This window comes from Burkholderia sp. AU38729, assembly GCF_020419725.1.
Taxonomy (GTDB): domain Bacteria; phylum Pseudomonadota; class Gammaproteobacteria; order Burkholderiales; family Burkholderiaceae; genus Burkholderia.
Map to the genome: position 1 here is coordinate 55,820 of NZ_JAIZQO010000005.1, position 112,853 is coordinate 168,672.

At 65.0% G+C, this 112,853-nt stretch carries 108 protein-coding genes, 4 pseudogenes and 1 riboswitch (1 of these 113 cut by a window edge); of the genes and pseudogenes, 70 read left to right on the forward strand and 42 right to left on the reverse strand.

What is annotated here, in order from left to right; translation table 11 throughout:
* The 4 genes from LGM56_RS14750 to LGM56_RS14765 form a co-directional block, all read left to right on the forward strand.
* A protein-coding gene (locus tag LGM56_RS14750) for a CopD family protein (RefSeq protein ID WP_226205355.1) crosses the window boundary here: on the forward strand, positions 1–62 show its 3' portion. It extends 880 nt beyond the left edge of the window; only the last 62 of its 942 coding nucleotides appear in the window; its start codon lies off the left edge, out of view; it ends in the stop codon at positions 60–62.
* 221 nt (positions 63–283) lie between these two features.
* The gene (locus tag LGM56_RS14755; protein WP_226205356.1) at positions 284–2,098 is read left to right on the forward strand and encodes an ExeM/NucH family extracellular endonuclease; all 1,815 of its coding nucleotides are present in this window, start codon (positions 284–286) and stop codon (positions 2,096–2,098) included.
* Between the two features lie 712 nt (positions 2,099–2,810).
* The gene (locus LGM56_RS14760) at positions 2,811–4,655 is read left to right on the forward strand and encodes a S10 family serine carboxypeptidase-like protein (RefSeq protein ID WP_089497797.1); all 1,845 of its coding nucleotides are present in this window, start codon (positions 2,811–2,813) and stop codon (positions 4,653–4,655) included.
* A gap of 92 nt (positions 4,656–4,747) precedes the next feature.
* Positions 4,748–5,140: a 2-oxoglutarate dehydrogenase gene (locus LGM56_RS14765; protein WP_226205357.1), complete on the forward strand. Its 393-nt coding sequence runs from the start codon at positions 4,748–4,750 to the stop codon at positions 5,138–5,140.
* A gap of 388 nt (positions 5,141–5,528) precedes the next feature.
* On the opposite strand, the gene LGM56_RS14770 is transcribed toward LGM56_RS14765, so the two are convergent.
* A complete protein-coding gene (locus LGM56_RS14770; RefSeq protein WP_226205358.1) occupies positions 5,529–6,539 on the reverse strand; it encodes a GlxA family transcriptional regulator in 1,011 nt (336 codons plus the stop codon).
* Positions 6,540–6,627: 88 nt separating this feature from the next.
* On the opposite strand from LGM56_RS14770, the gene LGM56_RS14775 reads away from it, so the two are divergent.
* Complete coding sequence (locus LGM56_RS14775) at positions 6,628–7,728, forward strand: DJ-1/PfpI family protein (protein WP_226205359.1); 1,101 nt, start codon at positions 6,628–6,630, stop codon at positions 7,726–7,728.
* Positions 7,729–7,854: 126 nt separating this feature from the next.
* Here LGM56_RS14775 and LGM56_RS14780 read toward each other — a convergent pair whose 3' ends face one another.
* On the reverse strand, positions 7,855–8,154 hold the full coding sequence (locus tag LGM56_RS14780) for a superoxide dismutase (protein WP_089497789.1): 300 nt from the start codon (positions 8,152–8,154) through the stop codon (positions 7,855–7,857).
* 28 nt (positions 8,155–8,182) lie between these two features.
* Positions 8,183–8,737 (reverse strand): flavodoxin family protein, encoded by a 555-nt coding sequence (locus tag LGM56_RS14785; RefSeq protein WP_226205360.1) that lies wholly within the window; start codon positions 8,735–8,737, stop codon positions 8,183–8,185.
* Between the two features lie 157 nt (positions 8,738–8,894).
* Here LGM56_RS14785 and LGM56_RS14790 point away from each other — a divergent pair, with 157 nt between their 5' ends.
* Entirely contained in the window at positions 8,895–9,851 is a 957-nt protein-coding gene (locus LGM56_RS14790) for a LysR family transcriptional regulator (protein ID WP_226205361.1), read from the forward strand.
* Positions 9,835–10,098 (forward strand): hypothetical protein, encoded by a 264-nt coding sequence (locus LGM56_RS14795; protein ID WP_226205362.1) that lies wholly within the window; start codon positions 9,835–9,837, stop codon positions 10,096–10,098. The genes LGM56_RS14790 and LGM56_RS14795 overlap by 17 nt, the downstream gene beginning before the upstream one ends.
* Positions 10,099–10,197: 99 nt before the next feature.
* Here LGM56_RS14795 and LGM56_RS14800 read toward each other — a convergent pair whose 3' ends face one another.
* On the reverse strand, positions 10,198–11,694 hold the full coding sequence (locus LGM56_RS14800) for an aminotransferase class V-fold PLP-dependent enzyme (protein WP_226205363.1): 1,497 nt from the start codon (positions 11,692–11,694) through the stop codon (positions 10,198–10,200).
* Between the two features lie 189 nt (positions 11,695–11,883).
* Between LGM56_RS14800 and LGM56_RS14805 the strand changes: the two genes are divergently transcribed.
* Positions 11,884–12,507, forward strand: a complete 624-nt coding sequence (locus tag LGM56_RS14805) for an NIPSNAP family protein (RefSeq protein WP_226205364.1) — start codon at positions 11,884–11,886, stop codon at positions 12,505–12,507.
* A gap of 407 nt (positions 12,508–12,914) precedes the next feature.
* Here LGM56_RS14805 and LGM56_RS14810 read toward each other — a convergent pair whose 3' ends face one another.
* Positions 12,915–13,928 carry an NADPH:quinone reductase gene (locus LGM56_RS14810; protein ID WP_226205365.1) on the reverse strand — a complete coding sequence of 338 codons (1,014 nt, stop codon included), beginning with the start codon at positions 13,926–13,928 and terminating at the stop codon, positions 12,915–12,917.
* 141 nt (positions 13,929–14,069) lie between these two features.
* Between LGM56_RS14810 and LGM56_RS14815 the strand changes: the two genes are divergently transcribed.
* The 17 genes from LGM56_RS14815 (at position 14,070) to LGM56_RS14895 (ending at position 30,164) form a co-directional block, all read left to right on the forward strand.
* Positions 14,070–14,405 (forward strand): winged helix-turn-helix transcriptional regulator, encoded by a 336-nt coding sequence (locus LGM56_RS14815; RefSeq protein ID WP_089497784.1) that lies wholly within the window; start codon positions 14,070–14,072, stop codon positions 14,403–14,405.
* Between the two features lie 573 nt (positions 14,406–14,978).
* Complete coding sequence (locus tag LGM56_RS14820; protein ID WP_089428389.1) at positions 14,979–16,235, forward strand: MFS transporter; 1,257 nt, start codon at positions 14,979–14,981, stop codon at positions 16,233–16,235.
* A gap of 147 nt (positions 16,236–16,382) precedes the next feature.
* On the forward strand, positions 16,383–17,312 hold the full coding sequence (locus LGM56_RS14825; RefSeq protein ID WP_226205366.1) for a LysR family transcriptional regulator: 930 nt from the start codon (positions 16,383–16,385) through the stop codon (positions 17,310–17,312).
* A gap of 115 nt (positions 17,313–17,427) precedes the next feature.
* The gene (locus LGM56_RS14830) at positions 17,428–17,922 is read left to right on the forward strand and encodes a hydroxyquinol 1,2-dioxygenase (protein WP_226205367.1); all 495 of its coding nucleotides are present in this window, start codon (positions 17,428–17,430) and stop codon (positions 17,920–17,922) included.
* 38 nt (positions 17,923–17,960) lie between these two features.
* On the forward strand, positions 17,961–18,980 hold the full coding sequence (locus LGM56_RS14835; protein WP_226205369.1) for a hydroxyquinol 1,2-dioxygenase: 1,020 nt from the start codon (positions 17,961–17,963) through the stop codon (positions 18,978–18,980).
* A gap of 51 nt (positions 18,981–19,031) precedes the next feature.
* Positions 19,032–20,498, forward strand: coding sequence for an aldehyde dehydrogenase family protein (locus LGM56_RS14840; protein WP_226205370.1), 1,467 nt, complete (start codon positions 19,032–19,034; stop codon positions 20,496–20,498).
* 8 nt (positions 20,499–20,506) lie between these two features.
* Positions 20,507–21,574, forward strand: a complete 1,068-nt coding sequence (locus tag LGM56_RS14845) for a maleylacetate reductase (protein ID WP_226205371.1) — start codon at positions 20,507–20,509, stop codon at positions 21,572–21,574.
* A gap of 28 nt (positions 21,575–21,602) precedes the next feature.
* Positions 21,603–21,746, forward strand: a complete 144-nt coding sequence (locus LGM56_RS14850) for a hypothetical protein (RefSeq protein WP_226205372.1) — start codon at positions 21,603–21,605, stop codon at positions 21,744–21,746.
* A 5-nt stretch (positions 21,747–21,751) separates the two neighbouring features.
* The gene (locus tag LGM56_RS14855; protein WP_046549162.1) at positions 21,752–22,063 is read left to right on the forward strand and encodes a YciI family protein; all 312 of its coding nucleotides are present in this window, start codon (positions 21,752–21,754) and stop codon (positions 22,061–22,063) included.
* A 3-nt stretch (positions 22,064–22,066) separates the two neighbouring features.
* Complete coding sequence (locus tag LGM56_RS14860; protein ID WP_226205373.1) at positions 22,067–22,402, forward strand: Rieske (2Fe-2S) protein; 336 nt, start codon at positions 22,067–22,069, stop codon at positions 22,400–22,402.
* 197 nt (positions 22,403–22,599) lie between these two features.
* Positions 22,600–23,688, forward strand: a complete 1,089-nt coding sequence (locus LGM56_RS14865) for a porin (RefSeq protein ID WP_226205834.1) — start codon at positions 22,600–22,602, stop codon at positions 23,686–23,688.
* A 184-nt stretch (positions 23,689–23,872) separates the two neighbouring features.
* On the forward strand, positions 23,873–24,688 hold the full coding sequence (locus LGM56_RS14870) for a MipA/OmpV family protein (RefSeq protein ID WP_319000762.1): 816 nt from the start codon (positions 23,873–23,875) through the stop codon (positions 24,686–24,688).
* A gap of 8 nt (positions 24,689–24,696) precedes the next feature.
* The gene (locus LGM56_RS14875) at positions 24,697–25,371 is read left to right on the forward strand and encodes a response regulator transcription factor (RefSeq protein ID WP_226205375.1); all 675 of its coding nucleotides are present in this window, start codon (positions 24,697–24,699) and stop codon (positions 25,369–25,371) included.
* 48 nt (positions 25,372–25,419) lie between these two features.
* Complete coding sequence (locus LGM56_RS14880; protein WP_226205377.1) at positions 25,420–26,772, forward strand: sensor histidine kinase; 1,353 nt, start codon at positions 25,420–25,422, stop codon at positions 26,770–26,772.
* 151 nt (positions 26,773–26,923) lie between these two features.
* A riboswitch (SAM-I-IV-variant riboswitch) is annotated at positions 26,924–27,027 on the forward strand.
* A 42-nt stretch (positions 27,028–27,069) separates the two neighbouring features.
* Complete coding sequence (locus LGM56_RS14885) at positions 27,070–27,405, forward strand: hypothetical protein (protein ID WP_226205378.1); 336 nt, start codon at positions 27,070–27,072, stop codon at positions 27,403–27,405.
* 239 nt (positions 27,406–27,644) lie between these two features.
* Positions 27,645–28,439, forward strand: a complete 795-nt coding sequence (locus LGM56_RS14890) for a hypothetical protein (protein WP_226205380.1) — start codon at positions 27,645–27,647, stop codon at positions 28,437–28,439.
* A gap of 309 nt (positions 28,440–28,748) precedes the next feature.
* Positions 28,749–30,164, forward strand: coding sequence for a competence protein CoiA family protein (locus LGM56_RS14895; protein WP_226205381.1), 1,416 nt, complete (start codon positions 28,749–28,751; stop codon positions 30,162–30,164).
* Between the two features lie 189 nt (positions 30,165–30,353).
* Here the strand turns inward: LGM56_RS14895 and LGM56_RS37020 are convergent, their stop codons facing one another.
* Genes LGM56_RS37020 through LGM56_RS14910 form a run of 3 tightly spaced genes read right to left on the reverse strand, consistent with a single transcriptional unit; the run spans position 30,354 to position 32,851 of the window.
* The gene (locus LGM56_RS37020; RefSeq protein ID WP_368040735.1) at positions 30,354–30,704 is read right to left on the reverse strand and encodes a DUF6527 family protein; all 351 of its coding nucleotides are present in this window, start codon (positions 30,702–30,704) and stop codon (positions 30,354–30,356) included.
* On the reverse strand, positions 30,705–32,111 hold the full coding sequence (locus LGM56_RS14905) for a ThiF family adenylyltransferase (RefSeq protein ID WP_226205382.1): 1,407 nt from the start codon (positions 32,109–32,111) through the stop codon (positions 30,705–30,707). It lies immediately after the preceding gene.
* Positions 32,108–32,851, reverse strand: coding sequence for a multiubiquitin domain-containing protein (locus tag LGM56_RS14910; protein ID WP_226205383.1), 744 nt, complete (start codon positions 32,849–32,851; stop codon positions 32,108–32,110). Before LGM56_RS14910 ends, LGM56_RS14905 begins: the two co-directional genes overlap by 4 nt.
* Positions 32,852–33,005: 154 nt before the next feature.
* Between LGM56_RS14910 and LGM56_RS14915 the strand changes: the two genes are divergently transcribed.
* From LGM56_RS14915 to LGM56_RS14935, 5 genes are all read left to right on the forward strand, one after another.
* Positions 33,006–33,341, forward strand: coding sequence for a helix-turn-helix domain-containing protein (locus LGM56_RS14915; protein WP_011882873.1), 336 nt, complete (start codon positions 33,006–33,008; stop codon positions 33,339–33,341).
* Positions 33,342–33,516: 175 nt separating this feature from the next.
* On the forward strand, positions 33,517–33,906 hold the full coding sequence (locus LGM56_RS14920; RefSeq protein WP_226205384.1) for an ImmA/IrrE family metallo-endopeptidase: 390 nt from the start codon (positions 33,517–33,519) through the stop codon (positions 33,904–33,906).
* A gap of 144 nt (positions 33,907–34,050) precedes the next feature.
* Positions 34,051–34,623, forward strand: coding sequence for a hypothetical protein (locus LGM56_RS14925; protein ID WP_226205385.1), 573 nt, complete (start codon positions 34,051–34,053; stop codon positions 34,621–34,623).
* A gap of 443 nt (positions 34,624–35,066) precedes the next feature.
* Positions 35,067–36,128 (forward strand): DUF1837 domain-containing protein, encoded by a 1,062-nt coding sequence (locus LGM56_RS14930; protein WP_226205387.1) that lies wholly within the window; start codon positions 35,067–35,069, stop codon positions 36,126–36,128.
* 184 nt (positions 36,129–36,312) lie between these two features.
* Complete coding sequence (locus LGM56_RS14935; RefSeq protein ID WP_226205388.1) at positions 36,313–38,673, forward strand: DEAD/DEAH box helicase; 2,361 nt, start codon at positions 36,313–36,315, stop codon at positions 38,671–38,673.
* Positions 38,674–38,713: 40 nt separating this feature from the next.
* Here LGM56_RS14935 and LGM56_RS14940 read toward each other — a convergent pair.
* The 3 pseudogenes from LGM56_RS14940 to LGM56_RS14950 form a co-directional block, all read right to left on the reverse strand.
* Positions 38,714–38,828, reverse strand: a pseudogene (locus LGM56_RS14940) (IS3 family transposase); the annotation flags it as partial.
* 48 nt (positions 38,829–38,876) lie between these two features.
* Positions 38,877–39,158, reverse strand: a pseudogene (locus tag LGM56_RS14945) (transposase); the annotation flags it as partial.
* Positions 39,142–39,240, reverse strand: a pseudogene (locus tag LGM56_RS14950) (transposase); the annotation flags it as partial. The pseudogenes LGM56_RS14950 and LGM56_RS14945, both read right to left, overlap by 17 nt.
* A 64-nt stretch (positions 39,241–39,304) precedes the next feature.
* On the opposite strand from LGM56_RS14950, the gene LGM56_RS14955 reads away from it, so the two are divergent.
* Positions 39,305–40,339, forward strand: a complete 1,035-nt coding sequence (locus LGM56_RS14955; protein WP_226205390.1) for an IS481 family transposase — start codon at positions 39,305–39,307, stop codon at positions 40,337–40,339.
* A 494-nt stretch (positions 40,340–40,833) separates the two neighbouring features.
* Here LGM56_RS14955 and glmS read toward each other — a convergent pair whose 3' ends face one another.
* Complete coding sequence (glmS, locus tag LGM56_RS14960; protein ID WP_174947408.1) at positions 40,834–42,663, reverse strand: glutamine--fructose-6-phosphate transaminase (isomerizing); 1,830 nt, start codon at positions 42,661–42,663, stop codon at positions 40,834–40,836.
* Positions 42,664–42,819: 156 nt separating this feature from the next.
* On the opposite strand from glmS, the gene LGM56_RS14965 reads away from it, so the two are divergent.
* Complete coding sequence (locus LGM56_RS14965; protein ID WP_021160045.1) at positions 42,820–43,311, forward strand: Lrp/AsnC family transcriptional regulator; 492 nt, start codon at positions 42,820–42,822, stop codon at positions 43,309–43,311.
* Positions 43,312–43,370: 59 nt separating this feature from the next.
* Here the strand turns inward: LGM56_RS14965 and panB are convergent, their stop codons facing one another.
* Positions 43,371–44,228 carry a 3-methyl-2-oxobutanoate hydroxymethyltransferase gene (gene panB / locus LGM56_RS14970; RefSeq protein ID WP_226205392.1) on the reverse strand — a complete coding sequence of 286 codons (858 nt, stop codon included), beginning with the start codon at positions 44,226–44,228 and terminating at the stop codon, positions 43,371–43,373.
* 77 nt (positions 44,229–44,305) lie between these two features.
* On the opposite strand from panB, the gene LGM56_RS14975 reads away from it, so the two are divergent.
* Positions 44,306–45,124, forward strand: coding sequence for an AraC family transcriptional regulator (locus LGM56_RS14975; RefSeq protein ID WP_226205394.1), 819 nt, complete (start codon positions 44,306–44,308; stop codon positions 45,122–45,124).
* Between the two features lie 19 nt (positions 45,125–45,143).
* Here the strand turns inward: LGM56_RS14975 and LGM56_RS14980 are convergent, their stop codons facing one another.
* Together LGM56_RS14980 and LGM56_RS14985 are read right to left on the reverse strand one after the other, a co-directional pair.
* The gene (locus tag LGM56_RS14980) at positions 45,144–45,677 is read right to left on the reverse strand and encodes a methylated-DNA--[protein]-cysteine S-methyltransferase (RefSeq protein ID WP_226205396.1); all 534 of its coding nucleotides are present in this window, start codon (positions 45,675–45,677) and stop codon (positions 45,144–45,146) included.
* Positions 45,674–47,158, reverse strand: coding sequence for a bifunctional transcriptional activator/DNA repair enzyme AdaA (locus LGM56_RS14985; protein WP_226205398.1), 1,485 nt, complete (start codon positions 47,156–47,158; stop codon positions 45,674–45,676). Before LGM56_RS14985 ends, LGM56_RS14980 begins: the two co-directional genes overlap by 4 nt.
* Positions 47,159–47,480: 322 nt before the next feature.
* On the opposite strand from LGM56_RS14985, the gene LGM56_RS14990 reads away from it, so the two are divergent.
* Positions 47,481–48,773: an MFS transporter gene (locus tag LGM56_RS14990; protein WP_089497766.1), complete on the forward strand. Its 1,293-nt coding sequence runs from the start codon at positions 47,481–47,483 to the stop codon at positions 48,771–48,773.
* A gap of 87 nt (positions 48,774–48,860) precedes the next feature.
* Here LGM56_RS14990 and LGM56_RS14995 read toward each other — a convergent pair whose 3' ends face one another.
* A complete protein-coding gene (locus tag LGM56_RS14995; protein WP_226205400.1) occupies positions 48,861–49,964 on the reverse strand; it encodes a LacI family DNA-binding transcriptional regulator in 1,104 nt (367 codons plus the stop codon).
* Positions 49,965–50,046: 82 nt separating this feature from the next.
* Here LGM56_RS14995 and LGM56_RS15000 point away from each other — a divergent pair, with 82 nt between their 5' ends.
* Complete coding sequence (locus tag LGM56_RS15000) at positions 50,047–50,883, forward strand: NAD-dependent epimerase/dehydratase family protein (RefSeq protein ID WP_089474111.1); 837 nt, start codon at positions 50,047–50,049, stop codon at positions 50,881–50,883.
* A 19-nt stretch (positions 50,884–50,902) separates the two neighbouring features.
* On the opposite strand, the gene LGM56_RS15005 is transcribed toward LGM56_RS15000, so the two are convergent.
* The 3 genes from LGM56_RS15005 to LGM56_RS15015 all read right to left on the reverse strand — a co-directional run bounded on the left by LGM56_RS15005 (position 50,903) and on the right by LGM56_RS15015 (position 52,727).
* Positions 50,903–51,223: a DUF1330 domain-containing protein gene (locus LGM56_RS15005; RefSeq protein WP_226205402.1), complete on the reverse strand. Its 321-nt coding sequence runs from the start codon at positions 51,221–51,223 to the stop codon at positions 50,903–50,905.
* Positions 51,224–51,448: 225 nt separating this feature from the next.
* Positions 51,449–52,147 (reverse strand): hypothetical protein, encoded by a 699-nt coding sequence (locus tag LGM56_RS15010; protein WP_226205404.1) that lies wholly within the window; start codon positions 52,145–52,147, stop codon positions 51,449–51,451.
* A gap of 109 nt (positions 52,148–52,256) precedes the next feature.
* Positions 52,257–52,727 (reverse strand): MerR family transcriptional regulator, encoded by a 471-nt coding sequence (locus LGM56_RS15015; protein WP_226205406.1) that lies wholly within the window; start codon positions 52,725–52,727, stop codon positions 52,257–52,259.
* Positions 52,728–52,804: 77 nt separating this feature from the next.
* Between LGM56_RS15015 and LGM56_RS15020 the strand changes: the two genes are divergently transcribed.
* Positions 52,805–54,049, forward strand: coding sequence for an NADH:flavin oxidoreductase/NADH oxidase family protein (locus tag LGM56_RS15020; protein ID WP_226205408.1), 1,245 nt, complete (start codon positions 52,805–52,807; stop codon positions 54,047–54,049).
* A 169-nt stretch (positions 54,050–54,218) separates the two neighbouring features.
* Here LGM56_RS15020 and LGM56_RS15025 read toward each other — a convergent pair whose 3' ends face one another.
* The 8 genes from LGM56_RS15025 to LGM56_RS15060 form a co-directional block, all read right to left on the reverse strand.
* Positions 54,219–56,336, reverse strand: coding sequence for a TonB-dependent receptor (locus LGM56_RS15025; protein ID WP_226205410.1), 2,118 nt, complete (start codon positions 56,334–56,336; stop codon positions 54,219–54,221).
* A 53-nt stretch (positions 56,337–56,389) separates the two neighbouring features.
* The gene (locus LGM56_RS15030) at positions 56,390–58,504 is read right to left on the reverse strand and encodes a TonB-dependent receptor family protein (protein WP_226205412.1); all 2,115 of its coding nucleotides are present in this window, start codon (positions 58,502–58,504) and stop codon (positions 56,390–56,392) included.
* A 164-nt stretch (positions 58,505–58,668) separates the two neighbouring features.
* A complete protein-coding gene (locus LGM56_RS15035) occupies positions 58,669–59,175 on the reverse strand; it encodes a DUF2946 family protein (protein ID WP_319000763.1) in 507 nt (168 codons plus the stop codon).
* A complete protein-coding gene (locus LGM56_RS15040; protein WP_226205417.1) occupies positions 59,138–60,601 on the reverse strand; it encodes a PepSY-associated TM helix domain-containing protein in 1,464 nt (487 codons plus the stop codon). Before LGM56_RS15040 ends, LGM56_RS15035 begins: the two co-directional genes overlap by 38 nt.
* A 242-nt stretch (positions 60,602–60,843) precedes the next feature.
* Positions 60,844–61,329: a hypothetical protein gene (locus LGM56_RS15045; RefSeq protein WP_089497757.1), complete on the reverse strand. Its 486-nt coding sequence runs from the start codon at positions 61,327–61,329 to the stop codon at positions 60,844–60,846.
* 103 nt (positions 61,330–61,432) lie between these two features.
* Positions 61,433–61,978 (reverse strand): hypothetical protein, encoded by a 546-nt coding sequence (locus tag LGM56_RS15050; RefSeq protein WP_226205419.1) that lies wholly within the window; start codon positions 61,976–61,978, stop codon positions 61,433–61,435.
* Positions 61,975–62,214 carry a hypothetical protein gene (locus LGM56_RS15055; protein ID WP_089497755.1) on the reverse strand — a complete coding sequence of 80 codons (240 nt, stop codon included), beginning with the start codon at positions 62,212–62,214 and terminating at the stop codon, positions 61,975–61,977. The genes LGM56_RS15050 and LGM56_RS15055 overlap by 4 nt, the downstream gene beginning before the upstream one ends.
* Positions 62,215–62,307: 93 nt before the next feature.
* Positions 62,308–62,631 carry a DNA-binding protein gene (locus LGM56_RS15060; protein WP_069259119.1) on the reverse strand — a complete coding sequence of 108 codons (324 nt, stop codon included), beginning with the start codon at positions 62,629–62,631 and terminating at the stop codon, positions 62,308–62,310.
* Between the two features lie 592 nt (positions 62,632–63,223).
* On the opposite strand from LGM56_RS15060, the gene LGM56_RS15065 reads away from it, so the two are divergent.
* Positions 63,224–63,856: a LysE family translocator gene (locus tag LGM56_RS15065; protein WP_226205421.1), complete on the forward strand. Its 633-nt coding sequence runs from the start codon at positions 63,224–63,226 to the stop codon at positions 63,854–63,856.
* An 18-nt stretch (positions 63,857–63,874) separates the two neighbouring features.
* On the opposite strand, the gene LGM56_RS15070 is transcribed toward LGM56_RS15065, so the two are convergent.
* Positions 63,875–64,849, reverse strand: coding sequence for a LysR family transcriptional regulator (locus tag LGM56_RS15070; protein ID WP_226205424.1), 975 nt, complete (start codon positions 64,847–64,849; stop codon positions 63,875–63,877).
* Between the two features lie 271 nt (positions 64,850–65,120).
* Here LGM56_RS15070 and LGM56_RS15075 point away from each other — a divergent pair, with 271 nt between their 5' ends.
* Together LGM56_RS15075 and LGM56_RS15080 are read left to right on the forward strand one after the other, a co-directional pair.
* Positions 65,121–66,449: an MFS transporter gene (locus LGM56_RS15075; RefSeq protein WP_226205426.1), complete on the forward strand. Its 1,329-nt coding sequence runs from the start codon at positions 65,121–65,123 to the stop codon at positions 66,447–66,449.
* Between the two features lie 119 nt (positions 66,450–66,568).
* Positions 66,569–67,735: a M24 family metallopeptidase gene (locus LGM56_RS15080; RefSeq protein WP_226205428.1), complete on the forward strand. Its 1,167-nt coding sequence runs from the start codon at positions 66,569–66,571 to the stop codon at positions 67,733–67,735.
* A gap of 66 nt (positions 67,736–67,801) precedes the next feature.
* Here the strand turns inward: LGM56_RS15080 and LGM56_RS15085 are convergent, their stop codons facing one another.
* Complete coding sequence (locus LGM56_RS15085) at positions 67,802–69,430, reverse strand: NADP-dependent glyceraldehyde-3-phosphate dehydrogenase (RefSeq protein WP_089463205.1); 1,629 nt, start codon at positions 69,428–69,430, stop codon at positions 67,802–67,804.
* Positions 69,431–70,364: 934 nt separating this feature from the next.
* On the opposite strand from LGM56_RS15085, the gene LGM56_RS15095 reads away from it, so the two are divergent.
* On the forward strand, positions 70,365–72,494 hold the full coding sequence (locus LGM56_RS15095; protein ID WP_226205430.1) for a TonB-dependent receptor: 2,130 nt from the start codon (positions 70,365–70,367) through the stop codon (positions 72,492–72,494).
* Between the two features lie 27 nt (positions 72,495–72,521).
* Positions 72,522–73,055, forward strand: a complete 534-nt coding sequence (locus tag LGM56_RS15100) for a hypothetical protein (protein ID WP_226205431.1) — start codon at positions 72,522–72,524, stop codon at positions 73,053–73,055.
* Between the two features lie 19 nt (positions 73,056–73,074).
* Here the strand turns inward: LGM56_RS15100 and LGM56_RS15105 are convergent, their stop codons facing one another.
* Entirely contained in the window at positions 73,075–74,022 is a 948-nt protein-coding gene (locus LGM56_RS15105) for a LysR family transcriptional regulator (protein ID WP_226205432.1), read from the reverse strand.
* A 509-nt stretch (positions 74,023–74,531) separates the two neighbouring features.
* Between LGM56_RS15105 and LGM56_RS15110 the strand changes: the two genes are divergently transcribed.
* Positions 74,532–75,560 carry a DUF1338 domain-containing protein gene (locus LGM56_RS15110; protein ID WP_089463203.1) on the forward strand — a complete coding sequence of 343 codons (1,029 nt, stop codon included), beginning with the start codon at positions 74,532–74,534 and terminating at the stop codon, positions 75,558–75,560.
* Between the two features lie 392 nt (positions 75,561–75,952).
* Positions 75,953–76,258, forward strand: a complete 306-nt coding sequence (locus LGM56_RS15115) for a hypothetical protein (protein ID WP_226205433.1) — start codon at positions 75,953–75,955, stop codon at positions 76,256–76,258.
* 105 nt (positions 76,259–76,363) lie between these two features.
* Here the strand turns inward: LGM56_RS15115 and LGM56_RS15120 are convergent, their stop codons facing one another.
* The 6 genes from LGM56_RS15120 to LGM56_RS15140 form a co-directional block, all read right to left on the reverse strand.
* Positions 76,364–76,618 (reverse strand): GlsB/YeaQ/YmgE family stress response membrane protein, encoded by a 255-nt coding sequence (locus LGM56_RS15120; RefSeq protein ID WP_089497745.1) that lies wholly within the window; start codon positions 76,616–76,618, stop codon positions 76,364–76,366.
* 128 nt (positions 76,619–76,746) lie between these two features.
* A complete protein-coding gene (locus LGM56_RS15125) occupies positions 76,747–76,968 on the reverse strand; it encodes a hypothetical protein (RefSeq protein ID WP_089443317.1) in 222 nt (73 codons plus the stop codon).
* A gap of 56 nt (positions 76,969–77,024) precedes the next feature.
* Positions 77,025–77,156 carry a hypothetical protein gene (locus tag LGM56_RS36775; protein ID WP_256941090.1) on the reverse strand — a complete coding sequence of 44 codons (132 nt, stop codon included), beginning with the start codon at positions 77,154–77,156 and terminating at the stop codon, positions 77,025–77,027.
* A gap of 26 nt (positions 77,157–77,182) precedes the next feature.
* Positions 77,183–77,380, reverse strand: a complete 198-nt coding sequence (locus LGM56_RS15130; protein WP_039354235.1) for a CsbD family protein — start codon at positions 77,378–77,380, stop codon at positions 77,183–77,185.
* Between the two features lie 56 nt (positions 77,381–77,436).
* A complete protein-coding gene (locus LGM56_RS15135) occupies positions 77,437–77,787 on the reverse strand; it encodes a BON domain-containing protein (protein WP_089497744.1) in 351 nt (116 codons plus the stop codon).
* 62 nt (positions 77,788–77,849) lie between these two features.
* Complete coding sequence (locus tag LGM56_RS15140) at positions 77,850–78,014, reverse strand: hypothetical protein (RefSeq protein WP_174975033.1); 165 nt, start codon at positions 78,012–78,014, stop codon at positions 77,850–77,852.
* 370 nt (positions 78,015–78,384) lie between these two features.
* Here LGM56_RS15140 and LGM56_RS15145 point away from each other — a divergent pair, with 370 nt between their 5' ends.
* The 5 genes from LGM56_RS15145 to LGM56_RS15165 all read left to right on the forward strand — a co-directional run bounded on the left by LGM56_RS15145 (position 78,385) and on the right by LGM56_RS15165 (position 83,186).
* Positions 78,385–79,917: a helix-turn-helix transcriptional regulator gene (locus LGM56_RS15145; protein ID WP_089497743.1), complete on the forward strand. Its 1,533-nt coding sequence runs from the start codon at positions 78,385–78,387 to the stop codon at positions 79,915–79,917.
* Between the two features lie 140 nt (positions 79,918–80,057).
* Positions 80,058–80,249 (forward strand): CsbD family protein, encoded by a 192-nt coding sequence (locus LGM56_RS15150; protein ID WP_089497742.1) that lies wholly within the window; start codon positions 80,058–80,060, stop codon positions 80,247–80,249.
* Between the two features lie 419 nt (positions 80,250–80,668).
* Positions 80,669–81,820: a branched-chain amino acid ABC transporter substrate-binding protein gene (locus LGM56_RS15155; protein ID WP_226205434.1), complete on the forward strand. Its 1,152-nt coding sequence runs from the start codon at positions 80,669–80,671 to the stop codon at positions 81,818–81,820.
* On the forward strand, positions 81,817–82,017 hold the full coding sequence (locus LGM56_RS15160; RefSeq protein ID WP_226205435.1) for a hypothetical protein: 201 nt from the start codon (positions 81,817–81,819) through the stop codon (positions 82,015–82,017). The genes LGM56_RS15155 and LGM56_RS15160 overlap by 4 nt, the downstream gene beginning before the upstream one ends.
* Entirely contained in the window at positions 82,014–83,186 is a 1,173-nt protein-coding gene (locus tag LGM56_RS15165; protein WP_089443312.1) for an NAD(P)/FAD-dependent oxidoreductase, read from the forward strand. Before LGM56_RS15160 ends, LGM56_RS15165 begins: the two co-directional genes overlap by 4 nt.
* A gap of 103 nt (positions 83,187–83,289) precedes the next feature.
* On the opposite strand, the gene LGM56_RS15170 is transcribed toward LGM56_RS15165, so the two are convergent.
* Positions 83,290–84,471, reverse strand: a complete 1,182-nt coding sequence (locus tag LGM56_RS15170; RefSeq protein ID WP_226205436.1) for a serine hydrolase domain-containing protein — start codon at positions 84,469–84,471, stop codon at positions 83,290–83,292.
* A 365-nt stretch (positions 84,472–84,836) separates the two neighbouring features.
* Between LGM56_RS15170 and LGM56_RS15175 the strand changes: the two genes are divergently transcribed.
* On the forward strand, positions 84,837–85,964 hold the full coding sequence (locus LGM56_RS15175; RefSeq protein WP_226205437.1) for an aminotransferase class V-fold PLP-dependent enzyme: 1,128 nt from the start codon (positions 84,837–84,839) through the stop codon (positions 85,962–85,964).
* 154 nt (positions 85,965–86,118) lie between these two features.
* On the opposite strand, the gene gcvA (LGM56_RS15180) is transcribed toward LGM56_RS15175, so the two are convergent.
* On the reverse strand, positions 86,119–87,051 hold the full coding sequence (gene gcvA, locus LGM56_RS15180; RefSeq protein WP_226205439.1) for a transcriptional regulator GcvA: 933 nt from the start codon (positions 87,049–87,051) through the stop codon (positions 86,119–86,121).
* A gap of 138 nt (positions 87,052–87,189) precedes the next feature.
* Here gcvA (LGM56_RS15180) and LGM56_RS15185 point away from each other — a divergent pair, with 138 nt between their 5' ends.
* On the forward strand, positions 87,190–88,401 hold the full coding sequence (locus LGM56_RS15185; protein ID WP_226205838.1) for an MFS transporter: 1,212 nt from the start codon (positions 87,190–87,192) through the stop codon (positions 88,399–88,401).
* 5 nt (positions 88,402–88,406) lie between these two features.
* Positions 88,407–89,303, forward strand: a complete 897-nt coding sequence (locus LGM56_RS15190) for an oxidoreductase (protein ID WP_226205441.1) — start codon at positions 88,407–88,409, stop codon at positions 89,301–89,303.
* 67 nt (positions 89,304–89,370) lie between these two features.
* On the opposite strand, the gene LGM56_RS15195 is transcribed toward LGM56_RS15190, so the two are convergent.
* The gene (locus LGM56_RS15195; protein WP_226205443.1) at positions 89,371–89,829 is read right to left on the reverse strand and encodes a GNAT family N-acetyltransferase; all 459 of its coding nucleotides are present in this window, start codon (positions 89,827–89,829) and stop codon (positions 89,371–89,373) included.
* Between the two features lie 625 nt (positions 89,830–90,454).
* Between LGM56_RS15195 and LGM56_RS15200 the strand changes: the two genes are divergently transcribed.
* The 4 genes from LGM56_RS15200 to LGM56_RS15215 all read left to right on the forward strand — a co-directional run bounded on the left by LGM56_RS15200 (position 90,455) and on the right by LGM56_RS15215 (position 92,561).
* Positions 90,455–90,829: a VOC family protein gene (locus LGM56_RS15200; RefSeq protein WP_226205445.1), complete on the forward strand. Its 375-nt coding sequence runs from the start codon at positions 90,455–90,457 to the stop codon at positions 90,827–90,829.
* 75 nt (positions 90,830–90,904) lie between these two features.
* Positions 90,905–91,111: a hypothetical protein gene (locus LGM56_RS15205; RefSeq protein ID WP_226205447.1), complete on the forward strand. Its 207-nt coding sequence runs from the start codon at positions 90,905–90,907 to the stop codon at positions 91,109–91,111.
* A 173-nt stretch (positions 91,112–91,284) separates the two neighbouring features.
* Positions 91,285–91,779, forward strand: a complete 495-nt coding sequence (locus LGM56_RS15210) for a GNAT family N-acetyltransferase (protein ID WP_226205449.1) — start codon at positions 91,285–91,287, stop codon at positions 91,777–91,779.
* A gap of 266 nt (positions 91,780–92,045) precedes the next feature.
* Positions 92,046–92,561, forward strand: coding sequence for a hypothetical protein (locus LGM56_RS15215; protein ID WP_226205450.1), 516 nt, complete (start codon positions 92,046–92,048; stop codon positions 92,559–92,561).
* 95 nt (positions 92,562–92,656) lie between these two features.
* Here LGM56_RS15215 and LGM56_RS15220 read toward each other — a convergent pair whose 3' ends face one another.
* Positions 92,657–93,628: a LysR substrate-binding domain-containing protein gene (locus tag LGM56_RS15220; protein ID WP_226205452.1), complete on the reverse strand. Its 972-nt coding sequence runs from the start codon at positions 93,626–93,628 to the stop codon at positions 92,657–92,659.
* A gap of 136 nt (positions 93,629–93,764) precedes the next feature.
* Between LGM56_RS15220 and LGM56_RS15225 the strand changes: the two genes are divergently transcribed.
* The 4 genes from LGM56_RS15225 (at position 93,765) to LGM56_RS15240 (ending at position 98,561) form a co-directional block, all read left to right on the forward strand.
* Positions 93,765–96,065, forward strand: coding sequence for an NADP-dependent malic enzyme (locus LGM56_RS15225; protein WP_226205454.1), 2,301 nt, complete (start codon positions 93,765–93,767; stop codon positions 96,063–96,065).
* Positions 96,066–96,465: 400 nt separating this feature from the next.
* Positions 96,466–97,665, forward strand: a complete 1,200-nt coding sequence (locus LGM56_RS15230; RefSeq protein WP_226205840.1) for a PLP-dependent aminotransferase family protein — start codon at positions 96,466–96,468, stop codon at positions 97,663–97,665.
* Positions 97,666–97,677: 12 nt separating this feature from the next.
* A complete protein-coding gene (locus tag LGM56_RS15235; RefSeq protein WP_089443292.1) occupies positions 97,678–97,869 on the forward strand; it encodes a hypothetical protein in 192 nt (63 codons plus the stop codon).
* Positions 97,870–97,964: 95 nt separating this feature from the next.
* Entirely contained in the window at positions 97,965–98,561 is a 597-nt protein-coding gene (locus tag LGM56_RS15240) for a pyridoxamine 5'-phosphate oxidase family protein (protein ID WP_089497731.1), read from the forward strand.
* 16 nt (positions 98,562–98,577) lie between these two features.
* Here the strand turns inward: LGM56_RS15240 and gcvA (LGM56_RS15245) are convergent, their stop codons facing one another.
* Complete coding sequence (gene gcvA, locus LGM56_RS15245) at positions 98,578–99,471, reverse strand: transcriptional regulator GcvA (protein ID WP_089497730.1); 894 nt, start codon at positions 99,469–99,471, stop codon at positions 98,578–98,580.
* Positions 99,472–99,605: 134 nt separating this feature from the next.
* Between gcvA (LGM56_RS15245) and LGM56_RS15250 the strand changes: the two genes are divergently transcribed.
* The 4 genes and pseudogenes from LGM56_RS15250 (at position 99,606) to LGM56_RS15265 (ending at position 104,117) form a co-directional block, all read left to right on the forward strand.
* On the forward strand, positions 99,606–100,310 hold the full coding sequence (locus tag LGM56_RS15250) for an SDR family oxidoreductase (protein WP_089498189.1): 705 nt from the start codon (positions 99,606–99,608) through the stop codon (positions 100,308–100,310).
* A 306-nt stretch (positions 100,311–100,616) separates the two neighbouring features.
* Positions 100,617–101,777 carry a helix-turn-helix domain-containing protein gene (locus tag LGM56_RS15255; RefSeq protein WP_089497729.1) on the forward strand — a complete coding sequence of 387 codons (1,161 nt, stop codon included), beginning with the start codon at positions 100,617–100,619 and terminating at the stop codon, positions 101,775–101,777.
* A pseudogene (locus tag LGM56_RS15260) lies at positions 101,774–102,618 on the forward strand (GSU2403 family nucleotidyltransferase fold protein). The gene LGM56_RS15255 and the pseudogene LGM56_RS15260 overlap by 4 nt, the downstream one beginning before the upstream one ends.
* A gap of 221 nt (positions 102,619–102,839) precedes the next feature.
* On the forward strand, positions 102,840–104,117 hold the full coding sequence (locus tag LGM56_RS15265) for an epoxide hydrolase family protein (RefSeq protein ID WP_089497727.1): 1,278 nt from the start codon (positions 102,840–102,842) through the stop codon (positions 104,115–104,117).
* Between the two features lie 186 nt (positions 104,118–104,303).
* On the opposite strand, the gene LGM56_RS15270 is transcribed toward LGM56_RS15265, so the two are convergent.
* Positions 104,304–104,810 carry an RICIN domain-containing protein gene (locus tag LGM56_RS15270; RefSeq protein ID WP_226205456.1) on the reverse strand — a complete coding sequence of 169 codons (507 nt, stop codon included), beginning with the start codon at positions 104,808–104,810 and terminating at the stop codon, positions 104,304–104,306.
* 425 nt (positions 104,811–105,235) lie between these two features.
* Between LGM56_RS15270 and fabI the strand changes: the two genes are divergently transcribed.
* The 7 genes from fabI to LGM56_RS15305 all read left to right on the forward strand — a co-directional run bounded on the left by fabI (position 105,236) and on the right by LGM56_RS15305 (position 112,735).
* Positions 105,236–106,045 (forward strand): enoyl-ACP reductase FabI, encoded by an 810-nt coding sequence (gene fabI / locus LGM56_RS15275; RefSeq protein ID WP_413226778.1) that lies wholly within the window; start codon positions 105,236–105,238, stop codon positions 106,043–106,045.
* Between the two features lie 61 nt (positions 106,046–106,106).
* Positions 106,107–108,455 carry a DUF3141 domain-containing protein gene (locus LGM56_RS15280; RefSeq protein WP_226205458.1) on the forward strand — a complete coding sequence of 783 codons (2,349 nt, stop codon included), beginning with the start codon at positions 106,107–106,109 and terminating at the stop codon, positions 108,453–108,455.
* 19 nt (positions 108,456–108,474) lie between these two features.
* Positions 108,475–109,413: a phosphate acetyltransferase gene (locus LGM56_RS15285; RefSeq protein WP_226205460.1), complete on the forward strand. Its 939-nt coding sequence runs from the start codon at positions 108,475–108,477 to the stop codon at positions 109,411–109,413.
* A 4-nt stretch (positions 109,414–109,417) separates the two neighbouring features.
* Complete coding sequence (locus LGM56_RS15290; protein WP_226205462.1) at positions 109,418–110,596, forward strand: acetate/propionate family kinase; 1,179 nt, start codon at positions 109,418–109,420, stop codon at positions 110,594–110,596.
* Between the two features lie 28 nt (positions 110,597–110,624).
* Entirely contained in the window at positions 110,625–110,879 is a 255-nt protein-coding gene (locus LGM56_RS15295) for a hypothetical protein (protein WP_089428318.1), read from the forward strand.
* 270 nt (positions 110,880–111,149) lie between these two features.
* A complete protein-coding gene (locus LGM56_RS15300; protein ID WP_089497721.1) occupies positions 111,150–112,193 on the forward strand; it encodes an alpha/beta fold hydrolase in 1,044 nt (347 codons plus the stop codon).
* Positions 112,193–112,735: a cytochrome P460 family protein gene (locus LGM56_RS15305; protein ID WP_089497720.1), complete on the forward strand. Its 543-nt coding sequence runs from the start codon at positions 112,193–112,195 to the stop codon at positions 112,733–112,735. Before LGM56_RS15300 ends, LGM56_RS15305 begins: the two co-directional genes overlap by 1 nt.
* Positions 112,736–112,853: the final 118 nt, after the last annotated feature.

Here is a 112,853-nt window from a genome sequence, read left to right on the forward strand (position 1 = left end):
TCGGCGGCGTGCTGATGGTCGCGGCCGTGCTCGTGTCGAGCGCGTTGCCGGGCACGGTGTAGCGTGGCGGCGCGGAGCCGCGGCAGCGAGACCACGCGGGGCAATCGTCACGGGCGCGGCGGATTTTCATCAGACGATTTCCCCGCATTTTCCGGCGTAAACACACGCTCGACGGCGATCGCAGCGTGATAACGACAATTACATCAGCCTGTCTTTGTATTACCAAAAACTGTCATTGAGCGCCGCTAAGCTTTCGCCACCCTCACAACCGGGATTCCCCGTCATGCGCTCGACAATCCGCCTCATCACCCCGCTATTGCTGCTCCCGACGCTCGCCGCGCCGGTTTTCGCCGCCACTGCCGCGCCCGTCAGCCCGAACTGCGGCGGCAGCACGACGCCGATCGCCGATATCCAGGGGCCGGGCGCGCCGTCGCCGCTCGCCGGCCAGAACGTGTCGATCGAGGCGGTCGTCACTGCCGATTTCGGCGGCACGGACGGCTTCGGCGGCTTCTTCGTCCAGCAGGCCGACGCGCAGCGCCGCAACCAGCCGGGCGTGTCGGAAGGCCTGTTCGTCTACGCGCCGAAGGTGCGGGCGAAAGCGGGCGACCTCGTGCACGTGGCGGGCAAGGTCGAGGAGAAGTACGGCCAGACGCAGCTCACGCAGTCGGGCGCGATCGCGGTGTGCGCGAACAACCAGATCGTCACGCCCGTGACGCTCACGCTGCCGGTCGACAGCCCGAACGCGTTCGCCGCGTATGAAGGGATGCTCGTGCGCCTGCCGCAGACGCTGAACGTCACCGACAACTACGAGCTCGGCCGCTACGGCAGCGTGATGCTCAGCAACGGCCGCCTGCGCACGCCGACGAGCGTTGTGCCGCCCGCGCAGGCGCAGACGCAGATCGAGGCGAACGCACGCAACCGCCTGATCCTCGACGACGGCTCGAACAAGCAGAACCCCGCGACCGTGCCGTATCCGGCCCCGGGCCTGTCGGCCGCGAACACGCTGCGCGCGGGCTACACGGTGCGCGACGTCGAAGGCGTGCTCGAAGTGCGCTACGGCGCAGGGCGCGTGCAGCCGCTGCCGGGCGCCGCCGTGCCGGCATTCGACGCACGCACGAACCCGCGCACCCACGCACCGGCGCGCGATCCGAAATCGAACCTGCGCGTCGCGTCGTTCAACGTCCTGAACTACTTCAACGGCAACGGTCTCGGCGGCGGCTTCGACGATCCGAACAATCGCGGCGCGAAGAACTTCCAGGAATTCCAGCGCCAGGAAGCGAAGATCGTCAGCGCGCTGAAGGCGATCGACGCCGACGTGATCGGCCTGATGGAAATCCAGAACAACGGCTATGGCGAACTGAGCGCGGTGCGCCAGCTCGCGGCGAAGCTCGGCAATCACTGGCGCGTCGTCGATCCGGGCGTGTCGCGCCTCGGCGGCGATGCGATCACGGTCGCGATGATCTACGACAGCCGCAAGGTCGAACCGGTCGGCCGCGCGGCGACGCTCGCGATCGACGACAAGAACCGCCAGCCGCTCGCGCAGTCGTTCCGGCTGATCAACGGCAACAAGCAGTCGCTGACGGTCGCGGTCAACCACCTGAAGTCGAAGAACTGCCCGGACGCCGCGAACGACGATCTCGACCAGGGCGACGGCCAGGGCTGCTGGAACCCGACGCGCACGCGCGCGGCGGCGAAGGTGGCCGACTGGCTCGCCGGCAACCCGACGGGCGTCGCCGGCCAGGGCGTGCTGCTGATCGGCGACTTCAACAGCTACACGTACGAAGACCCGATCCGCACGCTCGAATCGCGCGGCTACCGCAACCTCGTCGCGCGCTGGATCGGCGCGAATGCGTACAGCTACGTGTACAACGGCGAAGCCGGCTACCTCGATCACGCGCTCGCGACGCTGCCGCTCGCCTCGCACGTGAAGGCCGTGCACGAATGGCACATCAACGCGGACGAGCCGCTCGCGCTGCAGTACACGCTTGCGTACAAGTCGGCGGAGCAGCAGAAGACGTTCTACGCGCCGGATGCGTATCGCTCGTCGGATCACGATCCGGTGCTGATCGATATCGTGCTGCCGGGCGGCGGGAAGTAATGGCGAATTGAATGTGGAAGAAGCGCGGCGTGCGGCGAGGCTGCATGTCGCGCTTCATCCCTATTGGAAGCGCCGGCAGGAGAGAAGGGTAAATAATTCCGCTGAATTTATTGGAACTCGAGAAATCGGTATTTTATGGATGGCGCGGTGCGGATAAACGCATCGATTGAAGAATGGCTGAAGTGACTTGAATCATTGAATGGCCGCCGGAACATGCCGTCGCGCTGAATTAAGCGATCAAGAATAATTAAAATGAAAGAATAATTCTAGTGATCTGAAGGATTTCGTGCCGCAACATCATTGCCAGTAAAGGATTGCTGGTTGTTCGATAAAAGCGGCGGATTCTGCGGATTATTGTCGACAGCGCGCGCAATGCACGAATAATCCCGTTTTCTTTCAATTGCCAGACACTGTCCGCCGTTAGCATCATTGCGGGTTTTTTAATATCCGAATGATCTTTGACAACGCGGCGCAGCACCGCCTATTTTTGTGTTGTCGTAAATTTGGGTCATATAAAAGTTGTCCAAACTGCAGGGGGCGTCCGAGCACCATTCTCGCCAGCAGTTTGCTGTGTCTGTATCAAGTTCAGTCTCTTGGAAGTCCAATCCCCAACCGCCGACTGCCGACCGTGCAACGCGAGTGGCGGGTTCGCCTGCGCGTTCCGCAGGCGTTGGCGGCCTGTGTGAAACGGTATCCGAATCAAAGGACAGAGATGAAACCAGACAGGAGCTGTACCGGCAGCCGCCGTGGCCGTCACGGCCGGTTGGCCGGGCTAGGTGCATTGACCGTCATGACACTGGCGCTCGCGGCATGCGGCGGCGACGATTCGTCGTCCGTCGGTGCGTCGAGCCTCGCGCAGGCCACCGCCAGCCAGCAGGCGAGCGCGCAACAGGCGGCCGGGCAGACACCGGCCAACCAGCCGTACGTCGACCCGGTCGCGTATTCGATGAATGCGACCGACGGCCTCGCCCCCGGGCAGGTGTCCGAGAAAACCGCCGTCATGCATTACCAGTGGAAGAACGGCGGCACGACCGTCAATTACACGACGACCACCGGCCACCTGACCGCGCAAGACGCGAACGGCAATGCGGAAGCGTCGATGTCGTATGTCGCGTACACCGCGCCGAGCACGAACGGCAAGCCGCGCCCCGTCACGTTCGTCTATAACGGCGGCCCCGGCTCGTCGTCGATCTGGCTGCGGCTCGGCTCGTTCGCGCCGACCCGCGTGGCCACGCCCGATCCGCTGTTCGGCAGCAACTGGCCGAACTATCCGCTCGTCGACAACGCCGAGAGCCTGATCGACACCACCGACCTCGTGTTCATCGACCCGCCTGGCACCGGGCTGTCGGAAGCCGTGTTGCCGAACACCAACCAGAAGTACTGGGGCTCCGACGCGGACGTGAACATCATGCGCGACTTCATCCAGCGCTACCTGAACGTCAACAGCCGCGGCACGTCGCCGATCTACCTGTACGGCGAATCGTACGGCACGCCGCGTACCGACATGCTCGCGCTGGCGCTCGAATCGGCCGGCGTGCACTTGACGGGCATCGTGCTGCAGTCGGCGATCCTGAACTACTTCGCGGATGCGGTGGAAGCCGTCGCGATCACGCAGTCGACGGAGGGGCTGCTGCTCGAAACCGATACCGTGGCCGGCTACCTGCCGGGTTATGCGGCGGTCGCGGCGTACTTCAACCAGGTGTCGCCGGCACCGGTGAACGCCGATCTGTACGCACTGCAGACGGAACTGTTCACGACGCTGATCTACAACCAGCTGCAGAAGTATTCGCAGTCGTGGGTGTTGAGCCAGCTCGGCATTCCGGATGCGCTCGGCACGCCGGTGTTCCCGAGCGATGCGACGCTCAGGCTGTGGTCGATCCCGTCGAGCCTCACGCAACAGGCGCTGCGCGGCTACTTCAACGCGAATCCGTTCGGCACGAGCCTCTTGCCCGGGACGACGATCGGCCGGTATGACGGACGCGTGTCGTTGCCGAATTCCGATCCGCGCCTGCAGAACGACGGCGACCCGTCCGACATCCTGATTTCGCAGCCGTTCACGAACGCGCTCGCGACGCAGATGCCGGATTACCTCGGCTACACCGCACCGAACGCGACGTACCTGCCGCTGAACGACAACATCATCGGCGTCTGGGACTTCACGCACGACGGCCAGCCGATGCCCGACACGATCCCCGATCTGCTCGGTGCGCTGCAGCTCAACCCGAAGCTTCGCGTGCTCGCGGAGAATGGCTTCCACGATCTCGCGACGCCGTTCTTCAACACCGAGAAGCAACTCGCGCGGCTGCAGACGGTGAAGGGCCTGAATCCGAAGCTGCAGGTGAACTTCTTCCAGGGCGGCCACATGATCTACCTGGACGACGTCGCCCGTCCGCAGATGAAGCGGGACCTGAAGACGTTCTACAAGGGTGCGCGGATTCCGACGGCACTGACGCTGCACACGCTGCCGCCGCCGTGGCCGGATGAAAACCCGCCGAGCGTGCCGACCGGCAGCGTCCCGGGCGCGACCGCCGGGACGACGCTGGCGGCGGCCCCGTGAGCGAGCCTGAGCGACGGACTCCTTGTCAAAGGAACCCTCTATTCATCCATTGAATGCGAGTGATCATGTCCCTAATCAAAATGATGCGGCGTATGTCTCCGTTGATCGTCGTCGGTGCCGTGATGAGCAGTGCCTACGCGTTGCCGCCGCAGGCGGTGGCGCCGGTGAAGCTGCCGCACGGCGGGCGCGGTGTCGACGGTCCGTTCTTTCCCGCCACGAAAGCGGCGCCGGTGTTGCCGTCGACCGGCGCGACGCTGCAGCAGCAGGCGCAGCAGCGTGTCGATGCGCGGCTCGGCGCCAATACGGTGCTGAGCAACGGCGCGGCCGTGACGAAGGCGCAGGCGCAGAGCAGCGGTCTCGGCTTCGTGTCGAAGCACTTCGACGAGATCGACGCGAAGCACACCGGCCGCGTGACGATGAGCGATGTGCGGCAGTTCATCCAGCAGCGGCAGGTGCAGGCGCAGCAGGAACAGCAGGACGAGTGACGTAGCAGGCAGGGCGGCGGCTGGTGCGGACGCCTGCGCACCGGCCGCCGGACGATGAACGACAGCGTGAACGCCAGGCGCTAGAGCGCCTGGCGCGCATAGCGCTTCGCGGTGGCCGACGGCAGTTCGCCGAACATCGCGCGAAGAGCAGGCCGATCAGGTTGAGCCACGCCGTCATCCACCCGCATTTCTCCCGGTTCTATCAGATTCGGCAATGGAGTGAAAATCCCGAGGGATGCACCGGAACAGGGAGGGCGTGTCGGCCCGTTTCGTCGCCGGGAGGAATGGGAGCGTGACGGATGCGCAGCGGCGGCGGCGGTGTCGACGGGCGATCGCCGCATCGCCGCCACGCAAGCGGCCCCGGACGCACGCCGGAACCGGCGGCGGCCTATTCCGCTTGCGGCTTGCCGTGTCGCACTCCGAAGCGCGCGCGATAGTCGCGTGGCGATACGCCGACCTGCTTCGCGAACGCGCGCTGCAACGCGTCGACGCTGCCGAATCCCGACCGCTCGGCGATGCGTTCGAGCGGCCAGTCGGCCCGCTCCAGCAGCGCCTTCGCGCGCTCGACGCGTGCGGCCAGCACGAACTGCGCGGGCGATCGTCCGGTCTCCTTCAGAAAATTGCGCGCAAACGTGCGCTCGCTCATGTGCATCCGCGCGGCCAGCGCGGCAACGCCGAGATCGCCAGCCGGATCGTCGGCGATCTCGGCGAGCAGCGCGCGCATGCGCGGCGTCGCGTTGGCCAGCGCCCCGAGCCCGACGCTGAACTGTGCCTGTCCGCCGGGACGGTGCATGAACAGCACGAGTTCGCGTGCGACCGCGAGCGCGGTCGGCGCACCGCAATCCGCCTCGACGAGCGCGAGACACAGATCGATGCCGGCCGTCACGCCGGCCGACGTATGGAACGGCGGATCGCTGACGTAGATCGCGTCCGGTTCGATCCGCGCGTCGGGACGGAGCGCCTGCAGCATCGCGCACTGGTTCCAGTGCGTGGTCGCGCGCCGGCCGTCCAGCCATCCGCCCGCCGCCAGCACGAACGCGCCCGTGCAGATGCTCGCGATGCGCCGCGTGCCGGCGATCCGCGTGCGCAGCCACGGCAGCACGCCGGTTTCCGATGCGGCATGGCGTAGCGCCGCTTCATCGCCGCCGGCGACGATGAGCGTGTCGATCCGCTCGGGCAGCGCCGCGAGCGCGGCCGTGCCGGCGAGGCGCAGGCCCGCGTGCGTGACGATGTCGCCGCCGTGTTGCGACGCGAGCGTGAGCCGGTACGGCGCGGCATGGTCGGGAAGGTGACGGTTCGCGACCGCGAACACTTCCATCGGGCCCGTGATGTCGAGCGACTGGACGCCTTCGAAGCCGACGACGACGATGTCGCGTGCCGAACAGGTTGACTGGGACATGGCGGAAAGTGCGGTGGAGTTGTCCTTGTGACCGCGTGCATGATCCTTGTAATTTTCCGGACATGCAATCGACGGATGCGGGTGAACGATGCGGGGATGGAAGGCAGGCGGGGCGGTGCTGCTGGTGTGCGCGATGCTGGGCGCATGGGCCGCGGGGTGGCATGTGCCGGTGAAGGCGGAGGACGCACGGCCGGTCGCCCAGGCGCTGACGATCGGCGCGCCGAAGGCGGCCCGCGCGCGGCCGCTCGTGGCGATCGTCGCGGACAACGCCGGAACGGAGACGACCGATTTCATCGTGCCGTACGCAATGCTGAAGGCATCCGATGCGGCCGATGTCGTCGCCGTATCGGCCGATGAAGGCGAGGTCGAGCTGATGCCCGCGCTGCGCATGCTGGCCGATACGACGTTCGACCGGTTCGATGCCGCGACGCCCGCGGGGGCCGACGTGGTGATCGTGCCCGCGCTGCATCGCGCGGACAGCCCGGCGGTGCTGACATGGTTGCGCAAGCAGGCCGTTGCCGGTGCAACGATGGTGGCGATCTGCGAGGGTGCGGAAGTGCTCGCGAATGCGGGCCTGTTGCGGCACCGTACGGCGACGTCTCATTGGTATGTGCGCGACAGCCTGCGTCACCGCTTTGCCGATACGACGTGGATCGACGATCGCCGCTATGTGATGGACGGCAACGTCATGACGACGACCGGCGTATCGGCGTCGATTCCCGCTTCGCTGGCGTTGGTGAATACGCTGGCCGGGCCGGCAGCGGCGCGCGAGACGGCGCGGCGCGTCGGCGCACAGTCATGGAGCGACGTTCACGACGGCAGCCGGTTCGCGTTGACGGCGCGTGCGGTGGCGGTTGCGTTGACGAACCGCGTCGCGTTCTGGCGGCGCGAGACGTTCGATCTTCCGGTCGAAACCGGGTTCGACGAGCTACCGGTTGCGTTGACCGCCGACGCGTGGGCGCGGACCTGGCGCAGTGACGTCGTCGCGACGGCAGACGCGCGCGTGGTCGAGTCGAGGCACGGGCTGCGGTTGCTGGCGCAGCCGGCGAATGCGCGGCACGCGCGCATAGCGGTGCCGGCTGACCGGCGCGGGGAAGCGGTGCTGCCCGCTGTGCTCGGCGACATCGCGGCACGCTATGGCGATACGACGTCGGGCTGGGTCGCGCTGCAACTGGAGTATCCGAGGTAGCGACGCGTCGGGCGCGCCATGCTGGCATTGCGTGCCGCGCTTGCGACGGAATTCGCCGGCGCCGGGGCTGGCCCGGTCGAAGTTTGAGTGAGCGGCGGGTAAGCAACACGCCGCCGACCGTGAAAGTTACGCGGGGTCCGCCGCGAACAGCGCTTCCCAGCCGAGAAACGCGCCAAGCGGAATGATGTCCCAGTCGATCAGCCCGGCCTTCGCCAGCGGAAACTCGCGCAGCGCTTCGCGGGCGCTTTCTATCGACTCGCACTCCGCGATGATCGCGACGCCCGGGCGATCCTGACGGAAATAGATATCGCGGACGATCCCGCGCTTGAGCAGTTGCCACGCGTAGCGCACTTCGTCGAGCAGGTGCGGTTGATACGCGTCCGGGCTGGCACCGGGCAACGGGACGTCGAGGCACAGCAGTTTCATGTCGATCTCCTGGCGAATGGGGGGCTGCTTACGCGCTGGCCGCGAGCCGCGACGCCAGTTCGGCGACGCGCTGCCCGAGGTGCGCGGCGGTGTCGAGGTCGCTCGCGATCGGCGACAGTTCCGGCGACACGTCGTCGGACTGCGCCATCGCGCCGAGCCAGCCGCCGATCCGGTTGCGCTCGTTCGCCGCGGTGCCGGCGAACAGGTCGAGCCCGACCCAGATCATCCCGTGCTGCGCGGCGAACAGCGTCATCGTCATCAGCGAGTTCAGCTTGTCGCCGTGCTGCGCGCCGGAATTGGTAAAGCCGGCCGCGACCTTGTTGCGCCAGGTTTGCGGAATCCACGCGGGGCGCGTCGAGTCTTCCATGAATTTCTTGAGCCGCGAGCTGATCGAGCCGTTGTACGTCGGCGAGCCGAAGATGATCGCGTCGCTCGCGGCGAGCGTCTCCCACGGAATCGCGCCGTCGGCGACCGCGACGAGCCGCACTTCCGCGCCCGGCACGCGCCGCACGCCTTCCGCGACGGCTTGCGCCTGTCGCTCGGTGTGACCGTGACCGCTGTCGAAAACGATGGTGGCAAGCATGGACATTCCTTTGCAGTGCGTTGAACGATGGGCTGATTGTGGGCGGCGCGGGTCGCAACCGGAAGTTGAGTCCGGGTTGAGTCGCTCACAACTTCAGGTTGATAATCGGCGGCAAGCGAAGGTGTACCGTGCAACGTGTCGATCGAAGGAGGCTGCTTTGGATGTGTCACAACGCACGCGTGCGATCCTGTCGTTCGTGCATGCGGCCGACGGCGGCAGCTTCGCGGCGGCCGGGCGCATGCTCGGCATCACGTCGGCCGCCGTCAGCAAGAACGTCGCGGGCCTCGAGCAGGCGCTCGGCGTGCGGCTGATGAACCGCACCACACGCACGCTGAAGCTCACCGACGAAGGCAGCGTGTTCCTGCGCCAGGCACGCGTCGCACTGGACGCGCTTGATTCGGCGGTCGACAGCATCGTCGCGCAGCGGCTCGGGCCGCAAGGGCGCATACGCATCTCGACCAGCGCCGCATTCGGGCGCGAGCATCTGCAGCCGGTGCTGCCCGGGTTGCTGGCGCGTTACCCTGGCTTGTCGGTGGAGGCCGATTTCGACGACCGGATCGTCGACGTCGTGCGCGACGGCTACGACATCGTCATCCGCGGCGGCAACATCCACGATTCCGCGCTGGTATCGCGGCCGGTCTTTCGGATGAATACGGTGCTGGTTGCATCACCCGCTTATCTGGAGCGTCACGGCATTCCGCGAGCGCCGGACGATCTCGTTACGCACCGGCTGATCGCACGCCGGTTTCTCGGTGGTGAGGTCGCGACATGGAGCTTCAGGATGCGCGGCGGGAGCATCGTGGCGGTCGATCCGGGCGAGACGGCGCTGCTGACATTCTCCGCGCCGGAGGCCGTGCTGCAGGCCGCCTGTGACGGGCTGGGCATCGCGCAGGTCGGGGTGCACCTCGCGTGGGCGCATCTGCGCGCCGGCGCGCTGAAGGTGCTGCTGCACCGCCATCACTTGACCGGCAGCTACGAAATGGCGATGCAGTATCCGCATCGCGCATTGAAGGCGTCGCGCGTACAGGCGACGGTCGACTATCTGCTCGACGCGTTTGCCGCGAACGAGAGCCTGCATGTGCCGCTGAAGGCGCTGGATGCGTACGGCGTGTGAGGGCGGCGCGTTCCATGCGAGCGATCCGGCGTTCATCGCGCTGGTGGCGCGCTTGCGCGCAAGCAGCAGCGAGTTCGCGCAATGGTGGGATGCGCATGACGTGCACAGCGGCGTGTCGGGCCGGAAGGTGTTCGCGCATGCGCAACGGGGCGCGCAGCGCTATGAATACGCGACGTTCCAGGCGAACGACGATCCCGCGCTGAAGCTGGCGATTTACACGCCGGTGAGCGGGGATGAGGGGGACTGAAGGGGTTTCAATCACCGCCGCCATCCGGTGGCCACGCATCGAAGTATTTTCTTCGTGCGTGACCGCCGGGGGCGGAGCGTAACGGGGCGGTGTTTCCGGTCAGGCCGAAGCCGTGGCCGAGGCCGTACGTCGGGCGGACAAGCGATTCCACAGCATGCCGGAGCGATTGCCGCTGCGGCAGTACGCAAGCACGGGCTTCTGCAGCGTGTCGACCAGTGCACCGAAGGCATCGATTTCCGCATCACCGATGCCGTCGCGCTCGACCGGCAGGTAGCGTGCTTCGAGGCCCAGTTCGCGGGCCGCCGCGGCGATTTCGTCGAACGCCGGATGGGCGTCGCCTTCGCCGTCCGGCCGGTTGCAGATGACCGACCGGAAGCCGGCATTGCGGATCGCCTTCAGGTCGGCCGGCGTGATCTGCCGCGACGCGGAGAAGCCGTTCGCCGCCGTCGCGCGACACTGTTCGATCGCGTGGCGGAAGCAGGCGATCGCGAAGTCGACGTCCTGCTCCGTCGTAAAGCGGCCGAAGCTCACGCGCACGGTGCGGCCTGCCGTTTCCGCATCGAGGCCGATCGCGGTCAGCACGTGGGACGGTGCGCCGCTGGTCGAGTTGCATGCGGACGTCGACGACACCGCGAGCGCTTCGCCGAGCATGAACGGGAAGAAGCCCGGCGCGTTCACCGTCAGGCTCAGCGTGTGCGGGATGCGGCGCGCGGCGGCCGCGTTCTGTGTGACATCGCCGAGTGCGACCAGTGCGTCCGTCAGGCGCGCGCCGAGCGCGGCGATTCGAGCGGCTTCGCCGTCGAGCTTCTCGGCGGCCAGTTCGCATGCCACGCCCATGCCCACGATCTGATGCGTCGCGAGCGTGCCCGAACGCAAGCCGCGCTCATGCCCGCCGCCATGAATCTGAGGCGCGATTTGATCCGCGATATCGCGGCGCACGAACAGCGCGCCGATCCCCTTCGGGCCGTACACCTTGTGCGCGGACATCGACAGCATGTCGATGCCGAGCGCGCGCACGTCGATCGGCGTCTTGCCGAGCGCCTGGGCAGCGTCGACGTGGAGCAGCGCGCCCGCGTCATGCACGATGCGCGAGATTGCGCCAATATCGGTCAGCGTGCCGAGTTCGTTGTTCACGAGCATCAGCGACACGAGGCCCGTATCGGGGCCGATGGCGGCCGCGACCGCGTCGGCGGTGATTTCGCCGTCGCGCGTGGGCGTCAGGAACGTGACCGTCGAGCCGTGCTTCGACAGGTTCGCCATCGTGTCGAGAATGGCCTTGTGCTCGATGCGGCTCGTGATCAGGTGACGCTTGCCGGTCGCGTTTTCCGCATAGCCCTTCAGCGCGAGGTTGTTCGATTCGGTGGCGCCCGAGGTCCAGACGATCTCGTCGGCGTCCGCGCCGATCAGCGCGGCGACTTGCGCGCGGGCCTGCTCGACCTTCTCTTTCGCGCGCAGGCCGGCGGCATGCGAGCTCGATGCCGGGTTGCCGAAGATGCCGTCGAAGCCGAGGCAGGCCGTCATCGCTTCGATCACGCGCCGATCGGCGGGCGTCGTGGCGGCGTAGTCGAGGTAGTGCAGCGGGGTGGTGTCGCTCATGTCCTTCTCATGCTCTTTCTTTCGGAATGGAAGAAATGATACGGGGGACAGAAGGGAAAAAGGATCCAAAGTTGGCTGATGATTCCGCTTGATATGGAATAACGTTTTATTTGATTGTGGATTGGGGGAATTTATTTTTCTGGTGGCGGGCGAGGGCGATTTGCGTGTCCGCTGCCCATTTTGCGAGGGATGATCGAGATGCAGTATGAACTGACGACGTTGTCGTGTTTGCTGCTGGAGCAGGATGCCGTGTCCGCCGGCGCACACCGATGGGTATCGGATCCGCGGGCCGCGGGGCGTCTCCTCGGCGCATGGCGTTCGGAAATCGGCGAGTTGGGGCAGATCGTCGTGCTGCGAGGCTTCGACGAAATCGACGAACTGCAGCAGGAGCGTCGACGTGCGTTGATGAGCGGCGGGCCGTTCAATATCGACGGTGACCACGTGGGTCTCAGCATGGAAACCTACGAACTGTTTCCGTTCCTGCCCGCGATCGAACCGAAGACACTCGGCAGGTTCTACGAATTTCGCCGCTATTGGCTCAAGCCGGCCGGGATCGCGCCGACGATCGCTGCCTGGGAGCAGGCCGTCGGTCCGGCCGAGGCCTATACGTCGCATCTCGTCGCGAATATGTACGCGATCGACGGCCCGCCACGCATTGCCCATATCTGGGGGTTCTCGAGCCTGGAGGCGCGCATGGCATTGCGCGCGCGCCACTATGCCGAAGGGCTTTGGCCGCCGAAAGGCGGGCCGCAGCAGATCGAGCGGGCTACGTCGACGATTTGCCTGCCGGAGGCGTGGTCTCCGCTGGGTTGAATGTCCGGGGAAGCGTTGCAGATGTCGCGCTGCCCCGCACGATGCGACGGCAGGTGACGTATCGACGCCTCCGCAGCGGCGGTCTTGCCGCGTTCCTCCGCTGAACCGCGGCAAGCGCCGGGGCACACTCGACTGGCTGTACGCCGCGTTCATGCGGCGACCTGCCGATGCTTCGATGTCTATGAGGGATTCCCCCGGAACACGCGAACGAGCGCCGCTTCAACGCCGCCTTCGTTCGCGCCGCGCTTCTCCGTCGATGCTTCCCGCGCATCGCCCGCGATTATTTACGTTTCGCGAATGGCGCGTTCGCCGGTTTTATTTGAGTGCGGATCTTGGGACGTTTTTTATCGTCCGGCCCGACCGTACGCGTGCGAGCGGCGGTGCGGCCGGCCCGTTGCAGCCGGCTGCTAATGCCGGCAATGATCGGCCGCATCGAACCGGTTGTGCACGAGCACCTTGCCGATGACGCGGCCGGACTCCAGTGCCTCGTGAGCGTCGACGATTCTTTCCAGCGGAACCTTCATGCCGATTCTGGGTGAGTAGGCGCCTGCGGCCACGCAGGCAGCGACGTCCCTGACAGCCTGCTGCTTGGCGTCGTCGGGCACGTGATAGATATAGACGAAGCGCAGGACACAGCCATGCATCATCGCCCTCAATAGTGGAACGGACAGTTCGTCCGTTGCATGAGCCATCGCATAGGAACTGATGACGCCGCCGTGCGACACGCAGGCCAGGTCGACCTCGAGATTGGACTTCAGGTCGACATCGACGATACGGTCCACGCCGATGCCGCCGGTTGCGTCGAGAATGCCTGTTGCCGCGTCCGCCGCGTGCCGGTCGACGACCAGATCGGCGCCGTTCTCTTTGGCGACGGTCGCCTGTTCGGCATTCGTGACCGATGCCGCCACCCATGCGCCGGCCCATTTCGCCAGCAGGATGGCGGCGGTGCCGACGACACCCGCGCCACCGTGAACCAGCACACGTCGTCCCGTCAGGCTGCCGTCGGCGAACAGGCAGCGGTGCGCGGTCAACGCCGGGATGCCAAGGGAGGCGCCCACATCGAACGACGCATGGTCCGGCAGGCGTACCGCATGGCTCGACGGGACCACGACGTATTCCGCCGCCGTACCCGTGGCCCGGCCGTATTGCGCCTCGTAAAGCCAGACGCGTTCGCCGATGCGCGCTGGCGAGACGTGGATGCCGATGGCGTCGATGACGCCCGCGCCGTCCTGATGCGGAATGATGCGCGGGTAAGGCAGCGCGGACGAGAATCCGGTACGCGCTTTCACGTCGGTCGGATTCAGTCCCGACACGTGGATGCGGACGCGTACCTCGTGGGGCCCCGGTTCGGGCATCGGCCATTCACCGACGGTCAATACGTCCCGGGCTGCACCGAGACGTTCGTAGAAGGCTGCTTGCATCTGTCGCGCTCCAATCGTTTTCACCAAGGCGGCGGGCCATGTGGACCTGACCGCCGGACGGGAAAATTCTGGGTTGAAGGGATACGGATCGCAAGTAAGTACGAGTTTGATATATAGGGTAATTTTTTATACTATTGGCGCATGGAAAAGCCGAATACACACGGGTACCGATGCACGGTGGAGGCGACAGTCGATGTCATCGGCGGGAAGTGGAAGCCGTTGATCATTTACTACCTGCTCAGCGGTACGAAGCGATTTGGCGAGCTTCGCGCCGCCATCGGCGGCGTCACGCAGCGGTCGCTGACATTGCAGCTGCGAGAGCTTGAAGCGCACGGCGTCATTTCCCGGCAAGTATTCGCCGAGGTTCCGCCCCGTGTCGAATATTCGTTGACGGAAGTGGGCCGTACCCTCGCGCCCGTGCTCAACGCGATGAAAGACTGGGGCGACGGCTATGTTGCCCACTGCGAAACGCGATAGATGCATCCAGGCAGGGATCGGCCTGACGTGCAGGCCGGTGGTTTGCCGCGTCGCGACTGAACCGGGGCGCTGCGGCTCGGCTACGTGTCGCAGGCCGCGTTCAGCCGCGCGTTCAAGCGCGTGACGGGCATGCCGCCGGCGCCGGCCGGCCGGCCGGTCGTTCGGGATACGTAGAAACCGTCGCCTCCGTCATGTCGAGCGGAGCCGATGCATCCGCCGCGTTCATGCGGCGAACTGCCGATGCTTCGATGTCTATGAGGGATTCCCCCGTAACACGCGAACGAGCGCCACTTCGACGCCGCCTTCGTTCGCTCCGCGCTTCTCCGTCGATGCTTCCCGCGCACCCCCCGCGATTATTTGCGTTTCGCGAATGGCGCGTTCGCCGGTTGTTCCCTACCCGATTGGATGCCGTGCACCTATCGTGGTGACGTCGGCTGATTGAACCCAACGCGTCGCACCCGAACGCCAGCCGGCACTTCCTCGCGATTCGCGTCGCACACAAAAACCATCGGACCTGGCTCATGCGCAGGCGCTGCGGCGCGCGCAGGCGAACCTGTGTCCACGGAGACGGACATGAAAGCAAACGAGTGGGATACCTCATACGAGTGGAAGGCGGTCACGCTGCTGGCGCTCGGCTTCGGGCTGGTCGGCCTCGATCGCTGGCTGATCGCGCCGCTGTTCCCTTCGATCATGAAGGACCTCAACCTGAACGCGCAGGACGTCGGCAATTGCATCGGCGTGCTCGGCCTGTCATGGGGCATCTTCGCGGCGCTGATGGGCGGCATCTCCGACAAGATCGGCCGCCGCAAGGTGCTGATTCCGGCCATCATCGCGTTCTCGCTGCTGTCGGGCTTCTCGGGGCTCGCGGGCGGGCTGCTCGGGCTGATGGCGATTCGCGGCCTGATGGGCGTCGCGGAGGGCTCGTTCTGCCCGACGAGCTTCGCCGCGACGGCCGACGCATCGCATCCGCGGCGGCGCGGGCTGAACCTCGGCCTGCAGCAAAGCGGCTTCGCGCTGTTCGGGCTCGCGCTGTCGCCGATCATCGCGACGCAGCTGCTCGGCTTCGTGTCGTGGCGCTGGGTCTTTGCGCTCGTGGCCGTGCCTGGCCTGATCCTCGGCGCGATCATGTTCTTCGTGATCCGCGAGCCGAAGGTCACGAAGGCCGTCGCGTCGGAGCATGCGCCGGCGTCGCTCGGCCATGTGCTCAAGAGCCGCAACATCCTCGTGGCGATGGCCGCCTTGTGCTGCGCGATGACCGGCGTATTCGTGCTCGGCGCGCTGTTGCCGCTGTACCTGACCGACTACCTGGCGCTTGGCACGCAGAAGATGGGCCTCGTCGTGTCGGCGATCGGTTTCGGCGGTTTTCTCGGGCAATTCGGGTTGCCGGGGCTGTCCGACCTGGTCGGCCGCCGCCTCGCGAGCATCGTCGGCTTCGCGGGGACGGCCGTGATGCTTTACATTTTCCGTGGCCTCGGCCCGCAGCCGCTCGCACTGTTCGGGGTGCTGTTCGTCGCGTCGTTCTTCACGCTCGGGCTGGTGTCGCTGCTGTCCGGCCCGGTGGCGACGGAGGCCGCGCCCATCGGGCTCGTGTCGACGTCGATCGGCGTGGTGGTCGGGGTCGGCGAGATTTTCGGCGGCGGCATCGCGCCGGCGATGGGCGGCTACGTCGCCGCACACTTTGGCATCCAGAACATTCTGTGGCTGCCGATGTGTGCGGTCATGCTCGGCATCGTGGTCAGCCTGCTGCTGAAGGAAACCGCGCCGGCCGTGCTGCAGCGTCGCATGGCGGCCGTGCAACCGGAACTGGCGGCGGGCGAGCAATCGCGGTAAGGCAATACAGGGGCAGGGCGGCGCATGCACGGGCCGGCGTCATCGACGATTGACATCGATTGGGTGACAGAGTGACGCTTCCTGCATGACACAGCCCGCTATCCTCACGGGTAGACTGCCGGTTTCGCTGTCGAAAAAGGGCGCGGTATGGACCGGTTCCTGAGCATCGAGGCATTCGTCCGGGTGGCGGAGGCGAGCAGCTTCGCCGAGGCGGCGCGGCAGCTTGGCGTGACCAGCTCGGTCGTGACGAACCGCATCCAGCAGCTCGAGAAGTTCGTCAACGCGCCGCTGTTCCATCGCAGCACGCGCCACGTGCGCCTGTCCGACGTGGGCGAGGCGTTTTATCGCGAATGCGCGGACGTGGTAGGGCGCGTCAACGAGCTGACCGACCAGATGCGCGAGCTTCGCGCGACCCCGACCGGGCGGCTGCGCATCCAGATGCTGCCCGGTTTCGCGCTCGATCACTTCGGCGCGCCGCTGGTGGAGTTCAACCGGCGCTACCCGGGCATCCAGCTCGACGTCATCGTCAATGACCGTGTCGTGGACCCTGTCGAAGAAGGGTTCGACATCGCGTTCCAGATCTTTCCGCCGATCTCCGAGTCGTTGATCGAACGGCGGCTGTTCACCGTCAAGCGCCTCTTCTGCGCATCGCCAGCGTACCTCGACGCGCATGGTGCGCCACAACATCCGCGCGACCTGCTGCAGCACACCACCGCGCTCTATTCGGGTTATCCGTCGCGCAACCGCTGGACGATGACGCGCGGCGACGAGGTCGTCGAAATGGAGTTGCCGGGCATGATCCGCTCGAACTCCGTGCACCTGCTGCGCGAGTACGCGCTGTCCGGCGGCGGCGTCGTGTGCCTGCCGACGCTCGTGGCGAGCGAGGCGCTCGTCGCGGGCCGGCTGGTGCCGATCCTGACCGACTTTCAGCTCGCGCCGCTGAGCTTTGCCGCGGTCTATCCCGCAACGCAGCGACAGGCGTTGAAGGTGAAGGCGCTGGTCGAGTTTCTCGCGGAAACCATCGGCGACGAATCGCCGTGGGATCGTCCCCTTCTGGAGCGTGGCTGGGTGCGTTGAAGCGCGCGGATTATTCGCGAAACGCAAATGCCGTAGTCGCCGTCCCGTGCCTTGTTGCGGGTGGGCCTTGCCCCTAGAGTGGAATCCAACAAGCGGTTCAACTCAGGAGACAGAAATGACCGACACGGCATTCCACACCGTCTTTGGCTCGCTCAACGAATACCGGAAAGGCGAGATCGAAATCACGAGCGGCAGCGCTCAACACTACGCGTTCTCGAATGTCTTCGAGGTCGCATCGAAGTCGGCCCCTTATGAAAAGGTCGTCGCCGGCAAGAACCTCGAATACGTGATCGAAGTGCTGCGGACCGACGGCCAGTCGCCGTGGTTCGCGTGCACGCACGACGAGTTCGTGATCCAGATGGATGGCGAAGTCCGGATCGAATTCATCAAGCTCGATACGCCGCCGCAAGCGGGGCGCGGCACCGTGAATGCCGGCACGCAACCGGCCGGCCGCAAGATGGGCTACGTCGTATTGCGCCAGGGCCATCAGGCGCTGCTGCCGGCCGGCTGTGCATACCGCTTCACCGCCGGCAAGCCGGGCGTCGCACTCGTGCAGACCGTCCTGGGCGAGCTGTCCGTGGAGAAGTGGGCCGACATCTGCCTGCACTGATTCGTCCGACCGCATTCGACACTTCCAGGAGACACGTTATGGCCACCCTCGACACCCTCGATACTTCCGCAGGCTTCGCCGCCGATCTGGTGCAAGCCACCGAGGCCGACGCCGTTACCGGCTACCGCCGCTTCCAGCTCGGCGCATTCGAATTCCATCGCGACGAATATTTCGTGAAGATCAGCTGGCCCGCGAAAGGCCAGACCCGCACGCACGCGATGCCGGCGGACGCGTTCCTGCGCGCGATGATGCGCGACGTGGCATGGGGCTTCTTCTACGGCTGGGTGAACTTCGACCACGTGTTCGGCACGCGCAACCACTACGGCAAGGTGGACATGTATGCGGGCACCTTCAACGGCATCCTGAAGGACGCCGGCGTGGACTACACCGAGACCTTCGACACGCCCACGATCATGGCGACCTTCAAGGCGATGCTGCACGACTGGACGAACGAAGGCTTCGATCCGTTCGCGGCGCCCGAGGAAACCGGCACGGCGTTCGGACGCAAGCACGGCGAGAACGGCTCGGCGATCGAGCGCACGCGGATCGCGACGCGCCGCATGCCGGGCCTCGAAGGCGATTCGCCGCTGCGCGACGACCTGCCGGTCAACCGCGCGTTCCTCGACGTCGCGCAGGACGAACCGGAAGTGCACGTCGAGCCGGGCTTCGAAGGCGAGCTGCACGCGTTCAACCTGTTCAAGTACCTGTCGCGTTCGGACGTGACGTGGAATCCGTCGGTCACGTCGGTGTGCGGGCGCAGCCTGTTCTGCCCGACCACCGAGGAATTCATCCTGCCGGTGTTCCATGGCAACGACCGCGTCGAATGGTTCCTGCAACTGTCCGACGAAATCGTGTGGGACATCGGCGACAAGAACACCGGCGCGCCGCGCGCCCGCGTGACGATGCGCGCCGGCGACATCTGCGCGATGCCCGCCGACATCCGGCACCAGGGCTATTCCACGAAGCGGTCGATGCTGCTGGTCTGGGAAAACGCGACACCGAACCTGCCGCAGCGCTACGAGAGCGGCGAGCTCGCGCCGTATCCGATCGCGTTCTGAGCGGCGCGTCGGTTTCCGCTTGCGCTTCACGCCATCCACCGAGGACGATTCATGCAAACCCAACTCTTCATCGACGGGCGCTTCGTTGACGCCGTCGACCGCGGCACGATCGACGTGCTGAACCCGCACGACGGCTCCGTCATCACGAAGATCGCGGCCGCCACCGCGGCGGACGTCGACCTGGCCGTCGAAGCCGCGACGCGCGCGTTCCCCAGATGGTCGGCGCTGCCGGCCGCCGAACGGGGCCGGCTGCTGCTGCGCCTGGCTGATGCGATCGAAGCCAACGCGGAGGAGCTGGCGCAACTCGAATCGCTGGATACCGGCCACCCGATCCGCGATTCGCGTGCGCTCGACGTGCCGCGCACGGCTGCGTGCTTCCGCTACTTCGGCGGCATGGCCGACAAGCTGCAAGGCTCGGTGATTCCTGTCGAGACCGGCTTCCTGAACTACGTGCAGCGCGCGCCGATCGGTGTCGTCGGCCAGATCGTGCCGTGGAATTTTCCGCTGATGTTCACGAGCTGGAAGATGGGCCCGGCGCTCGCGGCCGGCAACACGGTGGTGCTCAAGCCTTCGGAAATCACTCCACTGTCGACGCTGCGGATCGTCGAGCTGATGGCCGAGGTCGGGTTTCCGGCGGGTGTCGTCAACATCGTGCCCGGCTATGGGCACACGGCCGGCCAGCGGCTCGCCGACCATCCGGGCGTCGGCAAGATCGCGTTCACGGGATCGACGGCCACCGGCCGGCGCATCGTCGAAGCGTCGCAGGGCAACCTGAAGCGCGTGCAGCTCGAACTGGGCGGCAAGGGCGCCAACATCGTGTTCGACGATGCCGATCTCGACGCGGCCATCAACGGCGCCGCGTGGGCGATCTTCCACAACCAGGGGCAGGCGTGCATCGCGGGCTCGCGTCTCGTGCTGCATGAGCGCATCGCGGATGCATTCCTCGAGCGCTTCGTGGCGCTCGCGTCGTCGATTCGGATCGGCAACCCGCTCGATGCGAACACCGAGATGGGGCCGCTGACGTCGAAGCAGCACCTCGATCGCGTGCTGGCGTTCGTCGATGTCGCGCGCGAGCAGGGCGGCCGTGTGCTCACCGGCGGCAGCGCGCCGCAGGACCCCGCGCTCGCCAACGGCTACTACGTGCGCCCGACGGTCATCGAGGCCAGGAGCGCGACCGACCGTATCGCACAGGAGGAAGTGTTCGGCCCGTTCGTCACGGTGCTGCGCTTCGGCAGCGACGACGAAGCACTGGCCATTGCGAACGCAACCGAATACGGGTTGGGCAGCGGCCTGTGGACGAAGGATCTGTCCCGCGCACACAAGATGGCGTCGCAGATCAACGCGGGCATGTGCTGGATCAACTGCTACAAGCGCGTCAATCCGGGCAGCCCGTTCGGCGGCGTCGGCCAGTCGGGCTACGGCCGCGAGATGGGCTTCGAAGCGATGCACGACTACACCGAGGCGCGGTCGGTGTGGGTCAACGTCGACGGCAACGTGCCGCCGCATTTCAAGCGCTGAGGTTCGCCATGGATCGCTTCGTCTATCAGGGCACCCCGTCCCGCGTGGTGTTCGAATGGGGCGCGCTCGACAGGCTTCCGGACGAGCTGTCGACGCTCGGCGCCCGCCGCGCGCTGATCCTGTCCACCCCCGAGCAGCGGCCGCTCGCCGAGCGCGTGGCGGCGATCCTGGGCGAGCGTGCGGCAGGCATCTGCGCGCAGGCGGTCATGCACGTGCCCATCGAGGTCGCACACGCGGCGCGCGAGATGGCCGGCGAACTGGACGCGGACTGCTGCGTCGCGATCGGCGGCGGGTCGACGATCGGGCTGGGCAAGGCGATCGCGCTCGAATCGGTGCTGCCGATCCTGGCCGTGCCGACGACGTACGCGGGATCGGAGATGACGCCGATCTTCGGGCTCACGGAAGGCCGGCTGAAGCGCACCGGGCGCGATGCGCGCGTGTTGCCGCGGACGGTGCTCTACGACCCGTCGCTGACGTTGTCGCTGCCGCCGGACATTTCCGCGGCGTCCGGCGTCAATGCGATGGCGCATGCCGTCGAGGCGCTGTATGCGGAAGACGCGAACCCGGTGATCAGCCTGATGGCGGAAGAATCGATCCGCGCGCTCGGCGAAGCGCTGCCCATCGTCGTGCGCGATCCGGCGAACCGCGACGCGCGCGGCCGCGCGTTGTACGGCGCGTGGCTCGCGGGAACCTGCCTGGGCGCGGTCGGCATGGCGCTGCATCACAAGCTGTGCCACACGCTCGGCGGCACCTTCAACATGCCGCACGCGCAGACGCATGCGGCGATGCTGCCGCATACCGCGCACTACAACCACGCTGCCGCGCCCGATGCGCTGCGCCGCGTGGCGCGCGCGCTGGGCGGGAGCGAAGCGGCCGAAGCCGGCCCACTGCTGTTCGCGCTGAACGCACGGCTCGGCATCGCGCCGGCGCTGGCCGATATCGGAATGCCGGAGGCCGGCCTCGACGAAGCGGCGGACCTCGCTTGCCGCAACCCGTATGCGAATCCGCGGCCGATCGAGCGTGAGGCGATTCGCGCGCTGCTTCAGCGCGCATGGGAAGGGCGTGCGCCGCAATGAGCGGCTGCATGCGCCAACGGAGACAACCATGAGCCTTGACCACCATGATCGTGACGCCACGCCGGCCGAGCCGGTTGTGGCCCGCTTCGACGGCATGCCGAGCCCGCGCTTGCGTGTGCCGATGCGGCGCCGCGTGCGGCATCTTCATCCAATCGTCCTCGATCGGAGCTGACCGTCATGGCAAGATTTTTTGCGGTGTTTGCGACGGACCAGCCGGGCATGCGCGACGTGCGCGATCGCGTGCGGCCGATTCACCGGACTTACCTGCGCTCGGCCGACCAGCACGGCGTGGTGGTGCGGCTCGGCGGCCCGACGCTGGACCCGCACGGCGACGCGATGAACGGCACGCTGCTCGTCGTGGAGGCGGACGACATTCAGGCGGTGATGCAGTTCATCGGTAACGACCCGTACGTGAAGGAAGGGTTGTTCTCGCACGTGGAAGTGCGGCCGTGGGACTGGAGCCTCGGCAACCCCGAGCAGAGAGTGTGAATCATGGACGCACGACAACTCTGCCGCGTTTCCGATGTGCCAGACGGCGGCGCTCGGGTCGTCGACGAAGCATGCATCGCGCGCCCCGTGATCGTCGTGAGACGCGGCGAGCAGGTGTGGGCTTATGTGAATCGTTGCCCGCACTTTTCGGTGCCGCTCGATTTCGTGCCGGGAAGCGTTTCCTGCTATCGGTCGCAGGTATTGATGTGCGCCCATCACAGCGCGCTGTTCCGGTTCGACGATGGCGTGTGTATCGACGGGCCTTGCTCGGGCTCGGCGCTGGAGGCCGTCGCGGTCGAGGTGGATGCCGCCGAGTGGGTCGTCTGTCGAGGCATTTGATTCCGGTGTTTTGATGAAGGGCGAGTAGAGCCGTTTAACGCGACGGCCATCGTGTTATTCGATCAGTAAAGCTAATCATATTTCAGGTGTACGGTAATCGACACCTGAATAACGGCGATTCCTTGTGCAGCACCGAGCGAGCACCTGCCACGCAGCAGGTGGCGGTCTCGCTTTTTCATAAAAAAGACGGAGACGAAATGAAACTCAGGTTTGGAGCAGTGGCGATTCTCGCCGTGGCGCAGGGCGCATGGGCACAGAGCAGCGTGACGATGTTCGGGTTGATCGACGCGGGCGTCTCTTATGTCAGCAACGAAGGTGGCGGAAAGAACGTCAAGTTCGACGACGGCATATTCGCGCCCAACCTCTTCGGCTTTCGCGGCACGGAAGACCTCGGGGGCGGATTTCGCGCGATCTTCGCGCTCGTGAACCAGTTCTCGATGGCGAACGGCGCGATCATCGGGACGGGGATTTTCGGGCGCAACGCGTACGTGGGCCTCGAAAGCAACCGGTTCGGCAGTATCACGCTGGGCAATCAGTATGACTTCATGGTGGATTCGCTGTTTTCGAAGAACAATGCGATTTCACGGGATATCTCGGGGCTGTACGGCTTTCGCAATGGCCCGTTCCAGCGTCTCGCGCTTCCGGACAATCCGACCGGTGCATTCGATTGGGATCGCACGGCGGGTAGCAAACCGATTGCGAATTCCGTCAAGTACAGTTCGCCGACGGTGTCGGGTTTTTCCGGTGGTGCGATGTATGCGTTTGGTGGGGTGGCCGGGTCGGTCGGGGCGGACAATGCGGTCAGCGCCGGGGTGAACTACGAGATGGGGCCGTTCGGGGTGGGCGCGGCCTACACGAACGAGAAGTACGGCCCCGCGCCCGGCGTGCCGTCCACCAGCGTGCGCAACTGGGGCGTCGGGATGCATTACGACTTCGGCGTCGTGACCGCGAATGCGTTGATGACGACCGTGCGCAATTCATTCAACGATGCCGGCGTGTGGATGGCCGAAGCAGGTGGGCTGTGGCACGTCAGGCCGGATGTCGTGCTGGGCGCGAAGTACATGTACATGAAAGGAAATGATGCGGTGAACAACAACCACGCGCATCAGGTAAGCGTGGCGCTTCAGTACCTGTTCTCGAAGCGGACGATGGTGTACGTGTCGGCGGATTATCAGCGTGCGAACAACGGCGCGAATGCGCAGGTCAATGGCGTGCTGGATCCGAACGGGGCGTCGAGTTCGGCGAGTCAGACGGTGGCGCGGGTGGGGGTGCATACGGTGTTCTGACGGGGTGGGGTGCCCCGTTCTTCAAGTGCGCAGGGCGACCCATGCTCGCTCTGCGTTGATATTCCCCATCACCGATATTTCCCGCTGGGTTTGCAGCACGACGATATTTTCCTGGTAAGTGAGCGGTAAGTCGACTGGTCCTACAGTAGCCCCCGTTTCGATCGTCGACTCCAGGAAAATGATTGTGAAAACAGCCTCCCGCCGCGAACGTCCGTTACTGCTGCTTGCCGCTTCATTCGCATTTGCGTCTGCTTCCGCCTGGGCGGACGACGGCATGATCCCGCCCGATGCCGATAATTCGGGGCTGACCATCCTCAACAACGCGACCAATGTGACGCATTGGGGACTGGGTGCCGGCGTCGGCTTCGAGCCATCGACCTACAAGGGCGACAGCACCCGCGTGTTGCCGTTTCCGCTGGTCTATTTCGACAACAAATGGGTACAGGTCATCGGTACCACGGCCGATCTGAAAATCGGGAGCTGGAGCGGCGTCAGTGTCGCGCTTCGTGGCCAGTTCTCGCTTTTCGACGGGTACAAGGGCTCTGACGCACCGATCCTGAACGGCATGGAAAATCGCAGGGGCGCACTCTGGTACGGGCCTGCACTGTCATGGGGCACCGGGTTCGGTACGTTGTCGGGCAGCTTCCTGTTCGGCGGAAACAAGGGCGAGCGCGCGAAAATCGGCTTCGAGAAGGCATTTGCGTTCGGCCAATTCTCGATCACGCCGCATGTCGGCGCGGAATGGCTCAGCAACAAATACGTCGACTACTTTTACGGCGTGCGACCATCGGAGGCGCGCGCCGATCGTGCCGCCTACAGCGCGGGTTCGACGGTGAACGTGTCGGCCGGCACGCGTATCGACTTCCGGCCGACGAAGCAGCAGACGATATTTCTGGACGTCGGCGTGTCGCGCCTCGGCGACGCCATCACCGACAGTCCGATCGTCGGAAGACGGTTCGTTCCCGAAGCCAGAGTGGGCTACATGTATCGGTTCAAGTGAGATCGGGTATGCCGAGAGTTGCGATTGTCGAGGATCATGAGCGCCTTGCCGACATGTTGTGCCAAGCGTTGGCCGGCGCGGGAATCGAATCCGATCGTTTCGGCAATGTCAGTGAAGCCGCCTACGGTGTCGACCACGCCGACTACGCACTGCTGATCATCGACCGCGGATTGCCCGACGGCGACGGCCTGGCGTTCCTGCGGACGCTGCGCGCGGCGGGGCGCATGATGCCTTGCCTGATGCTGACGGCACGCGATGCGTTGCATGACCGCATCGACGGACTCGAAAGCGGGGCCGTCGACTATGTGACCAAGCCGTTCGAAATGAGCGAACTCGTCGCCCGCGTGCGCACGCTGATGCGGCGCCCGGCGCTGCTGACGACGCTCGTCGCATCGTTCGCCGATGTGACGGTCGACCCGCCGCAGCGCGCGATGTGCTGCGGTAACCGGACGATACCGCTTGCGCCGGCCGAGTTGCAGGTCATGCTTTGCCTGATGGAAGCCGCGGGCCGGACGGTGCGGCATTCGATACTCGAGCATGCCGCGTGGGGGCTCGGGGAGGCGGTCACGCCGAACGCGCTCGAGGTGACCGTGCATCGCTTGCGCAAGAAACTGGCGGCGATCGGCGCAACGGTGCGGCTGACCAATATTCGCGGTGCCGGTTTCGCGCTGCGGGACGCATGACGCTGCGCCGCGTCTTGCTCGTTGCCGCTTCAGGGTAAAAAAGCGACCATGTTCCATCATTGGATTCGACGCCTGTCGACGCGCCTGTGGATGACCAACGTCGTGGCGTTCGCCATCAGCCTGGCGCTGCTGTCCGCGCTCGCCGTGTATGTCCTCGATCGACATCCGGAGTTCCTGGGGCGGCGGCAGCAGATGGAGATCATCGGTCATGTCGTGACCGGATTGAGCTTCGACGACGCCGGGCGTCCGGTATCCGTGCAATTGGACGGCCGTCCGGCGCTGATGTTCCGGCTCTTGTCGAGCGAGGTGAAGTATCGCGTGCTCGATTCGACGGGGCGGCTGTTGCTGGCGTCGACGCCTTCGAACGGGGGCCGACCGTGGCTGACGGAAGACCTCGCGAAGGCGGCCCGCAAGGTGGTGTCCGCCACGATCGACGGCAACGTATACGCCGTCGCCACACGGCGCATGTCGAAAGGGGGCGTCGATTATTACGTGCAGGTTGCGCAAAGCAGGCAGTTGGTCGATGCGCTTGTCGTGTCGAAGATCGAGCCGATACCGAAGACCGTCGGCTACGTGCTGCTCATCGCGACCATCATCTTCGGGCTGACGCTTCCACTGACGATCAGCCACGTGTTGAAGCCGTTGCGGGAGGTATCGCGTGCCGCGAGCGGAATCGAGCCGCACAACCTGAAGACGCGACTGTCGTCGGACGGGATTCCGAGCGAGATCAAGCCGCTGATCGATGCGTTCAACGATGCGTTGACGCGACTCGAGAATGGCTTCGCCGTTCAGCAGCGGTTCCTGGCCGACGCCGCGCATGAGTTGCAGACACCGCTCACGCTGGTCAGAGGCCAGATCGAGCTGCAGCCCGACATCCGGCACAAGGCGCTTCTGCTTCGCGAGATCGATCTGATGGCTCGGCAGGTCAAGCAGTTGCTGCACCTGGCGGAAGTCAGCGAAGCGCAGAACTTCAGCTTCGACGACGTGAACAGCGTCGAAGTCGCGCGAGATGCCGTTGGCTTGCTGGCCGGCAAGGCCGATGCGAAGCAGGTGAAGCTCCATATCGAAGCGCGCGACTCCGCGGCGCCCATCCGGGCTGACGGCGGGGCGCTTTTCATCCTGCTCAAGAACATTCTCGAGAACGCGATCAACGCATCGCCCACGGCTGGCGTGGTCGTGCTGACCGTACTCGATACGGCGATTCACATCGACGACGAGGGGCCGGGCATTCAGCGGGAGCATGTGCCGCTGCTCTTCGACCGATATTGGCGGGCGCCGGATTCACGGTATGACGGTGCCGGTCTCGGGCTGGCAATCTGCAAGGAGATTGCCGTGGCGCATCAGTGGAAACTGACGGTCGATGTGCTGGCCACGGGGACGCGGTTCAGCGTGTGGTTTTAGTCTGAGCGGTTGTCGTGCCGGGTCGGGTTCCCACGGTACAAGGGACGGATCGGAGGTTCTGCGCGGTCGAAGGAGGGCTTTTCCGAGGTCCCTTGTTCGATGTTTGTTTTTCGGTATAATGAACCCACGTTCGGAATGTCGAACGTGAGAAGTCAAGCATCCAGAGTCGGATTCTCCGACGCCAACCTGCCCTCCCGGGCAAGGTGGACGCCTCTGAGGCGATGCGGCCGATTTACGGCAACGAAACGGGAGCAGCATGGCTGGCACCGGTTCGATAACCACTCATCCGGAGCAACCATGCGTCAAGCTACCTCTGCCTCCTGTCCGACAGTCTGTGAAGACTGGTCACACTACCTCCCTGGTTTCACGCTGACGCATACGGTTCATCTCGTGTCGAGACGGAATCCGGGCATCGTCTCGACTGCGGCTGCCGTGCTCGAAGGTGAAACCGCCACGGTCGACCGTTGGGCCATTACCCGCTGTGGTGACGTCCTCGAGCAAAAGATCGTTCTCGGGGAAATGACGGAAGGGCAGGCGGTGCGGCTGCGCGAGCGACTGGCCGCGCTCGAGGGCGTACTGCGCACGAGGGTGGAGCATCACTTCGTGCGAGCCGGGTCGGCGACGGGCAACTGAATGTCACTGCCCCCGCCCGTCGCGCTGCTGCTCGCGTGCCGGGGATTGTTGTAGTCTGGGCAATACGATAGTGTGGCGCACCGGCCTGCTGCCGAACTGACAATGATCCTATGATGTGTCGCGCAGGCGTCCGGTGAACTCGAACGGTTGGTCCGTTACAGATCGTTTGATCTTGCCGATCTCATCGTCGTTCGATCCGCCAGAAAAATCAGGAGTGTGTCGTGTTTCACCGGAGATCCATGTTGGGCCGTCCGAATATCGCGTGCGCCATCGCCGTGGCGATCATGCTGGCCCCGGTCGCGACGCGCGCAGCGGCCGACACTGTCAACGAAACGGCGAGCGTCGCGCCGGCCGTTTCGGCCAACACGTCGCTCACGCGGCCGATCGTCGGCGACGATCCGGTTGCGATTCGGGAAGCACTGGAGAAGCTGCACGTCAAAAGCGCGTCCCCGTCCCTGAGCGAGCGTGTCCGCAGCCTGATCCCCGTCGTGGCCGACAAGCATGGCCAGAACGCCGACCTGGCCGCGGTCAACCTGGATCGTGAGGTCACTTTCCTGGTGCCGGTGTCGTACGGGCTGCGATATCAGTCGCAGAAGCATCTGTTGAAGGTGAACGTCGACCTGGTCGACCCCGACGGCGAAGGCCGGACAGGCATCCTGCTCAGAAAGGTCATTACCGGGCCGCGAGGGCGAGGGCTGGTGATCGCACCCGAGGCGAAGGCAAAGGGCTATATCCAGCAGATCGACATCATCGAACTCGATCCCGGAAAAGGCGGGAAGTCCACGGTGCGCGGCAGCGTGCGGCTGTCACCCGCTGCGTACGCGCAAGCGCAGGGCGGGTTTGTGTTCGCTCTTTCCGGGCGACTGGTCCAGCCGTACCTGACCGAACACGTCGAGCACGCCGAACCGAGCAACGACGAGCCGACCGACATCACGACGAGGACGTCGAGGTTGTACCTGGATATCGAATCCATTTCGCTCGTGAGTCAGGCGAGTGGGGCGGTGTTGTTGAAGAAGCTGAGTTTCTCGAAATAGCGGGTTGCTTGCGCGAGATCTCGATCGGGTTCGCTTGATGCGCGGTATCCGCAAGCCGGCGGGAGCACGGTCGCGGGTGACGCCGCGGCACACGGCGGCACCGCCACGTCAGGCCGGATCGTGCTGCTGCGGAAACAGGGCGACGTCATACGCGGCGAGCAACTCACGCTCGCACACAACCGGGAATCGAAAGAGCTTCCGCCGGAACTGACAGGAATGCGGCTAGGAGGTCAAGGTGGGCGCCACGTTCGAACGCGGTATCCCTGTCGTGTTGCTATAGTAGCCACTCCTGCTTTGCGCTCTTGCTCGATGAAAGCCGGTTTGACTATTCCGTTTGCAGTGAGCCCGTTGGGGCATCTTGTCGCGGCACGTGACCTGCCGAAGCATGCGAAAGGACCGTTCCGCTGCGCCGCCTGCCGAAGCCCGGTGATTCTGAAGCAAGGTGAAGTGAAAGCTTGGTATTTTTCGCACCTGCCAGGCTCAGACTGTGCGAAGGGTTTCGAAACGGCACTTCACATGCTGGCTAAACAGATTTTGCTGGACCATCGGCATCTACGCGTGCCGGCGCTGGTTTGCGTGGACGAGGGTTCGCTTGAGGAAGGCGTTATGGTGTGCGATGAGCACGTCATCCACTGGGCTGCGGCGGGTGAAGCCGAGAAGTGGATGGACGGCATTCGGCCGGACTTCGTGGCCGATTGCGGGGACCAGCTCCTGATTGTCGAAGTAGTCGTGACCCACGAACCCGACGGCAACAAGCTCGCGCATCTCGACTGCCTCGCGATTCCCGCCCTCGAAATCGACCTTTCGGACGTCGCACGCGATGTCACCGTCGACGCGCTCACGCGTCGCATCATTGATACGGTTGTAGGCAAGCGATGGCTTTTCTACCCCGGTTGGGCCGAAGCCCAGGCTGTGTTCGACGTGCGACGCCGTGAAGAAGAGGCACGGCTCGAAGAAGACGGCGCTGAGATTGAGGCTGAATACGCACGGGAGCGGGCCTTGGCCAGACGTGAGCGCGCCGCGATCGCGGCGCAGCGAGACGCAGCCCGGCGAAAGATTGAGCGGGCGAACAAGCTGTTTCGCCAAGCACCGGACGCAGGCAAGACGGAGTTCCTCGCCGGGAAGCTCGGTCTGGCGGAACAGGATTGGCCGCCGCTGTTTGGTAGCAAGGTGCGCTGGGCATCCGCCGTGAAAGCGCATGCGCGGATTTGGCAGGCCGATGTCTTCCGAAGGTTCATCTATCGCCAACGGGGCAAGCGCGCCGCGTCCGAACTGACGGTTGAATGCGTAGCAGAATGGCTGACCCAGCGCTACGAAGTGTTGCCGTCCGCGTCGAGGTCACTCCCGGTCGCGGTGTGGGACTTTATGTCCTTGCTTGCAAAGCACGGCTATCTCCGCCGGAATTCTGGTCAGGAATTCGAGATTCTGAAAGACGTGCTTCCTGAGCAGGAGCGACTAGCGCCAACACATCCGCAGAGTCCAGCCGCTTTAGCGACTCAACGGCTGTTCTGGTCGCGCAGCCTTGGTGACGAAATGCAAATCTATCTCGCCGCGGAACAAGCCGGCGTACGTAGGCCTCGCGCTGCGATGCAAAGTTTAATGCGGGGGCGGGTGTACCTGGACAGTGAGGCGGAATACGCACAAAGGGTCTCGGTTGCACTGCAGTTGTCGCTTGAGCAGACGGTCGAGTTTCTCGTGGCGGCTGGATTTTTCGCGCGAATCTGACCTGTCCGCTTGGACGGGAAACTGCAACCGATACAGGGCGTGCTTGCTCGATACGGTGAAGATTCGGCAGGCAGAACGAGACCGCGAGCGTCCAGCATTTCCGGTAGCGATGACGTGTCGCTGCGATGTGCGTGTTTCGTGGCTGTCGGCGACTGTCCGAACGCAACTTCGTGGTGGCGGCAACCCTCATTACCGTGAATCGCACCAGCGAATCACGCCCAGCTTAAGCCAGAAATGGGAGCGGCAGCCTACCGTGCGGTCAACGGACGGCGAAAGGCTCGGAAGGCGAGTTCCTTTCCGCGTCATTGTCCACCTCGGTCGCTGCTCCGCAATCATCGGGAGTTGGATGGTGTCTCCACACCCACAGGGGCATCGAAGGGCTGCAAGCCAGCATTGCCCATTTTCGCCGACGGCGTACACCTTGTGCGCCTGAAGGGAGTCGGGCAAGTCGTCTACGACGACGACTGTGTATCGACCGAGCAAGCCATCAACGTAGGCAAGGGCGCGGTTCCACAACCGTGAGAGCATCTGGGACATCATTTAAAGGCCCATGATTCCAAGGAGAGGTTCTGTTGTGCCGAAGCCTATGCGTTTTGCGAACGCTGCGCATGCCTCGCCATCGTCTCGATAGTTGGTCGCGAGCGGGTCGGATAGGCTGATGCGCCACTGAGCGAATTCCGCGTTAGGCTCCACACGGAAAGGCATTAACCTAGCTAGCAGTTCGTTGACAGCATACGTCGCGACCAACATGTTGAGAGAGATGACGGCTGGGCGGTCGACGTCCATGCCCTTTACGTAACCTGCCTTCCGCATTTCTTTATATCGTTCGGGTTCGTGCTTTTTCATGAAGGCCGCATCGAGGTCTGCTTGCGAATAGACACCTCGACTCATGAGGCTTGAGCCGCCCGGCTGCACCGTGTGGACAGCTCCGGTCACGTGGTCGACGTTGCCCTTGCCATCCGCATCAATCCGGACTCCGATATCGATAAGCGGAATCAGGAAATGTGACGCGATTTTGTTGAGGAGATGTCGGCCATCTACCGAGTCCATGCAGCCGAACAAAACGTCGCATTCGCCGAGTGAAAGAATTGTTTCTCGGTCGGTAATGTCATTGGGCAGCGGGCATACCCCTGTGCCAAGGTCCATCTCCAGGATTGCTTCCTGAGCCCGCTCGACTTTCAGGCGTTTTTTATCTGCGTCTGAACCACGCGAGTTCAGGACGCGATTGAGGTTCTTCCTCTCGAGGTGGTCCGGGTCGACCGGCACCAGTTCGCCTACGCAGTTGCGCGCGAGCTGCTCAAGGACAATGCTGCCCGTGCCGGAGGCGCCGACCACACCGATGCGCAGTTGCCGCAATGTGCGATACGTTCCTTCGCCAAAGGTCTGGATAAGGCGTTGCGCGTGCTCGGGCGGTTCCACTTCCTGGCCGCCGTGTTCGCCGTGGCGGTGGAACTCGAAATCGTCCCCAGCAATACGAAACAGGTCGATGGGCCCGCCGAGGATGCCGTCACGGACGTGGCGGCCGAAAAGCTTCCCGTCAGGAAGCATCACGACGCTTGCGCGGGTCTCGACGTTATCGAGGATATTGTCGACCGCCGAGAAGAACGCCCGGTCGGACTCGTCGTCGTATCGCGAGAACTCCGGATAACCGCTCGGGTGGCTGTGGAATTTGACCACCGTCAGGTTCTTCTTCATCGCTCGATTCAGTGCAGGAAGCACCGTTTCGACAGACCAGGCAACAGCGTCCGGTTCGCGTATGCGGCAAGCCTCGTACGGTACCTCTACAACTTCATGTACAAGTAGCTGGCTGCGTCTCACGCCTGACGCCTGGCCGCACAGTGCGATGGCGACTGCCTCCTTCCCATCGTCGGGAAAGAGGTGTCGGAGCAACTGCGCACGGTGCTTGCCGGACATGGCCAGCACCGAGAGCCGGTCATTTGTCGTCATTTCGACAGCTCCGCACGCAGGAAATCGTCGACCAGCATCAGATGTGTACCGACGTTGTCGATGCCTTGGCGCCACTGACTGTTTGCCGTACGGTGGCGCGACCAGCCCTGCCACGTTTTGCCTTCGAAGACGTTCGTGACCAGAAAACGGATTTGCTTGCCGTCATTCCTCGCCAGCGCCGGATAGAAGTAGACCATGTCAATCTGCGTATCCGGATAGCCTTGGGGCAGAATCACAAACATGTCGACCTTCGCCGGGGTGAATCCCGGCGGCGGTTCGAAACCGCGCACCACGATGCGCTTGGCGTCCGACGCGACGGCTTCCCACGCGTAACCCTTGCTGTTCAGGAACTCTGCGTCTTCCTCCATCACCGTGAAGTCCGCGCGGACTGGCCCTTCCCCCTCTTGTACCTCTTTCGGGATGGTCGCGAAGCGCTCCACGCCGTGGGCGGTGAAATCGACCGTTTGCCCCGGTGCAACCGGACGCATCTGCCCGTGAACCTTTTCCGACAGAAGGTAGCCGGCGCTCGACTTGCCGGCGAGCCCCAGAATCTGCTCGCCGGTCATGTGCGGGACGTCGACGACGTAGTAAGTCTTGTCGATTCGAATCTTGTACTTGTGCCCGTGGGGAATCGGCTTCTTCTCTCGGACGAAAAATTCAACGTCGATAATTTCTTCGCCGTTGCGGCCAACCGCTCCGACGATGGTGGTTTCTTCAATGCGTTGCTCGTTTGCAGACATTTCAAACTCCGTTGCGTCGGATTGACAGGCGCCGAAGGGCGATGTTGACGTTCGGCCGGCCCGGTGCCAGACTCCGTCTTACATGTGAGACAGTCTGGCACGAGGCGTTTCTTTAGTCAAACGGAATTTGTTGCACATATAAGACAGGAGAAAAATGGAACACGTGAAGATGGAAGTGCTAGCTCAGCACATCCTGCGGCGCAGAGATGGTCGTGGTATCCGAGAGGCGGCCAAGGAAGTCGGCATCAGCCCAGCCACCCTTTCCCGGGTTGAGAATAAGAAGGTCCCTGACTTGGAAACCTTCGGGAAGATTTGTGCGTGGCTTGGCGAGGACCCTGCAACCTTCCTTGGCTTGGTGCAGGCATCCTCATCGGCGCCCCGAGCTCAGGTTCATTTCAAAAAAGAAGTGGCGATACGCCCGGAAAGTGCCAAGGCGTTGAGTGAGATGATTGTTCTCGCTCAGGAGGCACTTCTGAAAGAAGAGGTCTGAGCATACTGTGCAGCGTGGATACAAAGCCTGGTGCGAGCGGTTTTCAGCCGACACTCGCCGCGAGCTTGATTTGCCTTCGACCGCGCCCTTGAGCGCTCGGCAATTGGCGGCTCATCTTGGAATACGCGTTTGGACGCCCGATGACGTCCCAGGGTTGGCGCCTGAGGCTAGGGCGGTGCTCCTGCGCAATGACGGCACGCCGAGTTGCTGGTCTGCCGTGACGCTCATCGTCGGCGAAAAGACGCTGGTTATTTTGAATTCGTCGCATTCACCCGCGCGGCAAGCGAGCGATCTGATGCACGAACTCGCTCATCGCATTCGCGACCATGAACCGGAAGAGATGAACATCTCGTCCGAAGGCTTGATGCTGTTGAAAGCGTATGACAAGGAGCAGGAGGAGGAGGCGGACTGGCTGGCAGGCGTGCTCCTGCTTCCCCGCGACGCCCTGGTTCATATCCGGCGCCAAGGGTTGTCCGACGAAGAGGTCACCGCGGAGTACGGTGTGAGTAAGAGGATGTACGCCTATCGCGTCTCGATGACGGGCGTGAACCGGCAATTTCGGTGACGAGGGAGCCCCGGCGAAAGCTGCGTCACATGTCTGCGTGGCCGCCTCAGTGGCACTCAAAGCGTTTGCAGTCGCCTGCGGTATGGGTGAGTAGTGGCACCATCTCCGGCGGGTGTCGGAGATGATCAGAAAAAGGGGGCTGCCATGAGCTTTGCCAGTGAATTCGAAGTCGTAGACTTGGTGGCAAAGAGCCAACTCGCAACCAGCGGGGTAGATGCATTTTCGCTGTCCATCGTCAAGATGGAGCGGCAAATGCGGAAACTCTTCACATATCTCGTCTATCAGGCTCGCGCTTTCAGTCCTGAAAATGTGGAAGAACTCAGGCAAGCGTTGGGCGCGAGTAGGAAAGCGTACTTCGAAGGTTTCGAACGAGGCATTAATGAACTTTCCGCAGTCTCAATCGAAAAAATGGTGGGACAGCAATACGATGGACTTCGCCCCATCCTTGTAGACGCGTTAGACGTTCGAAACAAGGTCTTCCACGGCCAATTGACTATGCGTTGTCTCCAGCGAGACCAGCTCGAGGAGTTGACTAACTTTATTAAGCGCTGGGGCAATTTGCTTGCCGACGGGGCAAACAGAGCAATTGGATACGACGGGTTTGGGCGCAACTCGTTTCGAAAGGGACCCGACGGCCTGGCAGAGACGTTCAAAATTCAGATAGACACCGTAGAAAAGTATCGAGCATTTATCCGAGACCATGTAGAGCGTCCTTGACGCCGAGTCAAGATAATAGCATCGTGAAATTGTTGGCGGCGGGCAGGACGAGAATCTCTTAACGATAAGAGAACGTTTACTCTGCATCTTTTCAATAAATCGTTGCCAATGGTATCGCAACCACTTGCATCATGCCGAGCTGTCAGAAGCAGAAGTGCAGGCAAAAAAGTTCGTTGCAAAATTCCCACCGTAACCATTCTCACTGTCAGAATTGACAGGACGCCCTCAACTTTCTGCGGCATGGGCCGTAGACACGTTAAGTAGTATAGTTTTTGGCTTGGACGTGCGATGCCGACTGCGAAGCGTCAACGTGAAGCGAATCATCGTTGGAATCTAGCCGTCAGCACGCCCTCATGTCGTTCGACGAGTCAAAATGCGGAAGATGCATAGCTCGACGGCGCTCTCTCCGTCTATTTCGGGGAGGAGCAGAGAATTACGCGAAAATGACCGATAATGGTGTGGCTAGCATGCCTCGCGTGCAAGTTGCTAATGGCCGATACTTCGACCAACCAGTTGTCCGTGCCTTCAACGTGGAAGCCAACAACGCAGTGAATTCGAGCATCGAGAAGTACTTCAAACCTCTCATCGGCAAGCACATTGTCGTGAATCGAATACGCCAGATATCGACGGGCGGTACGTTAGAGCCGTCTGTCTCGGCGTATTTCCTGTATCCAGCGTTTGAGCGTGGAAAGCCAGCGATAGATGCACTCATTGAGGCCTTGAAACTAGAGATTCCAGCTTTTTGCACCACAAAGCAAGAGCGGGCGAGGGCGTTGGCGAAGGACAGAGCAGGTGGATTGGAAACCTTCGAGACGCAAATGTTAGTAGACAAAGCGCGGCGACTGTTCATCAAAGCCACGGCGGGAAAGAGGGACTCTGGCGAAGGCGGTGAGCTATTGCTGTTCGCGTTTATCGAGCACTTCCTCGGAGCGCCCATCATTCTATCGAAGATGCGGTTGAAGACAAACACGCAGATGCCGGTGCATGGAGCTGACGGTGTTCACGCAAAGTGGGACAGCGAAAGCAATCAGCTTGTTGTCATATTTGGCGAATCTAAGGTTCATGCGTCGATACACGGAGCACTCAGGGCCGCTGCTGAGTCAGTCGGCTCTTTCGTCGCGGATGTCGAGGGCAGGAAGACGCATGAGCTTCTGTTGACGACTGACCACGTCGATCTCGATGGTTTTCCGGACGAGTATAAGGAGGAACTTATACGCTACCTCCATCCATTCGCTACGGAAGAAGGCACGCGCCGTCAAGAAAGGTTTGCCATCTTGCTTGCATATACGTCGAAAGGATATGCGACGTTGGACAAGCTTACAGCTGCTGAAGCGGAGAAGTCGTTCCTAGACGACTACAACAGTAAACTGTTGCCGGCACTGCGCCTCGCAAAGAAACATCTTGCACAGGCTGGCGTGGAACTCGACACAGTCGACCTGTTCATTTTGCCTATGCCGAATGTACAGGAATTTCGCGACAAGTTCGACGAGGTGCTGGGTGGCTGACTTCAGAACAAAATTGGCAGACGCGGTCTCGTCAAGCAGAGAGTTTAGTGTGGCATATGATGTTCTGCAGCGAGACAGTCTGAGCTCGTTATTGAATGGGACTCGCCGACTCAGTCCTGCGCTGGCCACGAAGCTCCTTCGTTCGGCTCTAATCTTCGCTCAGAGTAGCCGGGATTCTCACTTCATGCTCGCGCAGAATATTGCGTACTGCCTCGCGACAGCGCCTATCACCGATGAAGAGCGCATCGTGTGTCGCCATATTATGGCGAGCGTCGGAAATTTTCCGGCGGGGGAATTCATCGCATCGGACGTGTGGGAGGGGTGCCAACTGCCTTGGCAACTGGCGCTGTCGGAACTTGCGAGACGAGAAGGCAATACGGTGCTTGTGTCGGGAAAACCGGAACTGTTCACCGACTTTCAGCGTAATGTCTGGAATGAATTGCAGCAACGGCAGCACGTTAGTGTTAGGGCGCCGACTTCCGCAGGGAAATCATACATCGTCCAAGCTTTCATCAAAGAAACACTTGAAAAGTCAGACGCTGTACTCGACATTGCGTACATCGTTCCCTCTCGGTCATTGATACACGAAGTGCAAGGGAACCTCGCCCGGTTACTGGAACAATTGCCGACTCCACCGGTTATCAGCAGCGTACCTCGAGCAAGGCCCGAACTTGCGTCGCACCAATCGCGGGTCTTTGTTTTTACGCAAGAACGTCTGCGAACCGCTCTCGACCAGAGTGATTTGTCACTCGACATGCTGATTGTCGATGAAGCTCAGCAAATCGCGGATGGGGCCAGAGGAATGCTCTTGCTGGATTGCCTCGAAGACGTCGCGTCAAGAATGCCGCAGTCCAGATTACTCTTCATCACCCCTGGTACGCAGAGCGCGGCTACCATCGGAAGATTGCTTGGCGTTCACGGCGTGGTAGACGTTGGAACGAATTTGAGGCCGGTGCGGCAGAATTTGATTTTCGTCAATTTCGAAGAGGCCAAGCGGGACGAGCACATGGTACTGACGCTTCAACGGCCTGAAGGCGGGCGGCTCACTATCGGAAGGTTGCTGGCCGGGCCTTCGAATACTGAAATCGGCCGCTTCATCGATGCGATACTTCAGCTCGGAACGGAGGGGCAGAGCCTCGTTTACGCTTCTTCCAAGCATCCCGCGGAGAGCATCGCAAACGAGCTGGCAAACGCCAGTAAGCATGAGCCGAACGCCCGTTTGCTCGAGTTGGCGGGATTCATTCGGAAACACGTCCACCCGGAATTTACTCTGGCAAACTGTGTGGAACGCGGTGTAGGGTTTCATTTCGGCAATATGCCGACAAACCTCACAAAGGCCATAGAAGAGTATTTCGTAGAAGGCCTGCTGCATACATTGGTCTGCACGTCGACCCTCCTACAGGGAGTCAACCTTCCTGCTCGCAACATTTTCTTGTACAAGCCGGAGAAAGGCAACCACACGCCGATGAATCCGGACGACTTTTGGAATTTGGCAGGGCGCGCCGGACGGCTCAAGAAAGATACTCACGGGAACGTCTTCTTGGTTAGCTATGACACATGGAAGAATAGGCCAGCCCACGAACCTCCGTCGACAGAAGTTACTGCTGCGTTTACAACGGCACTGACTACAGAACAGAAGATTCTCCTGAAGTTCGCACAGAACGCTAATCACCGGTCCGGGGTACGCCAGACGGCATTCGCCGAAAGCGTGTTTTCTCGTTTGGTTACTGACATCAAGACTGGTGCGCTGGCAGAGACGATTCGGCGTGTTGCGCCAAACGGTCTTCACGCTGATGCTGTACAGACGATTGCGGCGGTAGAAGGACAGTTGGATAAGGTGACCCTTCCTCCGGAAGTGCTAAAACGCCATGGGATGATTTCACCACTACGTCAGCAGCAAATGTATGACGTGCTTCGGTTCGCGGTTCGTGCAGGGCAGCTCGAGGAGCACGTTCCTCTTCATCCTCAGCACAAATACAGCGAGGTGAAGACACGCTTCATGTTCATTCTTTCTCTAATTCATACGAACCTCGAAGGTATTTCGAATCGTGCTCACCGTTACTACAGCTGGTTCGCTTTGTCGTGGATGAGAGGCCGTTCTTTGTACGAGATGATTGATTTCCAGCTTAAAAGGGCCCGGGAAAAAGCGAAAGAGGAAGGGTACGATGGGCTTGTGCCTGCGGGCGAAACGATTAAGAGTGTGATGAAGCAAATCGAGGAGCAGCTGAGGTTCAAATATGTCAAATTCGTTGCTTGCTATATCGATTTACTTCGCTTGGCCGCATTAACGGAGAAGGGTTTAGATTTGCAAGATATACCTCCTATTCCGCTTTTCTTGGAGCTTGGGGCGTGCTCCGGCACGATGATTGGGTGCATGGATTTGGGAATGTCAAGAATTGCGGCAAGAGAGGTGACGGACGTTTTGGATGGCAGAGATCTTAACTCTGTAATTGTCAAGAAAAGACTGAAGGCGCTATCGCCCGAGCGATTTAGACGGCTATCACCGTTAGTTAGGAGAGAGTTGCAGAGGCTCGCGCTGATTTGAAGTACCTAAAGTGGGCTGGCCAGAGTTTCATAGACACTGACGAGCCGTTTAGCACGTAGCGCCGCTCAAACTCAATTAGTGAAAGATTGCCAGCGGAACCATGCCGACGAACCGTTATGAAACATTTCGATGTAGTCGAACAGGTCCGAGGTCGCCGTCGCGGGGGGAGGGCAGGATTTCCGGGTTCAAGGCGGGTTGAGTAATTATACGGAAGGCCGGACGAATCGATTTGCGTAAAGGATAGCGAATTGGTTCATGGCGGTCTTCCAGTCATGAGCTGCACTGCCCCAATTCGCCGTGATGTTGCGCAGGACCGGCCAGATGAGTTTGGTGGCTGCCTCGTCGGTCGGGAAGTGCCCGCGGGTCGTGATGACCTTGCGCAACTGCGAGTTGATATTTTCAATCGCGTTTGTCGTGTAGATGGTCTTGCGCACGCCTGGCGGAAACTCCCAGAGCGGGATCACGCGATCCCAGCCGTTGCGCCACATCCGCCACTGAATGACCCCGTTCGGTTACCTGCTTGACTGCCTCGATCTTGAACTCGTCCGTGTACCGCTTGCCGCTCATCCTGACCTCCTCGGTTGTCGTAAATTGTGTGATTCATAGACATCGTTTCAACTAAAATGAAGCGATGGACCGAGAGATCGCCGCGCGATTACGTTGGGTGCGCATGTATCACGAGACGGGTAATGCCGGCCTCGTATGCGCACGGTGTGGCATTTCTCGACCGACACTTCGCAAATGGCTACGTCGCTATCAGGAATCTGGCGAAGCAGGTTTGCAGTCTCAAAGCCGTCGCCCACTCGGCAGTCCGAACAGAAAGGTATCCGAGGCTGATCGCGCAACGATCCTCCGATTGCGTACCGAGCGCAAAGGCGCACGGCGGATCCAGAATGAACTGAGACTGTACGAGCAATGCGAATTATCCCTTGCGACGATTCACAAGATCTTGAGCGAAGCAGGTGCAAAGCCGTTGATTCGATCCCGTCGGCCGACGCAGCCGAAACGGTATAGCCGGCCGGTGCCTGGAGACCGCGTCCAGATGGACACAATGAAGATCGCTCGAGGTGTGTACCAGTACACGGCGATCGACGACTGCTCTAGGTTCCGGATACTGGCAATCTACCCACGCAGAAACGCCCGAAATACGCTGCTTTTTCTTGATCGCGTCATTGAGGAGATGCCGTTTCCGATCCAGCGCATCCAGACCTATCGAGGCGGCGAGTTCTTCGCCGAGTCGGTACAACGACGCTTGATGAGCGAATGCATCAAGTTCCGACCGATCCCGCCACGCTCGCCACACCTCAATGGCAAGGTCGAGCGTTCACAACTCACCGACCGCAACGAATTCTGGTCGCATCATCTGCCGACCGCGGATGCGATCGACCAACGAATTGAGGAGTGGCAGTTCGACTACAACTGGCGGCGCCCGCACGGCTCACTTGGTGGCAAGACGCCCGTCGATCGTATCGCGGAGTTAGGCGAAGTCACCCCTGTCGCGGAAGAGGTGGAAAGTGCCTACGACGAAACTAAAGAGCGACTTCGGCACCGCGAATGGCACGTCGACAAGACCCTCGCCGAACATCACCGGCGTGTGTTGAAGCGTGCGTCTCCTAACGGAGCCGCGCGCTCCAACACACAACGAAAACGGCGTCCGAAGAAGTGAAACGATGTCCGTGAATCGCACACGTAAATTATGGCTCGAAGATGTCTACGAAAGGCTGGCGGGTCCATGTCGACCAATGGCTGTCAAATTCAGCGGAAACGCACCCCAGGCGTCGATAGACTGAGGTATCCGCATCTGTCCCTGCTGCGACGTGCGGCCACGCAAACCTGCAACCGCATCGACCTCGCCCGCGAGCGGCTCGAGACGGTTATCGCCGTGTTCCTCGAACACCGGAGCTGCGCCGCGACTATCACCCTGGCCGAAGCCGCCGCATTGGTGCTAGGCTAGGCACAGCGGCGCACCCGGTACCGGACCGCTCGACGCGGCCAAGGTGGTGCATACGGCGCGCCGCCGACCACCGTGCCTTTGCCGAAGGCATCCACGGTAGCTGTCGCCCGCGCCATTCGGGCCAACGTGTGCGCGTCGAAGTTGAGCGTGGCCGCCGAGTCCCAAGACGCACTGCAAGTCACGTCCAGCCGCATGCTCGGAGCCCCTCACTCCACCGTCACCGATTTCGCCAGATTCCTCGGCTTATCGATATCCGTCCCCCGCGCCAGCGCGGCGTGATACGCGAGCAGTTGCATCGGCACCGTATGCAGAATCGGTGAAAGCGGCCCGTAGTATTCGTTGAGCCGAATCACCTCGATTCCTTCGCTCGGCACCAACCCGCAGTCCACATCCGCGAACACAAAAAGCCTGCCATTCCGCGCACTGACCTCATGCATGTTGGACCGGAGCTTCTCAAGCAGCATGTCATTCGGCGCAACGGCAATCACCGGCATCTCATTACTGACCAACGCAAGCGGCCCATGCTTAAGCTCCCCCGCCGGATAAGCCTCCGCATGAATATACGAAATCTCCTTCATCTTCAGCGCACCTTCGAGCGCGATCGGATAATGCATCCCGCGCCCGAGAAACAGCATGTTGTCTCGTCGCGCGAGCAATTCCGACCAGGCCATGATCTGCGGCTCGAGCGCGAGCACTTTCGACATCGCATCCGGCAGATGCCTTAGCGCACGTAGATGCTCCTTCTCTTCGTCGTCGCTCAACCGCCCACGCACCTGCGCAAGCGACAGCGTCAGCAGAAACAACGCAACGAGCTGCGTCGTGAAAGCCTTCGTCGAAGCCACCCCGATTTCAACGCCTGCGCGCGTGACAAACTGCAGCGCACATTCCCGCATCAACGCGCTCGTTGCAACATTGCAGATCGCGAGCGTATGCATCATCCCGCTGCGCTTCGCGACATGCACCGCCCCGAGCACATCGGCCGTCTCGCCGCTCTGCGACACCGCGACAACGAGCGTGCGCGGATTCGGCACACTGTCGCGATACCGAAACTCGCTGGCGATTTCCACGCTGGCCGGCAGCTTCGCGATACTCTCGATCCAGTACTTCGCGGTGAGGGCCGCGTGATAACTACCGCCACACGCGAGCAACAACACCGAATCCACGTCATTGAAAACCCGCCAAGCACCATCACCAAACAACTCCGGCATGATCGATGACACATCGAGCAACGTATCGGCCACCGCCTGCGGCTGCTCGAAAATCTCCTTCTGCATGTAGTAGCGATACGACCCGAGATCGGCCGCACCGCTATGCGCGGCGACCCGCTGCACAGCGCGCTCGACACGCTGGCCGGCCGCATCGACGATCCAGTAGCGGTGCAGCTGGATATCGGCAACGTCACCGTTCTCCAGGTAAGCGATGCGATCGGTAATCCCCGACAGCGCAATCGCATCCGACGCCAGAAAATTCTCGCCTTCGCCGACACCCACGACGAGCGGCATGCCATCGCGCGCACCGACGATCCGGTGCGGCTCGTCGCGGCACATCACCGCGATCGCATAGCTGCCGCGCAGTCGCGCAACCGCACGCCGCACCGCATCGAACAGGTCGCCGTCGTAAAGATGATCGATCAGGTGCGCGATGGCCTCGCTGTCGGTCTGGCTCGCGAACACGTAGCCATGCGCCTGCAGTTCCGCACGCAGTTGATCGCAGTTCTCGATGATCCCGTTATGCGACAGCGCGATGCGCGCATTGGCGTCGCTCGGCGAGAAGTGCGGATGCGCGTTGAGCGTGACGGGCGCGCCATGCGTGGCCCAGCGCGTATGCGCGATCCCGGTGTAACCCGACAGCGCATGCTCGGCGATCTCGCGCTGCAGGTTGGCCACACGATCGACGCTGCGGGCGCGCGCCAGCGCCCGGTCGCGGTACACCACGACGCCGCACGAATCGTAGCCGCGGTATTCGAGCCGCTTCAGGCCGTCGACCAGGTTCGGCAGGATGTCCCGCTGGGCGACCGCCCCGACAATTCCACACATATCGCGCTCCGTAAATGTCCTGTCTGGATCAGTGAGAGCGATGGTAGGGCGAGCCAAATGGAATTAAATTTCAAAATACAAGAACAACTGAAATGAATAGCGGATCGTCTATCATGTTGAAATTAAATTTCACGTCCTGACCGGAAGGAGCCGCCGATGGCCGGCATCACCCTCGACGATCTCGACCTGCGCATCCTCGCGATCCTGCAGGACGACGCGTCGGTGTCGAACCTGCAACTGGCCGAGCGGGCGCTGTCGTCGCCGCCCACCTGCATGCGCCGCGTGCGCCGGCTGACGGAAGCCGGCGTGATCCGTCGGCAGGTCGCGGTGCTCGACCCTGTGGCGATCGGCACGGCCGTCACCGCGCTGATCGAGATCAGCCTCGACCGGCAGACGGCCGAAGACTACGACGCGTTCGAAGCGTACGTATGCGCGGAGCCGGCCGTCACGCAGTGCTATCGCGTGTCGCCGGGGCCGGATTTCGTGGTGGTGGCGGATCTGGCCGACGTCGCCGAATACGACGAATTCGCGCGCCGGCTGTTCACCGGCGCATCGAACGTCCGCAACGTGCGGACGTTCTTCTCGACGCATCGCGCGAAATTCGAAGCGAACGCTCGGGTCACGCACGCGATGCGCAAGCGCGCGTGAGGTGATTGCACCATCATTCGCGATGCGTTCGCGCATGCCTGCGCGACGTCATCACGTCATCACGCAGCCGCGTCAGCCGCGCCCACCAGTTGCAACGGCTTGCCATACCCGAAGCAATGCGCGGGCTCCGGAAACACACGCTGCCGCACATCATGCGCGTACAGACGAATCGCATCGCGCATCACCGCATTCGCATCGGCATAACGCTTCACGAAGCGCGGCGTGTACGCATCGAATGCGCCGATCATGTCCTCGGTCACGAGCACCTGTCCGTCGCACGCGGGCGATGCGCCGATGCCGATCGTCGGGATCGTCAGCGTGTCGGTGATATGGCGCGCGAGCGCTTCGGCCGTCCCTTCGATGACGACGCTGAACGCGCCGGCCCGTTCCGCCGAACACGCGGCGTCGAACACCTGCGCGGCCGAGCGCGGGTCCATCCCCTGCGCGCGGAAGCCGCCCGTCGCGTTGGCCTGCTGCGGCATGAGGCCGACGTGCGCCATCACCGGAATGCCACGCTCGGTCAAGAATCGAATCGTGTCGCCCATCTCGCTGCCGCCTTCGAGCTTCACGGCTTGCGCGCCGGTTTCGGCGAGCAGGCGCGCGGCGGAGCGATACGCTTGCACGGGCGATTCCTGGTACGTCGAGAACGGCAGGTCGACGACGACACATGCCTGCGCGGCGCCGCGCACGACGGCCGCACCGTGTGCAATCATCATGTCGAGGGTGACGCGCAGCGTGTCGGGCATCCCGTACAGCACCATGCCGACGGAGTCGCCGACGATGATCACGTCGGCCACCTCGTCGACGAGCTTCGCCATCGGCGCGGAATACGCGGTCAGCGACACGAGGCTGCCGATGCCCTTGGTCGAACGGATCGCGGTGACGGTCTTGCGGGTGGTGCGGGTATGAGCGCTCATGAACGGAAGCCGTGTGAAGGAAGAGCCGCCACGGTAGCATCGCGCTCGTTCGTGCAATGACCTTCGGAGGACGTCTTATGGTGCTGGCGGGACAATCGGGTGACCCTTACGCGGTGCCGCCGATGGCGCGCCTGCCGAGGCCGCTGTACGTGCGTGCGTTCGGCATTCCCGGCAACGTGAGCATCGACGCGCACAGTCATCCATGGGCGCAGCTGATGTATGCGACAAGCGGGGTGCTCGAGGTATCGACGCCGTCGGGCCGGCACCTGCTGCCGCCGCACTATGCGATGTGGATTCCGCCGCACGTGCCACATGCGGTGTCGACGCGCGATTGCGTCGCGTTCCACAGCCTGTATCTCGATGCGGCGATCGCGCGCGACGACGTGCACGACGATTGCGCGATCCTCTGCATGACCCCGCTGCTGCGCGAGCTGGTGCTCGCCACGGCCGACTTACCGGTGAACTATGACGAGACGGGGCCGGACGGTGCGCTCGTCTGCCTGATCGCCGACCGGATCGCACGCATGCGGCAGGCGCCGCTGACGGTGCCGCTGCCGCGCGATCCGCGTCTGCTGAAAATCGCGCGTGCGCTGCATGCGTATCCGGGCGATACGCGCAATCTCGACGAATGGGGCCATCAGGTCGGCGCGACGCGACGCACGCTGTCGCGGCTGTTCCGGCAGGACACGGGGCTGTCGTTCACCGAATGGCGGCAGGCGGTGCGGCTGCTGGCGTCGCTGCCGCTGCTCGATGCGGGCGAGCCGATCGGCGCGGTGGCCGCGCAACTGGGCTACGACTCGACGTCATCGTTCATCGCGCTGTTCCAGGCGAAATTCCAGCTGACGCCCGGCGCGTATGCGAAGCGTGAAGCGCGCCGGCCCGTGCTGAACGCGTGACGCGGCGGCACACGCCCTCTCAGAACGCGAGCGCCTGCTGCACCGGATGGTCGGCGCCGCGCTCGAACCCCGCGCCTTCGAGCGACAGCAGCGCACGCTTGCGATCGATGCCGCCCGCATAGCCGGTCAGGCTGCCCGACGCGCCGACCACGCGATGGCACGGCACCATGATCGACACCGGATTCCGGCCGACCGCACCGCCCACGGCGCGCGCGCCGCTCATCGGCAACCCGACGCGCTCGGTGATGTCGCCGTACGTCACGAGTTCGCCGAACGGAATCGCGAGCAGTTCCTTCCATACCCGTCGTTGAAACGCGGTGCCTCGCAGGTGAATCGGCACGGAGAACGTCTCGCGCATGCCGGTGAAGTACTCGGCGACTTCTTCCGCGACCTTGCGCGCGAGCGGCGACATCGCGAGCGCGTCTGCCTCGGTCACGATCGCAACCGGCGGGAAGTATTTCTGGCCGACGAAGTAGAGGCCCGTCAGCGCATCGTCCTCGATGCGCACGGCGATGTCGCCCAGCGGGCTCGGAATCAGGTGAGCGGGAGTCATCGCGACACATCTCCATGAAGGCGCCACACGTGCAGTGCGGCATACGCGCGCCACGGCGCCCAGCGCGCCGCATGCGGCGCGGATGATGGCACACGGGCGCGTTCGGTGCGCGCGGGCAGCCACGCATCGTCGGCCGGGAACGCATTCGGCCAGGCCATCGCACGCATCGCGACGTACTGCACCGCGTGCTCGTCGAAACCCGGCAGCGCGCGCAGTGCGTCAAGCGTCGTGTCGAGCGGCGCCATCGGTTCGAGTGAGAGCGTGCCGTCGTCGACTGCGCGGGCGAGCGACACGATCGCCCGTGCGGGTTCGCGCGAGATGCCGATCGTTTCAAGCGCGGAAGGCGGCAGGGCGGCCAGCGTCGCGGCGGAGGGCAGCGCGTGCGTGAGGCCCGGCGGCGCGCCTTCGATCGATGTGCCGAAACGTTCGGCGAGGCGCGCCAGCACCGGCGCGCCCGCATGCGTCGCCGCAAGCCGTTCGCCTGCAATCGCACGGATCGCGATCTCGACACCGTCGAACGCGCCGGGGACACGCAGGCCCGGCGAGCCGCTCGCGAGTTCGCCGAGATGCGCGTCGATCACGTCGGGGCGGCTGTCGAGATCGAACAGCCGCCGCACGCGCGCGAGCACGGCCGGTACGACCGGCGTCAACGAGGGCGACACGGTGACGGCCAGCGCGAAGCGCTGCGGCACGTGCGCGACGGACAGCCAGCCGGCCACGCGCCCGTTGTCGGCGGTGGTGTTCCCGTTGCGGTTCGGCAATTCGACGACACGCGCATAACCCTGCGCATCGATCCGCTCGACACCGTCGATCTGCCGCTGCGCGAGAAAGCGCATCAGGTCGTCCCACGCGAACGGCGGGCGATACGGCAGCGGGAACGTCATGTCGCCGTCGGCCGATGCGCGGGCTCCTTTGCGCAGCCGCAACGGATTGAGGCCGTAACGCTGCAGGAACAGGTCGTTGAAGCGCCGCACGCTGCCGAACCCGGCCGTGGACGCGACGACGGCCACCGGCAGCGCGGTATCGGTCAGCAACCGCTTGGCCATCAGCAACCTGTGCGTCTGCGCGAACTCGACCGGCGACACGCCGAACTGCGCACCGAAGATCCGGCGCAGGTGGCGTTCGGTCACGCCGACGCGCCGTGCGAGCGCATCGACGGAATGGGCGTTCAGGAAACCGTCCTCGATCAGCGTGGCGGCTGCGTCGGCGAGCGTGCCGGACAGGTCGAGCAGCCCGTGGCCGGGCGCGAGCTCGGGGCGGCATCGCATGCAGGGTCGAAAGCCGGCTTTCTCGGCGGCTGCGGCGCTCGGGTAGTAGCTGCAGTTCTGCGCTTTCGGCGGCTTCACCGGGCAGACGGGGCGGCAATACACGCCCGTCGTCGCGACGCCGACGAAGAACCAGCCGTCGAAGCGGCGGTTCCGCGAAAGCAGGGCGTCGTAGCAGGTATCGGGATCGAGGCGCATGAGACGACTGTAAACCATCCCGCTCCCCGATTCTGGCTGGAATCGGACATGTGTCTCGGCGGTCGTCCCCTCGCGCGCCGGTCGGGAAAATCGGGGAAAAACGATTAATGCCATGTAGTGAAACAGTCGTCTCTTTTGCGGTTGACTAATTTGAGATGACTCATCGAAATCCCCGACTGACAGGGCATGGGCGCACGTCCTATTCTTTGAAAAACGTTTTCCAGATTGATCGGCGGAATCGGCCGTGCGCGACAGGCGCGCCGCTGTCCGCCCCGGCGCCGGTCGCCGGTCAACGAACAACGTGCGGCGCGACGGGCGCGGCCGCGCATCGGAGACATTCATGCAATCTGCCGTCGTCGGCGCCGTGCGCGCGGCCGCCAGCCGCTACCGCTGGACCGTCTGTGCGCTGCTGTTTTTCGCGACCGTCATCAACTACATGGATCGGCAGATCCTCGGCCTGCTCGCGCCGATGCTCCAGCACGACATCGGCTGGAGCCAGGTGCAGTACGGCCGCATCGTGATGGCGTTTTCCGCGTTCTATGCGCTGGGCCTGCTCGGCTTCGGGCGCATCGTCGACCGGCTCGGCACGCGCATCTCGTATGCGCTGGCGATGCTGGTGTGGAGCATCGCCGCGATGCTGCACGCGGCGGTCGGCTCGGTGATGGGCTTCGCGTTCGTGCGCGCGCTGCTCGGGATCGGCGAGGGCGGCAACTTCCCGGCCGCGATCAAGACGACGGCCGAATGGTTCCCGCGCCGCGAACGTGCGCTCGCCACCGGCATCTTCAACTCGGGCGCGAACATCGGCGCGGTGTTCGCACCGGCGATCATCCCGGCGATCGCGGTGGCCTACGGCTGGCGCGCGGCGTTCGTGATCGTCGGCGCGATCGGCATCGTGTGGCTCGCGGTGTGGCTCGTGCTCTATCGCCAGGCCGATACGCGCGCGCTCGCCGCCGAATACGACGAGCCGCGCGACGAAGCGGAAGCGCTCGACGCGGCGAACGCGAATGCCGGCGCGCCGCGCTGGGGCGAACTGATCCGCAAGCGCGAGACGTGGGCGTTCCTGATCGGCAAGTTCCTGACCGATCCGGTGTGGTGGTTCTACCTGTTCTGGCTGCCGAAGTGGCTCAACGAATCGCGTGGGATGGACATGCAGCACATCGGCCTGCCGCTCGTCTGCATCTATGCGCTGACGACGGTCGGCAGTATCGGCGGCGGCTGGCTGTCGTCGATGCTGCTGCGTGCGGGCTGGAGCGTGAACGGCGCGCGCAAGACGGCGATGCTGATCTGTGCCTGCTGCGTGCTGCCGATCGCGTTCGTGTCGCAGGTGCAGAGCCTGTGGGCCGCGGTGCTGATCGTCGGCCTCGCCGCCGCCGCGCACCAGGGCTGGTCGGCGAACCTGTTCACGACGGCATCCGACCTGTTCCCGCGCCGCGCGGTGGCATCGGTGGTCGGCATCGGCGGGATGGCCGGTTCGATCGGCGGCGTGCTGTTCTCGGAAGTGATCGGCCAGGTGCTGCAGCGCACGGGCCACTACTGGGTGCTGTTCGCAATCGGTGCGTCGGCCTACCTGATCGCGTTGGGCGTGATGCACCTGCTCACGCCGAAGATGAAGCCTGCGCAGCTCGACGCGTGATGGTGTGATTGTGTAATCGCGTATCCGCAAACGAACGCGCCGCCCAAGGGCGGCGCGTTTTCTTGTGCAGGCGCGAAAACAGGGAACTCAGCCGGCCGCGGCCGTCGACGCGCGCATGATCAGCCGCGGCTCGAACGTCGAGTAGCTCGCATCGGTGCGGCCCGCGAGCGCATCGATCAGCTTCTGCATCGCGAGCTCGCCCATGTTCTCGCTCTGGATGTCGACGGTCGTCAGCGCGGGCGCCGCGTATTCGCCGTACGGCACGTTGTCGATGCCCGCGACCGACACATCCTGCGGCAGCCGGAAGCCGAGCGACGCGGCTTCCTTCATGAAGCCGAGCGCGATCAGGTCGTTGTAGCAGATCACGGCCTGCGGGCGCTGCGGCCCGAGCATCACACGCGAACACGCACGCTCGCCGGCCTCGGCGGTCGGCGCATGCGCATCGTGCACGTCGAGCGTGAGCCCGGCTTCCGCGAGACAGTCGCGCGCGCCCTGGATCCGTTCGTCGTTCACGCGTGCGGTGCCGAAGCCGAGATACGCGATGCGCGTGTGGCCGAGATTGAGCAGGTGGCGCGCGAGCATATAGGTCGACAGCCGGTTGTCGATGCCGACGCTCGGAATCGGCAGGCCGGGGCTGCGGCGCAGCAGCACGAGCGGCTTGTTGAGATCGAGCATCCAGCCGGCTTCGTCGTCGGGCATCCGCGTGCTGACGATCAGCCCGTCGACGCGTTGCGCGAGCGCTTCGATCAGCGAACGTTCGCGCGCCTGGCTCTCCTCGGTATCGACGAGCAGCAGCGTGTAGTCGTGCTGCAGCGCGACGCGGTTCGCGCCTTTCACCACGTTCGTGAAGTGCGGGTTGCTGATGTCGAGGATCACGAGGCCGATCGTGCGCGTGCGGCCGGTGATCATCGAGCGCGCGAGCGGGTTCGAACGGTAGCCGAGCCGCTCGATCGCCTCCTTGAGCCGGGCCTCGACGGTCGGCGAGAAGCGCTGCGTGCCGTTCACGTACTTCGATACCGTCGCGACCGACACGCCGGCTTCCGCCGCCACGTCGCGGATCGTCGGGGAAACTTTTTTCATTCGAAGGGTAACGTTTTCGTTCCGTAAGGCCGGATTGTGGCAGAAAAAGGGCGCGCGCGGCCACGCGCCGATATCGGGAAAGTGCGGATGGCTGCGGACGGGTTCGGCCATTGACGTTCGGCAGCACGCCCGCGTATAGTTGGAAAACGTTTTCCGATTCAGTCAGATTTCAGGTCAGATTCAAGGAGAGTCAATGAACGCCTCATCCACCGGCGCGCGCAAACCGTTCGGGCGCCTGCTGCTGACGGGCGCGGCCGGCAACCTCGGCCGCCAGTTGCGCGGCGCGCTCGCCGACTGGGCCGACGTCGTGCGCGTCAGCGACATCGCGACGCTCGGCGACGCGGCCGCGCATGAAGAAACCCGCGTCGTCGACCTGGCCGACCGGGCCGCGGTGATGCAGCTCGTCGACGGCGTGGACGCGATCGTCCACCTCGGCGGCATTTCGGTCGACGCGCCGTTCGACGATCTCGTCGGCGCGAACATCACCGGCACGTACAACCTGTACGAAGCCGCGCGCAAGCACGGCGTGAAGCGCGTCGTGTTCGCGAGCTCGAACCATGCGATCGGTTTCCATCCGGTCACGGAAGTGCTCGACGCCGATTCGCCGCTGCGCCCCGACAGCCTGTACGGCGTGACGAAGTGCTTCGGCGAATCGCTGTCGCGCTACTACTTCGACCGCTTCGGGATCGAAACCGTGTGCCTGCGGATCGGCTCATCGTTCGAAGTGCCAAAGAATCCGCGCATGCTCGTGACGTTCCTCAGCTACCGCGACTTCATCGAGCTCGTGCGCTGCTCGCTGCTGACGAACCGCGTCGGGCACGCGATCGTGTACGGCGCGTCGGACAACCCGGTGAAGTGGTGGGACAACACGAAGGCCGGCTTCCTCGGCTTCCGCCCGCGCGACAGCTCGGAGCAGTTCGCCGGGCTGTTCCCGGTGACGGCGCCGACCGCCGACTACGACGATCCCGCGCAGCGGTTCCAGGGCGGCGGGTTCGTCGTCGGCGAGCCGATGGAGCGCGACGCGTCGTAAGCGTCGCCGGCGTCGCACCTCAGCGCAGGATATCGGTCGCCTTGTGCCGCGCGTCGACGCCGTCGATCAGGATCAGCTGGCCGCTCGCGTGCCGCGCGCGCAGCGGCTGAATCTGCCGGTACGCATCCGATTCGTACCACGCGCGCGCCGTGTCGAGATCGGGAAACGCGATCGCGATGAGGTCGCCGCGCCACGCGCCTTCACGTACCTCCGGCCGCGCGCCGTGAATCACGAAATGTCCGTCGTACGGCGCGAGGGTGCCGTCGATGCGTTCGAGGTATTCGACGATGTCGTCGCACATCTCGACGTCGTGCAGGTGGGCGATGGCGTAGGCGGTCATGGCGGGCTCCTTGATGCGATGCGGTTCGTGCATCGATGGAGCCATCATCGCGGCGCGGGCGGCGCGCGTCGACTACCTGCGACGTAAGCAAATCTGCGCGGCTGCGGAAGGGCGCCAGCGCCTGCGCCTGCCGGCAGACGCACCGATCGTGCAGCACGGCAGCACCCTGTGTATCGCTTGCCCACACGAACCGTCAGCCAGTGCAGCCGTGCACCCGCGTCACCATCAACGCGTCTTGCTGCAAGCCGGATCTCTACCTCGCCGCTCGGCCGAATCACACCAGTAATCCGGCCGCCACGCTTCGAACGTGACCGCTTTCGCCGCATTGGCGCGCGTGACGCGCACCGGGTCGGCTTTCAGCGCATCGCCGTTCGGATCGTCGTTGAAGCGCCAGTTCCGGAACACCTCGCGATGGAACACCCACGTGCGATGCGCGTTGTCGTAGCGAAACGTGACACGGTCGCGCCAGTGATCGTGGCCCGCGAATACGCCCTGTTCGACCGTGAAGGTGCGCGGTTCGATCGTGAGCGCGTTCTCGGCGACGCCATCCAGGTACGGGTCGCCCATCCCGCCTTCGTCGGCTTTCATGATCACGGCGTCGTTGCGCGCCGCGAGCCGGTAGTGCCCGTCCTTGCCCGGCAGGAAGATCATCAGCGGACGCAGCGACGCCTTGCGCATCGAATCGTCGGGTTGATGCGCGACGACGACATAGCCGATGCCGGTGCTGTCGGTCAGGCGCCCCGACGCGGCATCCAGCGCTTCGTAGCCGGCGGGAAGCTGCGCGACGATGTCGTGCGGAAGGTCGGGTGCGTTGGGGCAAGCGGATGTCGCAGGTGAATCAGGGCACGTCGCGGCGCAGGCACCGCCGATGCCGAACGTCAGCAGCGCGGCGACGAGGAATCCTTTGATGCGGGGGATCGTCATGCGGATCGAGTCATGAGATGAGGTCACGCCGCGGAAGCCGGCGCGCACGCGCCGTCTCGTCTCGCCGCAGCGCGGGTTGGTTGTTCGTCAGGTGCCGCAGTGTAACCAGTCACGCGCGCTTGCGCGTCGGCCGCGGGACTGGCGCGGGCACCGGTGCCGACGCCGACGCTTCCTCGGCCTGCGCGCACAGCCGGTCGAGCATCCGTTGCGCGGTTTCCGCGCAATCCTCGCCCTCCGGCTTGTTCTCGATTTCCTCGATCAGCACCTCCAGATGTTGCCGGTTCTGCGCGAGACGCTGTTCGAGCCGCACGATTTCGTCGACCTTGTGCCGCAGCGCCACCAGCAGCTCGTCGCGCGGCCACGCGCCGAGATCGGGCGGCAACACCGCGCGGATTTCGTCGAGCGCAAAACCCGCGCGCTGCGCGCGGTCGATGATCGCGAGCCGCGTCAACGCTTCCGACCCGTATTCCCGATAGCCATTCGCCTGCCGACGGGCCGGTTCGAGCAGCCCGCTCGCTTCGTAGAAGCGGATGCGCGACGCCGCGAGGCCGCTCGCCTTCGCCAGTTCGCCGATTTTCATGCTGTGCTCCAAAAGGGCTTGACCTTAAAGTTGACTTTAAAGTTATCGTTGGGCATCGTCAATCGAGGGTGCCCTCCATGAACCTGTTTACACCGCTGACACTGCCCAACGGGGCGGTGATTCCGAACCGTCTGGCCAAGGCCGCGATGGAAGAGAACATGGCCGATGCGAACCACGCACCGTCCGACGCGTTGCTGCGCCTGTACCAGGCGTGGGCCGATGGCCAGGTCGGCCTGATCCTGACCGGCAACGTGATGGTGGACGGCCGCGCGATGACGGGGCCGAACGGCGTCGTGCTCGAGAGCGATGCGCATCTCGACCGCTTCCGCCGCTGGGCGCAGGTGGCGCGCTCGGGGGGCGCGCACGTGTGGATGCAGATCAATCACCCGGGGCGCCAGATGCAGGCGGCACTCGGCCAGACGACGCTCGCGCCGTCGGCCGTGCCGCTCGCGCTCGGTGCGCTGTCGAAGCAGTTCCCGGTGCCCAAGGAGATGACGCCGGCCGATATCGCCGACGTGCAGCAGCGCTTCGTGCGCGCCGCGCAGCTCGCGGAGCAGAGCGGCTTCACCGGCGTGGAGATCCATGCGGCGCACGGCTATCTGCTGAGCCAGTTCCTGTCGCCGCTGACGAACCGCCGGCAGGACCCGTGGGGCGGCAGCATCGAGAATCGCGCACGCCTGCTGCTCGACATCGTGCGGGAGGTGCGCGCGACGGTGTCGCCGCAATTCGCGGTCGCGGTCAAGCTGAACTCGGCCGATTTCCAGCGCGGCGGCTTCAGCGCGGACGATGCGAAGCGCGTGGTCGAACTGCTGAATCCGCTCGGCGTCGATCTCGTCGAACTGTCGGGCGGCAGCTATGAAGTGCCGGCGATGCAGGGCGAGGCGCGCGACGGGCGCACGCTGGCCCGCGAAGCGTATTTCCTCGAATTCGCGCGCGACATCACGGCGGTCGCGCGGATGCCGCTGATGGTCACGGGCGGCATCCGGCGCCGCGTGGTGGCCGAGCAGGTGGTCGACAGCGGCGTGGCGATGGTCGGCATCGCGACCGCGCTGTCGATCGAGCCGAACCTGCCGCGCGACTGGCGGGCCGGCAAGGACAGCGCGCCGGGGCTGGAACCGATCCGCTGGAAGAACAAGGCGCTGGGCGCGCTGGCCAACATGGCGGTCGTCAAGTTCCAGCTCACGCGGCTGAGCGTTGGCCGGCGCACGCACCCGCAGGTGTCGCCGCTGCGCGCGCTGGTCGGGCAGCAACTGGCCGCGCAGTGCCAGACGCGGCGCTACCGGAAGTGGATGGCGGGGCGCGCGGCAGGCACGCGTGCGTGACGTGCGGTCATGCGGCCCGGCGACGGGTTCGTCGGGCCGCCGTGCGCCGAGCCAGGGCGTTCATGCGGTTGCGTGAGTGGTCGCGCATTCGCGGTGAGGTCGCGATGAAATGCGCCCGCCGCAGGGCATGCGCACCGGCGGCGGGTGCGGCGCACTGCACCGCGCCGGATCAGAACCGGTAGTTCGCCACGACTTCGAGCCGCCGGTCGTTGCCGAGCAGGTATTGCGTCTCGTTGTAGTACGCGGACTGCACGAAGCGCCGGTTGAACACGTTGTACGCGCGCGCGGTGATCGTCGTGTCCTTGCGCGGTTTCCACGCGAGGCCGAGGTCGACCGTGGTGTACGACGGCATCACGAGCTGGTTCGCCGTGTCGGCGAAACGCTTGCCGACGTACTTGACGCCCGCGATGCCCGTCCAGTCCGGCGCGAAGCGCCAGCTCACCCACAGGTTCGCGAGCCGCTGCGGCACCGACACCGGCACGTTGCCCGCGCGCGATACCGTCGTGCCGCCGGACGTCTGCTGGAAGTCGTCGTATTTCGCGCGCAGGATCGACACGTTCGCGTCGACGCGCCAGTCCTTCGCGATCTCCGCGCCGACCGTCGCCTCGAGCCCGCGCGACGACTGCCGGCCGATCTGGATCGACTGGTTCGGGTTCAGCGGATCGGCCGTCAGCAGATTGCTCTTGACGATCCGGTACGCGGCGAGCGTCCATTCCGCCTTGCCGCCGAGGAACGACTGCTTCACGCCGATCTCGATCTGCCGGCCGGTCGCGAGCGTGAAGTTCGCCTTCGACGCATTCAGCGACAGCAGCGAGCTGATCGGATCCGCCGCGACCGAATACTGGCCGTACACGGCGAGGCCGGGCTGCACGTCGTACACGGTGCCGATGCGCCAGCCCGTGTTCGCGAACACCTTCGTGAATGCGCCGCCGTTCACGAGATCGTCGCGGTTCACGCTCGCATGGTCGTAGCGCAGCCCGCCGATCACCGACCAGCGCGGCGTGATCTCCAGCCGGTTCTCGGCGAACAGCGCGTACTGGTTCGCCTGGCTGCGGTACTTCGGATAGGTGCCGGCCGTGTTGATGAAGCTGCCCGGATCGAAGTTGAACGGATCGACCGTCGACGTGCCCGAATACGGCGAGTTGTTGTCGTGCTGGAACGTCGTGTGATTGAACTCGAAGCCCGTCGAGAACGTGTTGCGCATGCCGAGCAACGCGGTGGTGACGGTGGCCGCCGTCACGTTGCCGTACTGCTCCTGGTCGTGGAAGATTTCCGTGAAGCTGCTGCGCCGCACTTGCGCGGTCGACGGCAGGTACGTGTAGTACTCGGCGTCCTTCCAGTGTCGGTTGCTCTTCATCCGGTACAGCGTGCTCGTCACGTTCAGGCTGTCGCTCGGCTGCCAGTTCGCCGCGACCGTCGCCCAGCTGTCGCGGAACGCGATGTCGCTGTCGCCGACGTTGTAGTTCTTCTTGTCGAGCGCGCGATCGCGCGCGCCGTTCACGAGCGGCACGCCGAAATACTGCATCGGATGCTGGAAGCCCTGCGCGTACGACGCGGTCACGTACAGGTCGGCGCTCACGTCGTAGCGCAGCGCGCCGGAGATCGACAGGTTGCGCGAATTGCCGCGGTCGACCCAGTTCGACGAACGGTTGCCGCTGATGTCGAAGCGGTACGACAGCGTGTCGTTGATCGCACCGCCGCTGCCGAACGCGACCCGCGCCGTGCCCTCGGTGCCGCCGCCGACCTGCAGCTCGTTCTGGATCGCGCCGCGCGTCGGCTTCTTCGGCACGATGTTGACGACCCCGCCGATCGCGCCTTCGCCGTAGATCACCGAAGCGGGGCCGCGCAGCACGTCGATATGGTCGACCGACCACGTGTCGAACGGAAACGTGATGCCGATCGCGCCGTACGGGCGCACGCCGTCATAGAGCTGCGTGACCGACGACGCGCCGACGAAGCCGCGCGCGCCGAGTTCCGAGCCGCCGTTGCCCGGATGCGGCGACGCGCTGATGCCGGCGGCGCGGCTCACCGCGTCGACGATCGCGCTGTCGCCGCGCGTGTCGAGTGTCTTGCGATCGATCTGCTCGACGCTCGCGGGCGTTTCGAGCGAAGTCAGGCCGAGACGGCTGCCGGTGTCGAGCGGCTGCGTGAGCGGTGTCGCCTTCTGGGCGTTGACGCGAATCGGTGCGAGCGTGGCGCCGGCGCGCGCGGCATCGCTTTCCTGGGCCTGCCCGGCGGGCGAGAAGGCCGCGAGCAAGGCGGCGGGCAGCATCAATCTGAACTTCATGTTTCGAGATCCTTTGAATCTGCTTAATGCGGTGTTGCTTGAAAGGCGGCGCATCAGAACGCGTACCGCATGCCGGCGAACACGCTGCGCCCTTCGCCCGGATAGAAGATCGCGGTGTTCGCGGTGCGCGCATCCGCGACCGTGCTGATGTCGCTCACATAGCGCTTGTTGGTCAGGTTGCGCGCGTCGACGAACAGCGAGAGGCCATTGCGGAAGTCGTAGCCGGCTTGCAGCCCGAGCAGCGTATAGCTCGGCACGCGCAACGTGTTTGCATCGTCGGCCCATGCGCCCGACGGCACCCAGTCGAGCGTCGCCGCGATGTGGAAGCCGCTCGGCCGCGCGTATCCCAGCGTCGCGCGCAGCACGTTCAGCGGCACGCCCGCGATCCGGTTGTTGCCGTACTGCGGGTCGTTCTTGAAGCGGAAGTCGTTCAGGTTCCAGATGCCCGACAGCGTGACCTTGTCGCCCGCGCCGCGACCGGTGACGTTGCGCAGCAGCTCGACCGACGCGCCGGCCTCGATCCCTTGCAGCACCGTCTTGTTCGCGTTGAACGTCGACGCCGGGACGTCCGGGTTCGTCGTGTACTGCAGCAGCTGGTCGCGCACGAGCGAGCGATAGGCGGTCACGTCCCAGCTCACGCGCTCGCGCGAGCCGCGCGTGCCGAACTCGATCGTCCACGCGTGCTGCGCGGCGAGCGGCGTGAAGCGCGTCGTGTTCGAGAAGGTCTGCGTGAGGTCGGTGAAGTCGGGCACGTCCTGGCTGCGCGTGATGTCGACGTAGGCCTGGGTGCGCGCATCCGGCTGCCACAGCAGCCCGAGCTTCGGATTGACGCCGCTGTAGCTCGCGTTCGTCGACTTGGTGTTCGGGCTGCGCGGCAGCCCGCCGTTGTCGATGTACTCGCGCACCGAGTGCAGCACCTTCACGCCCGTCATCAGCGCGACGGTCGGCACGAAGAACAGCCGGTTCTCGACATACGCCTCGTAGTTGAACGCCGTTTGTGTCGAGTCGAGCGTCTGCGCGCCCTTGTTGCCGTTGACGTTCACGTACTGGTTCGCCTGCGTGCGGCCGCCGAAGAAGCGTGCACCGACGATCAGGTCGTTGCGCATCCCGCCGAGCGTCAGGTGGCCCGTGTAGCGCGGCGCGAAGCCGTAGGTCCAGCCGTCCTGGTCGAGCGCCTGGAAGATCGGGTGATAGAGGCTCTTGTGGATCGCCCACGTGTCGAACTGCAGCTCGCCCGAATCGAGCTTCACCGTCGTGCGGTTCGCGATCCGCTCGGTGCGCGTGTTGCGCGCCTGGTCGCCCGATATCGCGTTCGGCGCGGCTTTGGTCGGATTGTTCAGCGCGTCGGACAGCGACAGCGTGCCGGGCAGCAACTGGTCGACGACGTACACGCCGACGTAGAAGCGCGTCTCGACCGTCGGGCTGAACCGGTAGCCGACGTTCGCGTTGAACTGCTCGTATTGCCCCTTCGAATGATCGCGATAGCCGTCCGCGTGATTGACGCTGAAGTTCGCGAGGAAGTCGAGCGGGCCGAGCACGCGCGAGATCTGCGCGCTGGTGCGCACCGTGCCGTAGCTGCCGCCTTCCACGCGCAGGATGTTCGGCGCGTCGGCGGTATGGGCGGTCGGCGTGATGAAATCGATCGCGCCGCCGAGTGTCGACGCACCATACGCGAGGCCGTTGCCGCCCTTGTAGACCTGCACCGCCTGCAGTGCGAGCGGATCGATCTGGTAGTAGTCGCCGCTGCCGTCCGCGAGGTTGGTCGGGATGCCGTCCTGCAGGATCTCGAGGCCGCGCGTGTGGTACGAGCGGGCGATGCCCGAGCCGCGAATCGACAGCCGCAACTCCTGGCCGTAGCGGTTCTCGACGAACACGCCCGGCACGTCCTTCAGCACGTCACGCAGCGTGAACGCGTAGGTGTTCCGGTAGCTGTCGGCATCGACGAAGCCCACCGAGCCGACCGTCTGCTCGAGCGTGCGCTTCAGGCTGCCGGTCGATTTCGATGTCAGCGAGTCCATCTCGCGGGGTGCGTTGACGTTGATTGCGGGCAGGGGCGACGCGGCCGGTGCGTCGGTTGGCGCGTCGGCGCTCTGTGCGCAGGCGGCCGATGCGGAGAGCACGGAGATCGCGCCGGACAGCGCGACGGCAATACGGGTCAAGGTAAACATGTCGTTGTACGTAGGACGATGATGAGTCGGACACGATGCGCGCCATGCACGGCACCGGCCGCCGCGCGTGGTCACGCGCGCGGGCTTGGCATCGGGCGCCGGCAGGGCGGGCAGGCGAAGCGGACGGCGCCGCGCGGTGTGCGGCGGCGCGGTCCCGAGGTGCGTCAGGCGCGGGCGAAAGGCGGCCCGCGCGCGGCGAGCGCGTAGCGCTTCGCCGGGTAGCGGGCAGAGGAGATCGGCGGCGCGGGCGGCGCATGCCGCACGGCCGGGGAAGCGGACAGGAACACCGCGTACTGCAGCGGCGGATGGCCGGCGAGCAGGCCGCAATAGCCGCAGCGGTCGAAATGCCGGTCGGATGGAGAATCGGCTGGAGAAGCGGACGGAGAAGCGGACGGAGAAGCGGACGGAGAAGCGGACGGAGAAGCGGACGGCGCAGGCGATTGCGCGTGCGCCACGAGCGTGTTGCCGGTTGCCGAGCAGATCGGCGCGGCTGGCAGGCCGTCATCGGATGCGGCAGCGCGCAGTTGCGAGATCAGCGGCGCGACGAGCGCGAGCACGAGCGCAAACAGCCCGAGCCACGCGGTGGCCCGGGCGTGTCGCGTCGGTGCGCGGCGTACGCCGGCGCGCGATGAATCAGGTCGCTGCGCGTGCCGCACGGCCGAACAGCACACGGTCGATCAACCAGACTGCGACGATCGTCGCGCCCATCAGCGGGAAGACGATGCCGAGCAGCACGAGCCCCGCGATCCAGCCGCGCATCGGCGGCGCGCCGCGTTCGCGCGACGGCGCGCCCAACTTGCGAGCCGGGCGGCGCTTCCACCACATCACGGTGCCCGTGACGGCCATCGCGGCCAGCCCGAGCGACAGCACCGCGCAGACGATCTGGTTCGCGAGCCCGAAGTAGCGGCCCATGTGCAGCGACGTGCCGTATGACACGGCGCGCGATACCGCGCCGTAGTCGTCGTAGCGGATGTCCTTCAGCACGGCCCCGCTGTACTGGTCGAGGTAGATCGTCCGCTCGGCTTTCGGGTCGTCCGGGAAGTACGACGCGGTGAACACGCCATCCGCGCCGGACGGCAGCGCGAGCGTATAGCCGCTCGTCACGCCGAGGCCCGCGACGATCGCGATCGCGCGGGCCAGCGGCAGCGGTGCCGGCGTCGGTGCCGACGGCGAATGCGGAACGGGCACGTTGCCGACCGCCCACGGCGTTTGCGGCAACGGCAGGTCGTCCATCACCATCCCCGGCATCGACTCGCCGGAGTCGTGGTGATGGCCGGACGGTGCGGCAGCCTGGGCAGGTGCGGGCGCCGCGGCGGCACCGGGGCGCGTCGAGCGAACCGACCCGCCGCCCCATGCGCCTTCCGGCGCGCCGAGGTTCACGGTCGCGGCCAGCGCCTTGAAGTTCTTGCCCCACGAGCCCGACCACGGCAGCCCCGTCAGGATGAACGCGATCGTGCCGGCCGCGAGCCAGATGCCGGCGGTAGCGTGGAGGTTTTTCCACAGCGGCCGGCCGCGCAGCGACAGGTCGGGGCGCAGTGCCTGCCCGACGCGCGCCGCGCCGCGCGGCCACCATAATGCGATGCCGGTGCCGATCATCACGAAGGTCCAGCACGCGGCGAGCTCCATCAGCAACTCGCCCGTTTTGCCGAGCAGCAGCTTGCGATGCAGCATCCGGTCGATCTGCATGAAGCGGTTCTCGACGCTCAGCGTGCCGAGCACGCTGCCGTCGTACGGGTTCACGTACACGCTCTCGCGGCTGCCGTCGCGCAGCCGGAACACGTATTCGGCGCTGCGGTCCGGCGCGGTCGAGACCTGCACGGACACCGGCGTCGAGCCGGCCGGCATCGCGGTGCGCGCGCGCGCGAGCAGCGTGTCGGCATCGAGCCGCGGCGTGGCGCGCGGCTCGACGACGAGCCGGTGCGGATACAGCAGCGGCTCGATCTGCGGCTGGAAGCAATAGAGCGTTCCGGTGATCGCGAGGACCACCAGGAACGGCATGACGAACAGGCCGGCATAGAAGTGCCAGCGCCAGAGCGTCCGGTAGCCGGCGTGGGCGGATTGGGCGGGCGAGATCGCCCGTTCGACGGTGGTCGACATGGTGTCAGCTCCTCGGGTTCGTTGAGCGGCCGCGCCGGCACGGGCCGGCGGACGTCAACGCGCGTTGCGCCCGCCGGCCGGCATCGACGGAACGGGCGGCGCGGCGCCATGCGCGGAAGCGGCGCATGACGGCGTCGCCCGCGCGAGGCGGGCAGGCGGGTGAACGGTTGAATCAGGTCGTGTGAGACGAACGGCATGCAGGCGCGCGCACGTCGACGTGCACGAGCCGCGGGGCGGAACCGTCAGCAGGACAGCGGAGGGGCGCGGGAGGGTGGGCGATCGTCGAAGATCGATCGCACGACAGGAATGCGGTCGACGTGAATCCGGAAGCGCCGTGGCGCGGCGGCGGGAAACAGCAGCACCAGCAGCACGAACGACGCCAGCGCGGTAAACAGCGCGGCGCCGAATGCGCACAGGCTGTCGCCGCTGCCGGACGAGGTCGCATTGTCGGCATGGCCGTCATGCTTGAGCGCATCGGCGAGCGCGCGCGCGTCGTTGGCCGGTGTGATCGGCGCGCCGGCATCGAAACGGGCCGCCAGCGCGGCGACGTTGACGATCAGCGGGCCGCGGCCCGAACACAGCACCACCGAGCCCGCATCCGGACCGTCCGGATCGAGCATCACGGCGCCCGACATCAGCGCGCGGGACAGCAGTGTCACGAGGAGGATCCCCCACAGAAGCTGTCGCGCGACGCCTTGCCGGAGCAGAAAGCGGCGAAGTGCGTTCATGGCGCGCGATTGTACCTCCGTTTGCGGGGCGGGGCCGTCCGCCACGCTGATGCACGGCATCAGCCCGGCGTGCTGCCGGAAGCGGACGAAAGCACGCGGGCGGCTACTCGGAACCGAACGATCCGCTGCCGGGCGGCGGGTTCGCCGGGCCATACGACCAGGTGCCGTCCGCGCGGGCGGTCAGCACGTTGCCCGAGCGCCGGTCGTACAGATGCCACTGTTCGTCGGCCGGATCGTCGCCGTACGGCCAGGTCGTCAGCTTGCCGCCGAGGTCGAAATCGAACGCCCACGAACCCGGCTGGGCGCAGGGCGTGACCGACTGCAGGATCTGCCCGTCGAGCCGTTGCGCGGCGGCCGCGATGTCGCCGGATCGGGATTCGCTGTGCGCGAGCTCGTGACCGTCGAGCGCGATCGACCAATGGCAGTAGCAGATCCACAGATGCCCGTTGCCGGCCACCGTCACGTGCCGCGACGCGAGCCTGTCCCGTGCCGTCGCGGACAGGCCGGGCGAGCCGGCGAGCGGCTCCCTGACATGCAGCGCGGGTTGCCCGAATTCGAACGTGAGAAAGCTGCCCTGGCCTTTCGTCACGGACCAGGCAGGGGTGTCGCAGATGGCCGGCCAGATCCGGTCGAAGTCGGCAGCGGTCACGGCGCGCGTCTCACATCGGCGAAACAGGACTCGGCCTCGGCGTCGTCGGCGCTGCCGTCATCGTCGGCCACTTGATCGGACAGGCCGGCCGGCGACACGCGCCGCATCGTCCGCTCGACGTCGCGATCGTCGCGGCGAGCGTTCGGGTCGAGCGGCTCCTGTGCGTCTCGTCCGTCGCGTTTCACGAACACGCCGAGTGCGCCGGCCTGTCGGGATGGCCGGTTCCGGGGAATCATGCGGCGAGATCATCGGGCATGCGCGTGCCGCGCATCGGGAAAGGCCGCCGCAGCCGTGCGTGACGCCCGCGGCAGCCGATGCAGTGCGCCGGCTCAGGCCGGATACGCATCGTCGACTTTCAGGTTCGCGAGCCGGAACAGCGTGCGCAGCGTCTGCGGATGAATGTCGCGGTGCGCGGCGAGCGACGTCAGCATGAAGTCGAGCACTTTCGCGTAGCGGAGCAGCACGAGGCAGCGCGCGAGATCGGGCGTGCGGCCGCGCATGTCCTCGGCGAGGTGAACCATTTCGGTGGACAACGAGCGTGCCATCTCGAGTTCCATCTGCTGCTTTTCGGTCCAGTCGGGCAACGGCTGTTCGAGCACCTTCGCGAGAAAGAGCTGGAACGACGTGTCGGACGAATTGGGCAGTGCATCCATGAAGGGCCTCGTTACTTGCTCGGATCGTTCGGGCGTGTCCGCTGGATGCGCCCGACGGTGGGTTCGTGTCCGCGCGGTGATCGGCGCGGCGGTTACCCGAACGGGATGCAGGTTTCGTACCAGCGGCACGAGACGATTGTTGAGTATTGTTGAGCCGCGAGGCGATGAGGGCCGCGAGTCCCGCCGGTACTGGGGGGAGGAGGGGATCGAGGAGGCGGTCTATCGGCGCGGCGCGATGCATATCGCGTACGCGGAGCAGCTCGCCGACGCGAAATGCTTCACGGATGTAACGTAACGCCGGGATAAATTGCGTGGCGCGTTCCCCGGCGGTCTGATGAATCGGGCCGGCCCGCGCGTGCCGCCTGCGCCTGTCAAGCGTTCGGGCCGGCGGAAGCGTTGGGACAGGGTGTCCGCCATGCTCGGCGAAAGCCGCCCGCGAATGTGCCGGGTGTTTCAAATCCGAGACGGATTGACCCGTGGCGATCCGGTTGCGCGCCCCGTCCAACTGGCCCAGCGAATTGTCGGCCAATTGTCCATGGGCAGACGGCGCGGGTTTGCCAACAATGCCCCGATCATCCCTGCGAGGTTCGACATGAGCGTCCACGCCTTCTTCTCGGCCAACCTGCTGCTGGCCTACACGGCTTACTTCATCGGGACGGCCAGCCCCGGGCCGAGCAATCTCGCGATCATGTCGGTCGCCGCGAACCAGGGCCGCAAGGCGGCGCTTGCGTTCGCGCTCGGCGTCATTTCCGGATCGATGTGCTGGGCGACGGTGGCGGCGCTCGGCGTGTCGGCCACGCTGCTCGCGTGGTCGAAGCTGCTGGTCGCGATCAAGCTGTTCGGCGGGCTATACCTGCTGTGGCTCGCGTACAAGTCGGGACGTACGGCATGGTCGGGCAACGCGGCGGCGTCGACGAACGCAGCGGGCGAGCAGCGGCTGTCGCGCTTCTACGTGCGCGGCGCGATGCTGCACCTGACCAATCCGAAAGCGATCCTCGTGTGGGTGTCGATCGTCGCGCTGTCGTCGAACGGCGCGGGCGCGTCGCACGGCGCCGTCGTGCCGGGCTGCATCGTGATCGGGTGCCTGGTGTTCGGCGGCTATGCGCTCGTGTTCTCGATGGACGGTGCGCGCCGGCTGTACGTGCGCGGCCGGCGCGCGATGGAAGCGTGTCTTGCCGTCGTGTTCGGCGTGGCGGGAATCAGGCTGTTGGTGTCGAACGTCTGAGGTGGCAGGCCCGCGCGTTTAGCTCTGGCGGGTGGCGCGGCGCTTGGGCGAACGCACGGCATTACCCGGCTGCTCCGCCGGACGCGTGAACAGCGACACGATCGTCTGCCGGAGCCAGCGGTGCGCCGGATGGCTGTCCCAACGCTGATGCCAGATCACGCAGTAAGGTCGCGCGGGCATGCGCACCGGCGGCTGCCGCGACACCAGTTCCTTTTCGTGGATCGACAGATCGAGCAGCGTGGTCGGCAGCACGCCGATGAAATCCGACTCCCGGATGATCGCCAGCGCGGGCGAGTACGCATTCAGCGTGAGGACGAGATTGCGCTGCAGGCCGTGCGCGGAGAGCAGGCTGTCGTACACCGGCACCCGCATGCCGGAAAACCCGACGTCGAGATGCCGCGCCGCGAGAAAGCGCTTCAGCGTGAGCGGCCCCTTCGCGAGCGGGTGATCCTTGCGCATCAGGCAACTCCAGTGGATCGGCCACATCTCGTGCGTGCGCACGCCGCTGCTCGGGCTCGAGTCGTTCAGGTAGCCGCCGATCGCGAGGTCGACGCCGCCGCGATCGAACATGCCCGGCAAGTCGGCGACGCTGAACGGCGTGAGCTCGAGTCGCATCGACGGCGCATGCGTGCCCATGTACTGCGCGAGGCGCGGCATGATGCGCTCCACCGAGTAGTCCGACATCGCGATCGTGAAGGTGCCCCGATGTTCTTGCGGGTCGAACTGGTCGGGCGAGATCGCCTGCCTCAATGCGTCGAAGTGCGGCTGGACCGCCGACCACAGCTCGCGCGCCCGTGCGGTCGGCCGCACACCGGAGACGGTTTTCTCGAACAGCACGTCGTCGAGCGACTCGCGCAGCCTGCGCAGCGCATTGCTGACCGCCGACTGTGAAAGCGCCAGCCGTTCGGCGGCGCGCGTGACGTTGCCTTCGGCCATCAATGCCGCGAACACGCGCAGCAGGTTGAGGTCGAGCTGGCGGAACACATCCTTCATCGCACATCTCCCATTCGGATGCCGGCATCCCGCGCGTGACGTCGGGAACCGGAACGTCGTGGCGGCCAGTGTCCGGGCCGCCGGCCGTTCGCGCAAGGTCGCGTTTGCCCTTGCAGAGAACCGGCTGACGCGGCGACGACGTCGCGCGCCGCGCTCGCACCGTTATTCACGTTGGTGATGATCATATTCTGGAAATCCGTTGGACGCGGTAACGGTGCGCATCGAACATGAGCACGAAACCACTGCAGCCAGCAGCGGGAGGAGACAGACGATGAAAGAGGATGCAGTGAATCCGGCGGGCGCCCTCGCGCTCGATCGCCTTTCGGCTGCGGTGCAGCCGTCGGAGCGGGCAGGCACGCTGCGCGACGTCGCGGCGGCCGCGGCAGGCAACGCGCTCGAATGGTTCGACTTCGTGATCTACGGCTATTTCGCCAGCGTGATCGCGAAGCTGTTTTTCCCGGTGGCCGGGCCGGTCGGATCACTGTTGCTCGCGACGGCGACCTTCGGCGTGGGGTTCGTCGTGCGACCGCTCGGCAGTGTCGTGCTCGGGCTGTACGGCGACCGGTACGGCCGCAAGGCGGCGATGTCCGTCACGATCTGGCTGATGCTGGCCGGCACGGCCGCGATCGCGGTGGCGCCGCCGTATGCGCAGGCTGGCTGGCTCGGCGCCACGATCCTCGTGCTGGCGCGGCTCGTGCAGGGCTTCGCGGCATCGGGCGAATTCGGCAGCACCGTCGCGTTCCTCGCGGAAAAGGCGCCGCCGCATCGACGCCATTTCTTCGTGAGCCTGCAGATGGCGAGCACGATGCTGGCCATCGTGCTGGGCGGCACGATCGGCACGATCCTGACGACGTCGCTCAGCCCGCATCAGCTCGAAAGCTGGGGCTGGCGCGTGCCGTTCGTGGTCGGGCTGCTGATCGGCCCGGTCGGCTTCTACATCCGCCGGAGCGTGTCGGAAACCGATGCGTTCGTGCACGGCGAAGCGCTGCCGGTCGCGCAGGTGCTCAAGCGCCTGTTCGGCGAGCACCTCGCGTCGTTCCTCGCGGCGATCGGCGTGACGATCGTCAGTACCGCCGCGTTCTACATGGTCCTGATCTACATGCCGACGTTCGCGGTGAAGCAGCTCGGGTTGCCGATGTCCGCGCCGTTCATGAGCACGACGGTCGCCGGCATCGTGATGGTCGCGATCGCGCCGCTCGCGGGCCTGCTCGGCGACGTCTGGCGTCGGCCGGTCGCGATGGTCGCCGCCGCGATCGTCGTGTTGTCCGCGATCACGCTGCCGCTCTATATGTGGGTCATCGCCAGCCCGTCGCTGCGCAACCTGCTGATCATGCAGGCCGCTGCCGCCGCGCCGATGGGCGTGCTCGTCGGGCTGGTGCCCGCGCTGGCCGCGCGTGCTTTTCCGGCCGCGGTGCGCAGCACCGGGCTCGCGGTGTCGTACAACATCCCGACGACGGTCTTCGGCGGGTTTTCCCCGCTGATCGTCACTTGGCTGATCGCGACCACGCACAACAAGGCGTCGCCCGCGCTGTACATCGTCGCGATGTCGGTCGTGAGCCTGGTCGCGCTGCTCGGGTTTCGACGCATGCCGGGCGAATAAGCGAGCCGGATTCGGTTTCAACCCGCATCGCTGAAATAGAGGATAACGAATGAAATGTCGTTCTATGGACGCGTAGAAATGATCGGTCGACCCGTCACTCTCAACAGGAGAAGTCACGCATGAAATTCACCCCTACGTTTGCGCCGCCCAGCGAGGCGGAACTCAAAGGACGCCTCGAGCGCGTGCGCGCCCGCATGGCGGAAGCCGGCCTCGATCGCTATGTGGCGTTCTCGCCGGACAACATCTACTACCTGACGAACTTCGCGAACATCGTCCACGAGCGGCCGTTCGTGCTGGTCATTTCGCGCAGCGGCCCGCCGCAATTCGTCGTGCCGCAGCTCGAGCAGCCGCATGTGCGGACGCGCTCGGTCGGCGAACTCGAGCTGATTCCGTATTTCGAATTTCCGGCGCCGGCCGGGCGCGAATGGAGCGACCGGTTCAAGGCGCTGTTCGGGCCGGGCGAGCGTGTCGGCGTCGAGTCGGTGTGTCCGTTGCAGGTCTATGCGCAGACGCCGGGCGAGCGCGTCTGCATCGACATCATCGACGACGTGCGGATGATCAAGTCCGACTACGAGATCGGCCGCCACGTGTATGCGTGCGGGATCGCGACCGACGCGCACAACCTGCTGCTGAACGAAGCGCGCCCGGGCCTCGGGATGGCGGAGATGTCGTCGCGCATTCGCGGCTTCATCATGCAGCGGCTGCTGGCCGACGATCCGACGCTGAACCCGTTGGCGACGCGCATCGTCGCGGTGTTCCAGCCGGGCAGCGTGTCGCACGATCCGCACAACTTCAGCAACATCGACATGCGGATGGAGGCGGGCGGCCCGCACGTGTCGATCGTCAATGCGGTGATGAACGGCTATGGCGCGGAAGTCGAACGGACCTTCTTCCTCGGCCGCGTGCCCGACGCGGCGCGACGCGCGTTCGACGTGATGTCGGAAGGGCGGCGGCTCGCGTTCGACGCGGCGATGCCGGGCGCGCTGCTGAGCGACGTCGATCGCAAGGTTAACGACTACTTCCGTCGCGCGGGAATGGGCGACCGGCTGCTGCACCGGACCGGGCACGGAATGGGCGTCACCGCGCACGAAGCGCCGTTCTTCGCCGAAGGCTACGACCGGCCGATCGAGAAGGGGATGTGCCTGACGATCGAGCCGGGCATCTATATCGAGGGTGTCGGCGGCTTCCGTCATTCCGATACGGTGCTGATCGGCGATGAAGGCCCGGTCCAGCTGACCGGTGGGCCGCTGGAACTCGATGCGTTGACGTTCCCGGTTCGGGCGTAGTGACGCACAGGCGTTAAAAAGCCGCTGCACGGATGGGTGCAGCGGCTTTTTCGCGAGCGGCTCGCTTCAGAAAATAAAGCCCGTATTGATGAACTTCGAGTAGTGATCCGACACGATCGAATCGAGCAGCTGCTTGCTGCTGTCGGTCTGCTTCGCCGCGACCATCGAGCGGATCGAGAACGCGCGCAGCGCGTCGCTCACCGACAGCGTGCCTTCCGCCGAATCCTTGCGGCCCGCGAACGGGAACACGTCGGGCCCGCGCTGGCACTGGCAGTTGATGTTCACGCGGCACACCTGGTTCACGAGCGGATCGACGAGCGCGCCGATCTGCGCCGGATCGGACCCGAAGATGCTGACCTGTTGGCCGTGATCCGACGTCGTCACGTAGTCGAGCGCGGTGTCCACGTCGTCGAACGTCGCCACCGGAATGATCGGCCCGAACTGTTCCTCGCGATACAGCTTCATCCCTTCCGACACCGGGTACACCACGGCCGGATAGAACAGCGTCTTGCTGAACTCGCCGCCCGAATGGTTGACGACCTGCGCACCCTTGGCTTTCGCATCGTCGATCGCATCCGTCATGTAGGCCGTGCGATGCATGCCCGGCAGCGGCGTGATGCTGACGCCTTTCTCCCACGGCATGCCGATCTTCAGCTGTTCGAGCGCGGCGGTGAAGCGCTTCAGGAATTCGTCGACGATCGAACGGTGCACGAGCAGCATCTTCAGCGCGGTGCAGCGCTGGCCGTTGAACGACAGCGCGCCGAGCAGGCATTCCTTCACGGTGAGGTCGAGATCGGCGTCGGGCAGCACGATCGCCGCGTTCTTCGCGTCGAGGCCGAGGATCGCGCGCAGCCGGTGCGACTTCGGGTGCTGCTTCTTCAGGTGGTCGGCCACCTTGCTCGACCCGATCAGCGCGAGCACGTTGATCTTGCCCGACGCGAGCATGTGCGGCACGACCACCGCGCCCGGCGCATAGATCGTGTTGATCACGCCCTTCGGGAACGCATCGCGGAACGCTTCGAGCAGCGGCTCGAACAGCAGCGTGCCGTACTGAGGCGGCTTGAACACCACGGTGTTGCCCATCAGCAGCGCGGGGATCAGCGTCGCGAACGTTTCGTTCAGCGGGTAGTTGTACGGGCCCATGCACAGCACGACGCCGAGCGGCGTGCGGCGGATCTGGCCGATCGTGCCTTCGGCGATCACGAAGCGCGAATTCGCGTTGTCGAGCTCCTTCAGCGCGTCGATCGTCTGCGTCATGTACGTGACGGTGCGGTCGAACTCCTTCTGCGAATCGGCGAGGCTCTTGCCGATCTCCCACATGATCAGGTTCACCACCAGCTCGCGCTGCGCGACCATTCGCTTGATGAAGTCCTGCATGCACGCGATGCGCTGCTCGACTTTCATCGTCGGCCACTCGCCGCGGCCGGCGTCGTACGCGCGCACCGCGGCGTCGAGCGCCGCGTCGCTTTCCGTTTCGCCCATCACCGGGTAGCTGCCGATCTCGACCTGCTCGACGCTGCCGTCCGCCTGTCGCACGCACACGGGCGACAGCACGGTCTTGGTCGCGCCGTCCCACGGCCGCAACGCGCCATCGACGAGCGACACGCGCTGGTGAATCGGCGAAGCGAGCCGGTACTCGGCGGGGATGTCCTGAAAGGCGGGAAACAGTTGCTGCAGGGAGGCGGAATCGGGCATGACGGTCTCGTTTGACGGGGTGTCCGGGAAGGACGGGCGATGCGAATCCTGAGCGGGAAATCCTCGATCCTGAATCGGCATCATGACGCGCGGACGACGACACGTCACGCGTGACCCTGGCCGATTCAACGACTGGAACCAGTTCCATTAAAAAGGAACGCCGGCGCGAATGCAAGAATTGCCGAATCGCGCCGCATGCATTGTAAGCATTCAGAAAGACTGTTGCCGAATGCTTGGTATAAGCCGCCAACAGCGCTCGCAAACGTTTCAAACGGGCCGGTTTCAGCGGATAATGGCCCGGCGCGGCGAAGAAAAAAATGAAGTGAGCCTGAGAGCATAGGTAGTGAAAAAAGGAAGAAGGTCCGCCGCGCTGCCGATGCGAGGTCGGCTGCCCGGAGCGCCGGGTCGGGGTTGCCCGGTCCGGCGCGCACCGGACTTCGAATATGCGCCGTCCGCTTCGACGGATGCTTCGTGATCCTCTCCAGTCCTTTCGTCGTCGTCGTCTCCCGAATCCCGCCTGTTGCCTGGCCCGTCATCGCCTGATGCGGTCGAAGCATTTCTTTCGTTTTTATTACCGCCGGGTCGCGTAAAAGCGCGAAATAGAAAGGCATTCGTCAGGAATGCAGAGCGCCATGCGCCTGCACGTTGCGGGCAGGCGACACGTTAAAAATTAACTAAAAACACGAATCATTCTCGTTTAATATTTCGCTCCGTTACGAGCCGTGACGGAGCGTCACGGCCTCTTTCGTGCCGGTCCTGCCGGCCGGCTGCCATCCGCCGCCGGCCGTTCACCGGCCCGTCGGCGCGACGAGGCGATCCCTGCGCGCCGCTGCTTGTTCACGGAAAGGCTGTCGCCAGCCCGATTCACCGCGTGGTTCGCACGTGGGCCGGATGCGTTTCCGTTCGCCGTTTTCCCTCAGCCTCTATTTCAACGATGAAACTCAACAAGAGCGCTTGCCATGCGCTGCTGATCGCCACGTCGCTGGCCGGCGCACGCACCTCCTTCGCACAGGCGAGCGACGCCGCGGCGACCTTGCCCGCGATCTCGGTCAAGGCGACCGCCGAGCATGCGTCGTACGACGGCGGCCGCTCGCGTGCCGCCACCAAGACCGACATGTCGCTGATGGACGTCCCGCAGACGGTGAACGTCGTGCCGCACGCGGTGATCGAGGACCAGAACGCGACGTCGATGCAGGATGCGCTGCGCAACGTGCCGGGCGTCGGCTTCTCGGTCGGCGACGGCCAGCGCGACCAGATCACGATCCGCGGCTTCAACAGCATCACGGACCAGTACGTCGACGGCATCCGCGACGATGCGCTCTACTATCGCGACCTGTCGAACGTCGATCACGTCGAAGTGCTGAAGGGGCCGGCGGCCGTGCTGTACGGGCGCGGCTCGGCGGGCGGCATCGTGAATCGCGTGTTGAAGCGGCCGGACGCGAACCCGGTGCGCGACGTGGGCGTGACGCTCGGCACGCGCGGCGAGCGGCGCGGCGAATTCGACCTCGGCTGGAATGCGAACGACGCGGCGCGTTTCCGCATCACCGGCGCGGCCGAGAACTCGAACAGCTTCCGCGACCAGTTTCAGCTCAACCGCCAGGCGATCGCGCCGTCCGCGCAGTTCAAGCTCGACAGCAACACGGTGCTGAACGTCGAATTCGACTACCTGCACGACCGCCGCACGTCCGACCAGGGGCTGCCCGCGTATCTCGGCCGGCCGGTCGACGTGCCGATCAACACGTTCTACGGCTCGGCCGACGCGGCGAACAGCTCGTACAACGACGTCTCCGCGAAGAGCGCGACGGCGTCGCTCGATCATCGCTTCAACGATTCGCTGTCGTTCCATGGCGCGATCCGCGCGTACGACTTCTCGCTCGAACGCAAGAACTACGTCACGTACGAGCCGATCAAGACGGCCGCGCACCCGGTCGTCACGCTCGACCAGTCGACGCGCCAGCGCACCGACCACGGCATCGACGGCCTGTTCGAACTCACGCAGAAGACGTCGCTGTTCGGCATGCGCCACGAGCTGCTGTACGGGCTCGAACTGTCGCAGCAGCAGAAGTTCGACACGATCTACAGCGTGTCGAAGGTCGCGACCTACGATCTGTTCAATCCGCAGCAGGTGGTGCTGCCCGGCGTGCCGACCGGCGCGCGGGCGAAGACGAACGCGTCGACCGTCGTCGGGCTCGCGGGGGTGTACGCGCAGGATCTGATTTCGCTCACCGAGCACTGGAAGGTGCTCGCGGGGTTGCGCTTCGACTACCTGAACCAGATCCGTCACGACTACACGTCGTCGAACGTCAATCTCGATCGCACCGATCACGCGTGGAGCCCGCGCGTCGGCCTGATCTACGAACCGCTCGACTGGCTGACGCTGTACGGTTCGTTCAGCCAGTCGTTCTCGCCGCTGGCCGATACGCTGATCAGCTCGGGCGCGTTCTCGAACGGCGCCGCGCTCGCGCCGCAGAAGACCACCGCGTATGAAGTCGGCTCGCGCTTCGATCTCGGCGGCAAGGCGACGGCCAGCGTCGCGCTGTTCGACATGCGCCAGACCAACCAGCAGATCGGCGACCCGGCGAATCCCGGCTATGCGCTGCCGATCGGCACGCAGCACGTGCACGGGATGGAGCTCGGCTTCACCGGCGAGATCGCGCCGAAGTGGTCGGTGTATGCGGGCTACGCGTACCTGAACGGGACGGTCGACGGCTCGGCGCAATCGACGGCGGCCAGCGTCGCGGTGTCGAGCAACACGCCGGGGCTGATGCCGCGCCACAGCGCGAACCTGTGGGTGAAGCGCGAGCTGCCGTACGGCTTCTACGCGGCGGCCGGCATGCAGTTCCAGTCGGCGCGCTACACGTCGGCGAGCGATCTCGTCACGCTGCCGTCGTTCACCGTGTTCAACCTGGGCGCCGGCTATCGCAGCAAGAAGGTCGACGTGACGCTCACGCTCGACAACCTGTTCAATCGCCGCTACTTCATCGCCGCGCACGGCAATGCGGATCTGTACAACATGCCCGGCGATCCGCGCACGCTGACCGCCACGGTGAAGTGGCACATGTAATGCACGTGATGCAGGCGCCGGGTGACAATGCGGGGCTTCGTCACGATAACCCGCCGCTCATTGCCCATGATCCGCCAATCGATTGATGTGTCGAACCTGACCGGCCGCGCCCGCGTGCTGTGCGCCGTGTTGGGGCTGGCTTGCGGCGCGGCCGCGGCGCATGCGCAGACGATCCCGGCCGACGCCGAACCCGAATGCCATTCGGTGTCCGTCGGCCGGGCGATCACGTTGTCGGGCCGTTACGTGGTGGATTACGGCGATGAAGAGAGCGGGGAGGACGTGTGGTTCGAGGAGGACGACGCATCGGCGCGGCGCCTGCCGGACCGTTCGCAACGCGCGGGGGTGATCCGGTTCACGAATCAGCGCGATGCTCGGCGCAGTCTGCGGCTACCGGCGGCGCAACCCGAAGGCGTGTGCCGTTTCGACGGGCACGCGACGCTCGTGATTCGCGATCTGGAAACCGTGTGCCCGGGGCTGGAAGAGCCCGATCACGCGCGGCTGGTGAAGGTCGTGAAGGCCAGCCTGCCGACGCGACATGCGTGCGAGGCCGCCGCGCCATGAGGCGGGCGCGACCGCGCCGTTACTCGACGTCCTCGTCGTCCACCAGATCGCCGCCATCCGCGTCGACATCCGGCGCCGCATACGCGCTCGCCTGCTCGAGCAGCCAGCCGCGAAACAGCTCCAGCGGCTTGCTGTGGCTGAACTCGGTCGGATACACGAGGTAGTACGCGGAATCGCCGACCGTCGCCGCATCGCACGGCACCACCAGCCCGAGCTGCTGCAACTGTTCCTCGACGAAGAATTTCGGCACGAGCGCGATGCCGAGCCCGGCCGCGGCCGCGCTGATCAGCATCGTGTGCAGCTCGTAGCGCACGCCCTGCATCGTGCGGATGTCCTCGACGCCGTGCGTCTCGAACCACTGCGCCCACGCGCCGGGGCGCGTCGTCGAGTGCAGCAGCGGGTAGGCGAGCAGGTCCTCGACGCCGTGCACGGGGCCGTCGAGCAGCGCCGGCGAGCAGATCGGCACGACTTCCTCGCCGAACAGGTAGTCGGACGACGTGCCCGGCCAGGTCGGCTTGCCGTAGTGGATCGCGGCCTCGAAGTGGGTGTCCTCGAACGAGAACAGGTCGGTGCGGCTGCCCATGTTCACGCGCACGTCGGGCGTGCGGTCGTAGAAGCTCTTGATGCGCGGGATCAGCCAGTGCGACGCGAAGGTCGGCAGCACCGCCAGCTCCAGGTAGCCGCCGCCGCTGCCGTGCGCGATGATCGACAGCGTGTCGCGGTCGAGCGCTTCCAGCGCGCGGCGCACCTGCGTGCCGTACAGCTTGCCGGCGCGCGTCAGCACGACGCGCTGCTTCACGCGGGCGAACAGCCGCACGCCGAGGCTCGCTTCCAGCGTCGCGATCTGGCGCGATACCGCGCTTTCGGTCAGGAACAGCTCCTTGGCCGCGTGCGTGAAGCTTTCGTGGCGCGCGGCGGCTTCGAAAGCCACGAGCGCGCCCATGTTGGGGATCTTGAATTTACGCATGATGTCAGGGTCTGTTTAGATGTGGAACGCGCATGCGTTGCCACGAGAACGGCCGCTCGCGAGGCGCGCGACGCCGCGAATACTGACGTATCGCCAAGGAGCGCAACGCGGCGAGCGGCCGTTCTCGTGGCAACCCCAAATTAAAAAATCATGCCACGGGAATGCCCGAAATCGCCCGTATGGCGGCGTCGCTCGTCGCTTGTTTGGCTCGGCCAAACGGCGCTCCTCACTCCTTGCCCTACGAGCGATTTCGGGCATTCGCATGTGCGTTCCATATCTAAACAGGCCCTGAATTCGTCTGACGAACGCACCTGCCCGGTGCGGGCCGGCGGGCGAAGCCGGGAGCGGCTGATAATTCCAAAAACTCATCACATATCAATTTAATCTCGCTTTACGCCCGGCTGCAACCCTTTGAATAATGCTCTCCACGCAAGGTCAGGCGCCCGTGGGGCGGCCGGCCGACGAGTTGCCGGCACGTTTGCCGGCGGTCCCCCGAGACGAGAATCCTGATGCGCAATCCGAATATCGAGAGCTTGCTGACGAAGCTGCTGGGACAGGCGAAGACCGACGCCCTGTTCTCGACCCTGAACATGCCGGCCATCCTCGAAGAATGGGAAGACGGCGTCGTGACGCGCGCGGAAATCGCGCAGGCGATGAACATGGCGCTGTTCGAAGGGCTGCTCGAACGGTCGGCGAACGGCCGCGCGTACACGGCCGAAGCGGTCGAAAGCGGCGGCTCGGTCTATTTCGACCACGGCGCGCTGCGCACGGTGCGCTGGCCGCACACCGGCGCGCTGCCGCCGGGCGAGGCCGCATTCACGCGCATCCTGCGTCCGCTCGGCTTCCGCCTGAACGGCCGTTACCCGCTCGACAAGCTCGGCATGACCGGCCGCGCGTATGCGCATGAAGACGCACCGGACGAAATCGCGCAGTTCTTCGTCAGCGAACTGCACCCGGAGCGTTTCTCGAAGGAATTCCAGCAGGCCGTGACGAACGTCGTGAGCACGTCGCGCGATCCGCTGTCGCCGGCGGCCGTCGCGCTGCTGTGGGAAGTCGAGCGCGAAGGCTGGCTGCCGCTGGAGGCCGCGCATGCGCTGCTGCCGGAGATCGTCGGCGCGTTCGCGCGCCAGCACGACCTGCCGAACGAACTCGACTACGAAACGCTGCTGCTCGAATCGGCGGAAATGGCGTGGATCGCGACCGAAGGCAACGCGTTCAACCACGCGACCGACCGCGTCGCCGACGTCTTCAAGCTGTCCGACGACGAGAAGGCGAAGGGCCGGCCGATGAAGCCGGAAGTCGAGCGCTCGCGCTCGGGCCGCGTGTTCCAGACCGCGTATCGCGCGGATACCGTCGAACGCGAATTCCGTACGCGCGACGGCGGCACGGTGAAGCGCAACGTGCCGGGTTCGTTCTACGAGTTCATCACGCGCAAGCGCACGTTCGACCAGGCGGCGCGCCGCTGGGTGACCGACCTGCGTTTCGATGCGGGCAACGCGCAGGGCATCTTCAAGATGACGGCGAACGCGGCGAAGTAACGAAAGGAAAGCGGGGGGCTGCGCTGGCCGCGACCGATTGGCCGGCCTACGCACGAACCGCGGCCTGAAGCGCCCTGCGAATGCAGGGCGTTTGTCATTTCGGGGAAGGGGCGTCATGGATGCCACGGCCGGGCGCGCGGGTTTGCGCGACCCGGAAAATCTCATCGAGCCGTGTCATATCCGCCGGTACGGGACGACAAACGTCTCGCCAGTCGAACCATCATTCATCGGCCGATTCGTCGTAGCACGTGTCAGGGAGACGCCTTTCGATCATCGGGTCGATGGATTGGACGAGATCTTGATGTCAGCTGGCAGTTCATGACACACGCTCAGGAAACCCGTGCATGCGACACGGGCGCTTCCCGACGTCCTTTCTTGACAGGAGAACCCGGATGAACCCGATTCGCAAGCTCATGCTGTGTGGCGCCATTCCGTTCCTGCTCGTCGCGGGTGCGGCACAGGCAGACGGTGGCGGCATTGGTCGCAGCGGCACCTACATGTCGCATACCAGCGACTGGACCATGATGATGATGGACAAGCTCACGCCCGAGCAGCGCACTCAGGCCATCGGCATCCAGCAAAAGATGATGGCGATGGAAATGCAGCACAACGAAGCGATGACGAAGCTGCAGATGCAGCATGACAAGGACATGATGGCCTTGCAGAGCCAGTTGCTCGAACTCTACAAGGGGCACTAAGTATCGCGAGCCCGGTGTCGAACGCCGGGCTCGTCCCTCATGGCGTCGAACGTGTCATTCCGGCATTTTTTGACGCAGCGCTTCGCCGGCGCGCTTGATGACCTGTCACGTTGCGCGATTGAACAGGCGGATCACGAGCAAGAGGATGACGGCACCGATGAGGGCGATGACGATCGAGCCGAGAATCCCGCTGAAGCCGATGCCGAGCAATCCGGCGAGCCAGCCGCCGATCACCGCGCCCAGAATCCCGACGACGATGTCGATGAGCAGGCCGAAACCGCCGCCCTTGACGAGCACGCCCGCAAGCCAGCCGGCGATGGCGCCGATGACCAGCCATATGATCAAGCCATGCATATCCATGAACGATTTTCCCTCTGGATTGGCGAAATTTTTGTAAATCCGGCGGTCACGCCTTCACCTGCGGCCGCCGGCGCGCGGCGCCACGCCGGCGGTTTCGGCGAACGTCCACCGGCCCCGTCGTGACGCGTTCATTGCGACGCGGCCGTTGCCGCGCTTGCCGCCTTGGCTTTCTTTGCCGCGTGGTGGTGGCCGATCGCGCAACCCGCGGCGGCGCCCACAGCCCCGTGGTGCCCCGCGACGTGGCCGGCGACTCCGCCCACGGCCGCGCCCTTCAGGCACCCTGCTGCAAATCCCGGGATCGAAGCGGTCATCAACGCGATGCAGGCGACCGAGATCGAAAGAAATTTCATTGTTTATCTCCCTGAAAAACGAGTTGTTTTGATCGACTCTGATCGAGCCGGCACGCTCAGAAGACGTGCGTGATCAGAAAGAACAGCACCAGCAGCCCGACCGGCACGCCGAGCAGCCAGGCGATCAGGTATTTGCCCATGTCGTTGTCCTGGTGGCCGCGACGCCGTGGGCGCCGCGGCGGTTGCATTGAAGCGCGATGGAAGCGCTATCGCGTTACAGTTCGCGGTCGAAATCCTTCAACTGCTTCTCGGCTTCATCGCGAGCGATGCCGTAACGCTCCTGGATCTTGCCGGCCAGATACTCGCGATTGCCGTCGGCCACCTTCAGGTCGTCATCGGTCAACTTGCCCCACTTGGCCTTCAGCTTGCCGGAGAGCTGCTTCCACTGACCCTTGATCTTGTCCTCGTTCATCATGTGCTCCTTGTCATGCAGGGATAAAAGGCGCGGCGGCGTGCCGCGCCGGGAGGTCAGGCCTTCGCCTTCAGGCCGGATGCGTCGACGTGCTTCACGCCCTTGATCGCGCGCGTCACGGCGACAGCCTTCTTCACGGCAACCTTGGTCGGCAGCACGCCGGTGAGCGTGACGACACCGTCGACCGTCTTCACGCTGATGTCAGTGCTCTTCACGCCGTCGGTGGTCGCGAGTTCCCCTTTCACCTTGGTGGTGATCCACGTGTCGGTGACGGGCTGGTTCGATTCGGCCGTCATGTTGCTGTCGGCGGACGAGGCTTGCGCCTGTGCGCTCGTGAGCGGTGCGGCGCAAAGCAGGAAGGCCGCGCTGGCGGCGAGCAGCGTCGAAAGGTGCGAGGTCTTGTTCATTGATGTTCTCCTTCGATTGGCGTGGTGAATGAATTGACTGCCGAGCACGGCGCGTGCCCGGATCAACGGGCGATCGGCGTGTCGTAGCCGGGCTCGCGCGGCGGCATGTCCGGGCGCGGCACGTCGGGCGGCAGCGGCACCGGCGGATCGGTGCCGGGCGGCGGTTCGGGCGGATTGTCCGGGGCCGGTTCGGGCCGCGTCGGATCGGGTGTCTGATGCAGCTTCATCGTGCTTCTCCTCTGCGGTTCGGAAGGCAGCGCATGAGCGCCGATGCAGTACCAGCGTACCGATGCAAACGGGCGTGGACATCGCGCAAATTCACCTGATCGGCTAGTGCGTTTGCACGGGGTGTCGGGAAGGGGGCGGGGGTGCGCCTGTCGGCCGGGGCGTGCGGAAAGCAGGTGCAGCGTGTGCTTCGGGGATCGGCGGGACACCGCACGGTAGGGCAGGCCGTGCGCATGTACTATGACGAATAGTGCATTCGCGACTGTCGTGCACCGGTGCGGCACGCGATCATCGTCACACGCGCCGGCCGGCGCGTGTCGACGTGGCGGCAACCGGGCCGGCAGTCATGCTGACGACAGGGACAACCATTCGATGAACGAACAGGTAAACGAACAGGCGCTGAAGTCGCATACCGACCGGCGCCAACTGCACCAGATCATCGCGGGGCTCACCGAGGGCGTGATCCTGATCGAGCCCGACCAGCGGATCGTCTGGGCGAACGAAGCCGCGCTCGCGATGCACGGCGTGACCGAGCTGAAGGCGCTCGGTGCGACTGTCACCGATTACCGCGAGCGCTTCCGGCTGCGTTACCGGAACAACCACCCGGTGCGCGATGGCCACTATCCGATGGATCGCGTGATCGCGGGTGAGGAGTTCAGCGACGTGACGGTCGAAGTGGAATCGGCCGCCGACGAAACCGTGAGCTGGGTTCACCGCATCCGCAGCCTCGTGCTGACGAATGCAGCCGGTGAGCCCGACTGTCTCGCGCTCGTGCTGCACGACGCGACCGAATGGGCGAGCGCCGAGGAACGCTTCGAGCGCACCTTCAACGCGAACCCGGCGCCGGCCGTGATCTGCCGGCTCGACGACCTGCGCTACGTGAAGGTCAACCAGGGCTTTCTGGACCTGACCGGCCACGCGCGTGACGACGTGCTCGGCCGCTCGGTGTACGAGATCGACGTGCTCGACCAGGCCGAGCGGCGCGACCTCGCGATCGAGCGGCTCGGCGAAGGCGCGACGATCCCGCAGATGGAGGCCGTGCTGAAGCGCGCGGACGGCAGCACGAAGGCCGTGGTGGTCGCCGGGCAGCCGATCGACATGAACGACGAGGCGTGCATGCTGTTCACGTTCATGGATCTCGAGCCGCGCAAGCAGGCCGAGCGCGCGCTGCGGCAGAGCGAGGAACGCTTCGCGACGGCGTTCCGGATGGCGCCGGTCGCCACCGCGATCGTCACCGCCGACCGCTTCGAATTGCTCGACGTGAACGACGCGTTCGCCGCGATGACGGGCCATGCGCAGGACGACCTGCTCGGCAAATCCGCGGATGAGATCGGGCTGTGGGCCGAGCGCGGCGCATGGCAGCGCATCGAGGGCCAGCTCGCGCGCGACGGCAGCGTGCGCAACGCCGACGTGCAGATCCGCACGCGGGAAGGCGACGTGCGCGATTGCGTCGTGTCGGCCGATCCCGTCGCGATTCACGGGCGCGACTGCCTGCTCGTCGCGCTGCTCGACATCAGCGACCGCAAGCGCACGGAGATGGAGCTCGTCTACGCGATCGAAACGGCGATGCAGGATGCATCGTGGTTCAGCCGCACGCTGATCGAGAAGCTCGCGAACGTGCGGCGTGCGAATGCGCCGGATGCGGGCGCCCAGCTGTCGGACCTGACCGCACGCGAGCGCGACGTGTTCGACCTGCTGTGCCATGGCCTGGCCGACAAGGAGATCGCCGGCCGCCTCGGGCTTGCGCCGAACACCGTGCGCAATCACGTCGCGACGATCTACGGGAAGCTCGACGTGCACAGCCGCGGCGAGGCGATCGTGTGGGCGCGCGAACGCGGGATCGTCGGCGCGGCCGATGCGAATGGCGCGCGTGGCGAGAAGGGCGGCGCGAAGGACAAGGACTGACGCCGTCGGTACGAATGCACCATGCGCGCTGGTGCATCCGCATCTGCCGCGTGCGGCCTCCGCTTGCGATCCTGTCCGCTCGGCGGTGCGGCGCGGGCCGTCACGCCGCCGGCTCTCCCCCACCATCGCAGGAGACGACCATGGACAGGAATCGCATCGAAGGCAAGCTCAAGCAGGTCAGGGGTTCGGTCAAGGAAGCGCTCGGCAAGGTCACGGGCGACCGCGAGACGGAAGCGGAAGGCGTCGCTGAACAAGAGGCCGGCAAGATGCAGGAGCAGGCCGGCGAGGCGGCCGATGCGGTGCGCCAGGAGACGGGCACCGATCGGCACTGACCGATGACGCGGCGCCGCGGGCGTCGCGATGGCCGGCCGGGCCGTCATCGCCACGATGATGCGCCGCCGGCATGACCACGGCCGGCCTTGATGGCCGGGCGTCGGCGCGGCATTCCACGGTAGCGATTTACCCGCGGCCCACCGTTGCGTGGGGCGCGGGCCGCCCGCGTATGCGGAACTTGATGACAAATCCTCACAACATAGTTCCGATATTTCGTTTGCTGCACGGGTATTGGCTATCCACAATCCATTCACCTCTTTCGCGATGAAAGGCTCTTCGGAGACGGAGCCGCGGCGATCGACCGGCCGGCAAGGGCGTTGCATGACGCCCCGCAGGCGGACGACATGACCGGCACGCGGGAGGTTGCCGACGCGCGGCGATCGCGCGTTGCATCCCGGCCCCCAGAACAAGGATTGTCATGACGTTCCGCATTCGTTCGCTTTCCGGCGTCGCATTGACCGCCGCGATCCTCGCGCTCCAGACCGGCGCGGCTCACGCGCAGGAGACGGTCGTCAAGGTCGGCGTGGCCGGCCCGCTGACGGGCGGCGGCGCCGCCTACGGCAAGGACATCGAGAACGGCGTGCGCATGGCCGTCGACGAAGCGAATGCCGCGCGGACGACGGTGGGCGGCAAGCCCGTGAAGTTCGTCGTCGCGTCGCAGGACGACCAGAGCGATCCGCGCACCGGCGTGCAGGCCGCGCAGCAGCTCGCCGACGCGCAGGTGGCCGTCGTGATCGGCCACTTCAATTCGGGCACGACGCTGCCCGCGTCGAAGATCTACGCGAAGGCCGGCATTCCGATGATCACGCCGTCGGCGACCAATCCCGACATCACGCGCGCCGGGCTCGGCACCGTGTACCGCGTGATCGCGACCGACACGCAGAACGCCGGCAACGCAGGCGCGTATGCGGCGAGCGTGACCAAGGCGAAACGCATCGCGATCATCGACGATCGCACCGCGTTCGGCCAGGGCGAAGCCGACGAATTCGAGAAGTCGGTGAAGGCGAACGGCGGCACGATCGTCGCGCGCGAATTCACGAACGACAAGGCGGTGGATTTCAGCGCGCAGCTCACGAAGATCAAGAGCGCCAACGCCGATCTCGTGTTCTTCGGCGGGCTCGACGCACAGGCCGCGATGCTCGTGAAGCGCATGCGCCAGCTCGGCATCCGCGCGCAGTTCCTCGCGGGCGGCGGCGTGATGAACGCGAACTTCATCAAGCTGGCCGGCAATGCGGCGGAAGGCGCGTCCGTGTGGGAATACGGGCAGCCGCTGGCGCGTCTCGCGAAGGGCAAGGAATTCGAAACGAAATTCAAGCAGAAGTACGGCATCGACATGCTTGCGTACGCACCGTTCGCGTACGACGCGACGTGGATCGCGATCAACGCGATGCAGAAGGCGAACTCGACGAAGCCGGCCGATTTCAACGGCGCGCTGAAGGGCACGCGCTACGACGGCATCACGGGCACGATCGCATTCACGAACACGGGCGACCTGAAGAACCCGAGCTCGACGCTGTATGAGGTGAAGAACGCCGCGTGGCAGCCCGTCACGACGAAATCGGCGGATTGAACGCCGCCCGCGCGCGGACTTTCGCGGCGCTGCCGGACGTGCTGAAATGCCATCAGCGATCGATGCCGATCGCGGCGCACGCCGGTGTGGCAGCCGCACGGGTTTGCCCGCGCGGCGCCGCGCGCGACGCGGCACGAACAACCCACGGGCGGGGCCGGCTGGCCGCGCCCAATCTGTGCAACTGGAGTCAGTCGTGAGTTCTCAAGTCGTCATCGTCGGCGGTGGTGTGATCGGCAGCTCGATCGCCTATTTCCTGCGCGCCACCGATCCCACGGTTTCCGTGACCGTGATCGAGCGCGACCCCACCTATGCGCGCTCGTCGTCGGCGTTGTCGGCCGCGTCGATTCGCCAGCAGTTCTCGACGCCGCTGTCGATCGAGATGTCGCTGTTCGGCATCGACTTCCTGCGCACGATCGGCGAGCGTCTCGAAGTGGACGGCCACCAGCCGTCGATCGACCTGCACGAAGGCGGCTACCTGTTCCTCGCGACGCCGGCCGGCGACGCGACGCTGCGCGAGAACCATGCGCTGCAGACGAGCCTCGGCGCGGACATCCGGTTGATGGATCGCGATGCGCTGCGCGCGAAGTTCCCGTGGCTGAACGTCGACGATCTCGTGTCGGGTGCGTATGGCGTGAGCGGCGAAGGCTGGTTCGACGGCTACGGGCTCGTGCAGGCGCTGCGCAAGAAGGCGCAGGCGCTCGGTGCGCGCTATGTGCCGTCCGATGTAAAGGACGTGGTGCGCGACGGCCGCAAGGTGACGCACGTGGTCACGGCCGACGGCGAACGCTATGCATGCGACACGCTCGTCAATGCGGCCGGCGCGTGGACGCGCACGCTGTCGTCGATGATGGGCATCGACATCCCCGTGTATGCGCGGCGCCGCAGCATCTTCAACGTGTCGTCGCCGGCGAAGCTCACGGATTGCCCGCTGCTGATCGACCCGACCGGCGTGTATTTCCGGCCGGAAGGGCGCACGTATATCTGCGGGACGTCGCCGAGCCCGGACCGCGACCCGGACGACCTGCCGCTCGACGAAGTCGACCACGACCTGTTCGACGAAGTGATCTGGCCGACGCTCGCGAACCGCGTGCCTGAGTTCGAAGCGCTGCGCGTGGAGAACTGCTGGTCGGGGTACTACGAGTACAACGTGTTCGACCACAACGCGATCATCGGGTATCACCCGGACCTCGACAACGTCGTGTTCGCGAACGGCTACAGCGGCCACGGGCTGCAGCAGGGGCCGGCGACGGGGCGCGGCGTCAGTGAACTCATTCTGGGCGGGCGTTACGACACGCTCGACCTGTCGACGCTCGGCTGGGCGCGCGTGCTGGAGAACCGGCCGATCGTCGAAAAGAACGTCGTGTAGCGCGGCGTGACCCGCCCGGTGTGGTGGGCGGGATTCTCCTTGTGTCTCACCTCATTGGCCCGACCGTGTCGGGCCTTTTTTGTTGCGCGTGCAATTGGGCGTGTCAGCCGACGCCGTAGACCGCGTCGCGCAGATCGAGCGTGTACGGGCCGTTCATCCCTTCGTAGAGCGTGTTCGACAGCGACACGACGGTGAGCCCTTGTGCGCGGTCGACGAACCACGAATGACCGTAGACGCCGCCCCAGCGCCACGTGCCCGGCGACTCCGGCGACAGCGCCGCGCGCGGGTCGCGCAACACGGAAAACCCGATCCCGTAGCCCGCGCCGGGCAGGTCGGGCAACGCGAGGTTGCCGGTGTGGATGCGGCCCATCTCGTCGACCAGCTCGGCCGGCAGAATGGCGCCGCCGCCCGCCCGCAGCGTGTCCAGCACGTTCAGCACGTCACCGGCGGTGCCGACCATCCCGCCGCCGCCCGATGCGAACGCATCCTTGTCGAGCGCGCGCGACGGCGAGAACGTCACGCCGACGGAGCCTTCGTAGATGGGTACGGCCTCGTTCTCGGCGAGCCGGTGCGGCTGCGGCGTGTCGTTGACGTAAGGCGTCGCGAGCCGTGCGGCATCGCGGGCGACGAATCCCGTGTCGCGGGTGCCGAGCGGGCGGAGCACCAGCGCATCGACCGCATCGGCGAGCGGCTGTCCGGTGACGGCCTCGATCACCGCGCCGACCACGTCGATGGAGAGCGAATAGTTCCAGCCGGTGCCGGGCGCGTACTGCAACGGCACGCTCGCGATCCTGCGCAGGTTCTCGGCGAGCGTGATCGATGCGCCATCGAGCCCGTCGGAGACGCCCGCACGTGCATATGGGCCCGCCGCGTCGGCTTCCGCGTAGCGATAGCCGAGGCCGGCCGAATGCGTGAGCAGGTGGCGCACCTTGATCACCGGCACGCTGCCGTCACGCAGCGCCGGGCGGAATTCGGGCAGCCACTTCGTGACGTCGTCGTCGAGCGACAGCTGGTGCCGGGCGACGAGTGCCATGGCGGCGGCCGCGACGATCGGCTTCGTGACCGACGCGAGCCTGAACAGCGTGTCCTCCTGCATCGGCGTGCGTGCTTCGCGATCGGCGAACCCGGCCGCGCGGCGATAGACGAGCTCGCCGTCGCGTGCGACCAGGACGACCACGCCGACGAGGCGTTGCGTGTCGAGTTGGCGGGACAGTACCGCATCGACGCGCTCGGCGAGCGCGGGATCGGCCGACGGCTGCTGTGATGATGCGCGGTTGGGGATCATCGAAGACTCTGTCGTGAAGGGGGAGCCGACATGGTAGGCGGCACGCGGCGGACGTGCCATTTACCCGTACATGGAACAGGGCTTCGCGGGCGTCGTGCGCTGCAACGATGCGCGTGGACGGCCACGGGGCGGGCGCTTCAGCCGGGGGGCGCGGCGGCTCCGTTGCGGCGCGGCGCGTCGGCCGGCGGCGGCGCTCCGTCACGCCTGCGGCGGACAGCCGACAAAATAGGCCCCAAGCGGCGCGCGGCCTTCGTTAGAATCTGCTTTCGTCGAGAAAATAACGCAATTGCATGGGTGCAGCGCGGTATCGCATCACGGACACTGCTCGCCCAGATTCCATCGTTCATCTTTCACCGGAGGCGAGCATGCCAGGATTACTTCCCGATGTTGACCGCGAGGGGCTCCTCGAATATTCGGTGGTGTACACCGATCGCTCGGTCAACCATATGTCGCAGCGCTTTCAGGGTGTCATGCGCGACATCTCCGGCACGCTGAAGAAGGTCTACCACGCGAAGTCGGTCGTGATCGTCCCCGGCAGCGGGACGTTCGGCATGGAAGCCGTCGCGCGGCAGTTCGCCACCAACAAGAAGTGTCTCGTCATCCGCAACGGCTGGTTCAGCTTCCGCTGGTCGCAGATCTTCGACATGGGCAGCATCCCGTCCGAAACGACGGTGCTGAAGGCGCGCCCGGTCGAAGCGGGACGGCAGGCCGCGTACGCGCCGGCGCCGATCGACGAAGTGGTCGCCGCGATCAAGGAACACAAGCCGGATCTGGTGTTTGCGCCGCACGTCGAAACCGCCTCCGGGATGATGTTGCCCGACGGGTATCTGCGCGCGGTGTCGGATGCCGTGCATGCGGTCGGCGGCATGTTCGTGCTCGATTGCATCGCGTCCGGCACGGTGTGGGTCGACATGCAGGCGAGCGGCGTCGACATCCTGATCAGCGCGCCGCAGAAGGGCTGGAGCGCGTCGCCGTGTTGCGCGATGGTGATGCTCGGCGAACTCGCCCGCGAACGCATCGATGGCACGACCAGCACCAGCTTCGCGTGCGATCTGCGCAAGTGGCTGCAGATCATGGAAGCGTATGAGGGCGGCGGTTTTGCTTACCACGCGACGATGCCCACGGACTGCCTCACCACGCTGCGCGACGTGATGAAGGAAACCGAGGCGTACGGCTTCGACAAGGTGAAAGCGGAGCAGCTCGAGCTGGGCAAGCGGATTCGTGCGCTGCTGGCCGAGAAGGGCTTCCGGAGCGTGGCGGCGGCAGGGTTCGAGGCGCCGGGTGTCGTGGTCAGTTATACGGACGACGACGGGATTCGAACCGGGAAGAAGTTTGCCGACGTCGGGTTGCAGATCGCGGCCGGTGTGCCGCTGATGTGCGACGAGCCGGAGGATTTCAAGACCTTCCGGCTGGGGTTGTTCGGGCTCGACAAGCTGCACGATGTCGATGGGGCGGTTGGGCGGTTTGCGGATGCGCTGGAGCGGATTCTTTAAGGCGCTTCTCGGATTGGGCGAGGCAGTTTCCGGCTTGCGTTCTGGCGCGAGGCGACGCGATACAGCCATTCATCAGCGGCGGCGCTTCGTGTGCCCGACGCGTCGCCGCTGCATGTGGGCCCGGAAGTCGTGTCGCCTGGCCTGATCCGCGAGCCTAGCCAGCCTCTTGCCGCGCCATGCCTTCCATCCATTGCTCGAACGCGGACACGGCGGCATCGTCGACGCGATGGGTGCTCGTCACGAGCATGTAGTCGTCGGCGCGCCAGGCAGGGGAGGCGATGGGGCACACGAGGCGCCCCTCGGCGAGATCGCGCCTGATCAGCGGCAGCGATGCCAGCGCCACGCCCAGCCCCTCGATGGCGGCGCCCAACTGCAGATTCACGTGATCGAATTCGACGTGGCGCGCTGCCCGCAGATCGGGCGCACCGGCTTCCTTCAACCAGTTCGACCAGGCGGAGCGCGTCGTGGCCGAATGCAGCAGGGTGTGATGGCGCAGGTCGGTCACGCTCTGTATCGGATGCTGGCGCAGCAATGCGGGATTGCAGGCTGGCACGCGCAGGTCGGGCATCAACGGGCGCGATACGACGCCCGCGCCATGCTCGGGACCGGAGCGAACACCGATATCGAAAGCGTCGGCGACATAACGCAGCTTGCGCGATGTCGTCGACACTCTGACGTCGATGTCGGGGTATCGCAAATGGAAATCGCCGAGCCGCGGCAGCAGCCAGCAAAGCGCGAAGCTCATCGTCACATTGACCCGCACGACGCCTGATATCCGGTGTTTGACCGTGTCGTGGCGCAGCCGTACCACCGCGGTACCGAGGCGCTCGAACGCGTTGCTGACGTCGCTCAGCAAGGCCGCGCCTTCGTCGGTGAGCACGACACCGCGCGGACGACGGTCGAACAACGGCAGGCCGAACCAGTCTTCCAGCAGCCTGATCTGTTTTCCTACGGCCCAGTGGGTGACATGGAGTTCCTCCGCGGCACCCGCGAAGCTGCCGTGCCTCGCGACCGCATCGAAAGCGCGCAGCGCATTGAGCGGGGGCAACGCGTCCCGATGCTTCGCGGCACTCCGGTTTTCGTTCATGACGTGACTTTTTCTCTCCGTTGGCGCGATTTTAGCTCAATTGAAATGGCGGATGCCGCGGTCATAAAATCGACGCGTCGAGCCTGAGCGCGACGCCACGAGCGGCTCCCGCCAACCACTCGCACGGAGAAAATGACGATGCGCCTGCCGGTTTTTTCCCCTCCCGTGATGCGGGAGAGCGGGCCCTCACGACCGCGCGTGCTTTGGCTGTCGTGCGTTGCGCATGCCATGCACGATGGCTATACGGACCTGATCTACGCGTTGCTACCGGTCTGGCAGTCGGACTTCGGGCTGGACTTTGCGGCCCTGGCCATCCTGCGCGGCGTCTATGCGGGCGCGATGGCAACGCTGCAGCTCCCCGCGGGACGTCTCGCGCAACGTTGGGGCAGTCGCGCCACCCTCGCGATCGGCACGTTGCTCGCCGCGCTGGGCTATGCGGTCGCGGGCATGTCGGGTGGCCTGCTCGGTTTGAGCGTGGCGCTGGCGATTTCGGGCGGCGGATCCAGCACGCAGCATCCGATTGCATCGGGCGCCATCTCCCGCACCTACGGGCGTGATGCGAGAGGCCCGCTGAGCGTTTACAACTTCTCCGGCGATCTGGGGAAATCCGCGCTGCCGGCGGCCATTTCGCTGCTCGTGACGATGATGCCCTGGCGTCACGCGCTCTGGATCGTCTCCGGATTGGGCTTCGTCGTTGCCGCAGTCATTGCCGTCTCGTTTCCTGATGTGCCGCGCGACGCCGGGAAGCCGGCGGTAAAGGCGCAATCGTCCGCTCAGCGCAGCAGCGCCTGGGGAGGCGGATTCTCGGCCCTGTTTTCCATCGGCGTGCTCGATACGGCCGTACGCATGGGACTGCTTACATTTTTGCCCTTCCTGCTGACGGCAAAGGGCGTCTCGCCTCAAATGGTGGGAACGGCACTCGCGCTTGTTTTCATGGGTGGGGCGGCCGGCAAGTTCATGTGCGGCTGGATTGGCGCACGGATGGGGGTGGTGCGTACGGTGCTGCTCACGGAGGGCGGCACGGCTGCGTGCATCGTGGCGGTGATGTATCTCCCGTTGGGGCCCAGCATGGTGCTGCTGCCGATTCTGGGCATGATGCTCAACGGCACGTCCTCCGTGCTGTACGGAACCGTTCCGGAGATGTCTGCGCCCGAGCGCACCGAGCGTGCATTCGCACTGTTCTACACGGGGACGATTGCATCGGGCGCGATATCGCCCGTTCTCTACGGGTTCCTGGGTGACAGCATCGGCGTGCATGGCGCCACCTATGCCACCGCGTTGACTGCCCTGGCGATTTTTCCGCTTGCCCTCGCACTGCGCCCGCATCTGACACATGGCCATACAGGATGAACACGATGACACAGTCTGACTACCCAACCGTCGCCCTCGTCGGTCCGGGGGCAATCGGCACGACCGTAGCCGCAGCCCTTCATGAAGTCGGCCGCACGCCGGTGATCTGTGGCCGCTCGGCGCGCGAGCAGCTGGCGTTGCGCTTTGACGGTGGCGAGATCGTCGTGCCTGGGCCCGTATTGACTGATCCGCAAGCGGTCAAGGAAAAGTTCGATCTGGTGTTCGTTGCGGTCAAGTCGACGCAGGTGGCAAGCGCGGCGCCGTGGGTCTCCGCGCTGTGCGGTGCGAATACCGTTGTCTGCGTGCTGCAAAACGGCGTCGAGCAAAAAACCACTTTCGCACCGCATGCAGGCGGCGCTGCAGTCGTGCCATCGATCGTCTGGTTTCCAGCGCAACGCGAATCGGGTTCGTCAGTGTGGCTGCGAGGCGAACCTCGGCTTACCCTGCCCGATACACCGGCGAGCAGCGTGGTGGTCTCGGCTTTGAGCGGCACGCGATGCTCGGTCGAGGTGGCGGAAGATTTCACCTCGCTCGCATGGCGGAAGCTGTTGCAGAACGCAGCGGCGGGACTCATGGTGCTGACCGGCCGCCGTGCCGGCATGTTCTCGCGAAGCGACATCATCGGACTGTCACTCGCCTACCTGCGGGAATGTCTCGAAGTCGCCCGTGCCGAGGGCGCGAAGTTGGGCGATGACGTGCCGCAGGAGATCGTCGAAGGGTTCCGTCGCGCGCCGCCGGATTTAGGTACGTCCATTCTTGCCGACCGGCAGGGTAGCCGCCCCCTCGAATGGGACTGCCGGAACGGCGTTGTGCAGCGGTACGGACGATCTCACGGCATTCCGACGCCGATCAGCGATCTGGTCGTGCCGCTTCTCGCGGCCGCCAGCGACGGTCCCGGCTAGTAGCCAGGAAGTCGGTATCCAGCCCCGACCGATTACGGACAGGCGATCCGAGCCGCCCAGGCCGAAGCTACCGCGTCAGGCAATACAAAACATCGGGACACCCTTCCTCGTTCCTGCTTCCGTCGCTGTATGCAATCGCAACGAACCCGTGCCGTTCATAAAACGCAGCGGCATCGCGATTCATCTGGAACGTGTAGAGCTGGAGCTTGCCAACCGTCTGCGACTTCACCGATTCGAGGAGCGCAGAACCAATCCCTCGTCGCTTGAATTCGGGATGCACATACAACTGGTCAAGCCATGCCACGCCGTTGGTGACAACGTGTGCGGCCATGCCGACGATGCGGCTATCGTTTACGGCGACCGTGACGTTGCCCGACCGCACAAGCATGTTGGCCACCCAATCGCGGACGGCGGCTTCGGAATGCGCGAGCGGCGCGTACGATGCCAGCGTGTTGCGCGACCGTAGATAGACTTCAGCCACCTCTGCGGCATCAGCGGCAATCGCTCGACGCAAGATCAAGGGCATGTATCTCCCGCTCCGAAATCGTCAAAAGGTACGCAACGATAGCAGCACCGATTCAACCTTCCAAGATCGCGGAAGCATGCCGCTGAAACCGGCGAGACCGGAAGTTCAGTGCGACGTATCGAGTGTGCGGTACAGCGAACCGGCAGCGAGATTCCGTCACCGATTCGCTGCTTCGTTCCGGGATTCACGGGATCCGATATTCCCGTATCGTCTGTCCGATTTGCCGGGATCGAATGACCTGGCAATTCCGCACATACGAGAGAGCGAGCGATGAAGGTCGATGAGCACGGCCATTCTCCTGCCGACCCTGCTGGCGGGCGAGTCATCCGATGCGCCTGTTTTGCCATAGCCTTTTCTTTCGGAATCCTTCCAGACATGCCTGTCGCTCGACGATCAGTCACAGCTTCGTGCGCGATCGCCGGGTGTCGCCAGCATCACGATGACCTTATGTCGCACGCCGTGACCGCTCGATGACGGGTGAGCATCCCGCTCGTCGGCCCGACTGTGTCGGACTTTTCTTGTTCGGTCGCGCAGGGGATGCCAGCGACGGCGACGTGTGGCAACATCGCGGTGATTTCGACGTTCCATCCGGGTGCCGGCAGACCCATCTATCCGAGGGGGAGTCATGTTTGACCATGTCAAATTCGGCGTGACCGACTTTGCAGCGAGCAAGGCGTTTTTCCTGAGCGCACTCGAGCCGCTAGGCGTCGTGGTGCAGGGCGAGGGCGAGCCGTCGTACGGCATCGAGATTTCTCCGCCGGGCAAGCCTTCGTTGTGCCTGTTCCAGACGTCGGAGAAGCCGGCGCATCTCCACATCGCGTTCGTGGCCGACAACCGGCAGCAAGTCGACGCGTTCTATCGCGCGGCGCTGGCGGCCGGCGGGAAGGACCATGGCGCGCCGGGGCTGCGGCCGCACTATCACGCGAGTTACTACGCGGCGTTCGTCATCGGGCCGGATGGGCACAATATCGAGGTGGTGTGCCATCAGGCGCAGGGGTGAGCTTCCGGCGACTGATCGATGTCATTCAAACCATGAGCGAACGCATACGCCACGCAAGCAACCGAGCATTCCGGGATGAGTGACATCGCCATTGATTTTCCTTTTTATCTCGTTGTGCTTGGAACTGGCATGGAATACTGGCCCGTGACGCTTTGTGTCGGCGCGGCAGGATTGTATGTCGGGGCAACTCGCCTGCGCGGTGTCTGGCAAGGTGTCTGCCTCGTCATTGCGCTGTTGTTCGTCGTTGATGCGGGCACCGGCATTTACTTTTCCCTGGGTTAGCATTCAGGAAAATCACGCTGGCGCATGGCGTGCAAAACGTTGCCGGCGTGCGGACGTTGTACGCGTCGGAGTGCGACCAGTCAGCAGCAGGCGCCGGGTCCCGGTACCACGCAACCGTGAACTGTGAATCGCGGTTGTTCCTTCACCGACTCGCTGCAACGGAGAAACGAGCAATGACCTCGAGAAGCATCCGCCGGGCAACGGAAGAGGACGTACCGATTCTCACCGTGGTCCGGAATGACGCACACGCGAAGAAGCTCACGTATGGCGATCATGTGTGGGGCAAGCAAGGCGATGGATTTTCCGAGGCGTGGGTCCGCAACAACGTCTCCCGGAAAGACGTGTATGTCGTCGAACAAGGCGGCGCGTTGGCCGGAACGTTCTCGCTCGCCTTCGACGAGGACACGCACTGGGGGCCGCAGGAACCGATCGCCGGCTATGTGCACGGGCTGTGCGTGCGGGAAGGTTTCAACGGGCAAGGGCTCGGCAGCTTCATGCTCGACTGGTGCGGGCGCAAGGTGAGCAGCTCGAACCGGCGATTCGTTCGGCTCGATTGCGCCGTGGAGAACGTGACGCTCTGCGCTTACTACGAGTCGCTGGGCTTCATTCGCGTCGGGTCGAAATCAGACGGGATCGTCTGGGCACTGTACGAGAAGGCAGCTGAATAGCGCTCCCTTGTCCCTGACGCCACGTCAAGCGCGTTCAATCGACAGACACGGCCGGATCATCGACAATTCGCGCTTATCAAAACATGAGAGAAGAGGGCAGGTGCATGCGCGGGTTCCGTAAAACGCTTGGGGTGATCCTGGGCCTTTCCGTCGTTGGCGTCACCGGCGTTCAAGCCGCATCCGGCGAACTCGCCTTCCCGCGTTTCACCCAGGCGGAGGGCCGGACGGATACCGACGGTCTCCCGCTGTCCGGCGTGAAACTTTGCGTGCTTCCCGACCGTGCGCCGTGCTTCCAGATGCCGCCCGCGCCGCTTCCCAATTCGCCGAAGGAGCTTTACCAGTTCGGACTGACGCCAAGGTCCGAGCGGCTGCCGATCGCGTCGGGCGGCTCGTGGGTGTTCTTCTCGGGGATGTTCTCGGGCGGCGGCAGCGGGATGCTGGAGCGCGTGGCGATCCTGCGTTATGGCGCGAACGGCAAGATCGAGAACCTGATGCCGGAAGTCACGCAGACGGAGCTGGCCGACCGCGCGATGTGGAAGGTGCCGGACGTGTCGCCCTATCCGGTGTTCGTTCGCGCCGATTATGTGTGGGGCAAGGACGAGAGTCATTTCGAAGCGCACCTGTTCGACGTCGATGCGTGGGTGTTCGATCCGGCTACCAACCAGTACAAGAAGCGGTTTTCCTACCGGACGACGAAACGCTATGACCGAGGCGAGGGCTCGGATCATGTGCTGACCGCCGAGCGTGCGGAAATCCTGCGGCGCCTCGCGGCCGGCAAGTAGCCCGGGGCCGGTGGCGCGCCGGGAAGCCGTCGCGACGCACGACGGGTTTCGGCGGGGCCGGCGGGCCGTTCAACGCAGGTGTGGCACGTGAAACCCTACCGCTGCGCGTCCCCGTAAGTCTCCCTGCACACCTCGCGCAGCGCGTCGACGAGCAGATCCCGCGCCGGCGAACGCGAATCGGCGGCGCGGGTAAACAGCGCGATGGGCGGAAGCGTCCACACCAGCGAGTACGGCACGATCGCCACCCCGGCGATCCGCACCAGTTCTTCCGCGATATCGGCCGGCACGATCGACACGGCCTCGTCGCTCGACGCGATCATTTCGCCGATCAGCTTGGATGAATAACTCTCGACGATCGGAACGGGCGGCGCGATGCCGGCCGACAGGAACAGGTCGGTCACCTGTTCCCGCATCGGCGTATGCGGCGCGCCGAGAATCCAGTCGAGCGCGTGCAGCTTGTGCCAGTCGAGCGCGGTGCGGGCCAGTTTCGCGGCAAGCCGCCGGCTCGCGATCATGCGCGGCTGCTGCTGGTACAGCACTTCAAAGGAGACCTGGCCCAGGTCGATTGCCGACGACGCCCGCCCGATCACGATGTCGACGCTGTGATCCCTGAGCTGCAGCAACAGCTGATCGCTGGTGCCTTCGTGAATCGTCACGGTCAGGCGCCGCTCCATGCGCGCCTGCAGCCGCTTGAGCGCCGCCGACAGCATCTGCCCGGAAATGAACGGAATCACGCCGATGTGCAGATGGGCCGCATGCCCGGCGGCGACGGCCTCCATCTCGCGGGCGAGGTGGTCGAGATCCTTGATCATCGCCTTCGCCCGCTCGAGCACGACCGCGCCGAGCGCGGTGGGCCGCATGCCGCGCGACGAGCGCTCGAACAGCGGCGTGCCGAACATGCTCTCCAGCTCGGACAGCGCATTGGTCACGGCCGGCTGGCTGCTGGCCATGTGTTCCGCGACGCGCGTCAGCGACCCGTGCTGCTGGATCTGCAGCAACAGCACCAGGTGCCGCATCTTCAGGCGGGCGCCCAGCCGCCTGACCACGTCGTTTGCGTCAAAATTCATTGACTGGTCACGTATCCATCATGAAAAAGTGATGGACCGATATTAAAACAGAATCAACGCCTTATGGCGGATCCCTAGAATCCCCTTCATGGATCGCGCCGGGACTGGCCTGGCGCCCGTGCCCGGATCGAAAAACATGAAACAGACTGAGACACAGCAGCAGGCAGCGTTCGACTATCACGAATTTCCGACCCCGGGAAAGATCTCGGTCGTCGCCAGCAAGCCGCTCGTGACCCAGCGCGATCTCGCGCTGGCGTACACGCCGGGCGTGGCGGGCGTGTGCGAGGCCATCGCCGCCGATCCGCTGCAGGCGCACCGGTTCACGAGCCGCGGCAACCTGGTGGGCGTGATCACGAACGGCACGGCCGTGCTCGGCCTGGGCAACATCGGCCCGCTCGCGTCGAAGCCAGTGATGGAAGGCAAGGCGGTGCTGTTCAAGAAGTTCGCGGGGATCGATGTCTTCGACATCGAGATCAACGAAACCGATCCGGACAAGCTGGTCGACATCATCGCCGGCCTCGAGCCGACCTTCGGCGGCATCAACCTCGAGGACATCAAGGCGCCCGAGTGCTTCACGGTCGAGCAGAAGCTGCGTGACCGCATGAAGATTCCCGTTTTCCACGACGATCAGCACGGCACCGCCATCACCGTCTCCGCCGCGTTCATCAACGGGTTGAAGGTGGTTGGGAAGTCCATCAAGGAAGTGAAGGTCGTGACGTCGGGCGCAGGCGCCGCCGCGCTGGCCTGCCTGGACCTGCTGGTCGACCTCGGGCTGCCGGTTGAAAACGTGTGGGTGACCGACATCGAGGGCGTCGTCTATCGCGGCCGCACCACGCTGATGGACCCGGCGAAGTCGCGCTTCGCGCAGGAAACCGATGCGCGCAAGCTGGCCGACGTGATCGACGGCGCGGACGTGTTCCTGGGCCTGTCGGTCGGCGGCATCCTGACCGCCGACATGCTGAAGGCGATGGCGCCGCGCCCGCTGATTCTCGCGCTGGCCAACCCCACGCCGGAAATCTTCCCGGAACTGGCGCACGCGACGCGCGACGACGTCGTGATCGCGACGGGCCGCTCGGATTACCCGAACCAGGTCAACAACGTCCTCTGCTTCCCGTACATCTTCCGTGGCGCGCTCGACGTCGGCGCGACGACGATCACCCGCGAAATGGAGATCGCCGCGGTTCACGCGATCGCGGGGCTGGCCGAGGAGGAGCAGAACGAAGTCGTCGCGGCGGCCTACGGTGCGTACGACGTGGCGTTCGGCGCGCAATACCTGATTCCGAAGCCGTTCGACCCGCGCCTGATCGTCCGTATCGCGCCGGCCGTGGCCAAGGCGGCGATGGACGGCGGCGTGGCGAAGCGACCGCTGACCGATCTCGACGCGTACGTCGAGCAACTGCAGCAATTCGTCTACCACTCCGGTGCGTTCATGAAGCCGCTGTTCGCGACGGCGCGCCGGCTGGTGCGCGACGGCGGCAAGGCGCGGATCGTCTTTACCGAAGGCGAGGACGAGCGCGTGCTGCGCGCGGTGCAGGTGATCGTCGACGAGAAGCTCGCGCGGCCGATCCTGGTCGGGCGTCCCGAGGTGCTGCTGGCGCGCATCGAGCGATTCGGCCTGCGGATCCGGCTCGGTCAGGATGTCGAAGTAACCAATCCGGAATATGACGAGCGCTTCCCGCAGTACTGGACGAAGTACTGGGAGCTGCGCTGCCGGGACGGCATCTCGAAGGAGATGGCACGAGTCGAGATGCGCCGCCGCCTGACGTTGATCGGCGCGATGATGGTGCGGCTCGGCGATGCGGACGGGATGATCTGCGGGACGGTGGGCGAGTATCACAACCACCTGCGGTTCGTCGACGAGGTGATCGGGAAGAAGCCGGGGGCGTCGACCTATGCGGCGATGAACATCCTGTTGCTCGACCAGCGGACGGTCGCGCTGGTGGATACGCACGTCAACGACAATCCCGACGCGGAGCAGATCGCGGAATTCACGATCGCCGCGGCGCGCCAGATGGAGTGGCTGAACCTGACGCCGAAAGCGGCGCTGCTGTCGCGGTCGAACTTCGGGTCGGGGAGCGCGGCGTCGGGCGTGAAGATGCGCCGGGCGCTGGAGATCGTCCGGGAGCAGGCGCCGGACATCGAGGCGGACGGCGAGATGCATGGCGACTGCGCGCTGGATGAAGGGCTGCGGGCGAAGCTGCTGCCGATGTCGCCGCTGAAGGGTGCGGCCAACCTGCTGGTTTGCCCGAACGTCGACGCCGGTAACATCGCGTACAACCTGTTGAAGACTGAAGCGGGTAGCAATGTGGCGGTGGGGCCGTTCCTGCTCGGTGTGAATGCGCCGGTGAACATTCTGACGTCTAGCGCGACCGTGCGGCGGATCGTGAACATGGCTGCGTTGACGGTGATCGAGGCCAACCGGAATGTGGCCGATTGATTGATGTTGGCGGGGCGGCTGTGGTCGCCCCGCGCGTTCACATATCGACACGCAGTGCGTGATGCGGCCGGAGCGGGTACGGACCAAGCGTTCGTCGTCGGCAAACCCGACGAACGGCTGCAAGTAACGTGAGGCGGCACGTTGTCGAAACAATCGCCCGAATTGAATGCCGCGCGACGGCGTGCACCCCAAACCACGCATTACCCTCCCCATCGGCGGGCGCGCCACCTCCCCCATGTGATGACCAAACCGCAAGACCTAGTGCATAGATATCGTTTGCCGCGGCCTTAATGACTATCGACAATCGTGGCTCGATTTCACCGCCGTGGCGCCAGAAGCGCCGTGGCGGCCGGTATCGGGCGGCTATCCCGGCCGTCCGCGCCATCCAGCCCACGACGACATGTACGCGTTCACTCCCTCATTCCAGAATCCCGCCGGCTCGCCGATCCGCGAACTGTTCAAGTACCTGTCCGAACCAGGCATGATTTCCTTCGCGGGCGGCTATCCGGCCAGCGACCTGTTCGACGTCGACGGCCTGAACGCGGCCGCCGAGCGCGCGTACGCGCAGCCCGTGCGCTGCCTGCAATACGGCCCGACCGACGGCCTCGCCGAACTGAAGCAGCAATTGATCGCGCTGATGGGGCGGCGCGGCGTGACGTGCACGGCGGCCGAGCTGCTCGTCACGACCGGTTCGCAGCAGGGCCTCGACCTGCTGCTGCGCGTGATGGTGTCGCCCGGCGACGTCGTGCTGACCGAGCAACCGGCTTACCCGGCGACGCTGCAGGCGATGCGTCTGCAGCAGGCGCGCATCGTGACGATTCCGGTCGACGGCGCGGGTCTCGATGTCGATCGTCTCGGCGAACAGCTCGCGTCCGGCGCGATCGCGCAGCCGAAACTGCTCTACACGGTCCCGACCTTCGCGAACCCGACGGGCGCGACGCTCACGCGCGAGCGCCGGCTGAAGCTGCTGCGCCTCGCGGTGCAATACCGTTTCCTGATCGTCGAGGACGATCCATACGGCGACCTGCGTTTCGCGGGTGAAGCCGTGCCGTCGATCCTGGCTCTCGCCGACGAAGTGGATGGCGCGCGCGACTGGATCGTGCATTTCGCGAGCCTGTCGAAGATCGTCGCGCCCGGGCTGCGCGTGGGCTGGACGATCGCGCCGGCCGAGATCGCGCGGCGCTGCGTGATCGCGAAGCAGACGGTCGATCTGTGCAGCACGCCGTGGACCCAGGCGGCCGCCGCCGAGTATCTGGCCGACGGTGCGCTCGAACGCCATCTGCCGCGCATCACGGCCGCGTACCAGCGCAAATGCGACGCGATGTGCGACGCGCTGCGCGACGGCCTGGGCGATGCGATCGAATTCCATCGTCCCGAAGGCGGGATGTTCGTGTGGGCGCGGATCGGCGCGGTGTCGTCGGACGTGCTGCTGCAACAGGCGATCGCGAACAAGGTCGTGTTCGTGCCGGGCAAGGCGTTCTTCGCGGACAACGTCGACGCGGCCTCGCTGCGCCTGTCGTTCGCCGCGCCGGACGTCGACGCGATCCGGGAAGGCGTGGCGCGCCTCGTGCGCGCGTATGGTGCGGCGCTGGCCGCGTGAGGAGACATCAACGTGAACATCACCGTCAACGACACCGTATCGATGAGCATCGCGCCGGGCGCGGGCGATAACCGGCCGGTCGCACACCGGTCGTCGCAGATCAGCGCCGGGCCGCAGTATGTGGCCGACGTGCTCGGCCGCTTCGGCGCGGAGCCGGCGGCCGACCTCGGCGACGCGGCACCGGTCGTGCTCGGCTACAACTGAGCCGCGCGGCGACGGCCGGTGCGCCACCCGCGTGCCGTCGTCGCAGCAAACGGTTAAGCTGGCGCGATCGCCACCCGCCCGATCGCCGCTTCGTCATGCCTGACGCCACTTCCGAATCACTCGCGCAAACCTACGAGCGCCTGTGGTCGTGCCTCGAATCCGGCGTGAGCGCGCAACGCTCGCCGTTCACGATGCTGCAGGCCGCGACGCTCGGCATCGACGGCGCGCCGAAGGTGCGCACGATCGTGTTGCGTCAGGTGAGCCGCGCCGATCGCATGCTGTCGTTTCATACCGATGCGCGTTCGGAGAAGGTCGCGGAGCTGCGCCGCGATCCGCGCATCGCGCTCGTCGCCAGCGATCTCGATGCGCTCGTGCAGATTCGCGTGGAAGGTGCGGCATCGATCTGCGACGACGAAGCGCAACGGCGCGCGATCTGGCAAGCGAGCCGTCCGCATACGCTGCTGCTGTATCGCGCACCGTTGCCGCCGGGTACGCCGGTCGAGTCGCCGGAAGCCGCGCATGTCCCGGCGAGCCAGGGTGCCGCATCGACCGATGACGGCTACGACAACTTCTGCCTGCTCCACGTGACCGTGACGCGTATCGACTGGCTCGAACTCGCGCGCGCCGGCCATTGCCGCGCGGTGTTCGACCTGCATGAAAGCGGCTACGAAGGCCGCTGGGTCGCGCCTTGACGCGGCCGACGCCCGCTCAAGGGCGCCTGTCCGACATCACCTGCGCGGCCATCCATTCGCGCATCACGACGATCGCATCGTCGTCGCGCCGCTCGGCCGGATACACGAGATAGAACCCCACCGACAGCGGAAACGCGAAATCGAACGGCTTGCACAGCCGGCCCGCGGCGATGTCGCGCTCGACCAGCGGATCGGTGGCGAGCGCGATGCCCTGGCCGGCGACGGCCGCATCGATCGCGAGCGACGTCTGGTTGAAGCGCAACCCCTTGTGCGGATCGAGGTCGACGGGCTCGGGCATCGCGGCGAGGAACTCGGGCCACAGGTCGTGCGCGTCATGCAGCAGCACGTGGCCCGCGAGCGCGCGCGGCGACGCGGGCGCGGCCAGCAGCGCGGGGCTGCACACGGCACACACGTCGAGCGGGAACAGCGCATGCGTGGCGAGATGCTTGCCGAACGGCGGCTTGCCGTAGCGGATCGCGAGATCCACGCCGTCGTGGCGGAACGTCGCGATCTGCGGGTCGGCGATCACGCGCACGTCGTAGTCGGGATGCGCGTCGGTGAACTGCGCGAGCCGCGGGATCAGCCATTTCGACGCGAACGACGGCGTCGTGCTGATCGTCAGCGCGGCGCGCCGCTTCACGAGCTTGTCGGTCGCGTCGGCGATCGCATGCAGCGCGCGCTGCACGTCGGAGAAATACGCGGCGCCGTCGTGCGTCAGCGCGAGGCCGCGCGGCAGGCGTTCGAACAGCTTCAGGCCGAGCACGTCCTCGAGGTGGCGCACCTGCTGCGCGACAGCGCCCTGCGTGACGCCGATCTCGTCGGCGGCGGCGCGGAAATTGAGGTGCCGCGCGGACACTTCGAATGCACGAAGCGCATTCAGCGGCGGCAGGCGGGAGGGGCGAGGCGGCATCGTCAGGCTGTAGAAAAACTATCGGCTGGAGGCAGAAATACTGGTTCGACAGTCGTGATGGATGCGCCTACATTACCACCATGGCGGGCCGAACGGCGGCTGCGCGGCGGCAGGATTCGAACGAGGAGCACATCGTGACTGTAGAAAAAGTAGCGTTGATCACGGCGGCAGGCAAGGGTATGGGCGCGGCGATCGCGCGCGAACTGGCGGCGACGGGCTATCGCGTCGCGCTGATGTCGCCGTCGGGCAGCGCGGTGGCGCTGGGCGAGGAACTGGGCGGGTTCGGCATCCAGGGCTCGGTGACGGAAGAAGCCGACATCGACCGGCTCGTGCAGGAAACGGTGGCGCGCTACGGTCGCATCGATGCGGTCGTGAACAATACCGGGCACCCGCCGAAGGGCGAGCTGCTGGCGATCACCGACGACAACTGGCACGCGGGGCTCGACCTGATCCTGCTGAACGTGGTGCGCGTGATGCGCCGCGTGACGCCGATCTTCCAGCAGCAGGGCGGCGGCGCGGTGGTCAACATCTCGAGTTTCGCGGCGGATGCGCCCGAGCAGCCGATGCCGGTTTCGTCGGCGCTGCGCGCGGCGCTGAGCGCGTGGACGCGGCTTTACGCGGAACGCTATGCGGCCGAGAACATCCGGATGAACGCGGTGCTGCCGGGTTTCATCGACAGCTGGCCGGAAACGCCGGAGATCGTCGCGCGCATTCCGGCCGGCCGCTTCGGCAAGACCAGCGAGATCGCGAAGACGGTCGCGTTCCTGCTGTCGGACGGCGCGGGCTACATCACCGGCCAGAACATTCGCGTCGACGGCGCGATCGTCAAGGCGCTCTGAGCGGCGGGCGGGCGGCTGCACGGGCTGATCGCTCGCCGGCGGGGAGTCGGTTCGCGCACGTATGAGGCGTGCGCGCTTGCTTGCGGTGTCAACGCGCTGTCTCGACGTCTGCGTAAGACGCGTCGAATTTTGTCTTCCCGTATGGAGGCGGCGGCCATTTGCAGGGTGGCCGTCTGATCGGACGGCCCTTGCGCCGATGTCAGGATGGCCATAACATGGGCGTGTTATATCACATGGCCGAGTGATGTAACACGCCCATGTGATATGATCCGGCCATGTGATATCGCATAGCCGCGCGAGGCCGAAATGGATCCGATCTCAGACGAAATGCCGGGGCGTCACGCGCTCCTGGCCTTCCGAAAGCTATTCGAGGAAGCAGACGGATGGCACGTCATGGATAGGGGAGAGCAGGATCATGCCGGCGACGTCCTCCTGCGCAGCGATCGTGGCCACACCTTTCTCGCGGCCCTCAAGGCCTTCAACGATGGACGAGCCGACCGAGTGACGGCGGCGTTTGCCCAGATGCTTCTCGAGGCGCGTGTGCACGCGAAGCGGCAAGGAATGCGTCCCGCCATTCTGATCTGGGTCCGCAGTGCTTCGCCCGCTCTCATCAGGCGTCTGGTCGAATTCCATCGCGAGTACGGAGATTCCGAACCCTTTGCCGTCCTCTCGATGGCCGGGACGCGATATGTCCGGTTTCCGGGTTTCGAACTGGATAAGCCATCGGACGCACCGACCAGCTTCTACCGGAGTAGTGACGGGACGCGGCCGCGCCTGGTGCTGTCGGACCTCGCGCAGTGGATGCTCAAACTCATGCTGGCGCCGGACATTGCGTTCACGTCGAATCCCGACGAGGGTGACGAGCCGTGGCTCGGCGCCGAGAACATGCGCTATGGCTCGGCGACCGACCTCGCACGCGCCGCCGGCGTGTCGCTCATGACCGCCACGCGGCTCGTGAACGGCCTGATCGAAGAGGGTTTCCTCGAGACGCGCCCTTTCCTGAAACTCGTACAGCGAGGCAAACTCGCGCGACGTTGGAAGGCGGAATACCGGGCCCCTGCACTGGCTCTTCCCATGAAGTTTCTTTCGGAAGCAGCGCCCGACGTGCAACTGCGCAGACTCCTCCAAAGACATGGTGGCATTCTCGGCAACTTCGCGGCGGCCGAGGCACTGGGTTTCGGGCATGTGAAGGGCGTGACGCCAACGGTCTGGGTTCACAACCTGCGAGAGGCCGAAAACTGGCGTCCTCTGCGACTGGCGAAAGAGGGGGAGCGTCCTGATCTTGTCCTGCAGCAACCGAGCTTTCCGCAATCGCTGACGCGTGGTTGCGTCGACAGGAAAGGCGTGCGTGTCACGGACCTCATCCAGACATGGCTCGACGTTTCCGCGCATCCTGCGCGAGGCGCGGAAATGGCGGCCGAGTTGGAGCATGGGGTACTTGCAAAGGTAGTAGGAGAAGGGGCATGAGCGAACTCGCGGAATTCAGCAAGCTCGCAGTAACGCTCGAGCAGTGGCGCTCCAACATCGTGTTCATCGGGGGCTGGGCATTCCGGCTTTACGAATACGAGCCGCGCGCCTACAAACCCGAGCACAAGCCGATCTTCACGCAAGATGCCGATGTTGCGTACGCACACCAGGCGGTACTCGAAGGGGATATCAAAAGTGCGCTGGGGGGGCGGGTTTCAAGGCAGAGCCGAACTTCGCAGGCGGGTTCAAGCCGCCTGCAATGCGATACACGCTGGGCGAGGGCGGCAATGGGTTTTATGCGGAATTCCTGACGCCGCTGGTCGGTAGCCCCAGGCGACGCGTCAAGGGCACGAATGATACGGAGCCGAACGCAACCGAAGCGAAGGCGGGTGTGGTTGCACAGAAGCTGCCGCATCTCGAAGTACTGCTGCACGAGCCATGGATCGTGACGATTCCCGCAACGGAGTCTGGCCTGGGCGAGTCAGTGCGTGATCTACGCATTCCGAATCCGGTGAGCTTCATGATCCAGAAGCTTCTGATCCGGGAGGAGCGGTTCGTGGAAAAGCGTCCCCAGGACGTTCTCTACATCCACGACACGATGAACATCTTCGGCGTCGCGATCGGAGATGACCTGGCGCCCATCTGGAAAAGCCTCGAAGTCACGTTGACGGATGCGCAGCGCAAGTCGGTCAAAACGGGTGTGGAGGCGCTATTCACGGAGGTCAACGATACGATTCGGGCCGCGGCGGACATTCCGCGATCCGATCGATACATCGAACCCGTTACCATGCTCAGGCTGTGCCAGAACGGATTCGAAGAACTTTTCGGTCACGCCATCTGATTTTGACGCGCACTTGCCCGAGCAGTCGATGCTGGCGCGTCGTTGACACGGCGCTCGCCTCCCAGCCGCTACAAACGCGTACAAATCAGACAAATACCGGATACATCAGACCTTTCAAATGGGCGACGCCGCGTGACGCGGGCGCGCCGGATTGAAAGCGAAGGCGCGTTTCCCGCGCGCGGCATGTTCACTTTCCACTTCACGAAAGGAGATGCCGAACGATGTCTTCCACACCGTTTTCCCCGATGCGTCGCCACCTGCTGGCCACCTCCGTGGCCGCCGGGGTCTCGGCGATGCTGCCCACCGCGCTGCATGCGGCGACCGGCGCGACCGGCATACGCCCGTTCACCGCGCACATACCCGATGACGCCGTGGCCGACCTGCGCCGCCGCATCGCCGCGACGCGCTGGCCGGGTCGCGAGACCGTCGCCGACGAATCGCAAGGCGTGCGGCTCGCGCGCATGCAGGCGTTGCTGCGTTACTGGGGCACCGACTACGACTGGCGCAAGGGCGAGGCGCGCCTGAACGGCTTCCCGATGTTCATCACGGAAATCGACGGGCTCGACATTCATTTCATTCACGTGCGCTCGCGGCACGAGAACGCGATGCCGATGATCATGACGCACGGCTGGCCGGGCTCGATCTTCGAGTTGCTGAAGGCGATCGGCCCGCTGACCGATCCGACCGCGCATGGCGCGAGCGCCGACGATGCGTTTCACGTCGTCGTGCCGTCGTTGCCGGGCTTCGGCTTCTCGGGCCGTCCGACGCAGACCGGCTGGGGTTCCGACCACATCGCGCGCGCATGGGGCGAGCTGATGGCGCGGCTTGGCTATACGCGCTTCGTGTCGCAGGGCGGCGATTGCGGCTCGGTGATCTCGCACCGGATGGCGATGCAGCGCGTGCAGGGCCTCGCCGGGATTCACGTGAACATGCCGGCGACGGTGCCGCCGGATATCGCGACGCTGCTCGCGACCGATGCGCCCGCGCCGGCTTCGCTGTCGCCGAAGGAGAAGGCCGCGTACGAGAAGCTCGCGACGTTCTATCGCGACAACTGCGGCTACTCGGCGATGATGGTCACGCGCCCGCAGACGGTCGGCTATGCGCTGGCTGATTCACCGTCGGGGCAGGCTGCGTGGATGTACGACAAGATTTCGCAATGGACGTACAGCGGCGGCGTGCCCGAACGCTCGATTCCGCGCGACGAGATTCTCGACGACATTTCGTTGTACTGGCTGACGAACACAGCGACGTCCGCCGCGCAGATCTACTGGGAGGATCACTCGAACAACTTCAACGCGGTGGACATCTCGCTGCCGGCGGCGATCACGGTGTTTCCGGGCGAGATCTACCAGGCGCCGCGCAGCTGGGCCGAGCGCAGTTATCACAACCTGATCTACTTCAACGAAGTCGACAAGGGCGGGCATTTCGCGGCATGGGAGGAGCCGGAACTGTTTGCGCGTGAAGTGCGTGCCGGGTTCCGGCCGCTGCGGCGCGTGTAAGCGGAGAAGGAGTGGCGAACGCGGGCCGGCGCGGTCATGCGGCCTGCGTTTGTTTCTGTTTTGCGGTTCAGCACGCCCACGCGGATGGCAACCTCGGCTACCTGCGGTTCGATGTGTCGTGCCCACCGGCGGTGACGATGGTGCGCCGAACAAGTCAATCGGCACACCACCGAAGCCTGGGTCAGGTCACTTCTTGAACGAATCCTGCGGGACCGGTACCGGGCTCCAGATCTCCGCATCCGACGCGTTGGCCGTGAAGGTCCAGATGTACGTGCCCTTCGTCACGTTTCTCCATTGGAGATCGAAAACAAGTTGCGAATTGCTCACGTTTTCGATGTAGCCCGATTGCGCGTCGTCCGATTGCGGGTCGAATTGCCATTGCTGAGAGGCCGACGCGTTGTTTTTCTTGTAGGTGTTCAGGGTAAGGTATTGCTCGGCGGATACCGTTCCGCAGTCGATGGCGAGCGTGGGGTCGCTGTGCAGCGTGATTCCGCCATCCGGTTGGAAGTCCCACTCGGTATACAGGTTGTCCGCACTGGTGGGAAGGAGCACCAACCGGTTGCCTTTGACGCGATCGGTGACGCCGATGAGCCAGCTGTTGTCGGCCGAGTAATAAATTTTTGCCATTTTTTCCTCTGAGCGGTAATTGGATGAGTCGATAAATGAACGCTTCTTTCCCGACAGCAGCCTCACGTGGAAATCATCCTTGCACAAGACCCTCGATGTATCGGCATATATTCGACGAAAAATCGTCGGCGCTTGATTGGCAAGGTTTAATGATGGGCTTCTGCCTGGGACAAACATTAGGCCCGTCGCATCGCTGAATCAATTACATGCGATTACACGAAGGGTCGCTATCGTGTCGGGAACGGGGCGACCTGCACCGCTGGGCTGATGAATTGCACACGATTGAATGACATATCGATGAAATCGATCCTTCCGGATCGAAACATTCCATCGTAATTATCTGATTTGAAAGCGATTTTGATAAAAATCAAAGATATATCGCGTGAATGATCTGGTAGTTTGAAACCCTCAATACAATGATTCGCGGCACAAAGGCAATTCGGCCCTTTCGCGGTTTCGTTCGATGCAAAAATACGATCCGAGGTTTCGCGATGACGAATAACGACGTGCGCGAGTCGCGCGCGCCCGGCAATGGCATGCGGCCGCTTGAAGGCAAAAGGGGCATCGTCGTCGGCCTGGCGAACGAGCAGAGCATCGCCTGGGGATGTGCGCGCGCCTTTCACGCAGCGGGGGCCGAGCTGGCCGTGACCTGGCAATCCGACCGCGCGTTGCCGTACGTCGAGCCGCTGCTGGAGCAGTTGAAGCCGGCGATCGCGATGCCGCTCGATGTGGGCCGGACCGACCAGATGCGCGACGTGTTCGACACGATCGGCGAGCAATGGGGCCGCCTCGATTTTCTGCTGCATGCCGTCGCCTATGCACCGAGGGCCGACCTGCACGGGCGGGTCGTCGACAGTTCGCCGGAAGGGTTCGCACTCGCGATGGATACCTCCTGCCACTCGTTCATCAGGATGGCGAAACTTGCCGAGCCGTTGATGACGTCCGGCGGCAGCCTGCTGGCGATGACCTATATCGGCGCCGACCAGGTCATCGCCGAATACGGCGTGATGGGGCCGGTCAAGGCGGCGCTGGAAGCCAGCGTTCGCTATCTGGCCGTCGAGCTGGGGCCGGCAGGCATCCGCGTGCATGCGGTGTCGCCCGGTGCGTTGCCCACGCGGGCGGCCTCCGGGTTGCCGAACTTCGATCATCTGCTCGACGACACCGCACGGCGTGCGCCATTGCGCCGGCCGTTCGACATCGACGACGTCGGCGCGCTATGCACCTTTCTTGCCAGCGATGCCGCACGCGCGATGACCGGCGGCGTTCACTACGTCGACGCGGGGATGCACGTGCTCGGCTGACGCGAGACGGCCGCTCCCGGAATGCGTCGGGATTCACCTTGCCCCTCTGGAGAACAGTGTTATGGATGCTGCCACGCAACTGGCGCGCAGTCATGAGATCGCCGCGGAAATTGTCCACGTCCTGCAAAAGCGCACGCAGCACGCGCTGGAACAGTATGGAAAGCGGTTGAGCGAAGCATTCGACGGCGGCGATAGCCTCAGCCACGATCCGGGCGCCGCGCCCTTCGCCACAGCGCTTTCGCCGTTGAGCGCATGGCACTACGCGGTCGACGCCGTCCAGCGCTCGCTGCTGTTCTGGGACACGCTGCGCGAGCGCGGCACGCAATACGTCGAGCGCACGGCCCAGGGGCTCAAGCCGGTGCTGCATTTCGACTACGACGTGGTGCTCGACGGCCGGCAGTTCGAGCGGCCCGTCAATTACGCGCTCGTTCACATCCAGGCGCCGGACGGCGTGAAAGTCGACGCCGCCAAGCGGCCCTACCTGATCATCGATCCGCGCGCGGGGCACGGCCCCGGCATCGGCGGCTTCAAGGACGATTCGCAGGTCGGCGTGGCGTTGCGCGCGGGACATCCGGTGTACTTCGTCGTGTTCTTCCAGGAGCCCGAGCCTGGCCAGACGCTGCTCGACGTGTGCGCGGCGGAACAGGCGTTCGTCCGGAAGGTGCGCGAGCTGCATCCGGACAGCCTCAAGCCGGCCATCGTCGGCAACTGCCAGGGCGGCTGGGCCGCGATGATGCTCGCGAGCTCGTCGGCGGACGATACGGGCCCGATCGTCATCAACGGCGCCCCGATGTCGTACTGGAGCGGCGCGTGGAGCGACGGGCCCGGCGACAATCCGATGCGCTATGCCGGCGGCCTGCTCGGCGGCACCTGGCTCGCGTCGTTTTCGTCGGACCTCGGCAACGGCAAGTTCGACGGCGCATATCTCGTGCAGAACTTCGAGAACCTGAATCCGGCGAACACGTTATGGGACAAGTATTACCACGTGTACGACAACATCGACACCGAGCCGCCGCGCTTCCTCGAGTTCGAGCGCTGGTGGGGCGGCTACTACCTGATGAACCGCGAGGAGATCGAATGGATCACGCGCAACCTGTTCATCGGCAACAAGCTCTGGTCCGGCGAGGTGCGCGACGGGGCGGGCAAGGCGTTCGACCTGCGCGAGATCCGCTCGCCGATCATCCTGTTCGCGTCGATGGGCGACAACATCACGCCGCCGCAGCAGGCGTTCAACTGGGTCGCGGACATCTACGGCAGCACGGAGGAGATCAAGTCGCGCGGGCAGGTGATCATCGGCTTGATGGAGGAGGATGTCGGGCATCTGGGCATCTTCGTGTCGGGCAAGGTTGCGAAGAAGGAGCACGCACAGATCGTCAGCGTGCTGGATGCCGTCGAAACGCTGCCGCCCGGCCTCTATGCGATGTCGATCGAGGAGGTGAAAGGCGCCGTCGGGAAGGTCGCTTACGAGGTCACGTTCGCCGAGCATCGTCTCGAAGAGATCGCGCAACACTTCAACCGCTTCGGGCGCAAGGACGAGCATGCGTTCGAGGCGGTCGCCGAGCTGTCCGAATTCACGCAGCGCGCCTATGAACTGTTCCTGCAGCCGTTCGTGCAGCAGGCCTCGAACGAAACCACGGCGCGCGTGTTGCGCGATTTTCATCCGCTGCGCTTTCAGCGCTGGGCGTTTTCGGACCTGAACCCATGGCTTGGCTGGCTGAAGCCGGCTGCCGACACGGTCAACGCGTATCGCCAGCCGGCCGACGATATCGAACCGTGGCGCAAGCTCGAACGCCGTGGCTCGGACGTCGTCAGCGCATCGCTCGATTTTTTCCGCGCGATGCGCGATGCCGGCACCGAGTCGCTGTTCTTCACGCTGTACACGCAGCCGTTCATGCTTCATTTCGCGGAACAGTATCGCGACCATCATGCCGCTTCGCCGGTCACGACGAACCCGCGCGACCTGCCGTTCGTGAAGGACGCGCTCGCGTCGATCGATCGGGGCGGCTACACCGAAGCGGTTGCGCGCGCAGCGTTTCTGCTCGAACGCAGCGGCGAGCCGTTTCCGCTGGCGCAGCTGGCGACCGAGCGTGAACTCGCCGAAACCTACGCCGAGTATCTGCCGGACCTGCCGCCCGACCAATGGCGGCGCATCTATGGCGAGCAGGAAATCATCGCGACCTACGCGCCGCAGCAGGCCGTTGCCACGCTGCCGGCGCTGCTGGCCCGGCCGGAGGATCGCCAGCGGCTGCTGACGTTGCTGGACAAGTTGCTGGGCGATCCGCGCGTGCAGAGCGCGTCGGTGAGCGAGCAGCAGTGGGCGGCCCTGCAACGCATCCGCGCGGTGCTGGGCGCGTCGCCCGCGAAGCGGCCGGCCAAGGGGCCGGTGGCGGCCCTCGAACGTGTGCAGTGACGGACAGCTAGGAACCACGATGGATAACAGACACGAGAAATATCTCCGCCTCATCGAACACTGCCGGACGCTGGCGCCGATGCCGACGGCCGTCGCGCACCCGTGCGATCGAAGCTCGCTCGAGGGGGCGCTGGAGGCGGCGCGCAAGGGGCTGATCGCGCCGATCCTGGTCGGCCCGAGGGCCCGGATCGAAGCGACCGCCGCGGCGTGCGGGCTGTCGATCATCGATCACGAGATCGTCGATGCGCCGTACAGCGAGGCGTCGGCAGCGGCGGCGGTGCGGCTCGTCCGCGACGGGCGGGCGGCTGCGCTGATGAAGGGCAGCCTGCATACCGACGAGCTCATGGCCGAAGTGGTGCGTCACGATGCCGGATTGCGCACCGGCCGGCGTATCAGCCATTGCTTCGTCATGGACGTGCCCGCGCATGCCGATCCGCTGATCGTGACCGACGCGGCGATCAATATCGCGCCGACGCTCGAGGACAAGGTCGACATCCTGCAGAACGCGATCGATCTTGCGCATGCGCTGGACTTTCCGCAGGTGCGCGTGGCGATCCTGTCGGCGATGGAGACGGTCAACCCGAAAGTGCCGTCGACGCTCGAAGCCGCCGCGCTGTGCAAGATGGTGGACCGGCGGCAGATTACCGGCGCGCTCGTCGACGGCCCGCTTGCGCTCGACAACGCGATCGATCCCGAGGCCGCGCGCATCAAGCAGATCGATTCGCCGGTGGCCGGGCACGCGAACGTGCTGATGGTGCCCAACCTCGAAGCAGGCAACATGCTCGCCAAGAGCCTGTCGTTCCTGGCCGGCGCGGACGCCGCCGGGATCGTGCTCGGCGCGCGCGTGCCGATCATCCTGACGAGTCGCGCCGATTCGCTGATCACCCGGCTGGCTTCATGCGCGGTCGCGATGCTCGTCGCGAATGGGCAGCGTGAAGCGGCCACGCACGCGGGGTGATGCCATGGCAGACGTGATTCTGGTGTTGAATGCGGGCTCGTCGAGCATCAAGTTTTCCGCATTCGACGTGCAGGGCGACACGCTCGGGCTGATCGTGCACGGTCAGGTCGATGGGCTTTACACGGCCAACGCGCACTTCAGCGCCGTCGACCATCACGGGGAGCATCACGAGCAGCAATGGGCCGGCGGCGAGACGTTCGGCCATCACGAAGGGCTCGAGCAGATCGCCGCATTCCTGGAGGCTCACCAGGAAGGACACCGTCTCGCGGCGGTGGGCCATCGCGTCGTGCATGGCGGGCAACGCTTCAGCGGCCCGGTGCGCGTCACGCCCGAGATCGTGGCCGAGCTGGACAAGCTCACGCCGCTCGCGCCGTTGCATCAACCGCACAACCTGACGCCGATTCGCATCCTCGAAACGGTGCAGCCCGGCATCGAGCAAGTGGCCTGCTTCGACACGGCATTCCACCGCACGCAGCCCGCGGTGACCCAGGCGTTCGCGCTGCCCGAGTCGATCACCAGTCGGGGCGTTCGCCGCTACGGCTTCCACGGGCTCTCGTACGAGTACATCGCGAGCGTGCTGCCCGACGTTGCGCCACAGGCGGCGCGCGGGCGTACGGTCGTCGCCCACCTTGGCAACGGCGCGAGCATGTGCGCGCTCGTGGCGGGCAAGAGCGTCGCGAGCACGATGGGGTTCACCGCCGTCGACGGGCTGCCGATGGGCACGCGCTGCGGCAACCTGGACCCGGGCGTCGTGCTCTTCCTGATGGACGAACTCGGGATGGACGTGCGCGCCGTCGAGGATCTGATCTATCGGCGCTCCGGGTTGCTCGGGGTGTCCGGTATCTCGAGCGACATGCGCACGCTGCTCGCGAGCGACGATCCGCATGCGCGCTTCGCGATCGAACTGTATATCACCCGCATTGCGCGCGAACTCGGATCGCTCGCCGCCGCCATGGAAGGCATCGACGCGATCGTCTTCACGGCGGGGATCGGCGAGCACGCGGCGGCGATTCGCGAAGGCGTGATGCGCCGTGCGGCCTGGCTCGGCGTCGAGATCGACGTCGACGCGAACCATGCCGGCGGGCCGCTGCTCACGACGGCGTCGAGCCGCGTGTCGGCGTGGGTGATCCCGACCAACGAAGAACTGATGATCGCGCACCATACGCGCCGGCTGATCCGGTGACGGCGGTCGAATCAAGCAAGGAGCCGTCATGGCCGAACTGTTGCTGGTCAATGTCGAAGAACACGCACGCGACGACGAGGTCGGCGCGTTCCTGACCCGGTATGGATTCCCGCTGTTCGATTCGATCGAGCGGGTGCCGGCCGGGATCGGTAACCCGATCGCGCTGCTCAGGTTCAGTACGCTGTCGTCGGTGGCGCTCTACACGTTGCGCGCACGGATCGATCACCTGTCGTGGCGGGGACGGTCGATCCGTGCGCATATCCTGCCGGATCGGAAGGTGTGAGCGGCTTCTCATGTCAGCATGGTTGAAGGGGGGAATGCGGGCTGATTCCCCTGTCAACACGCCTCTCCAGCACGATTTTTGAATCGCCGTGTGTCGTGTTCGCGCACAGATACGTTGGGATACAAAGCCTGAGGATGGATCGGATATAAATCCGGTGAAGCGATTCACACGGCAGCGCAGTGCCAGCGCCGCCGCCGCGAACGCGGATTCCCGAGCGCCCCTGCGCGCCGTGGTCCCCCTTCCTTAGCGATCGACACTGGAGAACGAGTCATGCCTGAAACCGTGAACACCCGCCGCCGCCTGATCCTCGGTACGACGCTCGCAAGCCTGAGCCTCGCCGACCTCGGCTTCAGCGCCCTCGCGCATGCGCAGTCGGCGCCCGATGCAGCGCCGGCCAAGCGCACGGCCGGCGTCGCGTCGCTGGGCACGATTCACCAGATCGACGCGGGCGTGCTCAACGTCGGGTATGCGGACCTCGGGCCGAAGAACGGCCCGGTCGTGTTCCTGCTGCACGGCTGGCCGTACGACATCTACAGCTACGCGGAAGTCGCGCCGCTGCTCGTCGCGGCCGGCTATCGCGTGATCGTGCCGTACCTGCGCGGCTACGGGTCGACGACGTTCCGTTCGGCCGACACGGTGCGCAACGGCCAGCAGGCCGTGACGGCCGTCGACATCGTCGCGCTGATGGATGCGCTGAAGATCGACCGCGCGGTGTTCGGCGGCTACGACTGGGGCGCACGCACGGCCGACGTGATCGCGGCGCTGTGGCCGCAGCGCGTGAAGGCGCTGGTGTCGGTGAGCGGCTACCTGATCGGCAGCCAGGCGGCGAACGCCGCGCCGCTGCCGCCGCAGGCCGAGCTCCAGTGGTGGTATCAGTTCTATTTCACGACCGAGCGCGGCGAACTCGGCTACACGCAGAACCGCGATGCGTTCAACAAGCTGATCTGGCAGCTCGCGTCGCCGAAATGGCAGTTCTCCGACGAAACCTTTGCGCGCACGGCCGCGTCGTTCCAGAACCCCGATCACGTCGCCGTCGTGATTCACAACTATCGCTGGCGCCTCGGGCTCGCGAAGGGCGAAGCGCAGTACGACGACATCGAGCGCCGCCTCGCGGCCGGGCCGGCGATCACCGTGCCGACGATCACGATGGAAGGCGACGCGAACGGCGCGCCGCATCCCGCGCCGGCCGCCTACGCGAAGAAGTTCACCGGCAAGTACCAGCACCGCACGATCACCGGCGGCATCGGCCACAACCTGCCGCAGGAAGCGCCGCAGGCGTTCGCCGATGCGATCCTGCAAGTGGAGCATCTGTGATGCGGGCGCGGGTGGGTGTGATGCGCCGCATCATGCGACGCACGGTCGTCGCGGGCGTGCTGCTGGCCGGCGCGTGGTCGGCCAGCGGTCCGGCCGCATTCGCGGAGCAGCCGAAGCCGGCCGCCGCCGCTTCGCCGATCTATGGCGTGACGATCCCGCCCGGCTACCGGAAGTGGGAAATGGTCGCGCCGGCCGAGGAAGCCGCGCCACTCGATGAACTCCGTGTGGTGCTCGGCAACCCCGTCGCGATCCGTGCGCTCGAACAGGCGACGCTGCCGTTCCCGGACGGCACGATCCTCGTGAAGCTCGCGTACAAGCGCAAGCAGTCCGACGAGCTCCCGAGTGCCACGGTGCCGGGCCAGGCGACGACCGTGCAGGTGATGGTGAAGGACTCGCGCCGCTATGCATCGACGGGCGGCTGGGGTTTCGGACGCTTCATCAACGGCGTACCGGCCGATATCGGCCAGCATCAGACGTGCTTTGCGTGCCACCAGGCGCGTGTGAAGAACCACGACTACGTGTTCACGCGGCTTGCGCCGTGACGTGCGTGGTTTGATGGATTCGACCGAAGGCGTGCCGTGTATGGCACGCCTTTTTTCATGGTGAGTGGGCTTGGGGGGATCGCGTCGGCAGACGGGCCAGTGAACGATGCGGCAGCCC

Coding starts and splice junctions, on each gene's coding strand:
- LGM56_RS14755 (WP_226205356.1), top strand. CDS start 284: ATGCGCTCGACAATCCGCCTCATCACCCCGCTATTGCTGCTCCCGACG.
- LGM56_RS14760 (WP_089497797.1), top strand. CDS start 2,811: ATGAAACCAGACAGGAGCTGTACCGGCAGCCGCCGTGGCCGTCACGGC.
- LGM56_RS14765 (WP_226205357.1), top strand. CDS start 4,748: ATGTCTCCGTTGATCGTCGTCGGTGCCGTGATGAGCAGTGCCTACGCG.
- LGM56_RS14770 (WP_226205358.1), bottom strand. CDS start 6,539: ATGTCCCAGTCAACCTGTTCGGCACGCGACATCGTCGTCGTCGGCTTC.
- LGM56_RS14775 (WP_226205359.1), top strand. CDS start 6,628: ATGCGGGGATGGAAGGCAGGCGGGGCGGTGCTGCTGGTGTGCGCGATG.
- LGM56_RS14780 (WP_089497789.1), bottom strand. CDS start 8,154: ATGAAACTGCTGTGCCTCGACGTCCCGTTGCCCGGTGCCAGCCCGGAC.
- LGM56_RS14785 (WP_226205360.1), bottom strand. CDS start 8,737: ATGCTTGCCACCATCGTTTTCGACAGCGGTCACGGTCACACCGAGCGA.
- LGM56_RS14795 (WP_226205362.1), top strand. CDS start 9,835: ATGCGTACGGCGTGTGAGGGCGGCGCGTTCCATGCGAGCGATCCGGCG.
- LGM56_RS14800 (WP_226205363.1), bottom strand. CDS start 11,694: ATGAGCGACACCACCCCGCTGCACTACCTCGACTACGCCGCCACGACG.
- LGM56_RS14805 (WP_226205364.1), top strand. CDS start 11,884: ATGATCGAGATGCAGTATGAACTGACGACGTTGTCGTGTTTGCTGCTG.
- LGM56_RS14810 (WP_226205365.1), bottom strand. CDS start 13,928: ATGCAAGCAGCCTTCTACGAACGTCTCGGTGCAGCCCGGGACGTATTG.
- LGM56_RS14815 (WP_089497784.1), top strand. CDS start 14,070: ATGGAAAAGCCGAATACACACGGGTACCGATGCACGGTGGAGGCGACA.
- LGM56_RS14820 (WP_089428389.1), top strand. CDS start 14,979: ATGAAAGCAAACGAGTGGGATACCTCATACGAGTGGAAGGCGGTCACG.
- LGM56_RS14825 (WP_226205366.1), top strand. CDS start 16,383: ATGGACCGGTTCCTGAGCATCGAGGCATTCGTCCGGGTGGCGGAGGCG.
- LGM56_RS14830 (WP_226205367.1), top strand. CDS start 17,428: ATGACCGACACGGCATTCCACACCGTCTTTGGCTCGCTCAACGAATAC.
- LGM56_RS14835 (WP_226205369.1), top strand. CDS start 17,961: ATGGCCACCCTCGACACCCTCGATACTTCCGCAGGCTTCGCCGCCGAT.
- LGM56_RS14840 (WP_226205370.1), top strand. CDS start 19,032: ATGCAAACCCAACTCTTCATCGACGGGCGCTTCGTTGACGCCGTCGAC.
- LGM56_RS14845 (WP_226205371.1), top strand. CDS start 20,507: ATGGATCGCTTCGTCTATCAGGGCACCCCGTCCCGCGTGGTGTTCGAA.
- LGM56_RS14850 (WP_226205372.1), top strand. CDS start 21,603: ATGAGCCTTGACCACCATGATCGTGACGCCACGCCGGCCGAGCCGGTT.
- LGM56_RS14855 (WP_046549162.1), top strand. CDS start 21,752: ATGGCAAGATTTTTTGCGGTGTTTGCGACGGACCAGCCGGGCATGCGC.
- LGM56_RS14860 (WP_226205373.1), top strand. CDS start 22,067: ATGGACGCACGACAACTCTGCCGCGTTTCCGATGTGCCAGACGGCGGC.
- LGM56_RS14865 (WP_226205834.1), top strand. CDS start 22,600: ATGAAACTCAGGTTTGGAGCAGTGGCGATTCTCGCCGTGGCGCAGGGC.
- LGM56_RS14875 (WP_226205375.1), top strand. CDS start 24,697: ATGCCGAGAGTTGCGATTGTCGAGGATCATGAGCGCCTTGCCGACATG.
- LGM56_RS14880 (WP_226205377.1), top strand. CDS start 25,420: ATGTTCCATCATTGGATTCGACGCCTGTCGACGCGCCTGTGGATGACC.
- LGM56_RS14885 (WP_226205378.1), top strand. CDS start 27,070: ATGCGTCAAGCTACCTCTGCCTCCTGTCCGACAGTCTGTGAAGACTGG.
- LGM56_RS14890 (WP_226205380.1), top strand. CDS start 27,645: ATGTTGGGCCGTCCGAATATCGCGTGCGCCATCGCCGTGGCGATCATG.
- LGM56_RS14895 (WP_226205381.1), top strand. CDS start 28,749: ATGAAAGCCGGTTTGACTATTCCGTTTGCAGTGAGCCCGTTGGGGCAT.
- LGM56_RS37020 (WP_368040735.1), bottom strand. CDS start 30,704: ATGATGTCCCAGATGCTCTCACGGTTGTGGAACCGCGCCCTTGCCTAC.
- LGM56_RS14905 (WP_226205382.1), bottom strand. CDS start 32,111: ATGACGACAAATGACCGGCTCTCGGTGCTGGCCATGTCCGGCAAGCAC.
- LGM56_RS14910 (WP_226205383.1), bottom strand. CDS start 32,851: ATGTCTGCAAACGAGCAACGCATTGAAGAAACCACCATCGTCGGAGCG.
- LGM56_RS14915 (WP_011882873.1), top strand. CDS start 33,006: ATGGAACACGTGAAGATGGAAGTGCTAGCTCAGCACATCCTGCGGCGC.
- LGM56_RS14925 (WP_226205385.1), top strand. CDS start 34,051: ATGAGCTTTGCCAGTGAATTCGAAGTCGTAGACTTGGTGGCAAAGAGC.
- LGM56_RS14930 (WP_226205387.1), top strand. CDS start 35,067: ATGACCGATAATGGTGTGGCTAGCATGCCTCGCGTGCAAGTTGCTAAT.
- LGM56_RS14935 (WP_226205388.1), top strand. CDS start 36,313: ATGCTCGCGCAGAATATTGCGTACTGCCTCGCGACAGCGCCTATCACC.
- LGM56_RS14955 (WP_226205390.1), top strand. CDS start 39,305: ATGGACCGAGAGATCGCCGCGCGATTACGTTGGGTGCGCATGTATCAC.
- glmS (WP_174947408.1), bottom strand. CDS start 42,663: ATGTGTGGAATTGTCGGGGCGGTCGCCCAGCGGGACATCCTGCCGAAC.
- LGM56_RS14965 (WP_021160045.1), top strand. CDS start 42,820: ATGGCCGGCATCACCCTCGACGATCTCGACCTGCGCATCCTCGCGATC.
- panB (WP_226205392.1), bottom strand. CDS start 44,228: ATGAGCGCTCATACCCGCACCACCCGCAAGACCGTCACCGCGATCCGT.
- LGM56_RS14975 (WP_226205394.1), top strand. CDS start 44,306: ATGGTGCTGGCGGGACAATCGGGTGACCCTTACGCGGTGCCGCCGATG.
- LGM56_RS14980 (WP_226205396.1), bottom strand. CDS start 45,677: ATGACTCCCGCTCACCTGATTCCGAGCCCGCTGGGCGACATCGCCGTG.
- LGM56_RS14985 (WP_226205398.1), bottom strand. CDS start 47,158: ATGGTTTACAGTCGTCTCATGCGCCTCGATCCCGATACCTGCTACGAC.
- LGM56_RS14990 (WP_089497766.1), top strand. CDS start 47,481: ATGCAATCTGCCGTCGTCGGCGCCGTGCGCGCGGCCGCCAGCCGCTAC.
- LGM56_RS14995 (WP_226205400.1), bottom strand. CDS start 49,964: ATGGCCGAACCCGTCCGCAGCCATCCGCACTTTCCCGATATCGGCGCG.
- LGM56_RS15000 (WP_089474111.1), top strand. CDS start 50,047: ATGAACGCCTCATCCACCGGCGCGCGCAAACCGTTCGGGCGCCTGCTG.
- LGM56_RS15005 (WP_226205402.1), bottom strand. CDS start 51,223: ATGACCGCCTACGCCATCGCCCACCTGCACGACGTCGAGATGTGCGAC.
- LGM56_RS15010 (WP_226205404.1), bottom strand. CDS start 52,147: ATGACGATCCCCCGCATCAAAGGATTCCTCGTCGCCGCGCTGCTGACG.
- LGM56_RS15015 (WP_226205406.1), bottom strand. CDS start 52,727: ATGAAAATCGGCGAACTGGCGAAGGCGAGCGGCCTCGCGGCGTCGCGC.
- LGM56_RS15020 (WP_226205408.1), top strand. CDS start 52,805: ATGAACCTGTTTACACCGCTGACACTGCCCAACGGGGCGGTGATTCCG.
- LGM56_RS15025 (WP_226205410.1), bottom strand. CDS start 56,336: ATGAAGTTCAGATTGATGCTGCCCGCCGCCTTGCTCGCGGCCTTCTCG.
- LGM56_RS15030 (WP_226205412.1), bottom strand. CDS start 58,504: ATGTTTACCTTGACCCGTATTGCCGTCGCGCTGTCCGGCGCGATCTCC.
- LGM56_RS15040 (WP_226205417.1), bottom strand. CDS start 60,601: ATGTCGACCACCGTCGAACGGGCGATCTCGCCCGCCCAATCCGCCCAC.
- LGM56_RS15045 (WP_089497757.1), bottom strand. CDS start 61,329: ATGAACGCACTTCGCCGCTTTCTGCTCCGGCAAGGCGTCGCGCGACAG.
- LGM56_RS15055 (WP_089497755.1), bottom strand. CDS start 62,214: ATGATTCCCCGGAACCGGCCATCCCGACAGGCCGGCGCACTCGGCGTG.
- LGM56_RS15060 (WP_069259119.1), bottom strand. CDS start 62,631: ATGGATGCACTGCCCAATTCGTCCGACACGTCGTTCCAGCTCTTTCTC.
- LGM56_RS15065 (WP_226205421.1), top strand. CDS start 63,224: ATGAGCGTCCACGCCTTCTTCTCGGCCAACCTGCTGCTGGCCTACACG.
- LGM56_RS15070 (WP_226205424.1), bottom strand. CDS start 64,849: ATGAAGGATGTGTTCCGCCAGCTCGACCTCAACCTGCTGCGCGTGTTC.
- LGM56_RS15075 (WP_226205426.1), top strand. CDS start 65,121: ATGAAAGAGGATGCAGTGAATCCGGCGGGCGCCCTCGCGCTCGATCGC.
- LGM56_RS15080 (WP_226205428.1), top strand. CDS start 66,569: ATGAAATTCACCCCTACGTTTGCGCCGCCCAGCGAGGCGGAACTCAAA.
- LGM56_RS15085 (WP_089463205.1), bottom strand. CDS start 69,430: ATGCCCGATTCCGCCTCCCTGCAGCAACTGTTTCCCGCCTTTCAGGAC.
- LGM56_RS15095 (WP_226205430.1), top strand. CDS start 70,365: ATGAAACTCAACAAGAGCGCTTGCCATGCGCTGCTGATCGCCACGTCG.
- LGM56_RS15100 (WP_226205431.1), top strand. CDS start 72,522: ATGCGGGGCTTCGTCACGATAACCCGCCGCTCATTGCCCATGATCCGC.
- LGM56_RS15105 (WP_226205432.1), bottom strand. CDS start 74,022: ATGCGTAAATTCAAGATCCCCAACATGGGCGCGCTCGTGGCTTTCGAA.
- LGM56_RS15110 (WP_089463203.1), top strand. CDS start 74,532: ATGCGCAATCCGAATATCGAGAGCTTGCTGACGAAGCTGCTGGGACAG.
- LGM56_RS15115 (WP_226205433.1), top strand. CDS start 75,953: ATGAACCCGATTCGCAAGCTCATGCTGTGTGGCGCCATTCCGTTCCTG.
- LGM56_RS15120 (WP_089497745.1), bottom strand. CDS start 76,618: ATGGATATGCATGGCTTGATCATATGGCTGGTCATCGGCGCCATCGCC.
- LGM56_RS15125 (WP_089443317.1), bottom strand. CDS start 76,968: ATGAAATTTCTTTCGATCTCGGTCGCCTGCATCGCGTTGATGACCGCT.
- LGM56_RS36775 (WP_256941090.1), bottom strand. CDS start 77,156: ATGCAACCGCCGCGGCGCCCACGGCGTCGCGGCCACCAGGACAACGAC.
- LGM56_RS15130 (WP_039354235.1), bottom strand. CDS start 77,380: ATGAACGAGGACAAGATCAAGGGTCAGTGGAAGCAGCTCTCCGGCAAG.
- LGM56_RS15135 (WP_089497744.1), bottom strand. CDS start 77,787: ATGAACAAGACCTCGCACCTTTCGACGCTGCTCGCCGCCAGCGCGGCC.
- LGM56_RS15140 (WP_174975033.1), bottom strand. CDS start 78,014: ATGAAGCTGCATCAGACACCCGATCCGACGCGGCCCGAACCGGCCCCG.
- LGM56_RS15145 (WP_089497743.1), top strand. CDS start 78,385: ATGAACGAACAGGTAAACGAACAGGCGCTGAAGTCGCATACCGACCGG.
- LGM56_RS15150 (WP_089497742.1), top strand. CDS start 80,058: ATGGACAGGAATCGCATCGAAGGCAAGCTCAAGCAGGTCAGGGGTTCG.
- LGM56_RS15155 (WP_226205434.1), top strand. CDS start 80,669: ATGACGTTCCGCATTCGTTCGCTTTCCGGCGTCGCATTGACCGCCGCG.
- LGM56_RS15170 (WP_226205436.1), bottom strand. CDS start 84,471: ATGATCCCCAACCGCGCATCATCACAGCAGCCGTCGGCCGATCCCGCG.
- LGM56_RS15175 (WP_226205437.1), top strand. CDS start 84,837: ATGCCAGGATTACTTCCCGATGTTGACCGCGAGGGGCTCCTCGAATAT.
- gcvA (WP_226205439.1), bottom strand. CDS start 87,051: ATGAACGAAAACCGGAGTGCCGCGAAGCATCGGGACGCGTTGCCCCCG.
- LGM56_RS15185 (WP_226205838.1), top strand. CDS start 87,190: ATGCGCCTGCCGGTTTTTTCCCCTCCCGTGATGCGGGAGAGCGGGCCC.
- LGM56_RS15190 (WP_226205441.1), top strand. CDS start 88,407: ATGACACAGTCTGACTACCCAACCGTCGCCCTCGTCGGTCCGGGGGCA.
- LGM56_RS15195 (WP_226205443.1), bottom strand. CDS start 89,829: ATGCCCTTGATCTTGCGTCGAGCGATTGCCGCTGATGCCGCAGAGGTG.
- LGM56_RS15200 (WP_226205445.1), top strand. CDS start 90,455: ATGTTTGACCATGTCAAATTCGGCGTGACCGACTTTGCAGCGAGCAAG.
- LGM56_RS15205 (WP_226205447.1), top strand. CDS start 90,905: ATGAGTGACATCGCCATTGATTTTCCTTTTTATCTCGTTGTGCTTGGA.
- LGM56_RS15210 (WP_226205449.1), top strand. CDS start 91,285: ATGACCTCGAGAAGCATCCGCCGGGCAACGGAAGAGGACGTACCGATT.
- LGM56_RS15220 (WP_226205452.1), bottom strand. CDS start 93,628: ATGAATTTTGACGCAAACGACGTGGTCAGGCGGCTGGGCGCCCGCCTG.
- LGM56_RS15225 (WP_226205454.1), top strand. CDS start 93,765: ATGAAACAGACTGAGACACAGCAGCAGGCAGCGTTCGACTATCACGAA.
- LGM56_RS15230 (WP_226205840.1), top strand. CDS start 96,466: ATGTACGCGTTCACTCCCTCATTCCAGAATCCCGCCGGCTCGCCGATC.
- LGM56_RS15240 (WP_089497731.1), top strand. CDS start 97,965: ATGCCTGACGCCACTTCCGAATCACTCGCGCAAACCTACGAGCGCCTG.
- gcvA (WP_089497730.1), bottom strand. CDS start 99,471: ATGCCGCCTCGCCCCTCCCGCCTGCCGCCGCTGAATGCGCTTCGTGCA.
- LGM56_RS15255 (WP_089497729.1), top strand. CDS start 100,617: ATGGATCCGATCTCAGACGAAATGCCGGGGCGTCACGCGCTCCTGGCC.
- LGM56_RS15265 (WP_089497727.1), top strand. CDS start 102,840: ATGTCTTCCACACCGTTTTCCCCGATGCGTCGCCACCTGCTGGCCACC.
- fabI (WP_413226778.1), top strand. CDS start 105,236: ATGACGAATAACGACGTGCGCGAGTCGCGCGCGCCCGGCAATGGCATG.
- LGM56_RS15280 (WP_226205458.1), top strand. CDS start 106,107: ATGGATGCTGCCACGCAACTGGCGCGCAGTCATGAGATCGCCGCGGAA.
- LGM56_RS15285 (WP_226205460.1), top strand. CDS start 108,475: ATGGATAACAGACACGAGAAATATCTCCGCCTCATCGAACACTGCCGG.
- LGM56_RS15290 (WP_226205462.1), top strand. CDS start 109,418: ATGGCAGACGTGATTCTGGTGTTGAATGCGGGCTCGTCGAGCATCAAG.
- LGM56_RS15295 (WP_089428318.1), top strand. CDS start 110,625: ATGGCCGAACTGTTGCTGGTCAATGTCGAAGAACACGCACGCGACGAC.
- LGM56_RS15300 (WP_089497721.1), top strand. CDS start 111,150: ATGCCTGAAACCGTGAACACCCGCCGCCGCCTGATCCTCGGTACGACG.
- LGM56_RS15305 (WP_089497720.1), top strand. CDS start 112,193: ATGCGGGCGCGGGTGGGTGTGATGCGCCGCATCATGCGACGCACGGTC.